This is a genomic window from Brevundimonas sp. GW821-FHT10A07, from assembly GCF_059415785.1.
The window spans coordinates 1-92,255 of record NZ_JBWKNX010000017.1 but is presented as its reverse complement, the minus strand read 5'-3'; the positions used below and the strand labels follow the sequence as shown (position 1 = coordinate 92,255).

The following is a 92,255-nucleotide window of genomic DNA, read 5'->3' as shown; positions in this document are numbered from 1 at the left end:
AACTCTTTCTTCCCCTCAAAACCCCCGAAACCAAAGCTCCGAAGCCCTCAGGGCCGGCCCGTTTCCGAGCGAGGCGGCTCTATACGTAGGGGCCATTTCGTCTGCAACAGGATTCTGACATTCCCGCGAAGATTCTCGCCAACTCCCGATCGGCGAACAGCCGCGCTTGCCGCAGGGGCGCCCGCCCGCGCGGCGCTGGAACCGGACTCCTTTCAGATCGTTCTTGATCCGAAGCGGGGCCTCAATGTTGTCGAACTCCATGCCTGCGCCCCCTGAGGCTGCGGCCGACGCGCCGCATGTTCTCGTCGTTGAAGACGAGTTTCTGATCCGAATGCTGGTCTCAGATCACCTTCGTGATGTGGGTTTCGTCGTCATCGAGGCCTTCAACGCCGACGAGGCGGTCGCGATTCTGAAGTCGGGCGCTTTTATCGACCTGATCTTCACGGACGTACGCATGCCCGGGTCGATCGACGGCCTCGGGCTTCTGGCCTACGCACAACTTGGTCAGCCGAGGATTCCCGTGCTCGTGTCCTCCGGCCACCTCGAGCCCGAGACCGCCTATGCGGGCGGCGCCGCCGGTTTCCTGCCGAAGCCCTTCGACCTTGACGTTCTGGTCGTCGCGATGAGGACGGCGCTCGCAGCCGCCGCCTAGCAGATCGGCCTTCTGGCGCATTCAGCCTCGGGACGGCTCCCTGCATGCCCCGCCGACCGAGGTCGGCCCTGTCCGCCCGGATCAAGGCCGTGCGCCTGAACGGCGCGTCCGTGCGACACCCTCCGTGCGGACCCTGGGCGGAATCACTGTGGCTTAATGGCGATGGCGGAAAGATCGGTCTGTGGGTCCAGAGGGACGCCCGCAGCCTTGCGCTCGGAATAGCGGTCGACCAGCTGGGCCGCGTGGGGGCGCAGCAGGATCGTGAAGCGCACCAGTTCCTCCATCACATCGACGATCCGGTCGTAATAGCTGGAGGGCTTTATCCGGCCGTCGTCGTCGAACTCGTTGAAGGCCATGGCCACGCTGGACTGGTTGGGGATGGTGAACATCCGCATCCATCGCCCCAGCAGGCGCAGGGTGTTGACGGCGTTGAAGCTCTGCGACCCGCCCGAGACCTGCATCACCGCCAGGGTGCGGCCCTGGGTCGGCCGCATCCCGCCCAGGCTGAGCGGCAGATGGTCGATCTGCAGCTTCATGATCCCCGAGACCTGACCGTGCCGTTCCGGGCTGCACCAGACCATGCCCTCGCTCCAAAGGGCGTGTTCGCGCAGTTCATGAACCGCAGGATGGTCGTCCGCGACATGCTGATCGGTCAGCGGCAGATCGCGCGGATCGAAGATCCGGGTTTCGCACCCCATCCATTGCAACAGCCGCGCCGCCTCCTCGACGCACAGGCGCGAATAGGACCGGTCCCGGAGCGACCCGTAGAGCAGCAGGATCCGCGGCGGCGGGTCGTTCGGCCCCAGCCCCGCCGCAGGATCGCGCGCCAGATAGGCCGGGTCCAGGGCGGGCAGATGATCGGGGTCCGGCAGGGGCCGCAGACGGTCGAAACTCATGAAATGGCCTTGGTCATATAGGCGGCGGACGCCGGGCAGAGCGCCGCGAACTCGCGCGTCCGAAGGATGGCCTCGGGGGCCGTCTCACGCGCGCCGCGCACAAATCCTCGGCGAGCGAAGAAGGCCTCCGCCGTAGTCGTCAGCAGGTGCAGGGTCTCCGCCCCCAGATCCCTGGCCACGTCTTCTGCGGCGGTCAGGAGGCGCGCGCCTGTGCCCCGCGCCCGATGATCGGGAAGAACGACCAGCGACCGCAACAACAGATGCCGGCCTTTGCCTTCCAGCCCTGCGTAGCCGACCAGGGCGCCGTATTGGGTCGCGCCGAAATAGCGGCCGGCGCCAGGCTCGGGCAGGCCGGCCTCAGCCAGGGCTGCGATCAGGCCGCGATCGCCGGCGTCCACCACACGCAGGGCGACCATCAGGCGTCCGCCGGCGGGGCCGTGTCGGCGAACCAGCGCCGCCCCATCCACAGGGCGACCGACACCAGCAGGATCAGCACCGGCACCTCGACCAGGGGGCCGATCACTGCAGCGAAGGCGACAGGCGACGTCAGGCCGAAGGCGGCGATGGCGACGGCGATGGCCAGTTCGAAATTGTTCGAGGCGGCGGTGAAGGCCAGGGCCGTGGTGCGCGGATAATCCGCCTCGATCAGCTTGCCCATCAGGAAGCTGACGACGAACATCACCAGGAAATAGATGGTCAGCGGCACGGCGATCCTCAGCGCATCCAGCGGCAGGGCCACCACCTCGCCGCCCTTCAGGCTGAACATGGCGACGATGGTGAACAGCAGGGCGACCAGGGTCATCGGCCCGATGCGCGGCAGGAACCGGGTCTCGTACCAGGTTGCGCCCTTGCGCCGGATCAGGACCAGGCGCGTCAGGAAACCCGCCAGGAACGGCACGCCCAGATAGATCAGCACCGCCCCGGCTATGGTCCAGAAACGGATCGCGACCACGCTGCCCTCCAACCCGAACAGCGGCGGCAGGACCGACAGGAAGAACCAGGCGTACAGGCTGAAGAACAGGATCTGGAAGATGGAGTTGAAGGCGACCAGACCGGCCACATACTGGTTGTCGCCGCGCGCCAGCTGGTTCCAGACCAGGACCATGGCGATACAGCGGGCCAGGCCGATCAGGATGACCCCGGTCATATATTCCGGCTGATCCCTCAGGAAGATCACCGCCAAGGCGAACATCAGCACCGGCCCCAGCACCCAGTTCTGGAACAGGGACAGCAGCAGCACCCGCCTGTCCGCAAACACCTGCGGCAGGGCCTCGTACCGCACCTTGGCCAGGGGCGGATACATCATCAGGATCAGGCCAATGGCGATGGGGATATTGGTCGTGCCGACCGACAGCCCGTCCAGCCAGGCCGGCAGACCGGGAACGAAGGCGCCCAGCGCCACACCCAGCCCCATGGCGACGAAGATCCACAGAGTCAGCCAACGGTCGAGGAAGGACAGCCGCCGGGGCGCGGCCGCAGAGGCTGGGGCGACGGGCGTATCGACCATCAGCGAACCCTCCGCCCCTCGGCGTCGATCACCACTTCGCCGTCTTCCTTGACGAACGGTTTGAGCCCGTCCTCGGGCAACAGATCCAGCACCGCCTCGGACGGCCGGCACAGGCGCACGCCGCGCGGCGTCACCACGATGGGACGGTTCAGCAGCACCGGATGGGCCTCGATGGCGTCCAGCAACTGGTCGTCGCTGACGGCCGGGTCGCCCAGACCCAGCTCGGCGAAGGGCGTGCCCTTCTCGCGCAGGAGATCGCGCAGCGGCGCGCCCGTCCGCGCGGCCAGGTCCTGGATCAGGGCGCGGCTAGGCGGCGTCTTCAGATATTCGATCACATGCGGCTCGATCCCCACGTGGCGGATCAGCGCCAGGGTGTTGCGCGAGGTCCCGCAGGCGGGATTGTGATAGATGATGACGTCCATGGGGTCCTCAGTCGCGGCAGGGCGCGAGTTCGGCGAGCCTGGGCTCGCAAAGATCGGCGCGACCCTGGCAGCAGTCCTCCAGCAGGAAGACGGTCAGGTCGCGCAGTCGGCTCAGATCGGCGCGATAGATGATGGACCGGCTGCGCCGCTCGGCCGTGATCAGTCCGGCCCGCGACAGCACGCCCAGATGGGCCGACATGGTGTTGGCCGGGATCGCCAGCCGATTGGCGATCTCGCCGGCGGCCAGTCCCTCCGGCTCATGCCGCACCAGAAGCCGGAACGTCTCCAGACGCGTGTTCTGGGCGAGCGCGGCCAGGGCGAAAATGGCGATCTCTGATTCCATGTTTCCGATATAATGGAAATATGGAATCAGCGGCAAGCCGTATTCCAAGATCGACTATGCCGCACTCCGCACCCGGATCGACCGGTCTTGAACCCGGTCCTGGTCCGCTGGATCCTGGCCTTCAGCTTCCCGCTGGGCGCCTTTGGCCATTTCTGGTGGGTCGGCAGGCACGGGCTGTTCTATCACGGCCCCGCGCCGGCCTGGGCGGTCTGGTTCTGGTACGGTCTATGCGCGACCGACTTCGTGGTCTGCTGGCTGTTGCTGACCCGGCCCCGGCCAGGTCTCGCGCTCGCTGTTGCCGTCATGGCCGTCAGTCTGATCGTGAACTGGACCTGCTTTCCGACCTTCGAGCGCGGCTTCAACGGCGTTCTCGTGGGCCTGACTGCATTCGGCCTGCTGGTTTTCTGCATCGCGCCCTGGCTTTGGACGTCAGTCAGCCAAGACGACGGCACGTGATGAAGGCCGTCTGACGCATCCCCGTTCCCCTGACCTTCGGCCATAGGCGGACGACACGGCGAACATCGTCGGGTCTGGCAAGATTCGCGTGATGTGCGCGGTCCTGAGTCAATCGCGCCCGACAGGCTCTACCGGAACTTCAAGACGGCGGCGCGCGGCCAAGTCTGGCTCGTCGATCTGACGGCGCGCACTCCTGAAATATCCCAAAGTAGTGGACTATTGACGAAACCGAAGTCGTGGTAAGCACGGCCATGGTTCGGCCTACTGAAAGACCCGGCATTATGGCGCTCATTGCGCTGTTCGTCGCCCTGTTGGTCTTGATCCCCGCCGTCGATGCGTCGGCCTGTGCGGTAGAACGCGATCCCGGTCACGCCGCTGCGCTGCTGATCGATGACATCGGCGATGAGCCGGCCGAACCTGGCGACCACGCCATCTGCAACCATGGGCATTGCCACCATGCCGGCGTTACGGCCCTGGCCACGGTTGACTCCGAAACGACGCTGTCATTCTCGGACGCCGGCGTGATGATCTTGCCCTCGCTCCCGATGTTGTCCCGCGCGCCCAGCGGTCTGGAACGCCCTCCCAGAGCCTGACGATGTCTTGCGCCACATGGCGCGCTTCAATCGTCTGGAACTGCTGGGACATGGAAAATGCCACCCCTTGAATCTGTCCGGTCGCGTCTTGCGATCGGCTGCGCCGTGGTCGCTATGGCGACGGCGGTCACCGGCCCTGCGTGGGCTGATCCCGCGCCTTCGTTCGAGGCGTTGCTTGAACGCATCGGCCTGACGCCGACGACGCTGGAGGCTGATGCATTGCTCGACGCGGCCGAGGCTCGGGTGCGTCAGGCGCGGATGCGGCCCAATCCGGAACTAAGGCTGGAGGCCGAAAACGCCTTCGGCAGCAGCCCCTTCACGGGCTACGACAAGGCCGAGACCACCCTGTCGTTGACGCAAGACCTCGAACTCTGGGGACGGCGCCGCGCGCGGGTCGCGGTCGCGAGGGCCGAGGCCGGTACAGCGGGACTGAGGCGTGAACTGGCGGCCGTCGAAGCCTGCGCCAGACTGGCTCTCGTCTATGCCGAGGCGGAAGCCGGTCAGCGACGGTTTCTGCTGGCCGAAGAGGCGCTGGCCGTCACGGTCGCCGACACGCGTGCGGCGCTGGTCCTGGTGGAAGAGGGTCGAGAACCCTTGCTGCGCGGCGTCCAGGGCGAGAGCGAAGCGGCGGCCGCCCGTGCGACCCTGGATGAAGCCAAGGCCGAACGCGACGCAGCGTTCGCACGTCTCGCCGCCGTGGCGATGCTGCCGGCGCCGGTCACGTCGATCAGCCACAGTCTGATCGACCGGGCGCCCGTTACAGCAGTACTGACGCCGGGTGCGACCCCGCAGGTGCGCGTGGCCCAGGCTGAGCGTGCGGCGGCCGAGAGCCGGATCGAGGTGGAGCGTGTGCGCGCCCGGCCGGACGTCCGGGCCTTCGTCGGCGTGCGTCATGACGAGGCCGAAGACGCGACCGCCCTGACCTTCGGGCTGAGCGTACCGCTGCCTCTGTTCGACCGTAACCGGGGCAATATCGACGCCGCACAGGCGGAGTTCAGGGCGGCCGACGCCCGTCTGATCGGTGCGCGTCAGGAAGCGGAAGCGGATCGTAACGCCGCCGTCGCGCGTCTAGCCGCCTCGACCAGCCGGGTCTCAGCCTCTGACGCCGGGGCCGCCGCCGCCGAGGAGGCCTATCGCCTCGCGCGCATCGGTTTCGAAGCCGGCCGCATCTCGCAACTGGAACTGCGGTCATCCCGCATGGCCCTGATTTCTGCTCGCAACGCCGCTGTGGACGCCCGCCTGGCGCGGGTCCGGGCGGAAATCGATCTCGCGCGCCTGCAAGGCCGCGCTCCCTTTGGAACATCGCAATGAAGCCGACATCCCCGATCAACAAGACCTGGCTGACGGCCGGGGTCGCCGCCGTCGTCGTTCTGGGCGGCGCGGGCCTCTACGCGATGACCCGCGCTTCGTCCGACAGCCCGGCGTCCGCCGAGGCTGGACATGCCGAAGGCGAGGAGGTTCGCACCGGAAAAGCGGAGGCTGGGGAAGACGTTCTGGTTCTCACAGCGGCGCAGATCGAAGCCGCAAACATCTCGGTGATCGCCGTCTCCGGGGGCGGAGGCGGCGAAACCCGACTGTCGGGCCGTATCGAACCCATGATCGACGCCAGAGCCGCCGTGGCCGCCTCCGTCGGAGGTCGGGTTGAGCGGCTTCTGGTGTCGCCGGGCCAGTCGGTGCGCGCCGGGCAGTCGCTGGCTATTCTGGTCAGCGGCGAGGCCGCCACCCTTCGCGCCGATGCGGACGCGGCCCAGGCCAACGCCGTCGCCGCTGAGCAGTCCCACAGTCGCGAGGAGAGCCTTGCCGATCAGGGCGTGGTCGCGCGTCGTGACGCCGAGGTCGCCCATGCACAGGCGCTCAGCGCTGAAGCTGCCGCCCGCGCCGCCCGCGCCCGCGCTACAGCCGCCGGGTCGCCCGATGCATCGGGCCGGCTCAGTGTAAGGAGCCCGATCTCGGGCGTGGTCACCAGCGTTCAGGTCGGGCCGGGAGGCTTTGCCACCCAGGGCGGGATCATCGCCGAGGTCACCAATCCTGCGCGGGTGGAAATCGTCTTTAATGCTCCGCCGGCGCTTGCGGCCCAGGTTCGCGCCGGATCATCTCTGCGTGTGCAGGGACGGGGTGGCGAGTTCGACGCCGTCGTCATCGGCGTCGCCGTCGGCGCCGAGAGCGGCGCGACCATCATCCGCGCACGTCCAACAGGCTACGACCTGCCGCCCGCCGGCTCGGCTGTGACGGGCAGCATCGTTACGGGTGAGAGGGCCGGCGGCATCACCGTTCCGTCCGAAGCCATTCAGACCGCTGACGGCGCGAGCGTCGTCTTTGTGCGCACCGCGACAGGATTCCGCGCCGCGCCCGTTCTGGTCGGCCGGCGCGCCGGCGACCGAACGGAAATCCTCAGCGGCCTGACGGGGGCCGAACAGATCGCCGGGGCCAACGCCTTCCTCCTCAAAGCCGAACTCGCCAAGGGCGAGGCCGAGCACGGGCACTAAGGGCGACGATCATGTTCAAATCCATCATTGAAGCCTCGGTCCGGTTCCGCTGGTTCGTCATGCTCGCCGTCAGCCTCGTCGCGTTGCTGGGCCTGTTCGAACTGACCAAACTGCCGATCGACGCGGTTCCCGACATCACCAATCGTCAGGTGCAGATCACTACGGTCGCTCCCGCCCTGGCGCCCGAGCAGATCGAGCGTCAGGTCAACTATCCGCTGGAGACGGCCCTGGCCGGCATCCCGGGCCTGACCAGCACGCGGTCGCTGTCGCGCAACGGCTTCAGCCAGATCACCGCCATCTTCACCGACCAGACCGACATCTATTTCGCCCGCCAGCAGGTCGCCGAACGGCTCGCGGCCGCATCCGAAAGGCTTCCTGACGGCGTGGAGCCGAGCCTGTCGCCCATCACCACCGGCCTCGGCGAAGTGCTGATGTGGACGGTCGACTATGTGCCGTTCAACAGCAAAAGCCTGGCGAAGCCTGGCCAGCCTGGTTGGCAGGACGGTGGCGTTTATCTGACCCCTGAAGGCGATCGACTGACGACGCCGGAACAACGCGCGACCTATCTGCGCACGGTCCAGGACTGGATCATCGCGCCCCAGATGCGCACCACTACCGGCCTCGCGGGGGTCGATACGGTGGGCGGCTACGTTAAGGAGTACGCCGTCCGACCCAATACGTCGCAACTGGCCGCCTATGGCCTCGGCCTCGGCGATCTGGTCGAGGCGGTCGCGCGCGCCAACACCCAGGCGGGCGCGGGCTACATCCAGCGCGCGGGAGAGGCCCTGGTCGTGCGCACCGACGCCTTGGCCTTGACCATCGACGATCTGGCCCAGGCCCCGGTCGTCAATCGCGGCGGTCTGGTCGTTCGGGTCGCCGACGTCGCCACGGTCGAGATCGGTCAGGCCCCGCGCCTGGGCGGCGCCAGCCGCGATGGCCATGAGGCGGTGCTGGGCACGGCCCTGATGATCGCGGGCGGCAATAGCCGAACCGTGGCCCAGGCCGCCGCCGACAGGCTAGCGCTGGTGGACGACAGCCTGCCGCCCGGCGTCGTCGCTCTACCGGTGTTGAACCGCAGCGAACTGGTCAACGCGACCATCTCGACCGTCGCTCGAAACCTGACGGAGGGGGCGCTGCTGGTCATCGTCGTTCTGTTCCTGCTGCTCGGCAATATCCGCGCGGCGACCATCACCGCCCTGATGATCCCGCTGTCCTTCCTGTTCGCCGTCATCGGCATGAACCGGTTCGGCATCAGCGGAAACCTGATGAGTCTCGGCGCTCTCGACTTCGGCCTGATGGTCGATGGCGCGGTCGTGGTGATCGAGAACACCCTGCTGACGCTGACCCGACGCCGGGCCTCGCTGGGGCGAATACTGACGCGCCGCGAGCGACTGGACGTCGCCGTTCAGTCCGCACGCCAGATGGTCAAGCCCGCTGCCTTCGGCCAACTGATCATCCTCCTGGTGTTCGCCCCATTGCTGATGTTGGAAGGGGTCGAGGGCAAGACGTTCCAGCCCATGGGCGCGACCGTCATGCTGGCCCTGGTCGGGGCCTTCATCTTCTCCTTCACCTTCGTGCCCGCCATGACCGCCCTGCTGGTGCGCGATCCCAAGTCGGTTCACCTCGGGCCCGACGGTCTGGCCGTCGAACACGAGACTTGGCTGCTGCGGCTCGCCCGACGGTTCATCCAGCCGGCGATCAAGGCGGCGGTCGCACGGCCCGAGGTCGTGCTGGTCTCGGCCGTCGCCACCCTAGCCATCGGCGCGATCTCCTTCATGTCCCTGGGTCGAGAGTTCATTCCGACGCTCGACGAAGGCGACATCGCCATGCAGGCGCTGCGCGTGCCATCGGCCTCGCTGGAGCAGTCGCTGGCCATGCAGATGGCGCTGGAGCGCGCCATCAAGGTCCAGCCCGAGGTGGAGACCATGTTCTCGCGCACCGGCACGGCCGAAGCGGCGGTGGACCCGATGCCGCCCAACATCTCTGACAGTGTGATCGTTCTGAAGGACCGCAAGGACTGGCCCGATCCAAGCCTGGAGAAGGAGGCGCTGATCGAACGGCTGGCGGCGACCGCAGGCCGGCAGATCGGAAATAACACCGAGTTCAGCCAGCCGATCGAACTGCGTTTCAACGAACTGATCTCTGGGGTTCGCACCGACCTCGCCGTCATGGTCTATGGCGATGATTTCGACACGCTCCAGCGCGTGGCGGATCAGGTCGCAACCTCGCTGCGGAACACGACAGGATCCGCAGACGTGCGAGTCGAGCAGGCCACGGGCCTGCCCACCTTGACCATCAGCGTCGATCGCACCGCCGCCGCCAGCTATGGCCTCTCAGCAACGGACGTCAGCGAGGCTGTTTCCATTGGTATAGGCGGCGCCGAGGCCGGTCGCATCTTCGAGGGCGACCGGCGCTTCGACGTCGTTGTCAGACTGCCCGATGGCGCCCGAAATGACCCGGCGGCCCTCGCGGCGCTCCCCATCGTGTCCGATGCCGGCGTGATCGTGCCGTTGTCTTCGGTCGCACGCATCCAGACCGGCGAGGGGCCGAACCAGATCAGTCGCGAGAACGGCAGCCGCCGCATGGTGGTCCAGGCCAATGTGCGGGGTCGCGATCTGGGCGGTTTCGTCGCCGACGCCCAAAACCAAGTCTCGCAGATCGAACTCCCCGCCGGAGTCTATCTGGATTGGGGCGGCCAGTTCGAGAACCTGAAGCGAGCGGAGCAACGCTTCGGGCTCGTCATTCCGGTGGTCTTCGTGCTGATCGGCGTGCTGTTGTTTCTGGCGTTGGGATCGTTCGCAGAGGCGGGTCTGGTCTTCGCCTGCGTCCCCCTGGCTCTGGTCGGCGGCGCGCTGGGGCTCCTGCTGCGCGGCATGCCCTTCTCGGTCTCTGCGGCGGTCGGCTTCATCGCGGTCTCGGGCGTGGCGACCCTGAATGGCCTGGTGCTGATGCAGGCGATTCGTGAACGGCTGACGGCCGGTTTGACGCCCTATGACGCCGCCATCGAAGGCGCCTCCAGCCGTCTCAGGGCCGTTCTGACGACGGCCCTGGTCGCCATCGTCGGCTTCATCCCGATGGCGCTGGCCCACGGCGCGGGGGCGGAGGTCCAAAAGCCTCTGGCGACGGTGGTGATCGGCGGCCTCCTGACGGCGACTCTCCTGACCCTGCTCGTCCTGCCGACTTTCGCCGCCAAGGCGGTAAAGCACCGGAGGGCCGAAGGCATGGATGACTGATCCCCCGGCGGGAGCCAGACATTTGAAGGGCGAGCGGCTCGCGGGACCAGCCGCCGCCCCGATGTTCCGAAAGTGCGCCAATGCGCCCGCAACAGCGGCGAGCGCGCGCAACAGATGATGTCGAAAGCCAGCAACGGAGCCGAGACCGGATCGGGTTTTCGAGCCCGGGCGGCCGGCTCAGCGGGGATCAGGACCGTTTGGCTGCCGCGGGATACGGATCTGCAGTTCGCTGCGTGGGAAGTCGAGGGCGTAGGCGTCGAGGTTGTTCAGCAGATCGGCGCCGAGGATCAGGCTGGGACCGCCTTCCGCCCCAGCGTCGTCCGCCTCGCCCGCGATGAATATCAAGGGCGCATCGCGGAAATTCACCGGACCCAATCTGATGCGGCCGACGACCCCTTTCATGACGACCGTCCCATGCTGCGTCGCCCCCCGGATCTCACCCGCCGGCGTGAGCCGCGGATCGGTTTCCGCCCAGCCCAGCGCACGAAGGGCTCCGCCCGACGCCACGGAGACAGCCGCGCCGGTATCGACGAGGGCGGTGAAGGTCACCCCGTCAATCTCGACCGGCACCGTCAGGAGGCCGCTGTCATCCAGACGGCCCGCCACGGCCACGAAGCCGTCGGCCGCCGCACCGGAGCGTTCGAGGCTCAGGCGGTTGGCGGCGTGATCAAACAGAAGACGATCTCCAGTGAACCTCTCCATGCCGATAATGCCGCGCGCCTCGGTGACGCCGGCGTTCGGAAGGGCGAGCATCCCGACGCTCTCGACGTCGAACAGGGGGGTCTTGAAGCGATCAACTCCATACAGGCCGGCTTGCTGCTGGCCTGCGACGCCGCCGATATTCATCTCGCCTATGACGGGCAGTTTCAGTTCGTCGACCAAAGGCAGGGTGACGAGACTGGTCTGGGCGGCGGTGTCGACCACCATGCGGAACGGCCCCTTGCCGTTGATCTCGGCGTCTAGGGTCGGCCGACCGCGCGTGTCGCGGGTCAGGACCGCGACCCTCGACACGGCGGGCGCCGCTTCGGCCTGCGCGGGCGGCAGCTGCGGCTCCCCGGCGGGGGCCTGCGTGCTCAGGGCCAGACTGGCGATCAGGATCAACGCGTGCATGAAGGGCTCCAGGACAGATCGACCTCTGTACCGGACCAAGCTGATCGGAAGCTGGCGCCGTCTGCCCAGGACCGGATGCGTTGCGTGACCCTTCCTCAGGGCCGAGCCTCAGGGCCGGGCCGGAATGTTCGGATCGAAACGCAGCGCCACCTCCGCCCCACCGCCGGCGACCTCGCCGATCACCACCGCGCCCTCGTGGCGATCAACCACCGCCTTGACGATGGCCAGACCCAGCCCATAGCCGCTGCGTCCGGTGGAGAACCGGGTGAAGGGCTCAAACAGCGTCTTGATCTGTTCACTGGGTATGCCCGGCCCCTGGTCGCAAACCCGAACCCAGCCGTCCTTGTCCAGTCGAACGACGACACGCTGGCCCTGCGCCGAAAACGACAGGGCGTTGTCGATGACGTTGCCGATCGCGGTCTCGACGAGGCTGGGATCGGCCCAGAGCCCATAGCGGGTCACCTCCCGCTCGAAGACGAGATCGAGACCGCGACGGGCCGCGACGACCTCCCGCTCGCCCACCGCCCTGCCGGTCAAGGTCACGAGATCCGATTCCTTCAGGGGCTCCGGAGCCTCGCCGATGGTCATCAGTTTGAGCAGTTGATTGGCGAGATTCGTCAGTCGCCGAACGTCGGAGATCAGCTTGTCCTTCAGCTGCCCGTCGTCCATGATTTCCAGCCGCGTTCTGAGCACCGTCAGAGGCGTGCGCATTTCATGCGCCGCGGCGGACAGGAAAAAGCGCTGACGCTTCTGGGCCTCGTCGACGCGCACGATCATCTGGTTCAGCGCCGACACGAGCGGCGCCACTTCCAGCGGCAGACCCTTTTCCGGAAACAGCTCGCTCAGATTGTCGGGATCGAGATCGCGCGCCATGGCGGCCACCCGCCGGATCCGCAACACGTTCGCCAAGAGGATTATGGTGAAGACGACGAAGGCCGCCCCTACGGTAAACAGGAATATCCCGCCGTAGCTCCATATGAACTTGCCATAGAGCCGAGCCGAGCCTGCGGCGGCATTGGTCGTTGCGTGTTCGATCCCGGCGTATTCATAATAGCTCGCCTGTCCGCCGCAGTCCGAATAGGCGAGGAAACTGCGACCTGGGCCGCCGGGATCACTGTTCGTGTTGGTGAGGCAGAGGCCTGAATAGACCTTCGTCAGATTCTGGCTCTGCAGCCGGTCGAACGCCAGGCGGATGAAGAAGGGCGTTCCCTCTCCGGAGCGAAACTCCCGCCCTTGCACCCGAACAAAATAGCGGAACTTGGGATTGTGCGCCTTGATGTCCCGCAAGACCGGATCGGCGTCCAGGTCGCCGCCGGCTCCCGCCTGCTCGCGTTCGGCGAAGGCGAAGCGGCTTAAGACCTCGGATGCGCTGGCTGCGGTGACCTCCAGAGGATCAGCGACGCCGGTCGGCTCGACCGACAGCAAAGGACGCAGGGTGAAGAAATAGACGCCGAAGCCGACGAACAGGATGGTGATGATCGCCAGTTGCGCGAACATGGATCGGTGCAGGCTTCTTAGCTTCAGGCCCAATCCATCCTCCTCGCCCCAAGGCGTCCCTACCCCACCCTAGCCGATGCGCGCGCCGCGTCGAAGCCGCACATCGGGCCTTGGTCCGCAAGGTCAGTCGGCGGCGGAGGCCAATGCTGCGAAAGGAGCCATCACGGCAGGGCTGGCGGCCTGCCGTTGGGCCAGGCGCGCCAGATCGCCGCGTATCCGTCGCGCCGCCCCCTGATCCGGGAAGGCCGCTAAAACGGTCAGGAACGCGGCGGCGTCAGGAGCCGGATCCCCGGGATCGGCATAGTCGCGGCGGGTCGGATAGAGGCTTTGCAGCAGGGCGGCCTGAAGCAAGGCGCCGGCAGTGGCGCTTTCGCCCGCCCTCCCATAGGCGCGTGCGGCGGCCAGCCTCATCCCCGCTGACGGCGACATGACGAAACGAAGCTGCCGCGTCAGACCGGCCAGCTGCTGTGCATCGAGCGCGACAGGCGCGCCCTGCTCCAGGGCGAGGAAGAGGGCCAGGTCGTGCAGCCTGACGGGTGGACCGCCAAGATCGGCGGACAGGGCGTCCAGGCGCGCTTGTCCGCCCCCCTGGCTCCACTGCGCCTCGGCGACCCGGTCATAGAGCCGCATCTGTCGGCCCTGCATCGCCCCGGAGAGGCTCGAAAGCTCGTCTTCAAGCTCCTTGATGACGGCAGGGTCGCGCGTGACGATTGCGACGACAGGCGCGCCGTAACCGGCCGCCGCCGGATCCGCGAGGCTGTCGATCAGCATTTGACGGTTGCTGGCGTCGCCGTCCTGACGGCCTTGCGGAACGGTCGCACGCCATAGCCCCCGGAGAATATCGCCTCGAGCGACGCCCGGCGTGTCGTCGGCGGCCAGGCGATCCAGGGGCCTCGCGACCGTCGCCGGCGTAAACTCCGGGTCCTGTACTGCCAGAGCCAGCACGGCCGGCGCCTGGGGAAACCGTTTTTGGTAGGCGGACCATGTCGGTGCGAACGCGCTCGGCAGGTCGACCTCGCCGGCCCGCGTCGCCATCGCTCGGCTTGTGAGCTGGCGGATCCACTCGGGGTCGTCCAGATCCACGCTCGCGGCTTCGGCCGTCCGCGCCGCAGCGTCCGGATCGCCCGTCAGTCGATAGGCCAGACCGAGCAGGGTCCCCAGCACCTGATCGTCAGCCCGGGTCGTCGCGAACGGCGCGGCGGTCGCGACGAAGGCGGAAAAATCGCCCGCTTTGGCCTGGATCAGCAACAGAGCCGCGACATAGGCGACGTTGTCGGGTTCGACGGAGACAAGCTTGGCGTAGGCCGCGACGATCCTGGGATCGACCGACGCCTTGGTCGCTTCGCCGCGCAGGAAACGTCTCTGGAAACGGGCCGTCTCCTCCCGGTTCGGCCGAGAGGTCGCCAGGAACGCGTCGAACGCGGCCTCGCGCTCAGCCCCAAAGCGCTGAGCCAGCAGCGTGCCGAGGCTCAGCGGCGGCTGCGCCATCGCTTCGGTCATTGCGCTCAGCGCCTCGAAGGCGCCTGCGCGGTCGTCGGCGAACCAGGCCGTCAGCACCTCAGGCGTTCGTGCGCTGTCTGCATACCGAGCGGCCAGGACCCGTGACGCGGCCAGCAGGACTTCACGGTTCGCCGCAGGTGCGTCGAACCGTAACAGCAGGGATGCGAAGACGCCGCCGCTGTTGTCCGACTGCGAACGCTCAGCCCCGATGTCACGGATCAGCACGGCCTGGAGACGATCAAGTTGCGCGTCGCTCAGAGGTGAATCCAGCAGATGAGCTGCGATGGCCTCCTGCAGCCCCGAGGCCGATCCGGTCCGCTCCATCCGCTCGACCAGAGCTTCGTACAGGTCCACGAGTCGATCGGGATCGAACCTTTGGGTCAGCAGCTGCAGCGGCGTCGGTCCGCCTCGCGCCCGCCCCGCCGCCCCCGCCACCGGGAGCGGGTCATTGCCTCGCGAGACGAGCAGCGGGATCAGGACGTCATCGGACAACAGACGACGACCGGCGGCGGCCTCCAGCTTCGCAAACCGTGCAGGATCGACGCGATAGACGTCATACAGCGCCAGGGCGTCGAACGAGGTGTCGGCCAGAGGCGCGAGTATGTCCTCACGAACGACCTCGGGACGCCCCAGGTCCGCCGCCTTGAGCAACAAGGACACCAGCATGGGCGGTTGATTCTGGGTCACGCCCTTTTCGCGTCCGGCCCGCCACGGAGCATCCGCCGCAATGGCCTGGTCGGCCAGGGCGCGAATACGCGCGCGGTCGCCGGTCTCGAAGGCCAGGGCGAGCGCGAGATCGAAGTCGGCGTTTGTCGCGGCTTGACGGCCCAGATCCACGATCGGCCAAGCCTGGCCCGCCGCCGTCGTCAGGCCGGCGGCAGGCGCATGCACGTCGGCCAAAGCGCGTCGGGCCTCGGGGTCGTCGCGGAAAGGCGCCAGAAGGGCGTCTTGCGTCGTTTCCAGCTCATCGTCGTTCAGGAAGGTCGCAAGCCGCTGATTGATGGCGACCACAAGGGCCAGGCGCGGAAAGTCCGCCAGCCTGGTCGCCGGGGCGGCCCCTACGGTCTGCGACCTCTGCGCCGCGGACTGCGCCGTTTGACGCCAGAGCGCGATCCGCGCCTGGGTCTCGCCTTCGGGCCAGGTCAACAACGCGCCCTCGATCAGGGTGGGGGCGTACTGCGCCGCATCGAGCGCCTTCAGGGCGTCGCTGGCCTGTTGCGTGGGCTGGCGCTGCACAAGGCTGTTGAGGCCCTTCCAATAGAGGGCGGCGGCCTCGGACGCCTGCCCCGACTGTTCCATCAGAACCGCCGTGTGCGCGATCAGATCAAGATCGTCCTGATCCTGCAGCAGGGCTACGCGGTAACGGGCCAAGGCCTCTCGCGTCATTCCGGCCTCGGCGTAGGCCTGGCCCCGCAAGGCGTCGACGTTCACCAGTCCCCCGATGTCGCCCATCAGCGCGAAGGCCCGCTCGGCGCCGGCGACATCGCCCGCCTTCAGCAAGGTCTGGGCGATATCCGCATAGACTTCCGGCGGATAGGGCTTGCGCATCGCCACCAGCCGGCGGCCGTAGATCGCCTTTCGGACGGGATCGCCCGCGCCGGTTTCGCTGGCGGAGGTCAGGCTGATCAGTTGGCGCAGAACCGCCGGCTTCTGGTCGCCCGCCACCGCGAGCGACGCCTGGAGCGCGCGCAGCTGCAGCTCCGGATCCCCGCGATCCTGGCCGATGTCGCCGACCAGGGACGACAGCCGCACATCATCCCCGTCCTGCAGAATACGCTCCAGGGCGGCGCGCCTGGCCCAGCCCAGCCTCGCCTGGGACAGATCGGCCGGAACCCCCACGCTGTTGGCGTCTCCGGCGGCCAGCACGTCCAGAAGCCCGTTCAAGGCGGCGACAAAGGCCGCGCCGCTCGGCGCCGTCTCGGCCTTGAACTGCAACAGACTGGCGGCCTCCGCGACCCGTCCTTCCGCTTTCAGCCCTCCGGCATATTCCAGCAGCGCATCGACATCCGTCGGGGCCAGGGCCAGAGCGCGGCGATGCTGGACAAGCGCTTCGGCGTTTCGATAGCCGGACGCATAGATGGAGGCCGCGAAACGCGCGGCCTCGACATCGTCGAGTTTTCCGGCCGCCCGCATCTGCGCCATCAGGGCGTCGACCCGGCGATTGCGATCCGCATCGCTTTCGGCCGGATCGGGGAAGCGAAGCACATTGATGATCAGGCGGCGCAGATAGGCGTCGGCGTTGGCCGGGTCGACCTGGGCCAACCGGGCCAGGCTCGCGTTAAGACCGGCGTAGTTCCTGAGCCGGGCCTGGACGGCCGCCAGTTGCTCCAAGGTTCGCACCTCGCCCGAACGTGAACGCTCGGCATAGCGGCGCACCGCGCGTTCAGCGCCGGCGCCGTCCTGCTGCGCGATACGGATTTCGACCAGAAGACTGACTTCGCCCTGATCCGCCGCGCCCGAAGCGATCCGCGCCTCCAGTTCAGCGGCGATAGGCTCCAGCTGACCCGTCTGTTGCGCGGCGCGAATGATCTGCCGTTGCAGGAAGGCCTTGCGCGCCGGAAGCCGAGTTCCCGCCCAAAGAGCCCGCCAACGGGTCAACGCCTCCGCCGGCTGACCCGCAGCGAAGGCGAGATCTGCGATATGGGCCTGCTGGTCGTCGTCCAGAACCCCGCCGCGCGCCTGGACGCCCAGCAGGGTTTCGAGGGCCAGATCCTGCCGGCCCAGACGTTCGTAGTTTTCGGCGACGGTGACGAGGGTCGCCGTGTCGCCCTGCGCCGCCGCCGAAAGAGCGCGCAGGCCCGCCTCTGCGTCCGCCTCCCGGCCCTGGTCGATGGCGGTTTCGACCTCGAAACGCCGAATCGCGACAGCGACGGCGGGCGTCGAGGCTGCATCGCCCAATATCCGGGAGGCCTGGTCGCCCATCCCCATGGCGATCATCTTGCGCGCCGTCTCGATCTGCACGTCCGGCCTGGCGCGGTTGGCGACGGCCAGGCTGCGATAGACCGCCACCGCCTCATCCGACCTGCCCTGCTCGAGATAGAGGGCCGCCAGACCATCGGCCCAGCGCGGATCGGCCGGCTGGGCACGGATCAGGCGCCGATATTCGGCCTCGACTTCCGTCGTCCGACCGGCGGCGCGAAGCACGCCCAGAAGTCGCTCGCGCAGCGCGGCGTCCCCGGCCTGTTGAACCATGGCCACGGCGTCGTCGTAACGCCGCAACTCCAGCAGGACGTCCAGCCGCGCCTGATCCACCTCCGGCCCGCGCGGCTTATGCGCCAGGAACGCCTCCGCGCCCGCCAGCTGATCGGCTGTCCGATAGGCCTCCACGACCAGGGCGAGGGCGTAGAGCCGATCTTCCGTCGTCGCGGCGGCCTCGACCGCGCGCCAGGCTGAGGATGCAGCCGCGTCCGGCGAACCCTGGCCGATAGCCCAGTCCGCCAGCCGCACGGCGTCGCTGTAGCGCACGGCGGCGTCGTTTCGAGGACGATACAGGGCGGCGGCGTCCCCCGGCCTCCCCAGGAGACCGAGCACGGCCGCCGCCCGGTTCGCCACGGCCGCATCACCCGAGCCGGCCAGTTGAGACAGGGCGTCGGGCCTTCGTCCCGTCACGCCGATGATCGCCAGGCGACGGTCCAGCAGGGCGCGCTCTTGCGCATCGTCCGACTGCGCCCGCGCGCGTTGGTACCAGACGGACGCCGCCCCGGCCTGATTCTGGATGTCGAGCAGCCGCCCGCGCAGCAGCATGGCGTCCGTCGTTCGGCAGCGGTCGAGGGCGGCGGAAACCGTGTCGGTCGCCGCATCGACATCGCCGTCGCGCCATTCCAGCACGGCTTTCAAAACGGCGACTCGGCAGGCGCGATCGGGATCGGCCCCGGCCGACAGTTCGTCCAGCCGGCCATAGACGCCGCTCAGGTCGTCGGCGAGCACGGCCTGGGCGTACAGCCGATCCGCCGCAGCAAAGTCGAGACGCGCACCGGACAGGACGGCGTCGATCAAGGCGCGTGCGCTGGCGTCGGTCCGTGTCGGCGTGTTCGAGACCTCGCCGGCAGGCGACGCCGCCTGCGCCGTCACGGACGGGGCGACCGACACGCCGAGGCTGAGGCCGAGCGCCAGAAACAGGGAGCGTGATCGCAAAGTCATGATCTCGATCTCAAACGGCCAGCCGCCGGGGCGGCCAGCGACGATAGACGATGTCGGCGACGTAAAGGACCAGGGCCAGCCAGCAGAGCCAGCCCCACAGGTCCAGAGCCGTCGCCGGAGATCGTCCCTGCGGAAGGGGGGCGGCGCCGGCGCGGGAGGGAGTCTCGATCACCACCCCGCCCGTCAGGCGGGCCAGTTGATCCAGGGGGAGTCCGTCAGCCTGAGAGACCGGACGGTCCGCTTGCCCGCCCCCGAGCGCCGGCAGGGCCGCGCGGGTCACGCCGCGACCGTCGCGAACCTCGACCCGCACAGGCGCGTCCATCGGCGCCGCGCCTTCGGCCGTGAACAGACCCGGCGCCCGTTCGACCGCCGTCAGGGCGGGCCCGGCCTGGCCGGCGGCGTTCAGCACCCGGATTTGCGGCGGACCGCCGGCGGCCCCGCGAATGCGCTGGGCCACCACCTTGACCCGGCCGCCGACGCGGCCGAGGCGCACGTCCCACTCGGGGCGCGGATCGGCCGTGCGGGCGACCAGCCGCTGCATCCAATCCCCGTAACCGGCCCAGTTGCGCCAGTTTGCGGTTCCCTCGCCGACCGGCTCTGTCATCAGCGCCGTCACCCGACCGGCGCCCCATTGCCAGGAGGCCAGAACCGGCTCGCCCGTCGCGGTGCGGATCAGGGTCTCGGCGAGCGGCTTGACGCCCGCCTGCGCATAACCGTCCAGCCGTCGGGGCGCCGCCGCCGCCAGATCGCCCCATCCGAAGGACGACGCCGACGGGGCCAGGGCGAAGCCGCCGCGCTTGATCCCGGGCTGGGGCTTCTGCTGGGGCTGTTTGAGATTGATCTCCACCAGGCTGAACTCGTCGCCGACGACATAGAAGCGCCCCCGACCGAGCCGGGCCCACTGCGCCATGCGCGCCTCGCCCTCGGTGCTGCCGCCGACCAGAACCGTGGAAACCGTCACCTGGTCGTCGGCGATATGGCGGATCAGCTGAGGATAGCGATCCGCCTCCACCCCGGCGTCCGAGATCACCAGGATATGGCGATAGCGGGCCTGGGTGTTCTGCAGCCCGTAATAGGCCTCCTGCAGGGCGCCGAAGAGATGTTCGCTGCCGCCCTGGGCCTGAACGCGACCGATGGCGCGCTCGACCTCCGGAATGTCCCGCGCCGGCTGCATCGGCGTGACCCATTGCCGCCCGCCGTAGAACTCGACCACGCCCACGCTGTCGGCCGGCGTCAGCTTGCGCACGGCCAGGCGCGCGACCTGTTTGCCCAGATCAAGCGGCGCGCCCAGCATCGAGCCCGAGGTGTCGATGACGATGGCCAGCGCCACGCTGGGATCCTCGGTCTGCTCTTCCTGACGAAGGGTCACCGGCAGAGCGGCGGCGAGCGGCGATCCGGCGTAGCCTCCGGCCGCAAAGGCGCTCTCTCCGCCGGACACCATCAGACCCAATCCGTTCGAACGAACCGCCTCCATCAATCGCCGCTGCGTCGGGGCCGCCAGCGCCGAGGCCGGCACGTCGTCCAGCAGGACGGCGCGATAGGCCGACAGATCGACGCCGGCCAGGTCCGCCGGCGCCCGGCCGTCGATGCGCAGGCCTTGACCCGCGAGCCGCTGAAGCACGCTCGCCCCTCCGGCCTGACGCCCGTTCACATAGAGGACGGCCAGCGGATCCTGCACGGCCGCCGCCGTGTCAAACCGGCTGACGACGGAGCCGCCTCGCGCCAGTTCGACACGGATGGGCATATAGCCAGGACGATCGACCGGGATCTCGACCGACACGGCGGCCGGACCGTCCAGATCGAGGGGACCCGCGCCGCCGATGCGCCGATCACCGCTGAACACCGCCAGCGACAGATCCTGTCCCACCCCGTCCAGCCCTATTCGCGCCGAGACATGCTCGCCGGCGCGGGCCGTCGGTAGCGAGAGGTCGGCGACGAAGGCCTCGTTCCGTCCGGCGCGGATCGGGACGGCGTCGATGACGACGCCACGCGCCACCAAGGCGTCGACCGCCCGGCCCCAGGCCCGGTCAGCGCCCAGGCCGTCTCCGATCACGGTGACTCGTCCCTCCGCCCCCAACGGAAAGGCGGCCAGCGCCAGATCGAGGGCGTGAGGCATGGCGGCGGCCTGACCGGCGTCCGGCAGGGTGATTCGCCGCGTCGCCTTCAGAGCCAGGGGGACGCCGCCGCGTTGGATGACCACCACGGGACCGTTCCGCTCCGCACGCGTCAGGACCGCCTTTGCGGCCGAGGCGGCCTGGGCGCGCGAGACAGGCGACAGAGCATCGCCCTGATCCACGATGATCACCGACGTCGGGCCGCCCCGACGCACGACCAGACTGGGTTGCGCCAGGGCCGCCACGAGCGCCAGGAAGACGGCGGTGCGAAGCGCGACCCGCACCCTGGCGGCCTTGCGCGCCCACCACAGGAAGCCGGGGATCAGGAGCAGGAGCCAGCCGGCTTCGGGATGAAGAAAGGTCAGGTGCACGACGCGGTCCTCAAGCCATCGCCCCGCGCTGCTGCAGCCGCCATTCGAGCAGCAACAGCAGGCCGGCGATCACGACGAGCAGGATGAAAAGAAGATCGACGGTCGGGCCTTGCACCGGGGTCACGCTGATGTCGGCCGGCACGGCCCGGGCGGCGTCCAGGGTCAGGGTGCGATCGGTCAGGGAGACGGCCACACGCAGGTCGCCGATCCGGGTCTCGCCCGCCTGATCCAGGAACAGGTCGCCGTTCAATGCGCGGTCGGCGATCCGGCGGTCGGCCGCCAGACCATAGAGGTCCGACTGGTCGGTCAGATCGGTCCCGGCCTGGGCATACGGAATCCAGGGCGGCGTATCCGCCAACCAGGACAGGGTGCGCGACACAAAGACGGGGAATCCCGAAGCCGCCGGGAACCCGCCTCTCTCGTCGAACAGGGCCGACCAGACGGCCACGCCGCGCTGCTGGCCCGGACGGGTTTCCGCAGACACCTCGCGCCGGGTGGTGCGGGCCAGGGTCTGGGTCTCCACCGCCGATATCCCGAGGGACGCCAGGGCCGCAGACAGGTCCGGCTCGGCCTCGTCGGCGCCATAGGTGAACACGAAGGCGCTCTGCTCGCCGGCCTGGGTCACGACTAGGGCCGGCCGGTCCTCGCCAAACCGCTCGCCGGCCCGCCGAACCACGACCTGGGCGTCCTTCGGCGCGGTGACGGCGAAGGCGGGGTTGAGCCGAACGGCGCGGGCGACGGCGGCCGGCGCGCCGGACGACAGGGCCACGCGCACTGGACGCCGGTCCGGCAGTCGCAGGCTGGCCTGATCGTCGGCGGGAAAGGCGTCGGATCGCGCCAGCCGCACGGCGAACAAGCCGCCGTCCGCGACCGCGTCCCGCACGATCAGTTTCCCGTCGGGACGGGCCAGGATATCAACCACGACATCGCGTCCGTCTCGGCTGAAGCGCAGAGCGTCGGTCGGCACGGGCCGGCCGTCGGCGCCGATCGCCTCTACGAGAATATCCGCACGCCCGGCGTCGCCCGAGGCCGCAGGCGAGGCGCCTAGGGCGACCACGCCGCGATTGTCGGGCGTCGGCCTGGCCAGATACCCATAGACAAGACGCTGACCGGCGGTGGACGTCACGTCCCGGGCGCCCGACCATGCGCCGTAATAGTGGACGACCGTGGGCCGCCCCGACGCCGACGCGCCCGCCAGCTCTTGATTGGCGACGGCGTGGGCGAAGCTCGAGGGCGCAAGGCGGGCGCGAACCCCGTCCAGGCGCCGGCTCAGCAAGGCCGGATTTTCACCCGGCTGCAGGAGGGGCGCCGCGACGGCGCCGTCCAGATAGACGGTGCGACGGGCGGGATCGGTGTTTCGGATATCGGCCATCAAGGCGCGGCGCGCCTGGGCCAGGTCGTCGCGTCCCGTCAGGCCGGCGGAGGCGTCCAGATAGAAGATGTGATCGACGGCGTCCCGGCCCGGCGTGATTTCAGGTCGCGCGCCGGCCGCCCAGAGCAGCAGGCCGATCGCCAGGATCAGCAGATAGGCCAACCAGCGCTGGAACCGCTGGCGGAAGACGCGCAAGGGCGTGACCCTGGCGGCCTGCGCCCAGAGACCGGCCGCGGCGATCCGCACATGCTTCTGACGCGCCTTCAGAACCTGAAGCCCGAACAGGAGGGCGGCGAGGCAAACGGCGCCGGCGATGACGGCCCAGAGCGGAAGCGACAGGAAACTCACAGCTTGACCGCGCCATCGCCGAACAGCGCCGACAGTTGGTCACGCACCGGCTTGTCGGCGTCGATCTGCACGAGGCCCGCGCCGCGGGTCCGCGCGAACTCCGACAGGGTGTCGGAGAAGCGGCGGTAGGCGGCCTTGTAGCGCGCCATGAGGTCGGGCGTGATCGTGACCGAAGTCGGTTGGGCGTGTTCGCCGTCTTCCAGCAGGATGTCCCCGCTGAGATCGGGATGGCGTTCGGGGTCCGCATCGTAGGCTTTGACGATCTGCACCAGCAGAAGCCGATGCGGCAGTTGCTCCAGCCCTCGCACCACGGATTCTGTGCCGGCCTCGTCGAAGAAGTCCGACACCACGATCACCAGACCCTGGCGCAGGCGAAGGCCGGCCAGGTGAGCCAGAGCCGCCGCCAGCCCGGTGCCCTGCAGCGCCGAATATCCCGCTAGGCTGTGCGCCACACGCGCCAGATTGCCCTTGCCCGAGACCGCGCGGAACTCGATTTCGAGCGTGTCGGAAAACGGAAACAGACCCACGGAGTCGTGCTGGTCCAAGGCCACGGCCGCCAGGGCCAGGGTCGCTTCCTGCGCGGCATGGATGCGGGGCGGCCGTTCGACGAACAGGCTGCGCGACCGGTCGACCAGGAAATAGACCGGCATGTCCTGGCTTTCCTCGAACACCCGCACGAACAGGCGGCCGAGACGGCGATAGACGTTCCAGTCGATGGCGCGCAGGTCGTCGCCCGCCACATAGGGTTTGAAATCGGCGAACTCCGCGCCCTGGCCGCGCGCGTTCGTCCTCTGCTCGGCCAGGCGGCCGCCCTTTTGGGCGCGCGAAATCCGCAGCGAAAAGGGTCGCAGCGCCGCCAGGAAGGTCGGATCGAACAGGGCCTCGAACGTCAACGGATCGGCCAGACCGGAAACGGCGGCAGGGGCGGCGGCGACGCGCGGACGGCGACGAAACAGCATCATCGACCGCCCCCGTTCCGCGCGTTGAAATAGTCGCGGGTCGCACGCTGTTCCTGAGCGCTGGCGGCCAGGGGCGCCGTCCGCGCCGCCTCGCCTCTCGCCATGCCACGATCCTGCGCCCGGACGCCGTTCGCCGGCAGAGGCTGCGGCGCCCCGTCCCGCGTGGTCGTGCGGATGCGGCCCGGGCTGGCCATCCCGCCAAGACGGTCCTGCATCGGGGTCGCCAGCATCAGGCTGGACACGCCGCGCCCCTTCTTCAGCCCCGTCTCGGGGCCGCTCTGACCGCCGTTCTCGCCCTGGCCTCCGCCCTGCTCGCGGCCGGACTGGTTCTGGTCTCCGCGACGACTGCGCCCCGGCTGCTGGCCCTCCCCGCTCTGGGATTGGCCGGAGCCGGAGTCCTGAGGCTGAGGCCGGGCGGCGGACGGGGCGTTCTGCCGGGCGCCGGAGGACTGACCGCTGGGCGCCTGGGACGCAGGGGCGTCGGTCTTGTCCTGAGCCATCGCCTCGCCGGGCGTTTGCCCGTCATCCTGCGGCTGTCTGGCCTCGCGATCCTGACCCGCCCCGCTGGACGAGGCGCTGTTGCCGGCCGCGCCCTGACCGCCACGCCCCCGGCCCTCTCCCTGGCCCGCAGCAGATTGGGACGGCGCGCCCGCGCGGGCGGCGGCGTCCTGTGCGGAGGCCGCGGCGCTGCGCGACGGCGAAAGGCGCGCCATCAACCTTTGGAAGGCGGCGGCCAATCCGGCGCCGGGCTTGTCCAGGCCATGGCGCGTCGTCACCTCGACATCACGACCCAGCGCGGTCGGGGACGCAGCGCCTGCGATCGGCGTCGTGTTTTCGGAACGCGCCTCTGGCGCGGCGACGGCCGCCGATCGCGGCGATACCGCAGCCGCCGCCGGATTCGCCGGCGCGGCCGCTTCGGGCCAGAACTGAGGAACGGCGAAGGCCGCCGCCAGACACAGAATCCCCGCAGCCGGCCATAGCCACAGCCGCGAGCGGCCCAACCTCAGCGCGCCGTCGTCGTCGCCCACGTCGCTGTCCTGCGCCCGCGCCACCCAGGGCGCAGCCTCCTGCAAGGCGGCGTCGTGGAAGGCCGTTCGGCGATCCAGTCGTTCGAACTCGTCGGACGTCTGCAACCGGTCGTTCAGGCGCAACCGATGATCGAGCAGCGCAAGAGCGGCGGTCCGGGTGCGGCTGGTCGCTTGGCGAGCCCGCATATAGCCGAACACCCCTGCCGCGAGGGGCGCGCCGACTGCGGCGATGAGGACGCCCGCGACAGTCGGGGCGACGAACGGCGCGGACAGGGCGAGAAGGAGCGGACCGGCCGCCGAGGCGGGAGCCGCCCAGGCCAGGGCCCGCCGCACCGCACGTCGGCGCGTCGTCGTCAAAAGGGCATGCCGTCCGCGCGTCTCGAGGCGATCGAGGCGACGACGCAACCCATCATCGACGCCCTGGATCATCCGTTCCATTTCGACCCGCGCAAACTCATCAGAACTGTCACATAGGACCGGTGGCTTGCACCAACCTTACAGTGTCCTCGTTTCATTGCCCCGCTATTTCGCCTTGCGTTCCAATAGAGAAGCTGAGCGCGTCAGGCTGGGGCAAGCTTCATGTGATTGGTGGGCGACAAGCGACATCGGCTTGTGAGGACCGACCTTGACGACCTTCGGAAAACCTATCGTCGGCGCCGTTCTGGCTGTCCTTCTGTCCTGCGGCGCCTCGAACCTCGCTTTGGCGCAGGCAAGGCCGGAATTGGGCCAGGTCCGCATCCCCTACGAAACCTTCACCCTGCCCAACGGCCTGACGACCCTGGTCTATACCGACCACACCGTTCCCACGATCTTCGTCGGCGTCTGGTACAAGGTCGGGTCCAAGGACGAGCCTGTCGGCAAGACGGGCTTCGCCCATCTGTTCGAACACCTGATGTTCCAGCCGACGGTCAATCGGCCGACGGAATACTTCCCCCCGCTGGAGGCCGTCGGCGCCACCGGCATCAACGGCAGCACCACCGCCGACTACACCAACTACTTCCAGACGGTGCCTGCCAACGCCCTCGACCGGGCGCTCTGGATGGAAGCTGATCGCATGGGCCACCTGACGGACGGCATGACCCAGGCCCTGCTCGACGAACAGCGGGCCGTGGTCAAGAACGAGAAGCGCCAGAATGAACTCGGCCCCGGCCGTTCGGCGGAAGCCCAGTTCCTGAAGGGCTATTATCCGGCCGGCCATCCCTATGGCCACACGACCATCGGCTCCATGGAGGACATCGACGCCGCGACCCTGGAGGACGTCAAGGCCTGGTTCGACGCCCACTACGGCGCATCGAACGCGGTGCTCGTCCTGTCCGGCGACATCGATGTCCAGACGGCGCGCGAGAAGACGGCCTTCTATTTCGGCGGCGTCCGCCAGGGCGAGCCGATCAGCCGCCCCGACCGCTGGACGCCCTCGTTTGCGGACATCCGACGCGACATCGTCTACGAGAACCTGCCGGCCGCCGTAATCTCCCGCACCTGGCCGTTGAACAACGGATCGCCACGCGACAACACGATGCTTCAACTCGCCGCCAAGGCGATGGCGCGGGGTCGAGGCACGCCGCTCCATGACGCGCTGGTCGAGAATCTCAAGATCGCCGACGGCGTGTCGGCCGGCGTCAGCGAGAGCCAGCTGACCAGCGCCTTCAATCTCTCGGTCGCCCTGAAGCCGGGCGTGACGCCCGAGGCCGCCAACGCGGCCATCGATCGCGAACTGGCGAAGTTTTTCCAGACCGGCCCTGACAGGGACCGCCTGGAAGAGATCGTCACGGCGAGCGACATCTCGCTGTTGCAGACGATGGAAAGCAGCGCCGCGATCGGCGCCTGGCTGGCCAGCGGCGCCGTCACCCACGACGACCCGGTCTATTTCCTGAAGCAGCGGGAATGGATCGGCGACGTCGACGCCAGGGCCGTGACGCAGTTGATCCAGGCCGCCCTGTCGCGCCCCTATTATGAACTCGTCCAGCTTCCCACGCCCGTTCCCGCCGCGGCGCCGACGGGCCTGGCGGACCCGACCCGCATGCCCGATCCCGGCCCCGCGGACGCGGCGATCGCCTTCCCCAGCGTCTCGGAGGCGGTTCTCGCCAACGGCTTGAAGATCGTCGTCGCCCATCGTCCCAATCTGCCCATCGTCAGCGCCAGCCTGCAGTTCTCGACCGGCTCTCTGGCGGAGGACGCCTATGGACGAGGCACGGCGAGCCGCGCCTTCGCCATGCTGACCAGCGGCACGCGCCGCTACGACGCCGAACAGCTCAAGCGCCAGGCGACGAGGGCCGGCGTCAACATAGCCGCCGCCGCCCAGGCGCGTGAAAGCGCTGTGATGTGGACCATGCTGAGCAGCCGCCTCGACGACGGTTTCAGCTTCGCCTCAGAGGTGGTGCGCATCCCACCTATCCCCAGGCGGAGATCGACAAGGCGCTGGAGCGGGTGGGGCCGCAGTTCGACGCCTATGAACGCAATCCCCTGCAGTCGGCCGGCCCCGTCTATGGGCGGGCGATCTGGGGCGAGGACCATCCCCTGGGGCGGATCGGCACGCGCGAGGACGCCAACGCCATATCGCGCGACGAGATCCAAGCCTTCCATGATCGCGAGATCGGGCCGAACAACGCCACCCTCTATCTGGTCGGCGACATCACGATCGAACAGGCCAAGGCCCTGGCCCAGGCCCACTTCGGCGACTGGCGCCGCGTCACGCCGACGCCTGTGAAAGAGCGAGGGGCGGCGACCGCGACGCCGGGCCGCATCATTCTGGTGGACGCCCCCGGCGCGGCCCAGACCAGTCTGACGGTCGGCGAGCTCACGACCGCGTTCGACGCGGACCAGGCGGCCGCCGGCGATCTTGCGGATGGAATCCTGGGCGCAGCCTTCAACAGCCGCCTGAACATGAATCTGCGAGAAGAGAAGGGCTGGACCTATGGCTTCACCGGCGGCGTCGCGGACACGCCGGTCGGCCCGCGCACCTTCACGGCGTCAGGCACGGTCGAGACTGACCGCACCGCCGACGCCATGAGGGAGGTCCGCAGAGAAATCGCCGACTATGTCGCCGACCGGCCCGCGACTCTCGAAGAGCTGGAGCGGGCCCGCACCTCGCGCATGCGGGCCCTGCCCTCGGCCTTCGCCGGCAACGCCGCCTTCCTCTCGGCGATCACAGGCGCCGCCGCCTATGGCCAGCCCTATGACCGCGCGGCCACGTCCGGCGCGCGGTTGGCGGCGGTGTCGCTGGATCAGGTTCAGGCCGTGTCGCGCACGACCTACGATCCGACGCGCCTGACCTGGGTGGTGGTGGGCGATCTCTCCAGGATCGAAGCCCCCGTCCGCGCGCTGAACTTCGGCCCTGTCGAGGTCTGGGACATCTACGGCCACAAGGTCCGCTAAGCGCGCGCCGAAAACAGAAAAAGGCGCCGCGGGCCATGCAGGATCCCGCGGCGCCCTCAAGCACCCTCGCAAACAGCCCAGATTGGGGACTAGTCCGTCGCGTAGGGCCGCTTCACATGGGCCAGCACGTCTCCCAGGAGATCGTCGGCCGAAAGGGCGTTGGCCTGGGCGTGGTAGTTCAGAACCAGGCGGTGGCGCAGCACCGGCATGACCACGGCCGCCACATCATTGGTCGAGACCGCGAAACGGTCGTCCAGCAGGGCCTGGACCTTGGCGGCCAGCATCAGGCTTTGCACGCCGCGCGGCGAGGCGCCCAGCGCCACGCTGCGGTTGATGCTGTCCGGCGCATAGTCGCTGCCCGGCTGGGTCCCCATGACCAGACGAATGGCGTAGGCCTTGGCCGCCTCGGTCACCGGGACCTGCCGCACGACCGCGCGCATATGCTGCAGGGTCTCGGCGTTGGTGACGGCGTTCAGCACCACGTCGTGGCCGCTCGTCGTGCGATCGATGATGGCGTGATAATCGGCCTCTGAAGGATAGCCGACCACCAGCTTGAACAGGAAACGGTCCAGCTGGGCCTCCGGCAGCGGATAGGTGCCTTCCTGGTCCACCGGGTTCTGGGTCGCCATGACGCAGAACGGTTCGGGCGTCTTGATGGTGCGGCGGCCCACCGTCACCTGTCGTTCCTGCATCACCTCCAGAAGCGCGGACTGGGTCTTGGGCGTCGCGCGGTTGATCTCGTCGGCCAGGACCAGGTTCGAGACGATCGGCCCCTGCTGGAAGGTCAGTTCATGGCCGCCGCCCTCGGCTTCGGTCAGAACGGTGGTGCCGACGATGTCGGCGGGCATCATGTCGGGCGTGAACTGGATACGCGAGAACGGCAGGTCGATGGCCCGACTGATCGAGGAGACCAGCATGGTCTTGCCCAATCCCGGCACGCCTTCGAGCAGGACGTGGCCGCCGGCCATCAGCGCCGTCAGCACGCCGTCGACGACGTCGGCCTGCCCCACGATCATCCGCCCGACCTCGGCGCGGATCTTGATGAAGGTTTCCTTGAACGCGGCCGCGCTCTGGCGGGCCAGTTCTACGTCGTCAGTCGAAACCATTGAAAATCCGCACACTTAGATTCAGTCAGACAGGGTATGACACATAAGGCTTGCACCAGTCTGGCAGGCTTTCGAATGACGCGGCGTCAGCCTTCGTCCGCCAGACAATAGCCCAGCCCCCTCACCGCACGGATACGCACCCGGTCCGTGCGCCGCGCCAGATTGGTGCGCAGCCTTGAAATCTGCGACTCGAGCGAGTTGGCGTTGACGACCTTGTCGTAGCCGTAGACCCGCGCCTCCAGCGTCTCGCGCTGGATCACCGCGCCGGGTCGGGCCATGAGCGCCTCGAGCACCAGGGCCTCCGTTCGGCGCAACGTCAGCGGAGCCTCGTCGATGAAGAAGACGCCGCTCTCGAGATCATACAGCAGCGGTCCGAACTGACGGGTCTCGCGCCGAACCTCGAGAGAGCGGCGCAGGGCGATGCGGATTCGGGCCAGAAGCTCGCGGGGCTCGAACGGCTTGGCGATATAGTCGTCGGCGCCGGACTCCAGGCCTTCGACCCGATGATCCGGCGTCGCCATGGCCGTGAGGATAATGTAGCGCTGACGCCGGTTGCGATGGGCGGAATAGGCGATCAGCGAGACGCCGTCGCCATCCGGCAGTCCCCGATCCAGCAAGACCAGATCGAATTCATTGGCGTCCACGGCGCTGCGCGCAATGGCCAGGGACGGCGCGACATCGACGACGAACCCCTGGCGTTCCAGGTAGATGACGAGGGTCTCGGCGACATCCGCATCGTCTTCGACCAACAACAGACGCATCAGAAACACCTCGCTGGATCGAAGGCGTCGACCCCGTCGGCAATGCCGCACGCTTCTCCTTTAGCGAACCTGACGGCATGGGCGCCAGCGTCGGGGCGCGTCGCGTCGTGACGCGCCCCGACCCCTTCAGAACGAATACTGAAGTTCGAGGGAGAAGGTTCGACCCGCCGCATTGTAGCGCGCCGTATCGTATGGACGGCCCTGAACCACGACGAACGGCGGAGCTTCGTCCAGAATATTCCGGCCGGCGAAGTTCAGACGAATGTCGTTGTTGATCCGCCAGGCCGCCGTCAGATCCATGATCAGCATGTCATCGACCGGGATCAGACGGTCTTCCTCCTGGTTGACGCCAGCCGCGCGGAAGATGTCGTAGTCGTTGGTGTATTCAGGCGTGTAATAGGCCCAAAGAGACGCGTTGAAGTCGTGATAATACCAGCCGAGCGACCCCACCACCTTGTAGTCGTCCGTGCCCTGAAGAAGGCCCAAGGCGGACAGCGGCTCGCGTTCGGGGAACGCCTGACGTTCCGCCTTGATGTTGTCGAGCACATTGATCTTGGGTTCGAACGTACCCCAATTCGTGTTCCACAGATAGCTCAGTTCGTAGTTGATCGATTCATACTCCGACCCGACGATGTTGAAGGTCATCTGGCGCGCCTCGATGATCTTTCCGTTGGCGTCGCGCGGATAGAATTGCGTCAGGCGAAGGATTTCATCCTGACGCAGGAAGGTCTGGAGGTCCCTCGGGTTCGCATATTCGCTGTCGATCTTGGTCGAATTATACGCAACATCGAACGTCAATCCGTCCAGCATCCCCTGCGGACGCCACGTCAGGCCATAGCTCACCTGGGTGGATTTCTGAGGCTCAAGGTCCGGGTTCGACGTAACGACCAGCGGCACCACATAGCTTCCAGGCCGCGAACAGTCCGTCGTGCACTTGTACAGCGGGTCGTTGGAGATGGTCGTCGTGTTGCGTGTCGCGACCGGATTGAACAGCTGGGTATAGGGCGGCGCCTGGAAACCTTCCGTCCAGCGCGCGCGCAGGGCCAGGCCCTCGAAAGGCTCCCACCGCAGGCCGACGGCCGGCGTGGTGTTGGCGAAGGTGCTGGAATCGTAGAGCAGTTCTCCGCCCAGCGAATACGGCACGTTGTTCACCGTCCCGATCGGCCCTTCTGTCGTATAGCTGTCACGACGGGCGGCGAGGCTGAGCAGAAGCGATCGCATACCGGTGTAGTTGAAGTTCTCGCCGAAGATCGGAACCCTCAACTCCGCGAAATAGGCATGTCGATCTCGGGTGACCGGATTGACGGTGCGAATCCGCACTTCCTGGCTGTCGGTGTCGTCGGCCGTCATCTCGGCGCCGACCGCATAGAACAGCTTGCCGGCCGGCAGCGTCCACAGGACGCCGTTCATACGTGCTTCCCAGTTCTGGGTGCCAGACGTGCGCGCCTCCCTCACCGGGATATAATAGAAGTCAGCGGCGCTGGACCCGCCGCCGTCGGCGGTAGACTTCCATGGATTGAAGGCGAGGGTCGGATCGCTGCTGGTCAGGGCCAGGCACTGGCGATCAAACACGCCTTGAAGATAGTCGCGGTCGGTGCCGGTGACGCGATTTTCCGCCAGATCGCGATTGTAGCACTTCACCCCGTTCGGCGAGGTCGCATCCGCTTGGAAATCCACGACTGAACCCAGGTTCGGGCTCTGACCGGAGGTCTCGGCCTCGGATCGCGAATAGAGAAGCTCGATCTTGGTGTCCGCGTTGAACTGGTAGCTCAGGCCAGCATTGATGTTCCACTGGGTCGCGGTGTTTGAAATCCGCCCGGACGGCAGCTGTCCAGCCTCGACCTCCGCCTGAGGATTGTAGGCGACGACAGGCCCCGGCGTGAACCTGTCGAACGGATAGGCGGGGAATGGATTATAGGCCTGACCCGGCGCCAGCTGAACTCTCAGCCCCTCCGAATAGCGAATGTCCTGTTCGCTCTCGGAGCGCGTGTAGAGCGCATCCCCGAAGAACGTCAGCTTGTCCGTGATCTTCTGCTCGAAGTTCAGCGTAGCGCTGGTGCTTTCCGACTCCGGTCCGGCGAACTCGGGCACGAAATCAGGCAAGGCTTCCGCGCCGACAGTGATGAGGTCGGTCAGACTCGGGCGGCCGACGAAGCCGGGTCGCACGGTGAGGCCCTGGGCGACATAGCGGGCGTCGTAGGTAGGGGGTTCGAACGCATAGTAACCGCGATCAATAACGCCGGGCTGCAGACCCCGACTGAAGGACCGCGTATCGAAGGCGGTATCTCCGCCATAATAGCTGGAGTAGTTTTCGGTGACGAATCCGCTCTTGTGGTTGTTGACCGGTTTGCGGCGACTGAAGTCCAGCGTTCCCGAGATGTTTCCCGAGCCCCAGGAATAGCCGGAGAACAGACTGATGCGACTGTTGTCGGCGTCATTGCTCGACACCTCGTGCTGGACCGTCAGCGTCGATCCGACGAAGTCCTTGCGCAGGATGAAGTTGATGACGCCGCCGATGGCGTCAGCGCCGTAAACAGCCGAGGCCCCGCCGAACGAGATTTCCACGCGCTCGACGGCGCTGAGCGGAATCCCGTTCAGATTGGCGAACCCGTCCTCGATGCCGGCGGCGCCCGCGACCCGTCGACCATTGACCAGGATCAGGGTGTTGCCCGCACCCATGCCGCCAAGGTTCGCCGCCGACACGCCGAGCGAGCCGATCTGGGAGACACTGACCTTGTCGCGATTGGACAGCGGACCCCGCGCCCGCTCATTGGTGATCGCGCCGATGGTGGCGACGTTCTGCGGCAGGGTCCGGATCAACTGCTCGACGCTGGTCACGCCGCGCGCCTGAATCTCCTCCTTGGAGATGACGATGACGCGCGAGGTCGGATCCCCGCTCCCCAGTCGGCTGCCCGTCACCTCGACCGAGTCCACGACGGCGGCCTCGCCGGCGGTGTCGATGGCGGCCTGCTCGGCGCGCGCGCGTTCCTCATCCGTCTTTTGCGGCGCCGCCGATTGCGCCCAGGCGCCGCCGGCCGATGCACAGAGCATCAAAGCCAACATCGAAGTGCTCATCGTCCTTGTCATAAGTCTCTCCCCCTGCCGGCTACGCCGGCGCAATTTCCACCTCCGTTGCACGGTGAAAGGAATGACGCGGTGTTCAGTGACCGGCAGAAATTCCGCAGCACGTTGCAACACCGTCATGGTTACGTCGCCAAGCTTGCACCAAACTGGCAGCACCAACGGCGTTCTGCTGAATTCGCCGATTTCAACACCCGCAAGCAATAATATTGCCCGGAGTGACGACGGAGACACAGCCCGTGCATGATCGAGCACAGGATCGGCCCATACCGGCAATCCCTTCCTTCCGACAGGGCAATGGGAACACCACGGGCGGGCGGATTTCCTACGCCCGTTCCGACGGAGGCGCTGTGTCCGTTGGAGGCGGGACGGGTCTTCAGCGGGGCCCGCCCCTCAAGTCATCCGGGACGCCCCCCGCGGACGTGAGACCGATCTAGAGGGGCAGGTGCGCGCAATATCGGGCAATATAGTCGTCCTGAGAGGGAAGCCTGGACGACGCTTCGCGCACCATCCTTCGCAGCCGCTCCAGGCTCGACATCAGTTGGGTCGCGCTCACTGCGTCGACGAGCGGGTGATGGCGCCGAGGCAGGATGTCCTGCCCCAGATAGACCGCGACCCAGCTCGGATGCAGGAACAGACCTTCTCGATAATCTTGAACGATCCCGCGCGCGCGGAATAGCTCGATCTTCTCCGAGAGCGTATCCGGCAGCGGCATGGTGCGGACATAATCCCAGAAGGGCGTGTCGTTCCGGGCGGTCGCGCAATAGTGCAGGATTATGAAATCGCGGATCCGGATGTATTCGAGATCCATCTGGCGATTGAACTCCGCCTCCGTCGCCGGGTCGATCACGGCGGTTGGCCAGAGTTCGATCAGCTTGGTGATGGCGATCTGGATCAGATAGATGCTGGTCGATTCCAGCGGTTCGATAAAGCCCGAGGATAGTCCCACGGAGACGCAGTTGGCCGCCCAGTTCCGCGTCCTCTGACCCGCCGTGAACTTCAGGACGTTCGGCGCCTTAAGCGGCTTGCCCTCAAGGCGCCCGACCAGTCGATCCAGCGCCGCAGCCTCGTCGATGAAGGCGCTCGAATAGACATAGCCGTTGCCGACCCGGTGCTGCAGCGGAATGCGGAACTGCCAGCCCGCTTCCAGCGCCGTGGCGCGGGTATAGGGGACGGTCGGCTGATCACTCTCGCACGGCAGGGCCGCCGCCCGATCGCACGGCAGCCAGTGCGACCAGTCAGTAAAACCGGCCTTCAATGTCTGTTCGATCAGCAGCGCCCGGAATCCGGAACAGTCGACGAACAGGTCACCCTCGATCTGACGCCCATCATCTAGCGTCACCTTGGTGATCGCCCCGCTCTCGCCGTCCTGCGCCACATTCTGGATGCGCCCCTCGATCCGGCGCACGCCCTCCGTCTCGGCCATGCCCCGCAGGAAACGGGCGTACAGGGTGGCGTCGAACTGATAGGCGTAGCGGTACGTCGACAACAGCGAGCGGGGATCATCGGACGGCGGGGCGAACCGACCCTCCCGCGCCGCCACGACCGGCAGCGAATAGTCGTCGATCGGTCCGACGTCCCCCAGCTCGCGTCCCCGCAGCCAGTAGTGATGAAAAGGCGCCTCCCCGCCCGGCGCGCCGTAGTCGCCGAAGGGGTGGATGTAGCTGCCCCCTATCTGGCCCCAATTCTCGAACTGGATGCCCAGTTTGAACGTCGCCCTCGTGGCCTTCATGAACGCCGCTTCGTCGATTCCTAGGCGTTCGTTAAAGGCGCGGATGTGCGGCAGGGTGGACTCCCCGACGCCGACCGTCCCGATCGCCTCGGACTCCACCAGGGTGATCTGGACGCCCGAAGGCGCCACTAGCCGCGCGAGCGCCGCCGCCGTCATCCAACCGGCTGTTCCGCCGCCAACGATCACGACCCGTCGTACGGTTGTTGCGGATGGGATTGCAGTCGTCATCGCCCGCTCGTTTCAGGCGCAAACGCGCCGCATCTTGAGGTCCGGCACGATGGCCCGACCGGAAGGCCGCGACAACACCCCCGTTGTGACAGCGCTGTCAAGTGATAGACTCGCCGCTCTAATGCGGAGCGGATCAAGCCGCTCGCCTCGGAGGAAACCATGACACCCAAAACGCGTCTGTTGGCGGCGGCCGCCGCGCTTGCCTGCTTGCCCCCCGCGACTGCGACGGCTCAAAACCTCAACGTCATTCGATTGAATCAGGCGGGCTTCGAAACCCACGGCCCCAAGATGGCGACCGTGCCGAATCCTTCGCGCCAGCCGCTTGACTGGCGTGTGCTGGACGAAGCCGGCCGACAGGTCGCCGAAGGCCGGACCAGTGTCTTCGGAGAGGACGCCGCATCCGGCGAGCACGTCCACACCGTCCTCTTTTCCGACATCCGCACGCCCGGATCCGCCTACCGACTTGTCGTAGGCGATCACGAAAGCCGGCCGTTCGCGATCTCCGATCATCCGTACCGGTCGCTGCAATACGACGCCCTCTCCTATTTCTATCAGAACCGCGCCGGCGTCCCGATCGACGTCAAGCATGTCGCCCGCCCCGATCTCGCTCGGCCGGCCGGACATGAGACGGAGACCGCCACCTGCTTTTCCGGAACAGACCAGTTGGGCACGGCGTGGCCCGGGTGCGACTACAGCCTCGACGTCAAAGGCGGTTGGTACGACGCCGGGGATCACGGAAAATATGTGGTGAACGGCGGCATAGCCGTGTGGATGCTGCTGAACGCCTATGAAAGAGCGCAGGTCAAGGGCGGCCAGGGCGCGGTCGCCTTCGCGGACGGAAAGGCGAATATTCCGGAAGCAGGCAACGGCGTCGACGATCTGCTCGACGAGGCGCGTTACGAGATCGAGTTCCTGCTGAGGATGCAGATACCGGAAGGAACCAGGGCGATGGTCCCTGTCGGCCCGCAACGGCGCGATCATCCGCTCCAGCTGACCGAGATCGACGCCGGGGGCATGGCCCATCACAAGGTCCACGACGCGTCCTGGACGGCGCTGCCGACCGCGCCGGCCGACGACCGGGAACGCCGCCTCCTCTATCCGCCCAGCACGGCCGCCACCCTCAATCTCGCGGCGGTCAGCGCGCAGTGCGCCCGGATCTGGCGCTCGATCGATCTTGAGTTCGCTCGACGCTGCGCGACCGCGTCGCAGCGCGCCTATCGGGCCGCGCTGCGCAACAGGTCGATCTTCGCGCAGGATCGCTTCCCGGGCGGCGGCGGCTATGGCGACGAGGATGTATCGGACGAGTTCTACTGGGCCACGGCGGAACTTTACGCCTCGACCGGCGCCGCCGCCTATCTCACCGCCCTGAAGACCTCGCCCTATTACCTGGGCGCTCCCCGGTCTGGCTCGACCGCCACGGGCGATCCCAGCTGGTCTTCCGTCGCCAGCCTGGGATCCATGACCCTGGCCCTGGTCCCCTCCCCCCTGCCCGAGGAGGACCGCGTCAGGGTTCGAGCCAATCTGGCGGCGAGCGCGCGGGCCTATGTCGAGGAAGGCTGGCAGTCAGGCTATGGCGTGCCTTTCGGCGGGGCCGATTATCCCTGGGGTTCCAACGGCACCATCCTGAGCCGCGCCGTCGTCCTGGGCCTCGCCTTCGACTTCACCGGCGACTGGAACTACCGCAACGGCGTCATCCAGGCGCTCGACTATGTCCTGGGGCGCAACCCCCTCGATCAATCCTATGTCAGCGGGTACGGAGCCCGGCCGCTGCAGAACCCGCATCACAGGTTCTGGGCGCATGCGGCCGATCCCGCCTATCCGGCGCCGCCTGCGGGCGCCCTGTCAGGCGGCCCCAACAACCAGTCCATGACGGACGAGGTCGCCAAGACCCTCATCGGACGTTGCCGGGCCCAGACCTGCTGGGTCGACGACATCCGCGCCTACGCCCTGAACGAAGTCGCAATCAACTGGAACGCGCCTCTGGTCTGGACCGCCGCCTTCCTCGACGACCACTGAGCAAAAAAAGGCGCGCCGTCCGGAGACGGCGCGCCAGGTTCGCTCAGGAAGCGATCGGGGAGAGGCGTTAGAAAGTCCCGCGGACGACGAAGGAGAAGCGACGGTCATTGCGGAACCACGACCGCGGCGCCTCCTGCAGACTGTTGTCCAGCACCTGAAGGGTCTTGGTCGTTTCGTTCGTCAGGTTCACGGCCTGGACGCCGACCTTGATCCGATCGTTGATCGAATAGAACAGCGAGCCGTCCAGCTGGCCGGTCGCATCGGACATGATCGGCGAGAAGGGAACGATCTCGTCGCGCGTCGTCAGCAGGAACTCCGAGCGCCAGCTGTAGGCCAGGCGCGCCGAGATCTTGGCGTTCTCGTAGATGGCCGTGAAGTTGGCGTTGTGCTGCGACAAGCCTTCCAGAGAGAGTTGGCTGGTGTCGATCGCCGTCTCGCTGCCGCCGGGATTGGCTTTACCCGCGTCAAGGTTCTCCTGCGGGACCCCCGAGCTGTCGATATAGGTGTAGTTGGCCTGTATGCCGAAGCCCGACAGCCAGCCAGGCAGGAAGTCGTAGAACTGCTGATAGGCCAGCTCCAGACCCTGGACGGTCCCTTCGTCCGAGCTGTTCATCGGTCCCCGGACATAGACGTCGAAGGTCTGACCGTTGTTGGTCACCGAGCGCTCGTAGAAGCCGTTGGTGATCACGTCTTCCAGGGTCTTGTGGAACAGCGACAGGGTCAGGGATCCGGTCGGCGCGAAATACCATTCGCCCGACAGGTCGAACTGGCGCGACTTGATCGGGTCAAGGAAGGTATTGCCCGCCTGCGCTTCGAAGCCGAGGAAATCATTGTCCACGACGCGCGGCAGGATCGGCACCTGATCGCGGGTCAAGCCCAGGTCGGACCGGCGGATCGCTTCCGAATAGCCGAAGCGCATCAGGAACTCCGGCGTCAGGCCGAACTTGACGTTCAGGCTGGGAAGCCAGTTGCCGTAGCTGTGTTCCGCCGTCTCGGGGATCGAGGCGCCGGTGGCGAAGGCCAGGGCGGCAGCCTGCTGTTCCGGCGTCAGCTTGCAGAAGGCCGGCAGTTCGCCACCGCCGACCGGCGCAGCGCAGGTCCCGCTGAAGACCTGGTTCGCCGTGGGGAAACTCAGCGCGCCTTCCGCCGAAATCTTGGTCTCCACATAGCGGACACCCAGGTTGCCGGTGATCGCGACGCTCTGTCCCCACACCGGCTCGGCGCCGTTGTTGAACTTGACCATCAGATAGGCGGCGGCGGTTTGCTCGTTGGTCGAGTTGATCTCGCCGGGCGTGAACGGCGTGCCGGGCACGACATTGGATCGGGCCGCCAGAGGAACCCAGCCGTTGCCGCCCCAGATGGCGTTCATCGACTGGACGAACGCAGTGGTCTCGGCATAGGAGCGGGCCGGGTTGCCCGCATAGCCGAAGGCGGTCACGGGAACGCCCATGCCGGCGAAGCTGTAGGGCGAAGCATGGTCGAGGCCGCCGGTGAAGCGCGGCGTCGCGACACCGCCCTGATCGAGCCAGACCGGACCGGTCGCGCCGTTCCAGATCTCCGACGTCACCCCCCAGTTATAGGCGGAGTTGCGGGTGGTCTGGTCGCGTTCGGCGAACCGGCCGCCGACCTTGACCGATTCAAGCCAGCCCGCGTCCAGATCATATTCGGCATCGGCCTTGAAGGCGTATTCGTCCCCTTCGCTTTGCTCGATGTGATCCATGGCGTTGCGCCAGAAATAGTTGGCCGGATCCGCCAGGTAAGGATCGATCGGGCTGCCATCGGGCGCCAGCAGGCTGAGCGACGGAAGGTCGCCCGTCAGATCGAGAACATCGACGGCGAAGAAGGAGTTCGTCAGCTGGAAATCGACCGCGTCCACGGTCGAGTCGACATACTGGGCGTCGAAGTTGAAGCGCAGGCGGTCCGTCGGCGTCCACTTGAAGTTGAAGCCGTAGTCGCTCGTCACATAATCCTGGACCACGCCCCGTTTCACGAACAGGTGCTGAATCCCGTTCAGCGGCACGGAGGGATCGGCCGAACGCCAGTCGGCGATCGAAGTGATCGCGCCGCCGGTGAATATCCCATCCTCATTGTAGGTCCAGTTGGTTCCGGCGAAGGGCCGGCGGTTGCCGGAATCGTCAACGACGGACTCGATGGCGCTCTCGAGCCAGGCCTGCTGTGAATCCGAGCGCAGATACTGGAGCGTGGCGATCATCTTGCGATCATTGGAGCGCCATTGGCCGGCTGCGGCGATGCCGTCGCGACGGCGGTCGAACTCCTGGGTGCGGAACGCCAGGCCCGACGGCGTCCAGCGGTCCTCGCCGTCCACGGTCGACAGACGATAGTTGAGGGATTGCAGGCCCTCGGCGCGGGAATCGAGTTCCGAATGAACCCCGCTCAGCAGCAGGCCGAACTCGCCCATCGGCGTTTCCCAGCGATCGCTGGCGAGCAGCGAAACGGTCGGCGCCAGATTGTTGCGCATGTCGCCCCAGCTGACCTCGGTGGTGAAGGCCACCATGCTGCCGGGCGCGTCAAAGGGCTTTCTTGTGTTGAGATTGACGGTGCCGCCGATGCCGCCCTCAATCATCTCGGCGGACGTGTTCTTGAAGACCTCGACGCTGCCCAGAAGCTCGGAGGGCACGTCGGCGAACGAAAGGTCCCGGCCGTTGTTGGCCGAGAAGGTGTCGCGTCCGTTCAGTTCCGATCGCACGAAGTTGAGGCCGCGGATCACCACGCCCGATCCTTCGACCGAGAAGTGGTCCGGGTCGTTCGCCCCCGCGAAACGGTTGATCGAAACCCCGGGCACCCGTTGCAGGGCTTCGGTCACCGAGCGGTCTGGAAGGGCGCCGATGTCATCGGCCGTCACGGCGTCGACGAAGACGTCCGAGCTTTCCTTGATGCGCTGCGCGCTGCGCAAGCTGGCGCGTATCCCCGTGACGACGACCTCTTCGATTTCCTGGGCCGTTCCGTCGGACACCGTGACGTCCTGGTCCGCGCTGGCGTCAGCGGCGGGAGCGGCGGTCTGGGCCATGGCCGGCCCGGCCAGCAGCAGCGCGCCGAAAGCGAGCGCCGAGGCGCCATGCATCAGCCGACGAGAATGCAGGACGACAGGCGTCGCCGTGGTGGTCTGGATCATTGAACTCCCCCTAAGAGACATGTTTTTTTGGACGCGCTGACAGCGCTGTCAACGAAAGCGACTAGCATGAGCCCTCTGTATCGTCAATGTAATCAACACGTCCTGACCTGCCCAAAACCGAAAGACGCCCATGACACTGCTCGCCTCCGCGCCGCTCCATCCGGACGCAATACGTGAGGTTCTGATCGTCGGCGGCGGCACGGCGGGATGGATGACCGCAGCCGCAATGACGCGTCTGCCGGCCGGGATACGTGTTCGTCTGGTCGAGTCCGAGGAGATCGGACCGGTCGGCGTCGGGGAAGCCACCATTCCTCCCCTTGTCACCTTCAACGCCATGCTCGGCATCGACGAAGCGAGCTTCATCAAGGCGACCCAGGGCACGTTCAAGCTCGGGATCGAATTCGTCGATTGGGGCCGAAAGGGCGATCGCTACATGCATCCGTTCGGCGAGGTCGGGATGGATATGGAAGGGCTGAAGTTCCACCAACACTGGCTGCGACAGGCGCAGGGCGGCGACCCGACCCCCATTGAGGACTATTGCCTTTCGGCCGTCGCCGCACGCCTGGGACGCTTCACGCCCGCCAGCAGCGATCCCCGGACGGTGCTGGCCAGCCTGCGGCACGCCTATCATTTCGACGCGGCCCTTTACGCCGGCTTCCTGCGTCGCTTCTCCGAAGCGCGCGGCGTGGAGCGTATCGAAGGCAAGGTCGTCGGCGTCAGTCTTCGGGATTCCGACGGCTTCATCGAGTCGGTCCGCCTTGCGGACGGCCGGCGACTGGACGCCGACCTGTTCATCGACTGCAGCGGCTTCCGGGGCCTCCTGATCGAGGAGGCGCTCGCCACCGGATACGAGGACTGGAGCCATTGGCTGCCCTGTGATCGCGCCCTGGCCGTTCCTTCGGCGAATACGGGCCCGCTTACCCCCTTCACCCGCGCCACTGCGGATCGCGCCGGCTGGCGCTGGCGCATCCCGCTCCAGCAGCGCACCGGCAACGGTCATGTCTACGCCAGCGCGTTTACGACCGACGAGGACGCCCGGGCGTCGCTGCTCGCCGGGCTGGAGGGCGAGCCGCTCGCAGAGCCGCGCCCCCTGCGTTTCACGACAGGACGCCGCCGTCGCCAGTGGGTCAGGAACTGCGTCTCCCTGGGCCTGTCATCGGGCTTTCTCGAGCCGCTGGAATCCACCAGCATCCATCTGATCCAGAGCGGGATATCAAGGCTGATGGCCCTGTTCCCGACCCGGCGGTTCGATCCCGTCCTGATCGACCAATTCAACCGCCTGTCCCAGACCCAGTTCGAGCAGGTGCGGGACTTCATCATCCTGCATTACAAGGCGACCCAGCGAGACGACACGGACTTCTGGCGGCATGTCGCAGCCATGGACGCGCCCGAGTCCCTCGAGCGCCGCATCGCGCTTTTCAGGGCCGGGGGACGCTTCATGCGCGACGGCGACGAACTCTTCAGCGAGGCGAGTTGGGTCGCGGTCTTCACCGGCCAGCATATCCTGCCGCAAGATCACGACCCGCTCGCCGACGGCGTTCCCTACGCCGCCATGGCCCGCAAGCTCGCAGGTCTGCGCGGCATTATCCGAAAGACGGCCGAGGCGATGCCGACCCACGAGGCCTTCATCGCACGCTGTTGTCAGCCCTCCGCCTGATCTAGCCGGCCGGGCAGATCGCGTCGCCTTCATTGGCCGCCAGACGGATTTCGGACACCGACAGGGTCAGGGCGCCGGCGGTCTCGATCTGGAACGGGGTATCGACGGCGGTCAGATCCGCGCCGGCGTCACGGAAGCAACTCAGGCGAACCTTGAGGCTGCGCCATTCGCCCAGGGGCGCAGCGCCGAGGATTGCGGACATGTCCACACGCCCCTGGCCGACAGACAGCGCGACCGAAGAAGCAGGTGCGGCGTCCACCCGGTAGCGGAAGGACAGGGCCATCTCGCCGTTGGCCTGACGGCTGACATCGATCGGCGTGCCCCAAATCTTGGCGCTGCCCGCGCCGGCGCCGGAAAAGGCGAACTGCTGGCCGCTCTCCTGCGCCAGGTCATCGACGGGGCGGACCGAAACGGCGTCTCGCGGGCTGGTCGCCGCCTGTACAGAACCAGGCTTGTTCTGGCCGCCGGCGTCCGCAAGCATCAAGGCCCAGGGCGCGACATAGCGGCCGTCGACGAAGTAGCGGTCGACACTGCCGATCTCGCCCACGACGCCGCTCTCTTCCGACAGGACGCCGACCCGACCGCCGTGCGCATAGGTCAGGCCGTAGCCATAGGCGAACTGGGGATCATAGCCGGGCTGGCCGACGTTCAGGGGTTCGCCCCTCGCGTCCTTGGGCCAGCTGAACGACAGCTTGCCGTTGAAGTCGGTGCGCGGCTTGCCCGCGGCATCGCCGATCAGGACGTCGGCTACGCCCCCGCCTTCCGTCCCCGGCAGCCAGGCGGCCACAAAGGCGTCCGAGGCGTTGATCTCGGGATTGGTCCACATGGGACGCCCGGACAGGAAGACCGAGACGGTGGGAATCCCCGCTGCGTTCAGGCGCTTCAGCGTCTCCAGCGGTTCGGTCGGCAGGAAGTCCAGCGTGTCGACGTCGCCCTGGAACTCGGCATAGGGGGTCTCGCCGAAGACGACGATCGCCACGTCTGGCTTTTGGGTGAAGGCGCCGTCAGGGCTGAGCGTCGCCTGACCGCCGCCGGCGGCGACCGCCTCCTGGATACCGCCCCAGATCGACTGACCGTTGGGGAAGTCGGCGTTGGTGTTCCCGGTCCCCTGCCAGGTCAGGGTCCAGCCGCCCGAAGCCTGGCCGATGTCGTCGGCATGGCCGGCGACCAGGACCCGCGCACCCGAGCGGATCGGCAGGACGGCGCCTTCGTTCTTCAGCAGCACCAGCGACTTGCGCACCGCCTCGCGGGCGATGGCGCGGTGGGCCGGGGAGCCGAGCTCGTTCAAACGGCCTTCCACAGGGCGTTCGTCGCTGAACAGGCCGGTCTTGACCTTGACCCGAAGAATGCGCCGCACGGCCTCGTCCAGACGCGCCGTCGGAATCTCGCCGGACCGCACCTGGGCCAGGGTGTTCTGATACAGAGGCTTCCAGCTATCCGGCGCCATAAGCATGTCGATGCCGGCGTTGACGGCCAGGGCGCAGCTCTCGTTCGAACAGCCGGGCAGTTGCCCATGAGCGTTCCAGTCGGACACGACGAAGCCGTCAAAGCCCAGCGGCCCGCGCAGGACGTCGGTCAGGATCGTCTCGTTGCCGGAGTGTTTGACGCCGTTCCAGCTGGAGAAGCTGGCCATGATCGACAGGACGCCGGCGTCGATGGCCTGGGGATAGCCGCCGAGATGGACGTCGATCATCTCCCGCTCATGCCCCTGGAAATCGCCCTGGTCCTTGCCCTCGAAGGTGCCGCCGTCGGCCAGGAAATGCTTGGCCGATCCGGCGATATGGCCCGCAGCCAGGGGCCGGTCTGCGGAAAGATCGCCCTGCAGACCCAGCGTCATCGGCGCCGCATAGGCGCGCTGAACTTCCGGATTTTCCGCGTAGCCCTCATAGGCCCGCCCCCAGCGATCATCGCGCGGCACGGCCAGGGTCGGCCCGAAGGTCCAGTCCGCGCCGGTCACGGCGACTTCCAGCGCCGTGGCCTGGCCGATCCGGCGGATCAGGTCCGGATCCCGCGCCGCGCCCAGGCCGATATTGTGCGGAAAGATGGTGGCGCCGACGACATTGTTATGCCCATGAACGGCGTCGATGCCGTAAATCAAGGGTACGACCGTGCCCTTGCGTTGGGCGTTGGCCGCCCGGAACGCCTGCGCCAGTTCGACCCATTTCCCGGCCGAGGCGCGCTCGTCGCCCCCCGGGGAAGAGTTCCCTCCCGCCAGGATCGACCCCAGCGGATAGATCAGCAGGTCCTCCGGCTTGATCGAAGCAATGTCGGCCTGAATCATCTGCCCGACCTTCTCCTCGACCGTCATCCGCCCCAGCAGATCGGCGACAAATGCCTCAGTCGCCGCGTCGCTCATGGCGGCGGGCGACGCCGCGTGCGGCCAGAGCGCGGGATCGGCGTGCGCCTCAAGGGCGACTGCATTCTTTTCCTGAGCCAAGGCCGCCAGTGGGCTGCAGGCGAGCATAGGAACCGCAAGGACAAGCGTGATCAGGGAGGCGTTGCGCATGGTGAGGCCCACAGAGGAAGAGAGCGCCCGCCGCGAGCCCAACAGGATTGCCGCGCAACAGGCTTCAAGGTTTTCGGTTGAGACATCGATCGGCGCGGATCATACGCACCACCGCTTGAGGGAGGTCGGCTGAATCCAGAGGTCTCCCCGGCGCTCTCGTCCGTCTCGAAGAAAGGGTCCATGGATTTGACAGCGCTGTCAAGGCGGGGGTGGATATGTGGCGCTCCGCTCGCGCCGGAATCTTCCCGGCCTAGGCCGCGCCCGTCGATCTCCGCACGATAAGTTCGTAGGGAACGATCAGGCATCCCTCCAGGGACTGCTTCAGCGCCTCGTCCTGGACACCCGAGATCACCGGCATCAAATGCCGCGCCGCGATTGCGGCCATCTCGGAAACGGGCTGGCGGATGGTGGTCAGCGCCGTCGTACCGAACATGGCGGCCGGCGTATCGTCGAACCCGGCCACGGAGATATCCTCAGGCGCCCGAACGCCACGCGCCGCAGCGCCCTGCAGCACGCCGAGCGCGGTGTCGTCGTTGCTGGCGAAGATCGCTGTCAGCCCGAGGCCGGCGCCCAGGAAGGCGTTGATCGCCGAGACGCCGGACTGGAAGGTGAAATCGCCGTACGCGACTGCGCCGTCCGCGACGGACAGGCCGTTGTCCGCCATCGCGGACAGAAAGCCGTCGAGGCGACGCCGGCTGGCGACATAGGCGACGGGGCCGGTGACGAAACCGATCCGACGGTGGCCCAAGGCGATAAGGTGCGCCGTCATGTCGTAGGCCGCCTGCCGTTCATCCATGGCGATGCAGACCCCCCGCTGGAGGTCACGCTCGGGTCCGATGCGCGCATAGGCGACGCCGGCTTCGTCGAGCACATCCAGCACAACGGGGTGATCCGAGTTCGGCGGCGTCAGGATGACCCCTTGAGGTCGGATGGAGGTCAGCAGGGCCGAAAGATCCCTGCCGAGGCTTTCGGACGCATAATCCACCAGTTCGATCATCAGGTGATGGTCTGTGCGTCGCACCTCCATAAGGGCGCCCATTTCGAGCCGGCTGAGGTAATCATTGCCCCGGCCGCTCCGCCAATGCTCGATCGTCAGCTCGGCGTCCACCAGCGCCGCGATGATCGATGAGGAGGCGCCCGCGAGGCTGCGGGCCGACAGACTGCGCCGATAACCCAGGCTCTCGACCGCAGCCATCACACGATCGCGCAGACCGGGGGTGACGTTGGCCTCGCCGTTCAGGACCCGAGACACGGACTTGATCGAGGCGCCCGCTGCGGCCGCCACGTCATAGATGGTGGCTCTCGCCATGCCGCTCCCCATCGCGCGAGCCTCCCTGACCAGACAGATCACTGCGCTCGGGCGTCACCGCATCCCTAATCCCGAGACGGCCCCTTTCGCAACCGCTCTCGGGCGTCCGCCGCAATCGCATCGCCGGATCGCTCCCGTGGCCGACGATTTAGGGGGGGCGGAGTCCAAATTGTTGACGACAGCGCTGTCAAAGCTGTTTGATACGTATCGACGATCTTTCGCGAATGGATACCGATGTCCCGCCCAAGTCCTGCTTTACAGATGATCTGTTTCATCGCGGCCGTGATGGCGTGCTGCCTCGTCATTCTTGCGATCAGTGGTCCGGCGCTCGCGTCCGCGTCGCAGGCGCCTACCGCTCGCCGAGCGGCGGATGAGATGGGCAAGGGATTCAATCTGGGCCAGATGTTCGACGCCGGCCAACACCCGCCGACGCTGGAGGCCGCCCGGGGCAAGATCGCCGCCTACTATGACCGCGGCTTCCGCGTCGTCCGGATCCCCGTGACCTGGACTGAAGTCGTCGACGGCGGGACCCTGGCGGACCCGGACACCGGCGCCATTGATCGGGACGCCGAACGACTTGCGGCGCTGACAGCGGTCATCGACTACGCGCTCGCCAAACCCGGCCTCTACGTCGTGATCAACGCTCACCACGAAACCCGGCTGAAGGACGGCATGCGCGCCGACGTCCTCGAGCGACTCTGGTCGGATATCGCCAGCCTGTACCGCGACCGGGACCACAGGCTGGTCTTCGAAATCCTCAACGAGCCCCATTTCAGCAATCACGACGCGATGCCTGCGGACCGTCTGAGGGAAATGACCGGGCGCGCCTACAGGCGAATCCGGGCGAACGACCCCGAACGTGTGATCCTCATCGGTGGAAATCAGTGGTTCGGCGCCGACGAAATGGCCAAGACCTGGCCCGATCTCGAGGAGGTCGGCGGAGGGCGAGACCCCTACCTGATGGCGACCTTCCATCACTATAATCCCTGGACCTTCAACGGCGACAATCAGGGCGACTACGCCGATCCCTGGACCGAAGCCGACATTCACGGACCGATGCAGGTCATGGCCGAATGGGCAGGCTCGACCGGACAAGGCATGCCCGTGTTCATCGGCGAATGGGGCGTCGGCTGGCACAGCCGATTGGCCGCCATGGACTGCAACAACATCCGGCTGTGGTACGCCCGGTTCAACGCGCACCACGCGGCTCCGCTCGGCATGCCTACCGCGGTGTGGGACGATGGAGGCTGGTTCCAGCTCTACGACCACGAGAAGGAGGCCTTCAGCAGCAATCTCATCGACTGCATCGACGGCCAGTGTCGCTGGACGGGATCCGACCGTTTCAACGCGGATTGCGCATGATCCCTAGGCGCCTAGAGCGTCCTCAGCGGCGCGGCGTCTTCCCAACGGATCCATTTCGTCGATGTGAAGGGCGATGAACTCACCTTTGCACCGACGTGAACGCGCCGCCGAAGTTTGCGGATCGAAGCCATCTTTTGGGTGCAAAAAGAGTGCAGTGAGAGGTCGTTAAGAGGCCAAACCGTCGAAAAACGCGTAGAAGCGTCGGCGACCAACGTATACAGACCACCTGAAACCACACAAAATGTCGATAAATCAATCACGTCGGCTGTCCGTGGCCCCGATGATGGACTGGACCGACCGTCATTGCCGGGCCTTCCATCGCGTCCTGACGGCGCGCGCCCTGCTCTATACGGAGATGGTCACTGCGCCGGCCGTCCTGCATGGCGATCGGGATTATCTGCTGGGCTTCGATGCGGTCGAGCATCCGGTCGCCCTGCAACTGGGCGGTTCGAACCCGACGGAACTGGCCGAGGCGGCCAAGGTGGGCGAGGCCTATGGGTATGACGAGATCAATCTGAACGTCGGCTGTCCGTCGGATCGGGTCCAGTCCGGCAAGTTCGGCGCCTGCCTGATGCGCGAGCCGGAACTGGTGGCCGACTGTATGGCGGCGATCCGATCGGCGGTGTCGATCCCGGCCACGGTCAAATGCCGGATCGGAGTCGATGATCAGGAGCCGGAGATCAGCCTGTTCGCCACGGTGGACGCCTGCGCCGCCGTGGGGATCGAGGTCTTCATCGTCCATGCGCGCAAGGCCTGGCTGCAGGGTCTGTCGCCCAAGGAAAACCGGGACGTGCCGCCGCTGGATTATGATCTGGTGCGCCGGCTCAAGCGCGAACGGCCGCATCTGAACATCTCCATCAACGGCGGGATCGCCAATCTGGACGAGGCCGAGGCCCATCTGGCCGAGACGGACGGGGTGCGGCTGGACGGCGTCATGATGGGTCGCGCGGCCTATCACGAGCCGGCCATCCTGGGTCAGGCCGACCGCCGACTGTATGGCGCCGACACGGCGGATGTGGACGCCTTCGCGGCCCTCGACCGCTACCGGCCCTATATCGCCGCCCGGCTTGAGGAGGGGGTGCGCCTGCCCGCCATCACCCGGCATATGCTGGGCCTGATGCACGGCCGTCCCGGCGCGCGGGCCTTCCGCCGCATCCTGACGGTCGAGTCGATCCGGGCGGACGCGGGGCTTGAGGTGCTGGACAGGGCCGCAGAGGCGGTGCGCGAGGCCGAGGCGCGTCGCGAAGAGGCCGCCTGAAGGTCGATAAAAAGCGTCTTGTTTTCCTGTAGTTGGAAACTCGGCAGCGCGCTGGGGCGACCGCATGGAGCGCCGCGCCCCTTTCTAGCCACAAGTTAACGCGACAAACCGGGCGCCGGCGGCGTTGGGAGCCGGCGCTTCAATGAGCAAACCGGATGATCGGCGCTTCCGCTGCCTTCGCCATGATGTGGGCCGCCATGTCTTCGCTTTCGAGCGGACCGGTCCCTTACAATGTCGCTGTCGCGGCGGATGCAGCCAGGGTTGAAACCCCGGCGCCCGAGATCGGTTCCACCGACGCCTCGCCCGAAATCGCCTCTGATCTGGACGCCGTCCAGGCCGAGCTGATGGCCGGAGATCCGGACTGGCGCGCTTCGGCCCGCCTCTATCACGCAGGCGGCGGCGGGGCGACGGGCAATGACTCCCTGGGTTGCCGCCCCATCGCCATGCGCACCGTCGCGGTCGATCCCCGCGTCATTCCCCGCCGCACCAAGCTGTTCATCCGCGAGACGGTCGGCCTGCGTCTGGCCGATGGTTCGATCCATGACGGCTATTGGTACGCCTCCGACACCGGCGGCGCGATCAAGGGCCAGAAGATCGACCTCTACACCGGTCATGGCCGGGGCTCGATGGCCCAGGCCCGTCGCCTGAACATGCAGACCCTGACCATCGCCGACGCGGGCCGTTTCGACGGCTGCCCCCCGGCCTGGGAAAACGCCTCCAACTAAATCGCAGCCGCGACGAAAAACGCCGGCGCGCCTCGCGGCCGCCGGCGTCTTCGTGTCTGCGGTTCGGGCTGACCCTATTGCAGTTCGCTGACCTTCAGCGTCGACTGCACCATGTCGTCGCCATAGGTCCCGACCCAGACGTCGTAGCGTCCGGCCTGGGGATTGGTGATCAGGACCTTGGGGTTCACCCCGCCGCCGCTGTCGTCATCGCAATACCAGCGCCCGTTCGGCGTATTGATCAGAAGCGTGGTGTCCTCGGACGCCTCGACCAGGAAGGTCAGGTCCAGATCGCCGGGCTCGAAGAAGACCTGATAGTCCGCCGCCGCGCTGACCTTGCCCTCGCAGCCCGACTTGGCCGCAGAGGCCGGGATCGACCCGCCCGCCAGGATCGCCTTCTCATGGGGATCGGGCGTAAAGCCCGAACGCAGCCTCACCGAGCCGAAATTGGGCTCCAGGTCCGCATCCGGCGCCCCTACGGCGCTCGTCTCCGACCCGCCCAGTTCGCTGATCTCCAGCGTCGACTGGACCATCCCGTCGTTATAGGTGCCCAGCCAGATGTCGTACCGCCCGCTTTGCGGGTTCGAGATCAGCACCTTCGGATTCAGGTCGCCGCCGCTGTCGTCGTCGCAGAGCCACTGTCCGCTGGGCGTATTGACCAGAAGCGTCGTGTCCTCGGACGCGACCGCGCGGACGGTCAGATCCAGATCGCCCGCCTCGAAGTTCAGTTGCAGATCCGGCGCGGCGCTGACCGACCCCTCGCATCCCGACTGAGCGGCCGAGGCGGGCACGGAGCCGCCGGCCAGAATGGACTTGGTCCAGGGGTCCGGCGTGAAGCCGGTCTCCAGCGTGACCTCGCCATAGTTCGGATCGAGTGTGAAGTCCGGCTTGGCGCCGCTCTTCTGTGCGAGGCTGACGCCGGGCGCGAACGCGAGCGCGGCGCCGGCGACGATGGCGATGATCTTCATGGGGTCGATGTCCCTGCCCTGCGGCCTCCCGCCGCGGAGCGAACATATCCGCTTCCCGGCCACGGCACAGCTTCAAATCTCAGGGATCGCTAGAAACGACGCCTGCCCGTGACCGTCTCGAAGAACAGGCGGAAGTCGCCCATCAGGCTCCACAGCGGATATTGGAAGGTCGCGGGACGGTTCTTCTCGAAGAAGAAATGCCCGACCCAGGCGAAGCCGTAGCCGATCAGCGGCATGGCCAGCAGCCACCAGGGATTCAGCGTCAGCAGGAAACCGACGAAGGCCAGGATCACCAAACCGGTGCCGACCACATGGATCCGCCGGCAGGTCCGGTTGGAATGTTCGTGGATGTAATAGGGATAGAAGGCCTCGAACGAGGCGTATCGACCCTGGGGTTCGGGCGGCGCGTTCATGGGCGGAGGGTGCGCCTCCGCCCATGATCAGGCAAGCCCTAGGCCTTGGGCTTGAATCCGGCCTTCTTGAAGCCCGGCTTGGCCTTGAACGGCTTCTTGGCGAACGGCTTGTCGCCGGCCGCGTTCGAGCGCGGGTTCTCGCCGCCGGCGTCGGCCTTGGGCGCCCAGGGTTTCTTCTTGAACGGCGGCCGGGCGTCGCCCTCGCCGCCGTCGGCGCGCTTGTACGGCGTCTTCTTGAACGGGCGGTCGCCGTCTTCACGACGCGGCTTGCCGGCGCCGGCGAACTTGCCCGCCTTCATCGAGCCCGGGGTCGGGGCTTCCGAGGACGTGATCTTGACCTCGTCGTTCGAGGCGGCGACGGCCTCGCGGAAGGCCTTCTCGTGGGTCTTGGCGATCTCGAACCGCGTCTCTTCCGGGAAGGTGCGGATGGCGCCGATCTGGGGCTTGGAGATGCCGCCGATACGGCAGATCAGCGGGATCAACCATTTGGGGTCGGCGTTCTTGTTGCGGCCCACGTCCAGGCGGAACCAGACCACGTCGTCCGCGCCCAGGCGGTCGCCCGGCCAGGGCTGGGCGGCCGTGCCGTCTTCGTTGCGCACGATGCGCTCGCGCTTGACGGGGCTGCGATCCGAGCCCGGATCAGACAGTTCTTCCGGCGCCGGCTGTTCCTTGCGCAGCAGACGCACCAGGGCGGCGGCGATCTCGTCGGGCGTGCGCTCGGCGATCATCCGCTTGGCGACGATCATGTCCTCGTCGGACACGTCGGCCTCAAAGAACTCGGGCGACAGCAGACGGCCTTCATCGGCCTTGCGGATCTCGTCGAAGGTCGGCGCGCCGGACCAGACGGCGTCGATGCCGGCCTCGTCCATCAGACGCTCGGCCTTGCGGCGGCGCGAGTGCGGCACCAGCATGACGGAGACGCCCTTCTTGCCCGCCCGGCCCGTCCGGCCCGAACGGTGCAGCAGGCCTGCGCGGTTCATCGGCAGCTCGGCGTGGATGACCAGGCCCAGGTCGGGCAGGTCCAGACCGCGCGCGGCCACGTCGGTGGCGACGCAGACGCGGGCGCGGCCGTCACGCAGCGCCTGAAGCGCGTCGGTGCGTTCGCGCTGGCCCATCTCGCCCGACAGGGAGACGGTCGAGAAGCCGCGTTCCAGCAGAGAGGCCTGGAGATGGCGCACGGAATCCCGCGTCGAACAGAACACCATGGCGCGCGGCGCCTCGTACCAGCGCAGGGTGTTGACCACTGCGTGTTCGATCTCGTTCGGGGCGATGCGATAGGCGCGGTATTCGATGTCGGCGTGCTGACGCGACTTGTCCGTCGCGTCGATGCGCACCGCGTCCTTCTGGTAGCGCTTGGCCAGGGTGACGATCTCGCGCGCGATGGTGGCCGAGAACAACAGGGTGCGGCGTTCGGCCGGCGCATGGTCCAGGATGAACTCCAGGTCCTCGCGGAAGCCCATGTCCAGCATCTCGTCGGCCTCGTCGAGGACGGCGACCTTCAGCTCGGACAGGTCCAGATTGCCCCGGTCGATATGGTCCTTCAGACGGCCCGGCGTGCCGACGACGATATGGACGCCGAAGCCCAGGGCGCGCGCTTCACGCCGCGCATCCATGCCGCCGACGCAGGTGGCGATCTTGGCGCCGGAGTCGGCGTACAGCCATTGCAGCTCGGCTGCGACCTGCATGGCCAGTTCCCGCGTCGGGGCGATGGCCAGGCACAGGGGGGCGCCGCCCGGACCGAAGATCGGCTTGTCGCCCAGCAGGGTCGGGGCCGCGGCCAGACCAAAGGCGACCGTCTTGCCCGAACCGGTCTGGGCCGAGACCAGCAGGTCGCGTTCGGCGTATTCGCCTTCCAGGACAGCGGCCTGAACCGGGGTCGGCTCGGCATAGCCCTTGTTGACGAGAGCGCGGTCGAGCGCGGGATGGACGGCGGGAAAGGGCATCGGCTACCTGGGACAACGGACAAGGCGGTCATCGAAACGACCGCGCCCGGCCGAGGACAGTCCTCAGGCCGGGCGAGTAATGCCGCTCTATACACGGATAAAGGCGCGAGCGGGGCGAAAAACGCCGTTCACCACGACGCCCCGCTCAAGAACGACCCCGGATCAGACCTTGAACGACAGGAAACCGTCGTCCACCGCCACCGTCGAGCCATTGATGGCCGAGGCCGCGTCGCTGAACAGGAAGGCCACCACGCTGGCGACCTTTTCGGGCTGAATCAGTCGATTGTGCATATGCTGGGCGGCCAGGGGGGCCTTGGCCGCCGGGTCGTCGCCCAGGATCGGGGTGTCGACGAAGCCCGGCGCCACGCCTACGACCCGGATGCCATATTCGGCCAGTTCCAGCGCGCCTGATCGGCTCATCGACACCACGGCGGCCTTGGCGGCGTTATAGTTGAAGCTGCCGCGCGCGGCGATGGAGCCATAGATCGAGGCCGTGTTCACGAAGGCGCCCTTGGCGCCCAGCGCGACCATCTTCTTGGCCCCGTAGTACAGGCCGTAATAGACGCTGTGCTGATCGACCTCGATCACCTTCAGATAAGAGGCGGGGTCCATCTCCAGGAAGGGCTTCACCAGGCCGATGCCCGCATTGTTGAACATGCCGTTCAGCGTGCCCAGTTTCTCGACCGCGAACTCGACCAGGGCTTCGACCTCCTCCGCCTTGGAGACATCGACCTTGTAGGCGAAGGCCTTGCCGCCGCAGTCCTGTGTCAGGGCCCCGACCTCTTTCGCCACGGCCTCGGCGCCGTCCAGGTTGAAGTCGGCGACGATCAGGTTCGCCCCCTTCTCGGCCAGGGCCAGACAGGCCGCTCGCCCGATGCCGCTGGCGCCGCCCGTGACGATCAGGGCTTGATCCTTCAGTTCCATGGCGAGGGTCTCCTTCAATAGACAGGACACCGGATATGGAGGCGCCGGGCCGGGATGAAACCCGATCCGCGAGATTTCGTCGTTCACCCTGTTTGTTTCCCGGGCGTTGACGGAGAGCCTTCAGACTGCAGGGCTGAAGGAGACCGTGATGCAGGTTATGCCCATCGCCGCCGGCGGAATGATGAACGCCCAGTCCCGCTTCGTAGCCAGTGCGCGTCGCACCGCGACCGCGCCTCTCGACAACCTCGCCGTCGAGGCGGTCGAGCGTATTCAGGCCAAGACCGCCTTTACCGCCAACGCCGCCGTGATCCGCACCGCGGACGATATGAGCGGAACCCTGCTGGACATGCTGGCCTGACGGTCGCCGGCGGCGGTCCCCCGGTCTAGAATTCTTCCCAGCCGTCCGCTGACGGCGCCGCCTGCGCCTTGGGCGCCGCGCCGCCGCGCCCAAGGGTCTTCAACGCCGCCGCCATATGGGGCGCCCGCGCTGGCGCTGAGGCCTGAGCCTGAGGCGGCGTCGATGCGCGCGCCGCCGGGGCGCCGACCTGGAATTGCGCCACCGACGCCTGCAGCGCCTCGGCGTCCTGGGCCAGAGACTGGCTGGCGGCGGTTGACTGCTCAACCATCGCAGCGTTCTGCTGGGTGACCTGGTCCATCTGGTTCACGGCCGTGTTGACCTCGGCCAGACCCAGGGCCTGCTCCTGAGCCGAGGCCGAGATTTCCGTGACCAGGGCGTCGATTTCGGCCACCCGATCCACGATCCGTTGCAGGGCCTCGCCGGTCTGACCGACCAGTCTGACGCCCGAGCCGACCTGGTTGGTCGAGGTCGAGATCAGGGTCTTGATCTCCTTGGCTGCGTCGGCCGAACGCTGGGCCAGGGCCCGCACTTCGGAGGCCACGACGGCGAAGCCGCGACCGGCTTCGCCGGCGCGGGCCGCCTCGACCCCGGCGTTCAGGGCCAGCAGATTGGTCTGGAAGGCGATTTCGTCGATGACGCCGATGATCTGGCTGATCTGCTCGGAGGAGCCTTCGATCGCCTGCATGGCCGAAACCGCGTCGCGAACGATAATGCCCGAGGTTTCCGCGTCGCCCTTGGCGGCCTGAACCACGTCCGAGGCCTGACGCGCGCCCGAAGCCGTCTTCTTCACCGTGGCGGTGATCTCGTCCAGGGCGGCCGCCGTTTCCTCCAGGCTGGCGGCCTGTTGTTCGGTGCGGCGCGACAGGTCGTCGGCGGCCTGCGAGATCTCGCCGGCGCCCGAGCGGATGCTGGCCACATTGCCGACCACGACCGACACGGCCTGCTGCAGCTGGGCGATGGCGGCGTTGAAATCCGACTTCAGCTGTTCGGCGCGCGGGGCGACCTCTGCGGTGAACCGGTGGGTCAGGTCGCCGTTGGACATGGCCGCAAGACCCTGGCCCAGAGCCGTCAGGGCGACACGATCCTCTTCGGCGATGCGCGCCTTCTCGGCTTCGTTGGCGCGATGTTCGGCCTCGTTGATGGAACGCTGAGACTGGGTCTCGGCCTCCAGCCGGATCTTCTCGGCCGCATTGTCGCGGAAGGTGCCGACCGAGGCGGCCATGCGGCCGATCTCGTCGCCACGCCCCTGGGCGGGAATAACGACCTTCAGGTCGCCGGCGGCCAGTTGATCCATGGCGCGTGTCATGGCCACGATAGGCTGGCTGAGCGCCCGCACGAGCCACAGGGTCATGGCCCCCGCCACCAGCAGGGCCAGCACCCCGCCGATCACCAGGGCGGCGTATCCGCTGTTGAAGGCCGTGCGCTTCTCGGCGTTCTTGCGGGTCAGCACGCCCTGCGTCTGATCGTCGATCGACTTCACGGCGGCGCGGACATCGGTCAGGCGGGCCGTTGTAGTCAGTTGCGACACCGCCTGCGGCCGCTGGGCCGGATCGCGGGCCAGGTCCATCAGGGCCTGGGACTGCTGGTTGAAGGCGGCGGCCGCCGCCGTCATCGCATTGAACCGACCGGCGTCGACGCCGTCGGCGTCGCTTGTCTTCAGAGACTGGACAGCCTGACCGAAGGCCGTCTTCGATTCAGCGTATTTCGTCAGGGATTCCGCCTCGCCCGTCGCCACATAGGAGCGCATGGCGTTCTGCTGTTCCACGGCGGCGGCCAGGGTCCGGTCGGCGGCCCGGCTGATCTGGGTGGCCGATCGTTCGGCGTCGTCGGATCGCTGCAGGGAGACCAGGCTGAACAGGACCACCAGGGTGGCCACACCGCAGGCGCTCATCATGGCGCCCAGGGCGATCATGAGTTTGATGGAAATAGACAAGGACTTGAGCACGTCCGCCTCCAAAGCAACCTGAGAAGCTTGTGCTAAGGCTCAGGTGTTACCAAACCTTGCTAAGGCCACGCTTTCCGTCGCTTTTTCCGGGAGGTGGAAGAAGTCGATGAACCGCTCGAACACCCCCTGGTCTCCGTCAATCGTCATGTCCGCCGCCAGGGTCGAGAGCGGAACCTTGCCGTAGACGGCGGCGCCGAGCAGCGGCGGCCGGGTCGTCACCGTCACGTCCGCGCCCGCGATCTGGCCGCGCTGCGCCTGAAGACGACCTTCGGACACCGTCACCTGGAAGCTCTCGTCGTCGAAGATGAAGCCGAGCGCCATGGCGGCCTTTCCGGCCCGGCCGGCGTCGAACATCGTCTTGAACGACAGCATGATCGAGACGGCGCTGATCGGCAGCGTCGGATCATGCGCCGGCGACCGTGCGGCCCAGCGGCCCAGAACCAAAAAGACCGGTTCGATCTCATACCCCCAGTCCGTCAGCTCATAGACCTGCACCGAGGCCGGCGGCGGCAGCTTGCGGCGACGCACCACGCCCGCCGCCTCCAGTCCCTCCAGCCGTTGCGTCAGCACATTGGCGGACAGGCCGCAGAGATCCTTTCTCAGGTCACCGAACCGACGCGGCCCCATCATCAGTTCACGCACCACCAGAAGCGCCCAACGCTCGCCCACCAGATCCAGCCCGTGCGCGGCGCCGCACGCGTCGTGATACCGCCGACCCGACTTTGTGGTTACTTTTTCTAACTTCATGGTTGACTGTTCTAATCTCACGCGGCACGGTTAGCAAACATAGGGAGAGGAGAGACGTATGACCCAGCTGATTTTCATCAATCTGCCCGTCGCCGACCTGAACCGGTCCATCGCCTTCTATGAAGCCGTCGGCGCCACGAAGAACCCGATGTTCAGCGACGAGACGGCCGCCTGCATGGTCCTGTCGGACGTCATCCACGTCATGCTGCTGACCCACGACAAATGGCGCACCTTCACCGATCGGACGATCCCCGACGCCCACGCCTCGGCCCAGATGCTGTTGTGCCTGTCGCGCGACAGCCGCGACGCGGTCGATGCGGTGGTGGCCCAGGCCGGGGCGGCCGGCGGAACGGCGGACCCCAACAAACCTCAGGACTATGGCTTCATGTATGGCCGCAGCTATGCGGACCCGGACGGCCACATCTGGGAGACCATGTGGATGGACCCCGCCGCCGTCGCCGCCGGCCCCGAAGCCTTCGCCGCCCATGAACTGACGCCCGTCTGACAGGAAGGCCGATATGTCCGACCACTTCGAACTCAGCGTCACCCGCCTGATCCAGGCCTCGCCCGAAGCCGTGTGGAATATCTATGTCGAGCGGACAGGGGAATGGTTCTGCCCCCGGCCCTGGACCACGCCCGTCGTCGATTGGGACCTTCGCCCGGGCGGCCGCGCCAATGTGGAGATGCAGTCGCCCGCGGGCGAGCGCCACGCCTATTCCGGCGTCTTCCTGGAGGTGGTCCCCGGCCGTCGGCTGGTCTCGACGGGGGCGCTGACCGAGGGCTGGGTCCCGCAGCCGGGCGAGATGAACTTCGTCCGTATCGACACCTTCGAACCCGAGGGCGACGCCACCCGCTACACAGCAGTCGCCCGCCATTGGGACGAAAAGGCGATGCAGACCCACCGCGCCATGGGCTTCGAACAGGGCTGGGGCGCCGTCGCCGACCAACTGGCCGAACTGGCCGAAACCAACAGCTGAGGAGGACGACCATGACCTATGTGACCGGCTTCGTGACCCCGGTGAAGACGGCGGACAAGGACGCCTATCTGAGGTGCGCCCAGGCCGCCGCGCCCATCTTCAAGGAGTTCGGCGCCCTGGCTGTCGTCGAGAACTGGGGCGTCGATATTCGCGACGGCAAGCACACCGACTTCAAGATGGCGGTGAAGCTTGAGCCCGACGAAACCGTGGTCCTGTCCTGGATCATCTGGCCCGACAAGGCGACCGGCGACGCCGCCGAGAAGAAGATGATGGAGGACCCGCGTTTCCACGAGATGGAGATGCCCTTCGACGGCAGGCGGATGGTCGTCGGCGGCTTCGAGACGATCTTCGAAGCCTGAGGTCGGTCGCCCTCCGCGACCGTCCGTTCACCCCGTTGAAATATCTTCGCGGCAGACTTGGTCTTCCACGGGGAAGCTGCCCATGCCGAGCGGTCAGACGACGGACATCGCCACATTCGATGTGGCGCAGTTCTGTCAGGCGGTCGAACATTCGCCCATCGGCACGGCCGTATTCGGGCTGGACGGCGTCTGGCTGAACGGCAACGCCGCCCTGCGTCGCTTCCTGGGGTACAGCAGCGACGAACTCAGGACGGTCAATTTCCGGGACGTGACCCATCCCGACGATCTGGACGCCGATCTCGTCCTGTTCGAACAACTGACCTCCGGCCGCATCCCGTCCTACGAGATCGAGAAACGCTATATCCGCAAGGATGGCGGCGTCGCCTGGGCGGCTCGCACCGTCTCCCTGGTTCGCAGCGCGACGGGCGATCCCCTGTTCTATATCTCTCACGTCCAGGATATCGCCGGCCGCAAGGCGGCGGAAGCCGAGCGGCTCAAGCTGGCCGACCGCGCCACCCTGGCCGCTCGCGCCGCCCATATCGGAATCTGGGAACTGGACCTGAACACCAACGCCCTGTCGTGGTCGCCGGAGATGTTCGACCTCTTCCTCACCCCGGCGCCGGACGTCCTGGACCTGGCATTCTTCACCAGTTTCGTTCTGGAGGATGATCGCGAAACGCTCCAAAGAGACACCGCCGCCGCCCTGAACGGCCTTCTGCTGGACACCGAGTTCCGCATACGCCGGACGGACGGAGAGATCCGGCACATCAAGGGATTCGGCAGCCTGGAACGCGGCGTCGGCGGCGCGCCGGACAGGCTGGTCGGCGCCAACTGGGACGTCACGGAAATGCGGCGGCTCGCCGAACGGGCCGAGGCGGCCAGTCGCGCCAAGTCCCAGTTCCTCGCGGTGATGAGCCACGAAATCCGGACGCCCATGAACGGCATACTCGGCATGACCCAGGCCATGCAGGCCGATCCCCTGCCGGCCCTGCAACGCGAACGCCTGGACATCGTCGCCGAGTCCGGCGCCGCCTTGCTGACCATCCTCAACGACATCCTTGACCTGTCCAAGGTCGAGGCCGGCAAGATGGAGCTGGAAAGCGTGGCCTTCGATCTGGGGATCCTGCTGGGCAATCTCCGCTCGACCTATGCGTCCACCGCCGACGATCAGGGCCTGATCCTGGCGCTGGATCTCGGCGACGCCGCCGGCCTTTATCGCGGGGATCCGACCCGCCTGCGGCAGATCCTGTCGAACCTGATCTCCAACAGCCTCAAGTTCACGGCTCAGGGCCGCATCGACATCGCGGCGCGCCGCGACGGCCAGACCCTGGTCCTGACCGTCGCCGACACAGGCGTGGGCATGACGACCGAGGTCATCGCGCGCATCTTCAATCCGTTCGCCCAGGCCGACGCCTCGACCACGCGCCAGTTCGGCGGCACGGGACTGGGCCTGTCGATCGTGCACGAATTGACCCGGCTGATGCAGGGCCGGATCGACGTCGACAGCCGGCCGGGCGAGGGGTCCCGTTTCACCGTCGTCCTTCCCCTGCCCTGGCTCGGCCCAGCGGTCGGAACGCCCGCCCCGTCCGCCTCCGACGTCAGACAGGGCGACGCCGGTCTGCGCGTTCTGGCCGCCGAGGACAACGCCATCAACCGCCTGGTCCTGCAAACCCTGCTGGGTCAATTCGGCATCGAGCCGACGATCGTCGAAAACGGCGCCCAGGCGGTCGAGGCCTGGCTGGGCGGCGATTGGGACATGGTCCTCATGGACGTGCAGATGCCGGTCCTGGACGGTTTCGGCGCCGCCCGCGCCATCCGCGAACGCGAGGCCGCCCAGGGTCTGCCCCGTACTCCGATCATCGCCCTGACCGCCAACGCCATGCCGCATCAGCGCGACGAGTGCCTGGCCCATGGCATGGACGCCGTCGTCGCCAAACCCATCGACGTCCGCGCCCTGATCTCGGCCCTGGAGACGGTAGGACAAAAGGGCGCGCATCTGACGGAAAGCGGCCGCGCCACCGCCTGATCAGCCCCGGGCCGCCTTGAGGTTCCGGGTCAGCGTCTTGCGGCGCGCGCCATAGGCCTGTTCCAGGTCCGCCCGCTTCGCCTTCAGTGCTTCAAACTGATCGTCGAGGGACGACGAAGCGGCCTGATGGTCGGCGTCCAGCCGGTCCAGCTCGGCTTGCAGTCTTTCGAGCTTCGCACGCCGGGCTTTTGACGGTCTTGCAGCCTTCGGCCTGGCCGCCTTTCCGATCTTGCCGACATCGATCGCCAGGCCGCGCTCGATCACCTCGCCGGGCGCCGCCAGGGCGGCGTCATGGTCGGGGCCGCCGCTCAGTTGGCTGGCCAGGCCCGTGGCGAACAGGTCCTGCTTCGACCCCCAGGCCTCCAGCGCCTTGGGGCGCGAGCTCGCGGCGACCGTGAAGGCGTGAAATCCGTCCGACCAGGTAAAGACCTTCAACCTCGGCGCCATGCGTCTGTCCCTGACCGGGCGGACGCCGGAATGGCTCGCCGCCTAGCGGCAGAAACGCGTGTCGGTGGCTTCCAGATGCAGATGGTCGAAATGCACCGCATTATAATCGGGGCTCAGGGTCGTGCCGAAGATGCGGCAGGCGTCGTCGCGGATGCGGCGCAGGAAACGGGCCTCGGGCGCGTCGCCGTTCCAGTCGTTCGTGACCGTGATGCGCCGCCCGTCGCGCAGCCGAACCCCGGCGAAATCCAGCGCCGCCGCCTGGGCGTGGGCGCTGACCCGGCTGGACCCCACACCGTTGTTCACATTGCGACAGGCGTAGGCCCCCATATGGTCGATCTGGACCACGTCCGAGCCCAGAATCTGGCGCGCCGCCGGCTCCAGCGACTGCCGCCGCCAGATGCTCAGGGCCAGGGCCGTCTGGCAGGTCATCTGCACATCCCCCGGCGCCATCCGCGCCACCGTGCCCATGTCGGCGCCCAGCACCCCGCCCTGTCTCAGGCCGCAACTGGCGCTGTTGGTTCGATCCGGGGCGGGGCTGAACGTCACGCGCGCGGCGCTCAGTTCGGCCAGGCATCGCCCCAGGTCCGCGCCCACGCGCACCACCGCCCCCTGGGTTCCCCCATCGACAGGCCGGTCGATCAGCCCCCCGACCAGGGGCGCAGGCGTCCGTCCCGGATAGGGCGACGGCCGCAGCGGCTCGGGCGCGCGCCGCACGCAGCCGCTCAGGATCAGCAGGACCGCCAGACCGACCGACACACGCATCATCAGGACATTGGAAGCCATCGCCCGAATCCTATCCGATTCCCGATGGCGCGTCGGTCACGAGGCGGAGAGCCGCCTATCGCCGTTCCGGCGATGCGCCGGCCGCGCGACACCGATCCGAACAGAACCGCACCTGATCCCAGTCCCGCGCCCACTTCCTGCGCCACGCGAACGACAGGCCGCAGGCGACGCAGCGCTTTTGCGGCAGGTCGGCCTTGTCGGGCGCGCAGCCCAGATTGACGTGTTTTCGACCCATCAGACCCCAGACCAGCAATTCAGGACGACGGCAAGTCCGACCTATTCCTGCGCCCCTGGTGGCCGTTCCAGAGAAAGGTCGGGCCTGTTGCGACCACCCCGCAAACTGATATATGCGCCCCGTCGCCCAGGCGATCGTAAGCGTCTCACGTCAGGCAACGCATCCATCCCGGTTTTCGGCCGGGGCCGGACTTTCCGGCGGATGCCCATTGCCGAAGACCAAATTGAGAGACGCACACATGCACCCTCACCCTGCGATCATCCGCTTCCGCCGACTGCCCGCGCGCTATGCGCCGGTCATCATGCCTCTGATCCTGTCACTGTTCATGACTTTCGTGGTCTCGGCCATCGCCACGGCGCGCAATCTGGGCTTCGTTCCGGCCTTCCCCTCCGCCTGGATGCAGGCTTGGGGCCTGTCTTGGCTGATCGCCTTCCCAGTGCTGCTGCTGATCCTGCCGCTGGTTCGGCGCATCGTCGGCTTGGTCGTCGAAACGCCCAACTGACGGCAAAAGGGGCGGCCCTTTCGGCGCCGCCCCTGCTCGTCTTCAGCTGTCCAGGAAGGACCGCAGCTTCCGCGACCGGCTGGGGTGTTTCAGCTTGCGCAGCGCCTTGGCCTCGATCTGACGGATCCGTTCGCGCGTCACCGAGAACTGCTGGCCGACTTCTTCCAGCGTGTGGTCAGTGTTCATGCCGATGCCGAACCGCATCCGCAGGACCCGCTCTTCACGCGGCGTCAGGGACGCCAGCACGCGGGTGGTGGTCTCGCGCAGGTTCGACTGGATGGCGGCGTCGATGGGCAGGACGGCGTTCTTGTCCTCGATGAAGTCGCCCAGGTGGCTGTCTTCCTCGTCCCCGATCGGGGTTTCCAGCGAGATCGGCTCCTTGGCGATCTTCAGGACCTTGCGCACCTTCTCCAGCGGCATGGCCAGTTTCTCGGCCAGTTCTTCCGGGGTCGGCTCGCGGCCGATCTCGTGCAGCATCTGGCGGCTGGTGCGGACGATCTTGTTGATCGTCTCGATCATGTGCACCGGGATACGGATAGTCCGCGCCTGGTCGGCGATGGACCGAGTGATCGCCTGACGGATCCACCAGGTGGCGTAGGTCGAGAACTTGTAGCCGCGGCGGTACTCGAACTTGTCGACCGCCTTCATCAGGCCGATGTTGCCCTCCTGGATCAGGTCCAGGAACTGCAGGCCGCGGTTGGTGTATTTCTTGGCGATGGAGATCACGAGGCGCAGGTTGGCCTCGACCATTTCCTTCTTGGCCTGACGGGCCTCGCGCTCGCCCTTCTGCACCGTCTGGACGATGCGGCGATAGTCGTCGATCGGCAACCCGGCTTCCAGGGCCACGGCGGCGACGTCGGCGCGGATGGTGGAGATCTGGCTGGCTTCGTTGTCGCTGAACTTGGTCCAGCGCACGCCCTGTTCCTTGATCCGCTCGGTCCAGGTCGGGTCCAGTTCGGCGCCGAAATAGGCCTTCAGGAACTCAGGCCGCGAGATGCCGTAGCTGTCGGCCAGGCGCAGCAGGCGCCCTTCCAGACCGATCAGGCGCTTGTTGATCGCATAGAGCTGCTCGACCAGGGCCTCGATACGGTTGTTGTTCAGCTTCATCGTCTTCAGACGATCCGAGATGGATTTCGTCAGCGTCTGATAGGCCTTGGAGTCCTTGGCGCTCAGCACCTCGCCCTTCAGGCGGGTCTGGACCAGCTTGTCCTGCAGGCCCCGAAATTCGCTGAAGTCGGCGGCGATGAGGTTCAGCACCTCCATCACCCCATCGCGCAGCTCGGCTTCCAGCGCCGACACGGACATGCCGCCGCCGTCGTCGAAATCATCGTCATCGTCGTCGTCTGACTCGGGCTTTTCTTCAGCGGCCGGCTTTTCTTCGGCCTCTTCTTCCTCTTCCGCCTCGGGCTGGACGGCGCCGGGCAGGGACGAGGGGTTCAGCACGCCGTAGGTGGCGTCAAGGTCGATGACCTCGCGCAGCAGGATGCGGTTGTTCTCAAGCTCGTCGCGCCACACCATGATGGCCTCGAAGGTCAGGGCGCTTTCGCACAGACCCGAGATCATGGCGTCACGACCGGCCTCGATCCGCTTGGCGATGGCGATTTCGCCCTCGCGGCTCAGCAGTTCGACCGAGCCCATTTCGCGCAGATACATCCGCACGGGGTCGTCGGTGCGGTCATAGGCGGCCTTGGCGGGCGCCTCGGCGACGGCGGTTCCGGCGGCGGCGGCGACGTCGGTGGACTGCTGCTCCTGCGCGTCCTCTTCGGCCTCGACGACGTTGACGCCCATTTCGGACAGCATGGCCAGGGTGTCTTCAATGGCGTCCGGCGTGACTTCCTCGGACGGCAGGACCTTGTTCAGCTCCTCCATCGTCACATAGCCGCGCGCCTTGGCCTGTTTGATGAATTTCTTGACGCCGGCGTCAGTCAGATCGAGCAGGGGGCCGTCGGTCGTAACCTCGGCGTCCTGCGTCTCGGTCTGTGCGTTCATAGTCAGTTCGTCTCCGGCCGGAGGGGGTGATCAATCCACCCCGGCGAAAAATACAATGCCTGGCGAGGCGTAAGGTTACGCGCCCACTCTGTCTTCCCAAGTCGTTCCGGCTTTGATCGCATGGCGAAGCATGTTCCGCGCGGCCTTCCGCCGACGAAACGCTCCATCCTCGCCCGGGGCGCATCACGCGCCTGGGCTGAGGCGCCCGCCAACCCATCCAAACCAGGAGGTTGGAACGTCGAACGCCTGCGACCATCGGACCCTTGCCTCGGCGAGGGGCGCATTTGCGGCCAGGAATGGCGCGTCGGGCTTTGCCGCCGCCTTCTCGACCTCGCGCACTAAGGCATCATGATCCGATTGCGCCAGATGGCGTCGCGCGCCCGCAGAGTCAAGGCCGCCTAACCAGGACGTAGCCAGTTCTCAACCCGCAGTCCGGGCACACGCGAGAATTCACGTTCATTGTCGGTGACGAGGATACAGTCCAGCGTCAGGGCGTGGGCGGCGATCAGCAGATCGTTGGCTCCTATGAGTCGGCCTCGCCTCTGCAGGTCGGCGCGGATGTCGCCGTAGATGTAGTCGGCGGGCGCTTCCCACGCCCTGATGGACAGACCCGAAAGCACGGTCTCGAGTTGCGCGGCGATCCGGAGAGAACCGGACTTGGCGACGCCAAACCGCAACTCCGCAACGACGATCAGACTGATACAGACATCGCCCGTAGCGACCATCGCCATCCGCTGTCCGACCGGGCCGAGCGGATCGTACATCAGATCCGACCCCGCATTGGTGTCCAGCATAGCCGCTCAAAGATCGACCGGCTCTGGAGGCGGGTCATCGAAGGGGGCGAGCCGTTCGTCGATAGGCTCCATGGTCGCCAGAACAGCCAGCAGTTTTTCGACAGACCCCATCCGCGGCCCCGCCCGTTCGATGATCAGCCGCTCACCCTCCTGACGCACCACGGCGTCCGCCGGAACGGCGACGCCGCTCGGCAGGTGGACGACCTGATGATCGCCCTCGCGCGTGATCCTGACAGGCTGGGAACCATCCATGGTGCGAGACTACTCCAGATCCTGAAGCCCGCCAATCGGCGCGGATCAGATCAGGGTGGTCCAGAAGTCCGGCGCCGCGAACGAACGGGTGATGGCGTCGCGTTCGGCCTTCAGCCGCACCAGGGCGTCGATGCCCGTGCCCTGGCCCATGTCCTGTTTGGCGGTTTCGATGGCGCGGGACAGGGCGGCCAGATGGGTCATCAGGCCGAACACCTTCAGCCAGTGAGCCCGCGATTCCGCCACGGTCAGATCCGACGACAGGAAGGAGGCGCCCGACTTGGACGCCGCCTTCTCGATTTCCTTCAGCAGAGGCTCGAAGCCGGAATCGCGCAGTCGATGCCGCACCACGGCCGCATCGGACGCCTGACCGGACAGGCGCAACCGCACCAGTTCCTGGGCCAGCCCCTCCAGCGCGGCGTCGCCGAAGCCCTGGACGCTGACCTCTTCCAGATGGTCGTCCAGCCGCTCGATATCGTCGATGGCGGCATAGGCCAGGGCGGCGGCCACCGGGCTGACGGCGCGGAACAGGGACTGCATCGCCTGCGCCCCCTCGACCGTCTGACCCAGTTTCGGCGGCGGCCCGAACCGACCCCGCCCCTGCCCCGGCGTCCAGGGCGCACGCTGGGGGGCGCGCGGAAACAGGGCGTCGAACCGGTCGAACAGATCGCGGCGATACTGTTCCGCCAGGTCCTTGTCCTGAATGGCCGAGGCGGCGGTCCGCAGCCGCGCCTTGAAGCCGGCCTTGCGCTCCGGCGTATCCAGCGGCTCGACGTCCTGCTCGCGGCGGAACAGCACCTCGGCGAAGCCGTGGGTGTCGGCCAGGGCCTGGCGCAGGGCGGGCGCCCCCTTGTCGCGCAGGATGTCGTCGGGATCCTGCCCCCCGCTCAGCAGCGAGAAGCGGAACGACCGCCCCGCCTTCAGCAGCGGCAGCGACCGTTCGATGGCGCGATAGGCGGCCCGCAGTCCCGCCGCATCGCCGTCGAAACACAGCACCGGCTCATGGCTGACCCGCCACAGCCGCTCCATCTGTTCTTCGGTCAGGGCCGTGCCCATCGGCGCCACGGCCGGCAGGCCCGCGCGCTGGCAGGCGATGACGTCCATATAGCCTTCGACCACGATGATGGCCTGGTCGTTCCGGCTCTCCGCCCCCAGGATCCGCCGCGCCTCGGGCAGGCCATAGAGGGTGGCCCCCTTGTGAAACAGCGGGCTCTCGGGACCGTTCAGATATTTGGCCCGGTCGTCGGGGTTCATGGCCCGGCCACCGAAGCTGACGATCCGGCCGCGCGCGTCCAGGATGGGGAACATCAGCCGGTCGCGGAACCGGTCATAGGGCTGCCCTCCGCTTTCCGGCGAGATCAGCAAGCCGGCCTCGACCAGCTCGGCCGGTCGCGCCCCGCGCTGGACCAGGGCCTGTTTCAGCCCTTCGCGGTCATTGGGCGCATAGCCCAGGCCGAACCGCTCCCACTGATCCTCGGGCAGGCCGCGTTTCTCCAGATATTCCCGCGCCGCCTTGCCGGGCGTGCGTCGCAGATTGGCGGCGAACCACTTCTGGGCCAGGTCCATCCACTCGGACAGGCCCAGGCGCTTCTGTTCGCGCTCGGCCTCCTTGGGGTCCTCGGCCGGCAGTTGCATGCCCGCCTCGCCGGCCAGCCGCTGCACCGCCTCGACGAAGCTGAGTCGCTCGGTCTCCTGCAGGAAGGAGATGATGTCGCCGTGTTTGCCGGACGAGAAGTCGTGGAAGAAGCCCTTGTCGTCATTGACGAAGAAGGACGGCGACTTCTCCTTCGAGAAGGGCGACAGGCCGACATATTCCCGCCCCTGCCGCTTGAGCTTCACCGTCCGCCCGATCACGTCGGACGGGCGAAGGCGGGCCTTCAGTTCATCGATGAATCTTTCGTCGAAACGCACCGGGCGATCCATAAGCCTTGCGGCGCTTCACGTCGATGATCGGGCACGTCGATGATCGGAGAACGATCAGGCGGTTCGTCCGGGCATCCCCCGAAGTCCGAACGAACCGCCGCATCGCAGAAGGCGTAACCGCAGCGTCCCCCAACGCCTTGGCTTAACGAAGTCCTAACGCCTCGCGGACCTGCATCTGACGTGCAGACGCAGGATGTGTCGAGAGGGCGTCAGGCGCGGGCCGGCAGATCAAGGCGAGACTGTGTCTTTTGCGTCTCGGGCGGTTCGCCTCAGCCGCGACCGAAGGGCGCTACCTTGTTGGCGTCGTCGTGCCCGATATCGGCCGGTCCCAGGAATTCTATGCCGGATCTCAGGCACCAGTATCGAACAATCTCCTCCGGAGTCTGTCCGAAATCGGGATCGTTTGGCGTGACATCGGAAACACGTCCCAGGCGAATTCCGGCAACACGTCGGATCGACTCCTGCCCCGTCAAGTGAAACATCATCCGGTCGATCCGATAGGCGGCCTCCGACACCTCCTCCAGCATCAGGACGTGGCCCGACAAGTCGGGCTCCAGCGCCGTGCCGACCAGTTGGTCCAGGATGGTCAGGTTGAAGGCGACGGCGGGGCGCGGATCGATCGCCAGCGAGGGTTCGATCCAGTCGGTGCGTCCGGTCGTCAGCCAGGCCAGGGCGCCGCGCGCCGCCTCGTCGCGGCGCACCGCATCCGAGGCCATCGGGCCGTGGGCCAGATGTTCGAACCCGGCCCTGTACATTCCGGCCAGCAGGCTGCCGGCGTCGGAATAGCCCATATAGCGCTTCTTTCGGGCCACGGCGTTCAGGCGCGGAATGACCGACTCGGCGATGCGGCAGGATCCATAGCCGCCGCGCGCGAACCAGATCGCATCAATGCGCGGGTCATTGGCGAACTCGACGAAGGCGTCGGCCCGCGCCCGGTCGTCCCCGGCGAAATGGCCGTGTTTCAGGAAACAGGCGGGGTGGAAAACCACCGCCACATCCCCGTCGGGATGATGCTCGGCCATCCAGGCCTCGACGGTCTCGGCGCGCGCCTTCGAGAAGCGCGAACTGGCGCAGACGACGCCGATCTTGAAGGTGTTGCTCGTCACGTCCGTCTTCTTCGTCGAATATTGCGATCCTGCACTGGCGGACCGGCCCGATCCCCTGTTCTAAGGGGGCATGAACCAAGACGCCTCCTATTTCTTCTGCGGCATCGGCGGGTCGGGCATGCTGCCCCTGGCCCTGATCGTCCAGGCCCAGGGCCACCGTATCGAAGGTTCCGACCGCGCGCTGGACCAGGGCCGCACGCCCGAGAAGTTCGACTGGCTGCGCGCCCATGGCGTGACCCTGCATCCCCAGGACGGTTCCGGCGTGACCCGTTCAGCCCAGACCGTCGTGGCCACCGGTGCAATTGAAGACACCGTGCCCGACATAGGCGCCGCCCGCCGCGTCGGCGCCGTCATCAAGACCCGGCCCCAGCTGCTCAGCCAGCTGTTCAACGCCGCCCCGACCTCGGTCGGCGTCGCGGGCACCAGCGGCAAGTCCACCATCACCGGCATGATCGCCTGGATCCTGAGCCAGGCCGAACGCAACCCCACCGTCGTCAATGGGGCGGTGATGAAGAATTTCGCCGACGCCGACCATCCGTTCGCCAGCGCCCTGGTCGGCGCCTCCGACCTGTTCGTCGCCGAGGTGGACGAGTCCGACGGCTCCATCGCCGGCTATGACCCCACCGTCGCCGTCGTCTCCAACATCTCGCTGGATCACAAGTCGATGGAGGAGCTGCGCGACCTGTTCGGCGGCTTCACCGGCCGCGCGGCCACGGCGGTGCTGAACCTCGACAATCCCGAGACCGCCGCCCTGGTCCAGACGCTTCCGGCCGGGAAAGCGATCACCTTCGCCCTGGGCGAGGAAAAGGCCGACCTGTCCGCCTACGACCTTCAGCCGACGCCCACGGGCATGAAGTTCCGCCTGATGGAGGGCTGGAGCGAATATGACGTCGTCCTGAACGTCCCCGGCGCCCACAATGTCGCCAATGCGCTTGCGGCCCTGGGTGCGGTCAAGGCGCTGGACGTGCCGACGGGCCAGGCGGTCAAGGCGCTGGAGACCTTCGCCGGCATCCGTCGCCGGATGGAGGTGGTCGGGACGGTGAACGCCATCACCGTCATCGACGACTTCGCCCATAACCCGGACAAGATCGCCGCCACGCTCAAGACCCTGCACGCCTTCGACGGCCGCCTGCTGATCCTGTTCCAGCCCCACGGCTTCGGTCCGCTGAAACTGATGCGGCAGGAATTCATCGACGGTTTCGCCGGCCTGATGCGCGAGGACGACGTCCTTCTGATGCCCGAGCCGGTCTATTACGGCGGCACCACCGACCGCAGCGTCGGCTCAGAAGACATCGCCTCGGGCGTCCGCGCCGCCGGCCGTCAGGCGGAGGCCCTGCCGACCCGCGCCGAATGCGGCGACCGGATCGTGCAGATGGCGCAACCGGGCGACCGCATCATCGTCATGGGCGCCCGCGACGACACCCTGTCCAGCTTCGCGGTCGACCTGCTGGGCCGACTGGATCAGTCGGCCGGCTGATAGACCCGGACGTAGTCGACCTCCATCCGCTGCGGGAAGACGGCGTCGTCGACGCCCTCCTCGCCGCCCCAGGTTCCGCCCACGGCGACGTTCAGGATCAGGTGGAACGGCTTGTCGAACGGCCAGGTCTCCACATCGCCCGTCTGATCGTTGGCGAAGCGGTGGAAGGGCTGGTCGTCGATAAGGAAGACGATCTCGTCCGGCGTCCAGCGCACCTGATAGCGGTGAAAGGCGTCGCAGGCGTCCGCGACCTGGCGCGTCGCCGTGCTCTGGGTGCCCTTCACATGGTTGTAGGCCTCGGTGTGGATCGAGCCGTGCACCACGCCGGAGCGATGGCCGACATGCTCCATGATGTCGATCTCGCCGCCGATGGGCCAGCCGGCCGCCTTTTCGGGCAACATCCAGATGGCCGGCCAGCTGCCGCGTCCGCAAGGAATCTTGGCGCGGGTCTCGATGAAGCCGCGTGACCAGGCGGTGGTCGAGATCATCCGCGCCGAGGTGTAGGCCTGTCCGCCCCAGTCGGCCGGGGGCGGGTTGAGGGTCTCTCGCCGCGCCTCGATGATCAGGACGCCGTCCTCGATCCGGGCGTTCTCAGGCCGCGCGGCGGAATAGTACTGCAGCTCCTCGTTATACCAGCCGGTCTTGTTGGCCTGGGTGTCGTATCGCCACTTCGAGGCGTCAGGCAGGCCGTCGCCAGAGAATTCGTCGGACCAGGTCAGGGTGTACCCAGTCGGAGCGGCGGGCGTTTGCGGCAGGGTCGAAAGCGCCGCCGCCAGCAGCATGGAAATCATCGGTTCCTCCCTTTCGTTGCTCTATTGATGGCAGGAAGGCCCGGCGGGCGGCAGCCCTAATAGACGTCGCGGCGGTAACGACCGGTTTCGAGCAGGTCCAGCAGAGCCTCGGCGGCCAAGGCGGTCTCCAGCGCCGCATGAACGCCTGCGGCCATGCCCTCCAGACTGCCGCAGACATGGATGGTGGCGCCGCGACCGATCCAGTCGCGCAGTTCGTCCGCCGCCCCGGCGACCAGATCCTGCACATAGCGGCCGTCGCCCGCATCGCGCGAGAAGGCGCGATCCAGCCGACGCAGCACACCCGACTCCAGCCATCCCTGAAGCTCAGCGTCGAAGAAGGCGTCGTGCGCCCGCGTCCGCTCGCCGAACAACAGCCAGGCCCCGCCCCCGGCCGGGCTCCGCGCCTTCAGATGCGCCCGCAATCCCGCGATTCCCGTGCCGTTGCCGATCACGATCATCGGCGTCTCGTCCGCCGGCCCGTGAAAGCTGCGGTTGGTCCTCAGCCGCATGCCGATCTCGTCGCCGACCGCCAGATCCTGCGTCAGCCAGCCCGACGCCAGGCCCGGCGTCCCGTCGGGGCGGCGCATCAGGCGGATCAGGCACTCGACCCGCCCGTCCGACGGCAGGGAGGCGATGGAATATTCGCGCGCGCCGGGCGTGACCCCGTCCCGCTCCGGAAGGCCCACTTCCGCGATATCGCCCGCCGCCCAGTCCGGCGCGGACCCGACTGGTTCGAACGCGAGGTGATAGGCCGCCCCGCCCGGACTGCCCGGATTAACCAGGGTCCGCTCGACCAGCCGCCACGGATAGAAGGCCGCCGGCGCCCAGTCGGGCGCCGCGAGACGGCCGGTGATCTGGTTCAACTGGTGCTGCCAGCGGCGGATGGCCCCGGCCTCGCCGTTGTCGACCTCGACCAGGTCGAACAGGGGCTCGGCGCCCCACCGCCGCAGCCAGCCGTCCACCGCATGGCCGAAGCCGCAGAACTGGTCGTAGCTGCGGTCGCCCAGGGCCAGAAGGCCGAAGCGCAGGCCCGCCAGATCCGCCCCCTGCCCCATGGTCTTGCGCACGAACCGCGCCGCCGCGTCGGGCGGATCGCCCTCGCCCGTCGTGGACACGATCAGCAAGGCCCGGCCTGCGGCCTTCAGCGTCGCGCTGTCCAGATCGGCGAAGGACAAAACCCGCGCCCCCACCCCGCCGTCCTGCAGGGCCCTGGCCGTCATCCAGGCCAGTTGCTCGGCGAAACCCGTCTGGCTGACGAAGGCGACCAGCACGCTCTCGCCGACTCCGGCCATGGCGTCCGATTGGGCGCGCGCCGCCGCCTTCGCCCGGCGTTCGCGCCAGACGATGAAGCCGGTCAGGACCAACCACAGGACCGTCGCTCCGACGGCCCACAGCCAACGCGCCGGCTCGTGCGTCACCCCGGCCCCTCCAGGGCGGGGTCGTCCATCATGGCGGCGAAGACGGGCGTCATCCGTTCGACCAGGCCGCGCTCGGTCCGCTCGACGAAATGGGCGGCCAGGCCGACCGCCTCGGCATAGTCGGGCCCCTCGAACGGCCCCATGACCGTCAGGGCCGTGGCGTAGGCGTCGGCCTTCATGGCCGAGGCGTGCAGCACCGTCACCGACGCCAGGGCGTTGCTCACCGGCCGCCCGGTCGATCCGTCCAGCGTATGCGGATACAGGCGGCCGTTATGTTCGAAGGCGCGGCGATAGTCGCCGCTGGTCGCCATGGCCATGTCGTACAGGGCCGCCACGGTGCGCGGCGCCGGCGATCCTGCGACCCGCTCGATCTCGACCCACCAGGGCTGGGCGTCGGGCTTGACGCCGCGCCCCTTCAACTCGCCGCCGATCTCCACCAGGTGCGAGGTCGCCCCCATGGCCGTCAACCGGTCCGAGACCCGGTCCACCGCATGCCCCTTGGCGATGCCGGAGACGTCCAGCCTCATGCCGCCCAGCTGCATGACCGCGCGCGCCTCGCGGTTCAGCCGCAGCTTTTGCCAACCGGACAATTTCAGCGCCGCCTCGACCTCTTCGTCCGAGGGCACGGGCAGCAGGGGCGAACGCGGTCCGGGCGGGCCGAATCCCCACAGGTCGACCAGGGCGCCCAGGGTCGGATCGACCGCGCCGTTCGTCTCGTCGCCCAGGTCCATGGCGGCGTCCAGAAGGTCCCAGAAGGGCTGGGACACCGCCCACACTCCTTCGGGAGCGGCGTTGAAGCGGCTGATCTCGCTGGACGGCTCCCACGGGCTGAAGACGGCGATCACCGCCGCCAGTTCTTCCTCCACGGCCGCCTGGACCGCCGTCTCGCTCAGGCCCGGCGGGCCGATCACCCGCGCGCTCCAGGTCGTTCCCATGGTCGGGCCGCCCAGCGACAGGATGCGGTCGCCGGGCGGACGGGGCGGAACCCCGTCCATCGGCGGAATCAGCACCCGGTTGTCGGCCCGATCCGCAAGCGGAACCGGGTCGCCGAGCGTGACCGTGGGCGGGGCGGCGCGGGATCCGCGCGAGAAGGGAGTGTCGGACATGCCCGTGGCTTAGGGCAGGACTTCCATCACCGCCACATAGCTGGCGTTCGAGCCCAGCGCCTCGCCCTGGGCCGGCGCGCGGACCGAGGCGTTCAGCCAGTACATGCCGGCTTCCGGCCAGGTGACGGTGAAGGCGCCGTCGGCGCCGGTCTTGACCGTCATCTCCTCGGGATTGTCGCGATAGCGCAGGCCGCCACGCGCGATGGTCACGTCCAGATCCGCGGCCGGCTGACCGTCCTTGACCAGTTTGAAGGTCGCGGCCTCGCCGGCGACCAGGTCATTGGGATGGGTGACGGGGATCAGTTCCAGACCCTCGCCCGTCGTCTTGAACACGGTCTCGGTCGGGTTGTTCAGGGTGACGAAGGTTTCGATCCGGCTGGCGGTGCGGGTCGCCTGCACCTCGGTCGCGTCGGCGGGCAGGGCCGCCGGATATTCTGCCGCCGAACCGCGCCAGCGCTTCTGTTCGCCGTTCAGCTTGTAGCTGGCCATCACGCCGCCCATGACATTGGCGACCTTGTAGGTGCCGTTCTGCGTCAGATGGACGTCGAAGGTGGTGCGGTACTGGCCCTGCATCAGGTGCTCGGGCTGAACGGTCGAACCGTCCGGCGCCGTCACCACCAGGCCGTTCATCCGCATAGCGGCGTGGTCGGGGATGAAGACCCCGTTCGACATGCCGGCGTCGAAGCCGACCCAGGCGTCATTGCCCGACAGGCTGGTCGAGGTCGGCGCCATCCAGGCGCGGTGGGCCTGGGCGGCCATCGGCGCGGCCAGGGCGGCGGCGAAGGCCAGAAGCGTGATCGTCTTTTTCATGGGTCTGTTCCTCAGCGAGAGACGGTGACGCGCACGGCGCCCAGTTCGGTGGAGCCGGAAGCATTGGCGGTATTGGCGCCGCCCCAGCGGAAGGGCACGCGCACGACCTCGCGGCCGCCCAGTTCGCGGGCCGCCTCGACAACGACGGTGTACTGGCCCGGCTGCAGGCCGCGCAGGCGGGCGGCGGGGACGGTGATGGTCTGGCGCCCCGGCGCGCGGGTGGCGCCCGACACCCCGTCGGCCGGCAGGCTCATGGCCCGGCCGCCCTTGCGCCACCAGGTGCGCAGGTCCTTCAGCCAGTCCTTGCCGTCGCCCTCGTTGTTGCGGGTCTGCTGGTACCAGACCGCCAGGGTCTGGACCGCTGTCTGATCCGGCCGTTCGATCCACACCGCCACATAGGGTCGATGATAGGAGGCGGTGTTCAGACGCGGCACATCGACCGTGACCGACAGGTCCGCAGCCAGGGCGGGCGCGGCGGCGGCCAGGCCGACGGTGGTGACGACGATGGGGAGAAGGCGCATCCGGGACACTCTCAGCGAAGTTCAGCTCAATGAATGAAGATCAGGGCGATGACGACGGGCACGAGCAGCCCCAGGGCCGCCAGCGGCCAGGTGGAGGGCCGCCCCTTGGCGTGCAGCCACATCAGCCCCAGCCCCGTCAGGGCGAAGATCAGGCAGGCGACGGCGAAGACGTCGATGAACCAGAACCAGACCGCCCCGGCGTTGCGCCCCTTGTGCAGGTCGTTGAGGTAGGCGATCCATCCCCGCGTCGTCTTCTCGTGCAACACATCACCCGTTGAACGGTCGATGGTCACCCATCCGTCGCCGCCGGGCGTGGGCAGGGCCACATAGATTTCCTCGGCCGTGGTTTCGGTCGGCTTGCCGGCGATCTCGGCCTTCAGCGTCTGCGCCGACCAGCGGGCGACGGCGTCGGGGACGGGATCGGTCGTCTCCTCGGGGAAGTCGGCCAGACGCGCCGCCAGGGGCGCCGGAAGGGCCGCCGTCTGTTCGACCGTCACCGGATCGGCGGGGATCGAGGCCGCGTGGTTCAGGGTGACGCCGGTGATCGCGAACAGGATCAGTCCGACCAGACTGACCGCCGCCGAAATCCAGTGCCAGGAATGCAGCTGTTTCAGCCAGAAGGACCGCGCGCCGTTCAGCGCCGCCTTCGGCTTCTTCGAGTCCTTGGCGGGGAGCTCGGCCTGAGGGTGTGCGGCGCGTTCGGTCACAAGTTGGCTGTGCCACTGTTGCGAACCGTTTTCAATAGCAGTCCGTGCGACGAAATCGCCGCAGAGATCGTCAGTAGCTGAATCTCACCCCGGCCCGCACCGTGCGCGGCGGGGCGTAGCCGGCGACGTCGGTCCCGGTCATCGACACCTCGACCTCTTCATCAAAGGCGTTGTCCAGGGCGGCCCAGACCATGACGCCTTCGCGCGCCGCCCACTCCGCCCGGGCGTCCAGGGTCACGGCGGGGTCCAGGGTCCGGCTGTTCAGGTCATCGTCGAACCGCGCCGATTCATACCGCGCCGCCAGGCCCAGGGTCAGGCGCTGCGTCGCCCGCCAGTCCAGACCCGCGGTCGCGCTCCATTCCGGCGCCTGGGCCGGACGCAGGCCGGTCAGCTGCGGCGCCGCCGTCCCGCCGTCCATCTCGGCGTCGGTCCAGGACAGGGCCGCGTTCAGCGACACGGCCTCGGTCGCCTGGATGGACCCGTTCAGCTCGACGCCCCAGGCCTCGATGGTCCCGGCGTTCTGGCGCTGGCGCAGCACCCCGCCGGCGGGCACGAAGCCCGCGCGGGGGAAGGTCCCCGGCCCCTCGCCGATGGTGACATTGACGATGGCGTCCTCGATCTCGTTCCAGAAGACCGTCGCCCCCCAGGCGATCCCGTCCCGGTCGTAGGCCAGGCCCGTCTCGATGCCGCGCAGGGTCTCGGGCTCCAGCGCCGAATTGGCCTCGGTGATGTCGTTGCCCACCCGGAACGGCCGGTGCAGTTCATTCAGCGTCGCCGGCCGGAAACCGGAATAGGCCGCCGCCCGCCAGGCGTAGCCCGCGCCCAGCAGACGGCTCAGATCGCGTCGCGCCGCCAGACGGGCGCTAAACACCTCGCCCGACCGGTCTTCGTCCATCTCGTCCAGGATCGGCGCGCCGGTCGCCAGGGTGTATTCGTAGCGGAAGCCCGCCTCGTTCTTCCAATGGTCGTAGCGCACCCCGCCCGCGATCAACCAGTCCCCGTCGGTCCAGGACCCGTCCACATAACCGCCGGCCACCGAGGTCTCGCCACCCGCCCGACGCCCGCGCGCAAAGCCCGCGCCGGTGGGATTGCTGAAGAATTCGTTGGTCGCCCCCTCGTTGAACCGAACGTCGGCCCCGACCTCCCATTCCAGCCGCCCGCCGGCGACGTCGGCGGTGCGGCGGCGCAGGGCCGCGTTCACCCCCCAGCCCGTGGCGGGGGTCTTGTACTGACTGTTGGCCGGCGTCGTCGTCGACCGATCCGCCGCCACCGAGGCCGAGCTGTTGGCGAAATTGCTCTCGATCCGCCAGGCCTGCAGCCGCCAGCCGTAGCCGTCGACGGGCGGCGCCTTGGCCGCCGTGGCGCTCAGGCTGTGGCCGCTGGCGTTGGACCGGGCGTTCAGCAGGCCGGACCCGCGATCCTCCTCCCAGGTCGCCGCCCGCAGCGACAGGTTCGCCCCTTGCAGGTTCACCCCGTCCAGCGGCGCATCGACCCGCAGGGCCGCGCTGTGGCTGTCCAGGTCCAGCGGCCTGTCCGCCGCCCCCGCCGCCGGCCCGCGCACCGGCGTATAGCCGTCGCTGGTCTCGTACAGACCCGACAAGGTCACGCCGAACAGCCCCATCTGGGTCGAGCCGGAGCCCGCGACCCTGGCCCCGCCGCGCTCGGCGACCGACAGGTCCAGCACCCCGCCGCTGTCCCGTTCCGTCAGGCCGATGACCCCGGTCAGGGCGCCGGCGCCATAGGGCCCCGCCCCCGCGCCGCGCACGATATCCACCCGCTCCAGCGCTTCCGGCGCGACCTGGGACCAGATCACCCAGCCCCCGAACGGATCGTTCAGAGGAACCCCGTCCAGCGTGACCAGGGTCCGCCCCGCGCCCGACGGCGCGATGGCTCGTAGCGAAATCCCCTGGGTCGTCGGATTGGCGGCCAGGCTGGAGGTGCGGCGGAACAGGGACACGGCCGGCACGGTTCGCAGGGCCTCGTCCAGACGGGCGGACCGCTCCAGCACCCTCTCGTCCAGCCGCACCACCGAAAAGGCGGCGTCGGCGGCGGCGGGCGGCAGGCGGGCGGCCGTCACCGTGATTTCGGAAAGTCGGGCGGGCGGTGCGGGGGGAGCGTCTTGGAACATCCCCGTCACAATAGACCAGCTTCGCCTTGGTTCACCCCTGCGACCTTATAACCTCGATCGAGGCCTCGAGGTCACAGGTGAAGGCGGCGTCAAACCTCGGACCAGCGCCGCAGCAGGTTGTGATAAACCCCGGTCAGCTCGATCACCGCCTGATCCTTCGGTCCCTTCTCGCTCGCCACGCGCTGGGTCGCGACGTCCAGCCGGAACAGCATCTCGCGGTCGCCGTCGTCGCGGATCAGGCTCTGCATCCACATGAAGGACGAGACCCGCGCCCCGCGCGTCACCGGCATGACCTTGTGCAGGCTCTTGGACGGATACAGCACCAGATCCCCGGCCGGCAGCTTGACCGACTGCGGGCCGTACATCTCCTCGATGATCAGCTCCCCGCCGTCGTAGTCCTCGGGTTCGGACAGGAACAGGGTCGCCGACAGGTCGCTGCGGATCCGGATCGAACCACCGCCGCGCTGTTGGCGGATGGCGTTGTCCACGTGCAGCCCGAACTCGCCGCCGCCCTCATAGCGGTTGAACAGGGGCGGAAAGATCGTGTGCGGCAGGGCGGCGGCCACAAACATCGGATTGGCGTTCAGCGCCTGGACGATCAGGGCCGAGACCTCCTTCGCCACGTCCGAGTCTTCCGGCAGTTGCTGGTTCCGCTTCGCCGTCGCCGACTGGTGGCCCGAAGTCATATTGCCGTCGGCCCAGGGGCCGGCGTCCAGCCGCTCGCGCAGGACCTTCACTTCGGCCTTGGAAAAGACTTCGGGGATCTGGAGCAGCACGGTCGGGTCTCGCTCGAAAAGAAAAGACGGCCCCGCCGGAAGGACGGGGCCGCCAGATATAGGCCGGTGATCGTGGCCTTTAGAAGCGCAGGTTCAGCGCCAGGATCGCCTGCCGCCCCGGAGCGGGGTCGGCATGGTGAACCCCGTTGGTCCGCATGATGTATTCCTCATCCGTGGCGTTCTTGACGTTCAGCTGCAGGCTGGCGCGATCGGTCACGTCATAGGAGGCGAACAGGTCCAGGCGGGTGTAGCTGGGCGCATAGACGGCGGCCGAACCCCCGCCGGCCCCGCCCTGGTTTCCGCCGAACCGGTCGTCCACATAATAGACCCCGCCGCCCAGGCTCAGCTTGGGCAGGACGCGATAGGTGGTGAACAGGCTGAAGCTGTTCTTGGGCGTATTGGCCAGCGGATCGCCTTCGAAGGCGCTCGGAACAGGCGCGCCGTTCACGATGGTGACGGCGCCCCGAACCAGCTCGGAGTCCATATAGGTATAGCCGCCGAACACGGTCCAGGCCGGCGTGACGCTGCCCGAGAAGCCGAGCTCCAGCCCTTCGACCTTGACCTCGCCGACCTGAGCGTACCGGTCGGTGTCGACCAGCACTTGCGCGTTCTTGCGCGTCGTCTGGAACAGGGCGCCGCTGAGGGTCAGCCGCTGGCCGAACAGTTCGGCCTTGGCGCCGATCTCATAGTTCTCGGTGTCTTCCGGATCGAGGAGCTGGCCCGACAGATTGCCGCTGCCCTCGCCGCCGCTCGCGCCGTTCTGGTCGCCGCCGGACACGGTGGGCGGCGTCGAGGAGGTGGCGTAGGACGCATAGACGCTGGTGTTGGAGGTGGGCTTGTACACTAGGCCGACCTGATAGTTGACGAAGTCCCACTCGCCCTCGTGGAAGGTCGGCGTGGCGGCGCCGCGGGCGATGGACGTGCCTTCGGTCTCGTAACGGTCGTAGCGCAGGCCCAGGTTCAGCAACCACTTCGGCCCAAAGGCGATGGAGTCGGCGCCATAGACGCCCCAGCTGGTGGTGTTGGAGTGGGTTTCGGCTCCGCGCGCGATCGAGCCGGTCCACGGATCGTTCGGATTGGGATCATAGACCGGCGTGCAGTCGAAGCCGGTCAGGCCGGTCGGACAGGCCGAGCCGCTGGTGGTGGTGACGGTGTAGGAGGCGTTGCGGTTGATCTCGCGCGAATATTCCACGCCCAGGTCGAAATCATGCTTCAGCCCGCCCGTGGTGAAACTGCCGTACAGGTCAGTGACATTGGCGAAGGTCTCGGCCGGGTTCCAGCGCGACTTCAGACCCCGCTTCATCCACCAGGTGTCGCCGACCAGAACCGCCGTGCCGCCGTCGCCCGGATTGGTCAGCACATAGTCGTTCAGCGTTTCGGAATAGCGGGTCAGGTTGCGCAGGGTCAGGGTGTCGCTGAACTTGTGCTCCAGCTTGACCGTCACGCTGTCGACCTCGTTGCGCATGTAGTCGCGCGCCTTCAGGCCGTAGAAGGTGTCGTAGGGCACGTTCAGGATCCGGCTGTCCGTCGTCTTGATCGCCCAGTTGTTGTCCAGCTTTCGGTCCAGCGGAATCCCGTAGTCCGGCATCGAGTCGGCGGTCAGGTGGTAGTAGTTGATCGTGGCCGAGGTGTCGGTTCCCAGGCCGACGCCCAGGGCCATGGCCAGGCCGTACTTCTCGAAGTCCACCGCGTTCCGGCCCGGAACATCGCCCTCGGTCGCCATCAGGTTCAGACGGAACGCGCTGGTGTCGTTCAGGCGCCAGTTGCCGTCCACGGTGGCGCGGTAATAGCTGTCCGTGCCGGCGCCGAGGCTGGCGCTGACGGCGTCGGCCAGGCGCGGCTGCTTGGAGCTGAGGTTGATGCTGCCGCCGCCCGAGCCGCGACCCGAATAGACGGAATCGGCGCCCTTGATGACCTCGACCTGCTCCAGGTCGAAGACCTCGCGCTGCTGGCCGCCCGCGTCGCGCACGCCGTCGACGAAGATGTTGTTGCCCGACGACTGGCCCCGGATGAAGGGCCGGTCGGCCAGCGGCTGGCCGCCTTCGCCCGCGCCGAAGGTGATGCCGGGCGAGTTGCGCAGCAGGTCTTCCAGCGAGGTCGCCGCCGTCTGGGTGATGACCTGCTCCGGGATGATCGTCACCGAGCGGGGCGTGTCCAGCAGGGGCGCCACGAACTCGGGGCTTTCCGGCTGACGCTTCTTCAGTTGGCCGTTGACGTCGATCGTGCCGAGATTGGCCGGCTGCTGTTGCTGATCGGCGGTGACGATCACGCCGCCCTCGGACGTTACATCGGCGGCCAGGGCCGGCGCGGCGACCAGCATGCCGGCGGCGCTGGAGGCGAACAGAAGCGATCGGAGCGCGGCGGCGCGGGACTCGGACATATTGAGGCGACCTTTTGGCCTGATTTTGCGATGCGGTCGCAATAGCCAGCTTAACAAGTTCGCACAAGAGGAATTGCGACTTAATCGCAGACGCACGGTTGCCTTGACGGGGGCGCGCTGTGGCGGTGGTCGCCCGCCCTTCGCTAGACGGCCTGAGACGGCGGCGGGACCGCCCCTGGCTCAGATGACGATGCTCATGTTCCGCATCGGCGGCGACAGGTCCAGGTCCAGCCAGGTGGGATCGGGCATGGCCTTGTGGGCCGAGGCCAGGGCTTCCGACCAGCGCCGGCCCAGGTCGCGGAAATAGGGATCGTCGACGTCGATCCGGCGCTCCATCCCCGTCAGGTGGTCGCGGGGAATGACGATCAGGTCCAGCGGCGGCCCCACGGCGATGTTCGAGCGAATCGTCGAATCGAACGAGATCAGCCCCAGTTTGACCGCCTCGGACAGGGGGGTGGAATTGTGCAGCGCGCGATCCAGGATCGGCTTGCCGTACTTCAGCTCACCGATCTGCAGATAGGGGGTGTCCGGCCCGCATTCGATGAAGTTGCCCTGCCCGTAGATCAGATACAGACCCATTTTTCCGCCGGCGATCTGGCCGCCCAGCAGCATGGAGGCGTTGACGTTCAGGGCGTCGGCGGTCGGCGAGGCGGGCGTGTTGATGGTGGCCCGCACCATGGCCAGGGCATGACCCAGGATCTGGGCGGCGCGGAACAGGGTCGGGGCGGTCTCCAGCGTCTCCAGCGCGGTCGAGTCGGGCAGTTTCACCCCCTCCGCCACCATGGCCAGGGCCGTCTGGGTGACCGACAGATTCCCGGCCGTCGCCACCGCCAGGATCCGCTCGCCGGTGGTCTTGAAGATATGCAGCTTGCGATAGGACGAGATGTTGTCCACGCCCGCATTGGTGCGGGTGTCGGCGATCATCGCCAACCCCTCGTCCACCAGCATGCCCACGCAATAGGTCACTTCGCTCTATCCGCTCCCGGTTCCGCGAATCGTTCGACGCTAGCAGATTCCCCGGCCATGGCGATCACGACCATCCCCTGGATTGATGTTGCTGCTGACTCTGTTGCACAGGCCGCACATGCAGGGCGACCGTCAGCGTCCCGATCCCGCCGCCGTAGCTGGTGCCCCGGATCGGCGTCGCGCCCAGGGCGTCCAGGCCCGTGGCGATGCGGACATAGTTGTCGGTCGGACAGATTCCGTTGGCCGCATCGAACCCGACCCAGCCCAGCCCCTCTATCCAGGCCTCGGCCCAGGCGTGGGCGGCGTCCTGGTCATGCTGTCCGTCCGAGCGGTTCAGATGGCCCGAGACATAGCGGGCCGGCACGCCCAGCGTCCGGGCGCAGGCGATGAAGATCTGCGCGTGGTCCTGGCAGACCCCGCGCCGGATGGCGAAGGCCTCCGCCGCCGTATGGGTCGCAGACGTGGCGCCGACCTCGAAGGCCACCCCGCCGTGGATCGCCCCCATCAGCCGGTGCATCCGCTCCAGCGGCGCGCCCTCGCCGATCTCCCTGGCGAAATCGACCAGGGCCGCGTCCGCCTCGGTCAGGCGGGTGTCGCGCAGATAGACGCCGGGCTGCAGCCGCTCGTTCTGGCCCCGGATCACCCCGCCGGTGTCCATGGTCGAAACCTCGCCCGTCACCCGGATGGTCAGGGCGTCGGTCGGGCGCTCGGTATAGAGGCTGTGAACGATATTGCCGAAGGCGTCCTCGCTGCGTCGCAGCCGCGCATCCACGTCGGTCTCGATGCGCCATTCGCGCACCTGCTGGCTCTCGCAGGACCGGGGCGTCAGCCGCAGCATCTGCACGATGAACCGCGCCGGCCGGGCGTAGGCGTAGCGGGTGGAGTGGTCGATCCGTATCCGCATGGTCAGACCAGATACTGTTCGTGGATGGCGGCGGCCAGGGCGTTGTTCTGGTTCAGGAAACCCTGGATGTATTCGTGCAGGCCCGACTGGAAGATATCCTCGATCTTGGCCTCGTTGAACTGGGTCAGACGGTTGGACGCCAGCCGCTGGGCCGGTCCACGCCGGCCGTAATCGGTGGCCAGCTTCTCCAGATAGCTGACGATCATTCCCTGGCAGCTGGCCAGCGAGCGCGGCATCTGCCGGTTCAGCACCAGCAGGTCCGCCACCAGCCAGGGGCGCACGCTCTCGCGGTAGACCCAGCGATAGGCGGTCAGGGCCGAGACCTCGCGCAGCAGAGTGGTCCACTGGAAATAGTCCAGCTGTCCGCCCACCCGTTCGCCGGGCGGCAGCAGCAGATGGTATTTCACGTCCAGCAGGCGGGCGGTGTTGTCGGCCCGCTCGATCGCCATGCCCAGCCGCAGGAACCAGTAGGCGTCGTTGCGCAACATGGTCCGCGACGAGGCCCCTTCCACCGCCAGCGACGTCGACTTCACGAAGTCGAGGAAGTTGGTGAAATCATCCCGCTTGGTCGGCTCGCCCAGTTCGTTCAGCCCGTTCCAGGCCCCGTTGATCGCCTCCCACAGCTCGATGGTCAGGGCGGTTCGCACCGAACGGGCGTTGGTCCGCGCCTTGGTGATGCAGGCCTTGATCGAGGTCGAATTGTCGTAGCCGAAGGCCAGATATTCCCGGACCGACTTTTCCGAGATCATTCGGCCCGAAGCGTCGAACCCGCTCTTGACCCCCGACGAGGCGATGGCGCCCGCCCAGGCCGTGACCGTGGCCTGGTCCTTGGCCGGCAGGGCGGCCAGGCGGATCGCCGCCTCCAGGATGCGCGCGAGAAAGTCCGCCCGCTCCATATAGCGGCCGGTCCAGTACAGGCTGTCTGCGGTGCGAGAGAGCATCTATTCCTCCCCCGACGGGGGAGGATTTTCGTCCGCTTAAACATCCAGCACCCAGGTGTCCTTGGTTCCGCCGCCCTGGCTGGAGTTGACCACCAGCGACCCCTCCTTCAGCGCCACCCGCGTCAGACCGCCGGGCGCGACCCTCACCCCCGCCGGACTGGACAGGACGAACGGCCGCAGATCGACGTGCCGCGGCGACAGGGCGCCGCCGTTCAGGGTCGGGGCCGTCGACAGGCTCAGCGTCGGCTGGGCGATGAAGTCGTCGGGATCGGCGATCAGCTTGGCCCGGAAGGCCTCGATCTCGGCCTTGGTCGAGGTCGGCCCCACCAGCATGCCGTAACCGCCCGATCCGCCGACTTCCTTGACGACCAGCTCGTCCAGCCTGCCCAGCACCTCTTTCAGCGCGTCCGCCTCGCGGCAGCGCCAGGTCGGCACATTCTTCAGGATGGCGTCCTCGCCGGTGAAGAAGCGGATGATCTCGGGCATATAGGTATAGACGGCCTTGTCGTCGGCCACCCCCGTCCCGACCGCATTGGCCAGGGTCACACGACCGGCGAAATAGGCCGACATCAGCCCCGGCACCCCGACCGCCGAGTCCGGCATGAAGGTCAGGGGGTCGATGAAGTCGTCGTCGATGCGGCGATAGATGACGTCGACCCGCTTGGGACCCTCGGTCGTGCGCATATAGACGGTGTCGTCATTGACGAAGAGATCCCCGCCCTCGACCAGCTCCACCCCCAGCTTGTCGGCCAGGAAACTGTGCTCGTAATAGGCCGAGTTGAACGGGCCCGGCGTCAGCACCACGATGGTCGGATCCTCGCCCGCCCCCGACGGCGCCGAGGCCTGGAGCGAGCGCAGCAGCATGTCGGTATAGATCTCGACCGGCCGCACCGCATGTTCGGCGAACAGGTCGGGGAACAGCCGCATCATCATCTCGCGGTTCTCCAGCATATAGGAGACCCCCGAGGGCGTGCGGACATTGTCCTCCAGCACATAGAAGCCGTCCTCGCCGGTGCGGACCAGATCGACCCCGGCGATATGGCACCAGACGTCGCCCGGCGGCCGGCGACCCTGCATCTCGGGCCGATAGTGCGGGTTGGTCAGGATCAGGTCGGCGGGCACGATCCCGGCGCGGATACAGTCCTGCGGCCCGTAGATGTCCTTCAGGAAGGCGTTGATGGCGGTGACCCGCTGCTTCAGCCCCTTTTCCAGCCCGCCCCATTCGTCGGCGCCGATGATGCGCGGGACGACATCGAACGGGATCAGCCGCTCGTTGGATTCCTCGTCGCCATAGACGGCGAAGGTCACGCCCATACGGCGGAAGAACAGCTCGGCCTGGCGCGAGCGCGCCTGCAGCAGATCCGGCGGGGCGTTTTCCAGCCAGGCCGCCAGGGTCTTGTAGCTGTCGCGGATCGTCCCCGATCCGCCGCCGTTCATTTCGTCGAAAGCTCTCGTCATTCGCCCCCGCCGCGTTGAGTTCGCAGCTTGATCGCTACCCAACGAAAAGCGCAACAGTTTTGTTGCACTGCGGCGACGACGAAGCGGCGGGGCGCCTCTCCCTCCCCCAGCGGGGGAGGGGGGCTGAGCCGAAGGCGAAGCCGGGTGGGGGCGGCAGGGCGACACGGGACATATCTCGCGAAGCAGAACCAGTGCGACCTTGCTTGGCCGCCCCCACCCGGTCGCTCCGCGACCGCCCTCTCCCCCCGCAGGGGGAGGGAGAAGGCCTGTGTCAGACCCCCACCGCCTTCATCGACACCGCCTGATCCGCCAGCTTCGCCACATCCACCGGCGTCGCCTTCCCGATCAGCTGTTTCCCGGCCATGAACTCCGGCGGCGCATTGACCGCCTCGACACAGACCACCCGGTCGCCGTTCAGGTGGAACACCGCAAATCCCCCCGCCGTCGGGTCGCCCCGCACCACCTGACGGTCCGCATCGAACGGCAGGCCGGCGATCTGAAGCTTGAAGTCGTACTGATCGGACCAGAACCACGGGACCTCCGGCGCCGGTCCCGGCCGCCCGACGATGGCCGCCGCCGCCTGTTTCGCCTGTTCCAGCGCATTGGGCACGCTCTCCAGCCGGTGCGAGACGCCGCCGTGCACCGGAATCGGCCGCCGCGTCATGTCGCCGACGGCGAAGATGGCCGGGTCGCTGGTCCGCGCCTGATCGTCCACCACCACCCCGTCGTCGCAGCGCAGGCCCGCCGACCGCGCCAGGCTTTCACACGCCAGCGCCCCGACCCCGACCAGCACCGCATCCGCCTGCACCACCGATCCGTCCGCCAGCGTCACGCCGTCATGGGCCACCGCGACCACCTCGGCCCCGGTCATGATCTCGACCCCGTGTGCCCGATGCTGAGCGGTGAAAAAGGCCGACAGGGTCTCCGACGCCACCCGCGCCAGTACGCGCGGCGCCCGCTCGATCACCACCGCCTCGGCCCCCAGGGCCCGGGCCGAAGCCGCCGCCTCCAACCCCACATAGCCGCCGCCGACCACCGCCAACCGCTTGCCCGGTCCCAGCACGGCCTTCAGCCGTTCCGCGTCCTTCAGCGTCCGCAGCTCCAGCAGATCAGGATGATCCCCGCCCGGCACAGGCAGTTTCCGCGCCGTCGATCCCGTCGCCAGCACCAGGACGTCATAGACCTCGCTCGAACCGTCGTGGAAGGCGACCGACTTCGCCTCCGGGTCCACCGACACTGCCACGGTCAAGGGCCGGAATGCGATCCCCTGCTCCTCATAGAAGCTCAGCGGCCGCAGCAGCAGCGCCTCCAGATCCGCCTCGCCCTTCAGCCAGGCCTTGGACAGGGGCGGCCGCTGATAGGGCGGCGCATCCTCCTCGCCCACCAGCACGATGGGGCCTTCATGGCCGTATTGCCGCAGAAAGGCCGCGACGGAGCCGCCGGCGTGCCCGGCGCCGATGATCAGGATCTTGGTCATGGGCGGACAGATAGAGCGGCGCGCGGGCGGGCGTAAGTCGTGAATGGTGAATCGTGAATCGTGACTGGAGCCCGCGCGCGCCCAATCACGAGTCACGACTCACGATTCACACCCCTTGACCGTTCCACTGTTACAGCATAGTGGAACGCGCATGACGACCCCGCCCGCCCGCGACGCCCTCCATGACGCCCTGCTGTCGATGCAGACGCGCGCCGAGATCGACGCCTTCCTCGCCGACCTCTGCACCCCGGCGGAACTGCGCGCCTTCGCCGAGCGCTGGCAGGTGGCGCGCCTGCTCGACGCCGGCGGCAAATCCTATCGCGAGATCGCGGCCGAGGCCCACGCCAGCCCCACCACCGTCGTCCGCGTCGCCCGTTATCTCAAAGACATGCCGCACCAGGGCTACCGCCTCGCCCTGGACCGCCTGAAGAACACGAACTGAGTATCCGAACATGAGCACCGCCCAGGGCCGGCTTCGCATCGCCGTCCAGAAATCCGGCCGTCTGGCCGACCGCAGCCTCGACCTGATCCGCGACGCGGGTCTGAAATGGGTCAAGGGCCACAACGATCTGCTCTATCGGGTCGAGAACTATCCGATCGACCTGCTGCGCGTCCGCGACGACGACATCCCCACCTTCGTGGCCGACGGCGTCTGCGACCTGGGGATCGTCGGCGAGAACGTGCTGGAGGAAGGCCGCAACGGCGGCCCCAATGCGTCTGTCGTCATGCCGCTTGGCTTCGGCCGCTGCACCCTGAAGATCGCCACCCCGCCGACCCTGGCCTATGACGGCCCGGCCTCGCTGGACGGGCTGCGCATCGCCACCTCCTATCCCAAGATCCTGCGCCGCTTCCTGGACGAGCGGGGGGTCAAGGCCGAGATCGTCGTCATGCGCGGCGCCGTCGAGGTCGCGCCCCGGCTGAAACTGGCCGCCGCCATCTGCGACCTGGTCTCGACCGGCGCGACGCTGGAGGCCAACGGCCTGGGCGCCAAGGAGACGGTGCTGGAAAGCCAGGCCGTCCTGATCCAGTCGCCCGTCGCCCCCGAGCCCGGCCTGCAGCACCTGCTGGACAGCGTCATCGAGCGGATGTCCGGCGTGGTGTCCTCGCAAGGTGCCAAATACGTCATGCTGAACGCCCCGCGTTCGGCGCTGGATGAGATCACCGCCATCCTGCCCGGCGCCGGTTCGCCCACCGTCATGCCCCTGTCGGGTCGCGACGACGCGGTCGCCGTCCACGCCGTCTGCCAGGAGGCCGTCTTCTGGGAGACGCTGGAGAAGCTGAAGGCCGCCGGCGCCTCGGCCATCCTGGTCCTGCCCATCGAGAAGATGATGTGATGAAACTGATCGACTGGTCTTCCCTCGACGCCGCCGGGAAAAAATCGGCCCTCGCCCGCCCGGCCCAGCGCACCGCCGGCGACGTCACGGACGTGGTCCGCACTATCCTGGACGACGTGCGCGCACGCGGCGGCGCGGCCGTCACCGACTGGTGCCTGAAACTGGACAAGGCCCCGCCCCGCCGTATCGCCATCACGCCCGAGGCCGTGGCCGAGGCCCGCAACGCCCTGCCCCCCGGCGACGTGCGCGCCCTGCGCATGGCGGCCGAGAATGTGCGCGTCTTCCACCAGGCGACCAAGCCGGAGGACACCCCCTTCATCGAGACCACCCCCGGCGTGCGCTCCAAACTGGCCTGGCGTCCCATCGCCTCGGCCGGCCTCTACATCCCCGGCGGCACCGCCCCCCTGTTCTCGTCCCTGCTGATGCTGGCCATTCCGGCCGGCGTCGCCGGCGTGGGCCAGCGCGTCGCCGTCACCCCGCCCGACAAATCCGGCGGCGTCCACCCCGCCATGATCCTGGCCGCCGTCGAGGCCGAGCTGGACGCCATCTGGCTGATGGGCGGCGCCCAGGCCATAGCCGGCCTGACCTTCGGCGTCGAACTGGAGGACGGCGTCATCCCCGCCTGCGACAAGCTGTTCGGCCCCGGCAACGCCTATGTCGCCGAAGCCAAGAAACAGGCCTCCGCCCTTCCCGGCGGCCCCGCCGTCGACATGCCCGCCGGCCCGTCCGAACTGATGGTCATCGTCGACCGCGACGCCGCGCCCGAGATCGCCGCCGCCGACCTGCTGAGCCAGGCCGAACACGACGCCGACGCCCAGGTCATCCTGGTCTCCACCAGCCGCGCCACCATCGACTACATCCTGTCGGAGGTTGAGGTTCAGGTCGCTGCGCTGCCGCGCGAAGCCATCGCCCGCGCCTCGCTGAACGAAGCCCGCGCCATCCTGGTCCGCGATCTCGACACCGCCTGCGAGGTCGCCAACCTTTATGGCCCCGAACACCTGGCGATCCAGGTGGACGATCCCGAGGCCCTGGTCCCGTCCATCAACGCCGCCGGCGCCGTCTTCGTCGGCCGGTTCGCGGCCGAGACCCTGGGCGACTACGCCGCCGGCCCCAGCCACGTCCTGCCGACCGACGGCGGCGCCCGCACCCTGGGCGGCGTCACCACCGCCAGCTTCATGACCACCATGTCGGTCCAGCTGGTCAGCGAGGCCGGCGCCCGCGCCCTGGCCCCCATCGCCGCCCGCTTAGCCCGGATGGAGGGGCTCGAAGCCCACGCCCGCGCCGCCGACCTGAGGGCTGAAGGATGAACGCGTCCGCATCATTCCTCCCCCGTTGGGGGAGGGGGACCGCGTCTTCGCGGTGGAGGGGGCCAACCCCAGACACCGGGCGCGGATCAGCCCCCTTCACCGCCTGCGGCGGTCCCCCTCCTCCAACGGGGGAGGATTTCAAATGACCCTGCCTGCCCCCTATCCCCCGCTGGTCTCCGGCGGCGAAGGCCTGGACCGCTATCCCGGCGAGCCTGCCGCCCTCGCCGCCCGCATGGCCGCGATCTACGCCGTGCCCGCCGACCAGGTTCTGCCGGTGCGCGGCCTGACCCACGGGCTGGAGCTGGCCTATCGCCTCGCCGCCCGCGACGGCGGCTCGGTCGAGGCGCCCAAGGCCGAGCCCTACAACAGTCTCGCCGCCATCTATCCGGCCAAGGGTGAACCCGCAGTGGTCGTCATCCGCGCCCTCGGCTCGCCCGAGGCCGTCGCCGAAATGGCCGCCCGCGTCGCCCCCGCCCTGCTGGTCGTGGACGAAGGCCTGATCGAGTTCTCCGACAGCGTCTCGGCCGCCACCGTCGTCGCCGATCAGCCGAACCTGGTCGTGCTACGCAGCCTGTCCCTGGCCTATGGCCTGGCCGGCGCCCGCGTCGGCGCCGCCATCGCCCAGGCCTCGACCCTGGCCCGCCTCGCCTCGGTGCTGGAGCCCTACGCCCTGCCCGAACCCCTGGTGCGATTGGCGCAACAGGCGCTGGACCCGTCGCGGATGATCGAGACCGCCGAGCGCATCGCCTCGGTCCGACGCGAGCGCGAGCGGATCGCCCGCGAGCTGGGCCGCCAGATGCCGGTCGAGCCCGGCGTCGGCCCCATCGTCATGGCCCGGCCCGAAGACCCCGCCGCCGCCCTGGCCGCCTTGGCCACCTATGGCGTCGCGGCCGACCTGTCCGGCGAGCGCCTGCGCCTGCCGGTCTCGATCAAGCCCGAGGTCAACGACCGGCTGCTGGCGGCCTTCGGCCTGACGCCCGCCAAACGCCGCCCCGCCCGCGTCGGCCAGGCCGTGCGCGACACGAAGGAGACCCGCATCGTCTGCGCCGTCGATCTGGACGCCCCCGGCCCGATCAAGATCGAGACCGGCGTCGGCTTCTTCGACCACATGCTGGAGCAGATCGCGGCCCACGGCGGCTTCTCCCTGCGCCTCCAGTGCGAGGGCGACCTGCACACCGACCCCCACCACACCATCGAGGACAGCGCCATCGCCCTGGGCCAGGCGCTGAAACAGGCGCTGGGCGAACGCAAGGGCATCGCCCGCTACGGCTTCGTTCTGCCGATGGACGAGGCCAATGCGACCGTCTCCATCGACCTGTCCGGCCGTCCCTATCCGCTGTTCGAGGGCACGTTCGACACCCCCTTCATCGGCGACTATCGCACCGACCTGACGGCCCACGTCTTCCGCTCCCTGGCCGAGGCCATGGGCGCCGCCGTACACATCTCGGTCACGGGCCAGGACGACCACCACAAGACCGAGGCCGTCTACAAGGCCTTCGGCCGCGCCCTGCGCCAGGCCATCCGGGTCGAGGGCGACGCGGTGCCGTCCACCAAGGGGGTGTTGTGACCGAGGTCGCCGTCATCGCCTATGGCGCCGGCAACGTCGCCTCGGTCCAGTTCGCGCTCGAGCGTCTGGGCGCGACCGTGCGCCTGACCGACGATCCCACCGTGATCGCCGAGGCCGAACGGGTCATCCTGCCCGGCGTCGGCGCGGCCGGTTACGCCATGAGCCGTCTGTCCGAACTGGGCCTGGTCGAACCGATCCGCGCCTTCCCCCGCCCCCTGCTAGGCGTCTGCCTGGGCCAGCAGTTGCTGTTCGAAGCCAGTCAGGAGGGCGACGGCGTCGATCTGCTGGGCTTCATCCCCGGCGCCGTGTCCCGGCTGGAGCCGGCGGGCGCCCTGCCTGTGCCGCATATGGGCTGGAGCCGGCTGACGCGCGACCGTGACGATCCGCTGCTGGAGGGGGTCGCCGACGGCGCCTACGCCTATTTCGTCCACGGCTATGTCTGTCCCGACGGCCCCGCCACCCTGGCCCGCGCCGACTATGGCGGCCCGGTGCCCGCCGTGGTCCGCGCCGCCAACCGCTGGGGCTGCCAGTTCCACCCCGAACGCTCGGCCGAGGCCGGCGCGACCATCCTCAGGAACTTCCTGGGCCTGCCCGAGGATCCATCATGCTGATCTATCCCGCCATCGACCTGAAGGACGGCGTCTGCGTGCGCCTGATGCACGGCAAGTTCGACCAGGTGACCCGCTATGACGAACAGCCGGCCACCCGTCTGAGCGCCTTCGCCGCAGAGGGGGCGGAATGGATCCACGTCGTCGATCTGGACGGCGCAGAGGCCGGCGAAGCCGTGCAGCACGCCCTGATCGGCGAACTGACAAAGGCCATCGACGTCAAGATCCAGTCCGGCGGCGGGGTGCGCAGCGCCAACGACGTCGCCAAACTGCTGGACTCGGGCGTCTCACGCGTCGTCGTCGGTTCGCTGGCGGTGACCCAGCCGAATGATGTCGCCGCCTGGCTGAAGGGGTTCGGCGCCGAGCACATCACCCTGGCCTTCGACGTCAAGATCGAGGACGGCGTGCCCGTGCCCGCCCTGAAGGGCTGGACCCAGTCATCGGGCGTCGATCTGTGGACCGCCCTCGACCGCTATCCCAAGGGACTCTTCAAACACCTGCTGGTCACCGACGTGGGCCGTGACGGCGCCATGACCGGCCCCAATCTGGAGCTTCTGGCCGAAATCCGCCGCCGTCGCCCGGATCTGGTGCTGCAAGCTTCCGGCGGGGTCTCGTCGCTGGACGACATCGCGGCGGTCAAGTCGCTGGGCTGCAACGGCGCCATCGTCGGCCGCGCCCTTTACGAGAACCGCTTCACCCTGCCCGACGCCATAGCGACGGCGGCATGACGGCCCAGTCTTCAGCCAGGAGGGCGGTCCAATGACCGCCCGGCGCATAATCCCCTGCCTGGACGTCAAGGACGGCCGGGTGGTCAAGGGCGTGAAGTTCGTGGGTCACACCGACATGGGCGACGCGGCGGAGCTGGCCGCCCGATACCGCGATGCGGGCGCCGACGAACTGGTCTTCTACGACATCACCGCCAGCCCCGAGGGCCGGACCCTGGACTATGGCTGGATCAAGGACATCGCCCGGCTGCTGGACATCCCCTTCTGCGTCGCCGGCGGCATCCGCAGCGTCGAACAGGCCGCCCGCTGCCTGGACCACGGCGCGGACAAGGTGTCGATCAACTCCCCCGCCCTGGAACGCCCCGAACTGATCGCCGAAATGGCCGCGCGGCTGGGCGGGCAGTGCGTCGTCGTCGGCGTCGACAGTCGTCTGGAAGACGGCGAATGGGTGGTCCACAAATACACCGGCGATCCCGATGCGCGCCGCCGCGCCGGCAAACGCACCCTGGACTGGCTGGACGAGGCGCAGGGCCTGGGCGCCGGCGAGATCGTGCTGAACTGCATCGACCAGGATGGGGTTCGACGCGGCTACGACATCGAACAGCTGTCCGCCGCCCGCGCGCGCCTGACCATCCCCCTGATCGCCTCGGGCGGCGCCGGCGCGCCCGAGCATTTCAAGGATGTGTTCAAACAGTCGGACGTCTCCGGCGCCCTGGCCGCCAGCGTCTTCCACACCGGCGCCATCGCCATCCCGGACCTCAAGGCCTATCTGGCGGGCGAAGGCCTGGAGATGCGGATATGATTCCTGACCCGCAATCCTCCCCCCTTGGGGGAGGGGGACCGCCGCGCCTCTTGCGCGGTGGTGGAGGGGGCTGGGCGCGCGGCCGGCGCCC

General features: G+C 67.6%; 74 protein-coding genes. 27 read left to right on the top strand and 47 right to left on the bottom strand.

Annotated elements, in window-relative coordinates:
- Positions 1 to 244 precede the first annotated feature (244 nt).
- A complete protein-coding gene (locus tag AC07NC_RS14075) occupies positions 245 to 652 on the top strand; it encodes a response regulator (protein ID WP_494569950.1) in 408 nt (135 codons plus the stop codon).
- 143 nt (positions 653 to 795) lie between these two features.
- Here the strand turns inward: AC07NC_RS14075 and arsH are convergent, their stop codons facing one another.
- Genes arsH through AC07NC_RS14050 form a run of 5 tightly spaced genes read right to left on the bottom strand, consistent with a single transcriptional unit; the run spans position 796 to position 3,820 of the window.
- Positions 796 to 1,548 carry an arsenical resistance protein ArsH gene (gene arsH, locus AC07NC_RS14070; protein WP_494569949.1) on the bottom strand — a complete coding sequence of 251 codons (753 nt, stop codon included), beginning with the start codon at positions 1,546 to 1,548 and terminating at the stop codon, positions 796 to 798.
- Positions 1,545 to 1,964 (bottom strand): arsenic resistance N-acetyltransferase ArsN2, encoded by a 420-nt coding sequence (gene arsN2, locus AC07NC_RS14065; RefSeq protein ID WP_494569948.1) that lies wholly within the window; start codon positions 1,962 to 1,964, stop codon positions 1,545 to 1,547. The genes arsH and arsN2 overlap by 4 nt, the downstream gene beginning before the upstream one ends.
- Positions 1,964 to 3,055: an ACR3 family arsenite efflux transporter gene (arsB, locus tag AC07NC_RS14060; RefSeq protein ID WP_494569947.1), complete on the bottom strand. Its 1,092-nt coding sequence runs from the start codon at positions 3,053 to 3,055 to the stop codon at positions 1,964 to 1,966. Before arsB ends, arsN2 begins: the two co-directional genes overlap by 1 nt.
- Positions 3,055 to 3,477 (bottom strand): arsenate reductase (glutaredoxin), encoded by a 423-nt coding sequence (gene arsC / locus AC07NC_RS14055; RefSeq protein ID WP_426025436.1) that lies wholly within the window; start codon positions 3,475 to 3,477, stop codon positions 3,055 to 3,057. The genes arsB and arsC overlap by 1 nt, the downstream gene beginning before the upstream one ends.
- A 7-nt stretch (positions 3,478 to 3,484) precedes the next feature.
- A complete protein-coding gene (locus AC07NC_RS14050) occupies positions 3,485 to 3,820 on the bottom strand; it encodes an ArsR/SmtB family transcription factor (RefSeq protein ID WP_494569946.1) in 336 nt (111 codons plus the stop codon).
- 87 nt (positions 3,821 to 3,907) lie between these two features.
- Here AC07NC_RS14050 and AC07NC_RS14045 point away from each other — a divergent pair, with 87 nt between their 5' ends.
- The 5 genes from AC07NC_RS14045 (at position 3,908) to AC07NC_RS14025 (ending at position 10,588) form a co-directional block, all read left to right on the top strand.
- Positions 3,908 to 4,276 (top strand): hypothetical protein, encoded by a 369-nt coding sequence (locus AC07NC_RS14045; protein WP_494569945.1) that lies wholly within the window; start codon positions 3,908 to 3,910, stop codon positions 4,274 to 4,276.
- A gap of 281 nt (positions 4,277 to 4,557) precedes the next feature.
- The gene (locus AC07NC_RS14040; RefSeq protein WP_494569944.1) at positions 4,558 to 4,869 is read left to right on the top strand and encodes a hypothetical protein; all 312 of its coding nucleotides are present in this window, start codon (positions 4,558 to 4,560) and stop codon (positions 4,867 to 4,869) included.
- Between the two features lie 57 nt (positions 4,870 to 4,926).
- The gene (locus AC07NC_RS14035; protein ID WP_494569943.1) at positions 4,927 to 6,180 is read left to right on the top strand and encodes a TolC family protein; all 1,254 of its coding nucleotides are present in this window, start codon (positions 4,927 to 4,929) and stop codon (positions 6,178 to 6,180) included.
- On the top strand, positions 6,177 to 7,355 hold the full coding sequence (locus tag AC07NC_RS14030) for an efflux RND transporter periplasmic adaptor subunit (RefSeq protein WP_494569942.1): 1,179 nt from the start codon (positions 6,177 to 6,179) through the stop codon (positions 7,353 to 7,355). The genes AC07NC_RS14035 and AC07NC_RS14030 overlap by 4 nt, the downstream gene beginning before the upstream one ends.
- A gap of 11 nt (positions 7,356 to 7,366) precedes the next feature.
- The gene (locus AC07NC_RS14025) at positions 7,367 to 10,588 is read left to right on the top strand and encodes an efflux RND transporter permease subunit (protein WP_494569941.1); all 3,222 of its coding nucleotides are present in this window, start codon (positions 7,367 to 7,369) and stop codon (positions 10,586 to 10,588) included.
- A gap of 177 nt (positions 10,589 to 10,765) precedes the next feature.
- On the opposite strand, the gene AC07NC_RS14020 is transcribed toward AC07NC_RS14025, so the two are convergent.
- The 7 genes from AC07NC_RS14020 to AC07NC_RS13990 all read right to left on the bottom strand — a co-directional run bounded on the left by AC07NC_RS14020 (position 10,766) and on the right by AC07NC_RS13990 (position 25,465).
- Positions 10,766 to 11,698, bottom strand: a complete 933-nt coding sequence (locus tag AC07NC_RS14020) for an aspartyl protease family protein (protein ID WP_494569940.1) — start codon at positions 11,696 to 11,698, stop codon at positions 10,766 to 10,768.
- A gap of 108 nt (positions 11,699 to 11,806) precedes the next feature.
- Complete coding sequence (locus AC07NC_RS14015) at positions 11,807 to 13,195, bottom strand: sensor histidine kinase (RefSeq protein ID WP_035310254.1); 1,389 nt, start codon at positions 13,193 to 13,195, stop codon at positions 11,807 to 11,809.
- 123 nt (positions 13,196 to 13,318) lie between these two features.
- Positions 13,319 to 18,835, bottom strand: coding sequence for a hypothetical protein (locus AC07NC_RS14010; protein WP_494569939.1), 5,517 nt, complete (start codon positions 18,833 to 18,835; stop codon positions 13,319 to 13,321).
- Between the two features lie 10 nt (positions 18,836 to 18,845).
- Positions 18,846 to 21,320, bottom strand: a complete 2,475-nt coding sequence (locus AC07NC_RS14005) for a VWA domain-containing protein (RefSeq protein WP_494569938.1) — start codon at positions 21,318 to 21,320, stop codon at positions 18,846 to 18,848.
- Positions 21,321 to 21,330: 10 nt separating this feature from the next.
- Positions 21,331 to 23,040, bottom strand: a complete 1,710-nt coding sequence (locus tag AC07NC_RS14000; RefSeq protein WP_494569937.1) for a hypothetical protein — start codon at positions 23,038 to 23,040, stop codon at positions 21,331 to 21,333.
- On the bottom strand, positions 23,037 to 24,002 hold the full coding sequence (locus AC07NC_RS13995) for a DUF58 domain-containing protein (RefSeq protein ID WP_494569936.1): 966 nt from the start codon (positions 24,000 to 24,002) through the stop codon (positions 23,037 to 23,039). Before AC07NC_RS13995 ends, AC07NC_RS14000 begins: the two co-directional genes overlap by 4 nt.
- Entirely contained in the window at positions 23,999 to 25,465 is a 1,467-nt protein-coding gene (locus tag AC07NC_RS13990; protein ID WP_494569935.1) for a hypothetical protein, read from the bottom strand. The genes AC07NC_RS13995 and AC07NC_RS13990 overlap by 4 nt, the downstream gene beginning before the upstream one ends.
- Positions 25,466 to 25,652: 187 nt before the next feature.
- Here AC07NC_RS13990 and AC07NC_RS13985 point away from each other — a divergent pair, with 187 nt between their 5' ends.
- The gene (locus AC07NC_RS13985; RefSeq protein WP_494569934.1) at positions 25,653 to 27,734 is read left to right on the top strand and encodes a M16 family metallopeptidase; all 2,082 of its coding nucleotides are present in this window, start codon (positions 25,653 to 25,655) and stop codon (positions 27,732 to 27,734) included.
- Positions 27,620 to 28,402 (top strand): M16 family metallopeptidase, encoded by a 783-nt coding sequence (locus AC07NC_RS13980; RefSeq protein WP_494569952.1) that lies wholly within the window; start codon positions 27,620 to 27,622, stop codon positions 28,400 to 28,402. Before AC07NC_RS13985 ends, AC07NC_RS13980 begins: the two co-directional genes overlap by 115 nt.
- Positions 28,403 to 28,491: 89 nt before the next feature.
- Here AC07NC_RS13980 and AC07NC_RS13975 read toward each other — a convergent pair whose 3' ends face one another.
- The 4 genes from AC07NC_RS13975 to AC07NC_RS13960 all read right to left on the bottom strand — a co-directional run bounded on the left by AC07NC_RS13975 (position 28,492) and on the right by AC07NC_RS13960 (position 35,310).
- Complete coding sequence (locus AC07NC_RS13975) at positions 28,492 to 29,508, bottom strand: AAA family ATPase (protein WP_494569933.1); 1,017 nt, start codon at positions 29,506 to 29,508, stop codon at positions 28,492 to 28,494.
- 86 nt (positions 29,509 to 29,594) lie between these two features.
- A complete protein-coding gene (locus AC07NC_RS13970) occupies positions 29,595 to 30,269 on the bottom strand; it encodes a response regulator transcription factor (protein WP_008262845.1) in 675 nt (224 codons plus the stop codon).
- A gap of 126 nt (positions 30,270 to 30,395) precedes the next feature.
- The gene (locus tag AC07NC_RS13965) at positions 30,396 to 33,344 is read right to left on the bottom strand and encodes a TonB-dependent receptor domain-containing protein (protein WP_494569932.1); all 2,949 of its coding nucleotides are present in this window, start codon (positions 33,342 to 33,344) and stop codon (positions 30,396 to 30,398) included.
- A gap of 439 nt (positions 33,345 to 33,783) precedes the next feature.
- The gene (locus AC07NC_RS13960) at positions 33,784 to 35,310 is read right to left on the bottom strand and encodes a tryptophan halogenase family protein (protein WP_494569931.1); all 1,527 of its coding nucleotides are present in this window, start codon (positions 35,308 to 35,310) and stop codon (positions 33,784 to 33,786) included.
- 159 nt (positions 35,311 to 35,469) lie between these two features.
- Here AC07NC_RS13960 and AC07NC_RS13955 point away from each other — a divergent pair, with 159 nt between their 5' ends.
- Positions 35,470 to 37,326: a glycoside hydrolase family 9 protein gene (locus AC07NC_RS13955; RefSeq protein ID WP_494569930.1), complete on the top strand. Its 1,857-nt coding sequence runs from the start codon at positions 35,470 to 35,472 to the stop codon at positions 37,324 to 37,326.
- Between the two features lie 67 nt (positions 37,327 to 37,393).
- Here AC07NC_RS13955 and AC07NC_RS13950 read toward each other — a convergent pair whose 3' ends face one another.
- Entirely contained in the window at positions 37,394 to 40,459 is a 3,066-nt protein-coding gene (locus tag AC07NC_RS13950) for a TonB-dependent receptor (protein WP_494569929.1), read from the bottom strand.
- 130 nt (positions 40,460 to 40,589) lie between these two features.
- Between AC07NC_RS13950 and AC07NC_RS13945 the strand changes: the two genes are divergently transcribed.
- Positions 40,590 to 42,116 carry a tryptophan halogenase family protein gene (locus AC07NC_RS13945; RefSeq protein WP_494569928.1) on the top strand — a complete coding sequence of 509 codons (1,527 nt, stop codon included), beginning with the start codon at positions 40,590 to 40,592 and terminating at the stop codon, positions 42,114 to 42,116.
- Between the two features lies 1 nt (position 42,117).
- Here the strand turns inward: AC07NC_RS13945 and AC07NC_RS13940 are convergent, their stop codons facing one another.
- Together AC07NC_RS13940 and AC07NC_RS13935 are read right to left on the bottom strand one after the other, a co-directional pair.
- Positions 42,118 to 44,622: a glycoside hydrolase family 3 protein gene (locus tag AC07NC_RS13940; protein ID WP_494569927.1), complete on the bottom strand. Its 2,505-nt coding sequence runs from the start codon at positions 44,620 to 44,622 to the stop codon at positions 42,118 to 42,120.
- Between the two features lie 250 nt (positions 44,623 to 44,872).
- Positions 44,873 to 45,931 carry a LacI family DNA-binding transcriptional regulator gene (locus AC07NC_RS13935; protein ID WP_008259295.1) on the bottom strand — a complete coding sequence of 353 codons (1,059 nt, stop codon included), beginning with the start codon at positions 45,929 to 45,931 and terminating at the stop codon, positions 44,873 to 44,875.
- 261 nt (positions 45,932 to 46,192) lie between these two features.
- Between AC07NC_RS13935 and AC07NC_RS13930 the strand changes: the two genes are divergently transcribed.
- The 3 genes from AC07NC_RS13930 to AC07NC_RS13920 all read left to right on the top strand — a co-directional run bounded on the left by AC07NC_RS13930 (position 46,193) and on the right by AC07NC_RS13920 (position 49,276).
- Positions 46,193 to 47,293, top strand: coding sequence for a glycoside hydrolase family 5 protein (locus AC07NC_RS13930; protein ID WP_494569926.1), 1,101 nt, complete (start codon positions 46,193 to 46,195; stop codon positions 47,291 to 47,293).
- A gap of 241 nt (positions 47,294 to 47,534) precedes the next feature.
- Complete coding sequence (dusA, locus tag AC07NC_RS13925; protein WP_494569925.1) at positions 47,535 to 48,551, top strand: tRNA dihydrouridine(20/20a) synthase DusA; 1,017 nt, start codon at positions 47,535 to 47,537, stop codon at positions 48,549 to 48,551.
- Between the two features lie 155 nt (positions 48,552 to 48,706).
- The gene (locus AC07NC_RS13920; RefSeq protein WP_008260580.1) at positions 48,707 to 49,276 is read left to right on the top strand and encodes a 3D domain-containing protein; all 570 of its coding nucleotides are present in this window, start codon (positions 48,707 to 48,709) and stop codon (positions 49,274 to 49,276) included.
- A gap of 74 nt (positions 49,277 to 49,350) precedes the next feature.
- On the opposite strand, the gene AC07NC_RS13915 is transcribed toward AC07NC_RS13920, so the two are convergent.
- From AC07NC_RS13915 to AC07NC_RS13900, 4 genes are all read right to left on the bottom strand, one after another.
- Positions 49,351 to 50,241: a hypothetical protein gene (locus AC07NC_RS13915; protein WP_494569924.1), complete on the bottom strand. Its 891-nt coding sequence runs from the start codon at positions 50,239 to 50,241 to the stop codon at positions 49,351 to 49,353.
- Positions 50,242 to 50,330: 89 nt separating this feature from the next.
- A complete protein-coding gene (locus AC07NC_RS13910; protein ID WP_008260771.1) occupies positions 50,331 to 50,654 on the bottom strand; it encodes an Mpo1-like protein in 324 nt (107 codons plus the stop codon).
- A gap of 38 nt (positions 50,655 to 50,692) precedes the next feature.
- Entirely contained in the window at positions 50,693 to 52,597 is a 1,905-nt protein-coding gene (locus AC07NC_RS13905; protein ID WP_494569923.1) for a DEAD/DEAH box helicase, read from the bottom strand.
- Positions 52,598 to 52,759: 162 nt separating this feature from the next.
- Entirely contained in the window at positions 52,760 to 53,521 is a 762-nt protein-coding gene (locus AC07NC_RS13900; RefSeq protein ID WP_494569922.1) for an SDR family NAD(P)-dependent oxidoreductase, read from the bottom strand.
- A 148-nt stretch (positions 53,522 to 53,669) separates the two neighbouring features.
- Between AC07NC_RS13900 and AC07NC_RS13895 the strand changes: the two genes are divergently transcribed.
- Positions 53,670 to 53,879 (top strand): flagellar basal body rod C-terminal domain-containing protein, encoded by a 210-nt coding sequence (locus AC07NC_RS13895; protein ID WP_035306812.1) that lies wholly within the window; start codon positions 53,670 to 53,672, stop codon positions 53,877 to 53,879.
- A 25-nt stretch (positions 53,880 to 53,904) separates the two neighbouring features.
- On the opposite strand, the gene AC07NC_RS13890 is transcribed toward AC07NC_RS13895, so the two are convergent.
- Entirely contained in the window at positions 53,905 to 55,791 is a 1,887-nt protein-coding gene (locus tag AC07NC_RS13890) for a methyl-accepting chemotaxis protein (RefSeq protein WP_494569951.1), read from the bottom strand.
- Between the two features lie 72 nt (positions 55,792 to 55,863).
- Positions 55,864 to 56,571, bottom strand: coding sequence for a winged helix-turn-helix transcriptional regulator (locus AC07NC_RS13885; protein ID WP_494569921.1), 708 nt, complete (start codon positions 56,569 to 56,571; stop codon positions 55,864 to 55,866).
- A 58-nt stretch (positions 56,572 to 56,629) separates the two neighbouring features.
- On the opposite strand from AC07NC_RS13885, the gene AC07NC_RS13880 reads away from it, so the two are divergent.
- The 4 genes from AC07NC_RS13880 to AC07NC_RS13865 all read left to right on the top strand — a co-directional run bounded on the left by AC07NC_RS13880 (position 56,630) and on the right by AC07NC_RS13865 (position 59,933).
- On the top strand, positions 56,630 to 57,076 hold the full coding sequence (locus AC07NC_RS13880; protein WP_494569920.1) for a VOC family protein: 447 nt from the start codon (positions 56,630 to 56,632) through the stop codon (positions 57,074 to 57,076).
- 13 nt (positions 57,077 to 57,089) lie between these two features.
- Positions 57,090 to 57,548 carry an SRPBCC family protein gene (locus tag AC07NC_RS13875; protein ID WP_494569919.1) on the top strand — a complete coding sequence of 153 codons (459 nt, stop codon included), beginning with the start codon at positions 57,090 to 57,092 and terminating at the stop codon, positions 57,546 to 57,548.
- Between the two features lie 11 nt (positions 57,549 to 57,559).
- The gene (locus AC07NC_RS13870) at positions 57,560 to 57,907 is read left to right on the top strand and encodes a DUF1428 domain-containing protein (RefSeq protein WP_035307799.1); all 348 of its coding nucleotides are present in this window, start codon (positions 57,560 to 57,562) and stop codon (positions 57,905 to 57,907) included.
- Between the two features lie 82 nt (positions 57,908 to 57,989).
- Positions 57,990 to 59,933 carry an ATP-binding protein gene (locus tag AC07NC_RS13865; RefSeq protein WP_494569918.1) on the top strand — a complete coding sequence of 648 codons (1,944 nt, stop codon included), beginning with the start codon at positions 57,990 to 57,992 and terminating at the stop codon, positions 59,931 to 59,933.
- Here the strand turns inward: AC07NC_RS13865 and AC07NC_RS13860 are convergent, their stop codons facing one another.
- Genes AC07NC_RS13860 through AC07NC_RS13850 form a run of 3 tightly spaced genes read right to left on the bottom strand, consistent with a single transcriptional unit; the run spans position 59,934 to position 61,398 of the window.
- Positions 59,934 to 60,380: an OmpH family outer membrane protein gene (locus tag AC07NC_RS13860; RefSeq protein WP_494569917.1), complete on the bottom strand. Its 447-nt coding sequence runs from the start codon at positions 60,378 to 60,380 to the stop codon at positions 59,934 to 59,936.
- Between the two features lie 42 nt (positions 60,381 to 60,422).
- A complete protein-coding gene (locus AC07NC_RS13855) occupies positions 60,423 to 61,163 on the bottom strand; it encodes an extensin-like domain-containing protein (RefSeq protein ID WP_492072617.1) in 741 nt (246 codons plus the stop codon).
- A gap of 55 nt (positions 61,164 to 61,218) precedes the next feature.
- Positions 61,219 to 61,398, bottom strand: a complete 180-nt coding sequence (locus AC07NC_RS13850; RefSeq protein WP_492072615.1) for a DUF2256 domain-containing protein — start codon at positions 61,396 to 61,398, stop codon at positions 61,219 to 61,221.
- A 238-nt stretch (positions 61,399 to 61,636) separates the two neighbouring features.
- Between AC07NC_RS13850 and AC07NC_RS13845 the strand changes: the two genes are divergently transcribed.
- Positions 61,637 to 61,900, top strand: a complete 264-nt coding sequence (locus tag AC07NC_RS13845; protein ID WP_494569916.1) for a DUF2798 domain-containing protein — start codon at positions 61,637 to 61,639, stop codon at positions 61,898 to 61,900.
- A gap of 42 nt (positions 61,901 to 61,942) precedes the next feature.
- On the opposite strand, the gene rpoD is transcribed toward AC07NC_RS13845, so the two are convergent.
- The 5 genes from rpoD to AC07NC_RS13820 form a co-directional block, all read right to left on the bottom strand.
- Positions 61,943 to 63,889, bottom strand: a complete 1,947-nt coding sequence (gene rpoD, locus AC07NC_RS13840) for an RNA polymerase sigma factor RpoD (RefSeq protein WP_035307793.1) — start codon at positions 63,887 to 63,889, stop codon at positions 61,943 to 61,945.
- A 398-nt stretch (positions 63,890 to 64,287) separates the two neighbouring features.
- Positions 64,288 to 64,683, bottom strand: coding sequence for a type II toxin-antitoxin system VapC family toxin (locus tag AC07NC_RS13835; protein ID WP_494569915.1), 396 nt, complete (start codon positions 64,681 to 64,683; stop codon positions 64,288 to 64,290).
- 6 nt (positions 64,684 to 64,689) lie between these two features.
- Positions 64,690 to 64,935, bottom strand: coding sequence for a hypothetical protein (locus tag AC07NC_RS13830; RefSeq protein WP_035307791.1), 246 nt, complete (start codon positions 64,933 to 64,935; stop codon positions 64,690 to 64,692).
- Between the two features lie 45 nt (positions 64,936 to 64,980).
- Entirely contained in the window at positions 64,981 to 66,843 is a 1,863-nt protein-coding gene (gene dnaG, locus AC07NC_RS13825) for a DNA primase (RefSeq protein ID WP_494569914.1), read from the bottom strand.
- 281 nt (positions 66,844 to 67,124) lie between these two features.
- Positions 67,125 to 67,961: an LD-carboxypeptidase gene (locus AC07NC_RS13820; protein WP_494569913.1), complete on the bottom strand. Its 837-nt coding sequence runs from the start codon at positions 67,959 to 67,961 to the stop codon at positions 67,125 to 67,127.
- 70 nt (positions 67,962 to 68,031) lie between these two features.
- Here AC07NC_RS13820 and AC07NC_RS13815 point away from each other — a divergent pair, with 70 nt between their 5' ends.
- Positions 68,032 to 69,438: a UDP-N-acetylmuramate--L-alanine ligase gene (locus AC07NC_RS13815; RefSeq protein ID WP_494569912.1), complete on the top strand. Its 1,407-nt coding sequence runs from the start codon at positions 68,032 to 68,034 to the stop codon at positions 69,436 to 69,438.
- Here the strand turns inward: AC07NC_RS13815 and AC07NC_RS13810 are convergent.
- The 14 genes from AC07NC_RS13810 to AC07NC_RS13745 all read right to left on the bottom strand — a co-directional run bounded on the left by AC07NC_RS13810 (position 69,423) and on the right by AC07NC_RS13745 (position 85,821).
- Entirely contained in the window at positions 69,423 to 70,229 is an 807-nt protein-coding gene (locus tag AC07NC_RS13810; protein WP_494569911.1) for a glycoside hydrolase family 16 protein, read from the bottom strand. The genes AC07NC_RS13815 and AC07NC_RS13810 overlap by 16 nt on opposite strands.
- Before the next feature lie 56 nt (positions 70,230 to 70,285).
- Positions 70,286 to 71,647 (bottom strand): sulfite reductase subunit alpha, encoded by a 1,362-nt coding sequence (locus AC07NC_RS13805; RefSeq protein ID WP_494569910.1) that lies wholly within the window; start codon positions 71,645 to 71,647, stop codon positions 70,286 to 70,288.
- A complete protein-coding gene (locus tag AC07NC_RS13800) occupies positions 71,644 to 72,753 on the bottom strand; it encodes an FAD:protein FMN transferase (RefSeq protein ID WP_154725636.1) in 1,110 nt (369 codons plus the stop codon). The genes AC07NC_RS13805 and AC07NC_RS13800 overlap by 4 nt, the downstream gene beginning before the upstream one ends.
- A gap of 9 nt (positions 72,754 to 72,762) precedes the next feature.
- Positions 72,763 to 73,563, bottom strand: coding sequence for a DUF4198 domain-containing protein (locus AC07NC_RS13795; protein ID WP_494569909.1), 801 nt, complete (start codon positions 73,561 to 73,563; stop codon positions 72,763 to 72,765).
- Between the two features lie 11 nt (positions 73,564 to 73,574).
- Positions 73,575 to 74,084, bottom strand: coding sequence for a DUF2271 domain-containing protein (locus AC07NC_RS13790; protein ID WP_008262166.1), 510 nt, complete (start codon positions 74,082 to 74,084; stop codon positions 73,575 to 73,577).
- A gap of 26 nt (positions 74,085 to 74,110) precedes the next feature.
- Positions 74,111 to 74,791, bottom strand: a complete 681-nt coding sequence (locus AC07NC_RS13785; RefSeq protein ID WP_292150137.1) for a PepSY-associated TM helix domain-containing protein — start codon at positions 74,789 to 74,791, stop codon at positions 74,111 to 74,113.
- A gap of 70 nt (positions 74,792 to 74,861) precedes the next feature.
- A complete protein-coding gene (locus AC07NC_RS13780) occupies positions 74,862 to 76,919 on the bottom strand; it encodes a TonB-dependent receptor (RefSeq protein ID WP_494569908.1) in 2,058 nt (685 codons plus the stop codon).
- Positions 76,920 to 77,008: 89 nt separating this feature from the next.
- Positions 77,009 to 77,695, bottom strand: coding sequence for a Fe2+-dependent dioxygenase (locus tag AC07NC_RS13775; protein WP_494569907.1), 687 nt, complete (start codon positions 77,693 to 77,695; stop codon positions 77,009 to 77,011).
- Between the two features lie 79 nt (positions 77,696 to 77,774).
- Positions 77,775 to 80,075 carry a TonB-dependent receptor gene (locus AC07NC_RS13770; protein WP_494569906.1) on the bottom strand — a complete coding sequence of 767 codons (2,301 nt, stop codon included), beginning with the start codon at positions 80,073 to 80,075 and terminating at the stop codon, positions 77,775 to 77,777.
- Positions 80,076 to 80,255: 180 nt separating this feature from the next.
- Complete coding sequence (locus AC07NC_RS13765) at positions 80,256 to 81,041, bottom strand: proteasome-type protease (RefSeq protein WP_154725632.1); 786 nt, start codon at positions 81,039 to 81,041, stop codon at positions 80,256 to 80,258.
- Between the two features lie 64 nt (positions 81,042 to 81,105).
- Positions 81,106 to 81,945 (bottom strand): transglutaminase family protein, encoded by an 840-nt coding sequence (locus AC07NC_RS13760; RefSeq protein ID WP_292150143.1) that lies wholly within the window; start codon positions 81,943 to 81,945, stop codon positions 81,106 to 81,108.
- A gap of 2 nt (positions 81,946 to 81,947) precedes the next feature.
- Positions 81,948 to 82,886, bottom strand: a complete 939-nt coding sequence (locus tag AC07NC_RS13755) for an alpha-E domain-containing protein (protein WP_494569905.1) — start codon at positions 82,884 to 82,886, stop codon at positions 81,948 to 81,950.
- A gap of 36 nt (positions 82,887 to 82,922) precedes the next feature.
- A complete protein-coding gene (locus AC07NC_RS13750; RefSeq protein ID WP_426025472.1) occupies positions 82,923 to 84,344 on the bottom strand; it encodes a circularly permuted type 2 ATP-grasp protein in 1,422 nt (473 codons plus the stop codon).
- Positions 84,345 to 84,615: 271 nt separating this feature from the next.
- Positions 84,616 to 85,821 (bottom strand): NAD(P)/FAD-dependent oxidoreductase, encoded by a 1,206-nt coding sequence (locus AC07NC_RS13745; RefSeq protein ID WP_494569904.1) that lies wholly within the window; start codon positions 85,819 to 85,821, stop codon positions 84,616 to 84,618.
- A gap of 151 nt (positions 85,822 to 85,972) precedes the next feature.
- Here AC07NC_RS13745 and AC07NC_RS13740 point away from each other — a divergent pair, with 151 nt between their 5' ends.
- From AC07NC_RS13740 to hisF, 7 genes are all read left to right on the top strand, one after another.
- Positions 85,973 to 86,263: a YerC/YecD family TrpR-related protein gene (locus tag AC07NC_RS13740; protein ID WP_492072581.1), complete on the top strand. Its 291-nt coding sequence runs from the start codon at positions 85,973 to 85,975 to the stop codon at positions 86,261 to 86,263.
- Between the two features lie 10 nt (positions 86,264 to 86,273).
- On the top strand, positions 86,274 to 87,155 hold the full coding sequence (gene hisG, locus AC07NC_RS13735; protein WP_494569903.1) for an ATP phosphoribosyltransferase: 882 nt from the start codon (positions 86,274 to 86,276) through the stop codon (positions 87,153 to 87,155).
- Positions 87,155 to 88,462: a histidinol dehydrogenase gene (gene hisD / locus AC07NC_RS13730; protein ID WP_494569902.1), complete on the top strand. Its 1,308-nt coding sequence runs from the start codon at positions 87,155 to 87,157 to the stop codon at positions 88,460 to 88,462. Before hisG ends, hisD begins: the two co-directional genes overlap by 1 nt.
- Before the next feature lie 142 nt (positions 88,463 to 88,604).
- Complete coding sequence (hisB, locus tag AC07NC_RS13725) at positions 88,605 to 90,029, top strand: imidazoleglycerol-phosphate dehydratase HisB (protein WP_494569901.1); 1,425 nt, start codon at positions 88,605 to 88,607, stop codon at positions 90,027 to 90,029.
- On the top strand, positions 90,026 to 90,640 hold the full coding sequence (hisH, locus tag AC07NC_RS13720; protein WP_494569900.1) for an imidazole glycerol phosphate synthase subunit HisH: 615 nt from the start codon (positions 90,026 to 90,028) through the stop codon (positions 90,638 to 90,640). Before hisB ends, hisH begins: the two co-directional genes overlap by 4 nt.
- On the top strand, positions 90,634 to 91,365 hold the full coding sequence (gene hisA, locus AC07NC_RS13715; RefSeq protein WP_154726402.1) for a 1-(5-phosphoribosyl)-5-[(5-phosphoribosylamino)methylideneamino]imidazole-4-carboxamide isomerase: 732 nt from the start codon (positions 90,634 to 90,636) through the stop codon (positions 91,363 to 91,365). The genes hisH and hisA overlap by 7 nt, the downstream gene beginning before the upstream one ends.
- A gap of 31 nt (positions 91,366 to 91,396) precedes the next feature.
- Positions 91,397 to 92,164, top strand: a complete 768-nt coding sequence (gene hisF, locus AC07NC_RS13710; protein WP_494569899.1) for an imidazole glycerol phosphate synthase subunit HisF — start codon at positions 91,397 to 91,399, stop codon at positions 92,162 to 92,164.
- The last annotated feature ends 91 nt before the right edge of the window (positions 92,165 to 92,255 follow it).

What these genes read in the sequence shown, in the direction of transcription:
- AC07NC_RS13900 (WP_494569922.1), bottom strand. Translation starts at nt 53,521, where the DNA reads ATGGAACTGAAGGATCAAGCCCTGATCGTCACGGGCGGCGCCAGCGGC.
- dusA (WP_494569925.1), top strand. Translation starts at nt 47,535, where the DNA reads ATGTCGATAAATCAATCACGTCGGCTGTCCGTGGCCCCGATGATGGAC.
- hisG (WP_494569903.1), top strand. Translation starts at nt 86,274, where the DNA reads ATGAGCACCGCCCAGGGCCGGCTTCGCATCGCCGTCCAGAAATCCGGC.
- AC07NC_RS13920 (WP_008260580.1), top strand. Translation starts at nt 48,707, where the DNA reads ATGATCGGCGCTTCCGCTGCCTTCGCCATGATGTGGGCCGCCATGTCT.
- AC07NC_RS13940 (WP_494569927.1), bottom strand. Translation starts at nt 44,622, where the DNA reads ATGCGCAACGCCTCCCTGATCACGCTTGTCCTTGCGGTTCCTATGCTC.
- AC07NC_RS13930 (WP_494569926.1), top strand. Translation starts at nt 46,193, where the DNA reads ATGATCTGTTTCATCGCGGCCGTGATGGCGTGCTGCCTCGTCATTCTT.
- AC07NC_RS14025 (WP_494569941.1), top strand. Translation starts at nt 7,367, where the DNA reads ATGTTCAAATCCATCATTGAAGCCTCGGTCCGGTTCCGCTGGTTCGTC.
- AC07NC_RS14020 (WP_494569940.1), bottom strand. Translation starts at nt 11,698, where the DNA reads ATGCACGCGTTGATCCTGATCGCCAGTCTGGCCCTGAGCACGCAGGCC.
- AC07NC_RS14010 (WP_494569939.1), bottom strand. Translation starts at nt 18,835, where the DNA reads ATGACTTTGCGATCACGCTCCCTGTTTCTGGCGCTCGGCCTCAGCCTC.
- AC07NC_RS13965 (WP_494569932.1), bottom strand. Translation starts at nt 33,344, where the DNA reads ATGAGCACTTCGATGTTGGCTTTGATGCTCTGTGCATCGGCCGGCGGC.
- AC07NC_RS13890 (WP_494569951.1), bottom strand. Translation starts at nt 55,791, where the DNA reads ATGATCGCCCTGGGCGCCATGATGAGCGCCTGCGGTGTGGCCACCCTG.
- rpoD (WP_035307793.1), bottom strand. Translation starts at nt 63,889, where the DNA reads ATGAACGCACAGACCGAGACGCAGGACGCCGAGGTTACGACCGACGGC.
- AC07NC_RS13960 (WP_494569931.1), bottom strand. Translation starts at nt 35,310, where the DNA reads ATGACGACTGCAATCCCATCCGCAACAACCGTACGACGGGTCGTGATC.
- arsH (WP_494569949.1), bottom strand. Translation starts at nt 1,548, where the DNA reads ATGAGTTTCGACCGTCTGCGGCCCCTGCCGGACCCCGATCATCTGCCC.
- AC07NC_RS13800 (WP_154725636.1), bottom strand. Translation starts at nt 72,753, where the DNA reads ATGTCCGACACTCCCTTCTCGCGCGGATCCCGCGCCGCCCCGCCCACG.
- AC07NC_RS13910 (WP_008260771.1), bottom strand. Translation starts at nt 50,654, where the DNA reads ATGAACGCGCCGCCCGAACCCCAGGGTCGATACGCCTCGTTCGAGGCC.
- AC07NC_RS13760 (WP_292150143.1), bottom strand. Translation starts at nt 81,945, where the DNA reads ATGCGGATACGGATCGACCACTCCACCCGCTACGCCTACGCCCGGCCG.
- hisB (WP_494569901.1), top strand. Translation starts at nt 88,605, where the DNA reads ATGACCCTGCCTGCCCCCTATCCCCCGCTGGTCTCCGGCGGCGAAGGC.
- AC07NC_RS13860 (WP_494569917.1), bottom strand. Translation starts at nt 60,380, where the DNA reads ATGGCGCCGAGGTTGAAGGTCTTTACCTGGTCGGACGGATTTCACGCC.
- arsB (WP_494569947.1), bottom strand. Translation starts at nt 3,055, where the DNA reads ATGGTCGATACGCCCGTCGCCCCAGCCTCTGCGGCCGCGCCCCGGCGG.
- AC07NC_RS13895 (WP_035306812.1), top strand. Translation starts at nt 53,670, where the DNA reads ATGCAGGTTATGCCCATCGCCGCCGGCGGAATGATGAACGCCCAGTCC.
- AC07NC_RS13955 (WP_494569930.1), top strand. Translation starts at nt 35,470, where the DNA reads ATGACACCCAAAACGCGTCTGTTGGCGGCGGCCGCCGCGCTTGCCTGC.
- arsC (WP_426025436.1), bottom strand. Translation starts at nt 3,477, where the DNA reads ATGGACGTCATCATCTATCACAATCCCGCCTGCGGGACCTCGCGCAAC.
- AC07NC_RS13780 (WP_494569908.1), bottom strand. Translation starts at nt 76,919, where the DNA reads ATGTTCCAAGACGCTCCCCCCGCACCGCCCGCCCGACTTTCCGAAATC.
- AC07NC_RS13750 (WP_426025472.1), bottom strand. Translation starts at nt 84,344, where the DNA reads ATGACGAGAGCTTTCGACGAAATGAACGGCGGCGGATCGGGGACGATC.
- AC07NC_RS13990 (WP_494569935.1), bottom strand. Translation starts at nt 25,465, where the DNA reads ATGGAACGGATGATCCAGGGCGTCGATGATGGGTTGCGTCGTCGCCTC.
- AC07NC_RS13830 (WP_035307791.1), bottom strand. Translation starts at nt 64,935, where the DNA reads ATGGATGGTTCCCAGCCTGTCAGGATCACGCGCGAGGGCGATCATCAG.
- AC07NC_RS13815 (WP_494569912.1), top strand. Translation starts at nt 68,032, where the DNA reads ATGAACCAAGACGCCTCCTATTTCTTCTGCGGCATCGGCGGGTCGGGC.
- hisA (WP_154726402.1), top strand. Translation starts at nt 90,634, where the DNA reads ATGCTGATCTATCCCGCCATCGACCTGAAGGACGGCGTCTGCGTGCGC.
- AC07NC_RS13770 (WP_494569906.1), bottom strand. Translation starts at nt 80,075, where the DNA reads ATGTCCGAGTCCCGCGCCGCCGCGCTCCGATCGCTTCTGTTCGCCTCC.
- AC07NC_RS14035 (WP_494569943.1), top strand. Translation starts at nt 4,927, where the DNA reads ATGCCACCCCTTGAATCTGTCCGGTCGCGTCTTGCGATCGGCTGCGCC.
- AC07NC_RS13745 (WP_494569904.1), bottom strand. Translation starts at nt 85,821, where the DNA reads ATGACCAAGATCCTGATCATCGGCGCCGGGCACGCCGGCGGCTCCGTC.
- AC07NC_RS14040 (WP_494569944.1), top strand. Translation starts at nt 4,558, where the DNA reads ATGGCGCTCATTGCGCTGTTCGTCGCCCTGTTGGTCTTGATCCCCGCC.
- AC07NC_RS13875 (WP_494569919.1), top strand. Translation starts at nt 57,090, where the DNA reads ATGTCCGACCACTTCGAACTCAGCGTCACCCGCCTGATCCAGGCCTCG.
- AC07NC_RS13905 (WP_494569923.1), bottom strand. Translation starts at nt 52,597, where the DNA reads ATGCCCTTTCCCGCCGTCCATCCCGCGCTCGACCGCGCTCTCGTCAAC.
- AC07NC_RS13870 (WP_035307799.1), top strand. Translation starts at nt 57,560, where the DNA reads ATGACCTATGTGACCGGCTTCGTGACCCCGGTGAAGACGGCGGACAAG.
- AC07NC_RS13795 (WP_494569909.1), bottom strand. Translation starts at nt 73,563, where the DNA reads ATGAAAAAGACGATCACGCTTCTGGCCTTCGCCGCCGCCCTGGCCGCG.
- arsN2 (WP_494569948.1), bottom strand. Translation starts at nt 1,964, where the DNA reads ATGGTCGCCCTGCGTGTGGTGGACGCCGGCGATCGCGGCCTGATCGCA.
- AC07NC_RS13740 (WP_492072581.1), top strand. Translation starts at nt 85,973, where the DNA reads ATGACGACCCCGCCCGCCCGCGACGCCCTCCATGACGCCCTGCTGTCG.
- AC07NC_RS13855 (WP_492072617.1), bottom strand. Translation starts at nt 61,163, where the DNA reads ATGGCTTCCAATGTCCTGATGATGCGTGTGTCGGTCGGTCTGGCGGTC.
- AC07NC_RS14030 (WP_494569942.1), top strand. Translation starts at nt 6,177, where the DNA reads ATGAAGCCGACATCCCCGATCAACAAGACCTGGCTGACGGCCGGGGTC.
- AC07NC_RS14075 (WP_494569950.1), top strand. Translation starts at nt 245, where the DNA reads ATGTTGTCGAACTCCATGCCTGCGCCCCCTGAGGCTGCGGCCGACGCG.
- AC07NC_RS13790 (WP_008262166.1), bottom strand. Translation starts at nt 74,084, where the DNA reads ATGCGCCTTCTCCCCATCGTCGTCACCACCGTCGGCCTGGCCGCCGCC.
- hisF (WP_494569899.1), top strand. Translation starts at nt 91,397, where the DNA reads ATGACCGCCCGGCGCATAATCCCCTGCCTGGACGTCAAGGACGGCCGG.
- AC07NC_RS13915 (WP_494569924.1), bottom strand. Translation starts at nt 50,241, where the DNA reads ATGAAGATCATCGCCATCGTCGCCGGCGCCGCGCTCGCGTTCGCGCCC.
- AC07NC_RS13945 (WP_494569928.1), top strand. Translation starts at nt 40,590, where the DNA reads ATGACACTGCTCGCCTCCGCGCCGCTCCATCCGGACGCAATACGTGAG.
- AC07NC_RS13950 (WP_494569929.1), bottom strand. Translation starts at nt 40,459, where the DNA reads ATGATCCAGACCACCACGGCGACGCCTGTCGTCCTGCATTCTCGTCGG.
- AC07NC_RS13975 (WP_494569933.1), bottom strand. Translation starts at nt 29,508, where the DNA reads ATGGTTTCGACTGACGACGTAGAACTGGCCCGCCAGAGCGCGGCCGCG.
- AC07NC_RS13810 (WP_494569911.1), bottom strand. Translation starts at nt 70,229, where the DNA reads ATGATTTCCATGCTGCTGGCGGCGGCGCTTTCGACCCTGCCGCAAACG.
- hisD (WP_494569902.1), top strand. Translation starts at nt 87,155, where the DNA reads ATGAAACTGATCGACTGGTCTTCCCTCGACGCCGCCGGGAAAAAATCG.
- AC07NC_RS13935 (WP_008259295.1), bottom strand. Translation starts at nt 45,931, where the DNA reads ATGGCGAGAGCCACCATCTATGACGTGGCGGCCGCAGCGGGCGCCTCG.
- AC07NC_RS13845 (WP_494569916.1), top strand. Translation starts at nt 61,637, where the DNA reads ATGCACCCTCACCCTGCGATCATCCGCTTCCGCCGACTGCCCGCGCGC.
- AC07NC_RS13970 (WP_008262845.1), bottom strand. Translation starts at nt 30,269, where the DNA reads ATGCGTCTGTTGTTGGTCGAAGACGATGCGGATGTCGCCGAGACCCTC.
- AC07NC_RS13995 (WP_494569936.1), bottom strand. Translation starts at nt 24,002, where the DNA reads ATGATGCTGTTTCGTCGCCGTCCGCGCGTCGCCGCCGCCCCTGCCGCC.
- AC07NC_RS13835 (WP_494569915.1), bottom strand. Translation starts at nt 64,683, where the DNA reads ATGCTGGACACCAATGCGGGGTCGGATCTGATGTACGATCCGCTCGGC.
- AC07NC_RS14015 (WP_035310254.1), bottom strand. Translation starts at nt 13,195, where the DNA reads ATGTTCGCGCAACTGGCGATCATCACCATCCTGTTCGTCGGCTTCGGC.
- AC07NC_RS13880 (WP_494569920.1), top strand. Translation starts at nt 56,630, where the DNA reads ATGACCCAGCTGATTTTCATCAATCTGCCCGTCGCCGACCTGAACCGG.
- AC07NC_RS14050 (WP_494569946.1), bottom strand. Translation starts at nt 3,820, where the DNA reads ATGGAATCAGAGATCGCCATTTTCGCCCTGGCCGCGCTCGCCCAGAAC.
- AC07NC_RS13865 (WP_494569918.1), top strand. Translation starts at nt 57,990, where the DNA reads ATGCCGAGCGGTCAGACGACGGACATCGCCACATTCGATGTGGCGCAG.
- AC07NC_RS13755 (WP_494569905.1), bottom strand. Translation starts at nt 82,886, where the DNA reads ATGCTCTCTCGCACCGCAGACAGCCTGTACTGGACCGGCCGCTATATG.
- AC07NC_RS13850 (WP_492072615.1), bottom strand. Translation starts at nt 61,398, where the DNA reads ATGGGTCGAAAACACGTCAATCTGGGCTGCGCGCCCGACAAGGCCGAC.
- AC07NC_RS13885 (WP_494569921.1), bottom strand. Translation starts at nt 56,571, where the DNA reads ATGAAGTTAGAAAAAGTAACCACAAAGTCGGGTCGGCGGTATCACGAC.